Genomic DNA, 112,293 nt, shown 5'->3' on the forward strand with positions numbered 1-112,293 from the left:
GCGCCCCCCCGGGGCGGGGCGCCGCGCCCCCCAAACCCGCGGCCGGGCTGGGGCCGGCGGGGGACCGCTGGGGGGCGGGCCGGGGGGCCGGGGCCGCACCCCACTCGGTTGTTCTCTCACGGGCGGTGGTGCGGGAACGGGTGTGCCCGTCAGTGCTCGCGCGCTGTCAGCGAACGCGCCGTCAGCGTCGGGCGAGCAGGCGCACGCCGTCGCCGGTCGGCTTGTACGGCAGACCGTAGTGCTGGAAGATCGCCTCCTCGTCCTCGACGGGCAGGACGTCGTCCGTGCCGATCGAGGGGGCCGACTTCACCAATGCCTTGTCGTACGGGACCTTCACCCATCCGGGGCCCACGATCACGTCCGTGACGGGCGTGAAGGTGAGCCGGTGCCTGGTGGGCAGGCCGATCTGGACCGTGACCATCAGCGGCTCGTCCGTGCCGGTGTCCACATACACCGCTTCGAGGGAGCCGATCTTGTGTCCCTCTGCGTCGACCACGTCGTGGTCGCGCCATTCGCGGAGATCAGCGGGCTTGATCATGACGAGTCCTCCTGGTGACGTGCTGTACCCGTTCACTTTCCTTGTGCCCCGGTCCACGCGCCACACGCACGTGGCAGTCGGGTCAATCCGTGCTCACCTCCGAGCGGTCGCCGCCCCACAACGTGTGGAAAGAGCCCTCGCGGTCGGTGCGCCGGTAGGTGTGCGCGCCGAAGAAGTCGCGCTGACCCTGCGTGAGCGCCGCGGGCAGCCGCTCGGCGCGCAGCGCGTCGTAGTACGCCAGCGCCGCGGAGAAACCGGGCGTGGGCACGCCGTGGCCCACCGCGGTCGCCACGACCGACCGCCAGTCGTCCTGCGCCGCGCCGATCTCCTCGGCGAACTGCTTGTCGGACAGCAGGCTCGGCAGGTCGGGGCGGCTGTCGTACGCCTCCTTGATCCGGTCGAGGAAGGCGGCCCTGATGATGCAGCCGCCGCGCCAGATCGACGCGACCGCGCCCAGGTCGATGTCCCAGTCGTAGGTCTGGCTGCCCGCCTGGATCTGGTGGAATCCCTGCGTGTACGACACGATCTTGGACGCGTACAGCGCCTGCTCCACGCGGTCGGCGAAGGCGGCGGCCTCGGCCTCGCCGAGTACCGCACCCGAGGGGCCCGGCAGGTCGCGGGAGGCGGCCCGCAGTTCGCCGTGGCCCGACAGGGAGCGGGCGAAGACCGCCTCGGCGATGCCGGAGACGGGGACGCCCAGGTCGAGGGCGATCTGTACGGTCCAGCGGCCGGTGCCCTTCTGCTCCGCCTGGTCGGCGACGACGTCCACGAAGGGCTTGCCGGTGGCCGCGTCGGTGTGCGCGAGCACCTGCGCGGTGATCTCGATCAGGTACGAGTCCAGGCGCCCGGTGTTCCAGGTCTTGAAGGTCTCGGCGATCTGCTCGGGCGAGTAACCGGCGACCTCGCGCAGCAGGTGGTACGCCTCGGCGATGAGCTGCATGTCGGCGTACTCGATGCCGTTGTGCACCATCTTCACGAAGTGGCCGGCGCCGTCGGGGCCGATGTGCGTCGTGCAGGGCGTGCCGTCCTCGGCCTTGGCGGCGATCCGCTCCAGCAGCGGGCCGAGCGACTCGTAGGACTCGGCGGACCCGCCGGGCATGATCGACGGGCCGTTGAGCGCGCCCTCCTCGCCGCCGGAGATGCCGGTGCCGACGAAGTGGATGCCCTGCTCGCGCAGTTCCTTCTCGCGGCGGCGGGTGTCGGCGAAGTGCGCGTTGCCGCCGTCGATGATCACGTCGCCCGACTCCAGCAGCGGCGCGAATTCCTGGATCACCGCGTCGGTGGCCTCACCGGCCTTGACCATGATGACCAGCCGCCGCGGCCGTTCCAGGGCCGCGACGAACTCCTGCGCGGACTGCGCGGCGATGAAGGTGCCCTCGTCGCCGAACTGCTCCACCAGGGCGTTCGTCTTGGCGGTGGTGCGGTTGTGCAAGGCCACGGTGAAGCCGTGGCGGGCGAAGTTCCGGGCGAGATTGCTGCCCATCACTGCCAGCCCGGTGACGCCGATGTCCGCCGATCCGCTCATGCGATGTCTCCACACTTGTTGGTGTGCGTCTGCGTACGTCTTCCTGCCGTGCAACGGTGGCCGGGGCCGTGCGCTTCCCGTGGCCCCACTGTCGAGCCTGCCTCTTCCGGCGGCCGACAGCCACCCGTGCGGACCGCTCCGGCCGGGCCGGGTCGCTCCGGCTGCCCGATGATGGCAGAAGCGGGCCGTACGGAGAGGAGCCGTCGTGGCGGACGCCGACACCGACGCGAACAGCAACGCGAGGACGGGCACGGGCTCGGGCGACGACGAGGAAGCGGGCCAGGGCGCCGACCGGGGTACGGGCCAGGAGCGGGACCGGCTGGCGAAGTACCGCGGCATGCGGCGCTTCGACCGCACCGACGAGCCCGAGGGCGGTACGGCGGCCCCCGGCGACGACCCGTCCTTCGTCGTGCAGATCCATGACGCGACCCGGATGCACTTCGACTTCCGGCTGGAGGTCGACGGGGTGCTGAAGTCCTGGGCGGTCCCGAGGGGGCCGTCCACCGACCCGCGCGACAAACGGCTCGCGGTGCCCACCGAGGACCACCCGCTGGAGTACCGGGAGTACGAGGGCGTGATCCCCGGCGGCCAGTACGGCGCGGGGCCCGTCATCGTCTGGGACCACGGCACCTACCACCCGCTGACGGACGGCGGCCCCGAGGCGTTCGCGCGGGCCCTGGAGCGCGGCCACGCCTCCTTCGAGCTGCGCGGTACGAAACTGCTCGGCGCGTACGCGCTGACCCGGATCCACCAGGCCGCCGACGGCGGTCAGGGGGACGCGGCGGACCCGGCGTGGCTGCTGGTCAAGAAGAAGGACGCGCACAGCACGCCGGGCCGCGGGACCACTCCGGATCCGCGCAGGGCCCGCTCGGTCCTGACCGGCCGCACCCTCGCGGCGGTCGAGCGCGAGGAGCCGCCGGAAGGGCCCGCCGGGTCGGGGAATGCCGGATCGGGGCCCGACGGATCAGGACCCGCCGGATCAGGACCCGCGTGAGGACGGCCGCCGCGCGGACTACGGCTGGGTGAGGCGTTCCATCAGGGCCAGCGCCTCGATGACCGTCTCGCGCTCCTGCGGCGTGTAGCGGTCCTGGAAGGCGCGGGCCAGCCACTCCTCGCGGGCCACGCGGTTGCCCTGGACCCGCTCGCGGCCCGCGGCGGTGAGCACGATCAACTGCCTGCGGCCGTCGCGGGGATCGGGGTGGCGCTCGATGAACCCGTGCTGTTCGAGCGCCCCGAGCGCGACGGCCATCGACTGCGGGCGGACCCCCTCCGCGGCGGCCAGCGCGCTGGCGGTGGACTCCTCGCCCTTGCCCAGCCTGCTGAGCACCGAGGTCTGGGAGGGGGTCAGGTCCTGTGTGTCGGCGATCTCCCGCAGCCTGCGCAGCAGACGGCTGACCGTCACCCGCAGGTCGTGGGCCGCTTGGACCGCGGTCCGCGAGATGTCCTCGGTGCTCTCTTCCATACCCCTACCGTAAAGAGACCGGTGGCCGGGCGCGGCACGGGAGTCCGTACCGCGGGCACGTCCCCGCTCTCAGGTCCGGACCGGGGGCGACCAGATGTAGGGCGTCGTGGTCGTCACGGCGTGGAAGCCGAGGCGCCGCAGGATCGGCGCGCTGTCGTCCGAGGCGTCGACCTGGAGGTAGCGGATGCCCCGGGCGGCGGCGACATTGGCGCGGGCGGCGACCAGCGCGCGGTAGATGCCCCGGCCGCGCCACGCCTCCAGTGTCGAGCCGCCCCACAGCCCGGCGAAGTCGGTGCCGGTCCTGACCACCAGCCAGGCCGCCGAGACGACCTGGCCGTCGGCCTCCGCGACCAGGACGACGACCTCGGTGGGCGCGGCGGCGATCCGGCCGGCCAGGTCGTCGGCCAGCCACCCCCAGTCCTGGCCCCACACGGCCGACTCCATGGCGGCGATCCGCCGCAGGTCGGCGTCGGCGGTGACCTGGCGCAGGACGACGCCGTCCGGCAGTACGGGGTCGGCCGTCATCTCCTCGGCCCGCCCGATCACGACGGTCTCCCGCTCCTCGGGCACGAAGCCGGCCGCGAGCAGCCGCTCGGGCAGGTCGGCGGGCCGGTCGTGCGCGCGGGTCTTCCACTCCACGGCCTCGCCGCGCGCCGCGAAGAAGTCGCGCTGGCGGGCGATCAGCCGGTCGAGCTCCGCGCCCTCCACCCCGAGGTCGGGCGGTGTGCTCACGAAGCCGCGGTACTGCCCGCTGAGCCGCAGGACCGGTCCGTCCCACTCGCACCTGACCCCGGCGGGGAGGTTCGGCGGAGCGCCGCGCATCTGCTCGTCATAGGCCGCGAGCAGGCCGTCACTGTTCGTCATACGAGCCAACGCTACGAAGGCCCGCAAGTGGTTTTCGCGGACCCCGTACGGCGCCCGCGATGAGTTCGCGGTCCGCGGCCGGTCTACCGGGGCATGACCACTACCGGATACGTACCGCCCCGGATCGTCGACCGCGCCGCTCGCCCGTACGCGGCCGTCCGGGCCCTTGTCACCATGGAATCGGTCGACACCATCGCCCACCGCATCCCCGAAGTCATCGGGCGGCTGTCCGCGCTCGGCGTGGAGCCCGCCGGGCCGCCCTTCCTCAAGTACAACGTCATCGACATGGCGAGGCAGCTCGAGGTCGAGGCGGGGGTGCCCGTCGCGGGGGCGGTGGTGCGCGACGGCGACCTGTTCTCCGGCGTGCTGCCCGCGGGCCGCTTCGTGACGTACACGTATCTCGGCAGCCCCGCCGGGCTCGTCGGCGCCACGGCGCTGCTGCTCGACTGGGCGTTGGCGGCGGGGCTGCGCTGGGACATGAGGCCGACAGCCGAGGGCGACCGGTGGGGCTGCCGGATGGAGAGCTACCGCACCGATCCGCGCTCGCAGCCGGACACCGCGAAGTGGGAGACGGACCTGGAGTTCCGGCTGGCCGACTGAGGCCGCGCGGGCCTATCGCGGCTCGCCCGGATAGGTGCCGAAGTACCAGTGGTTGCCCTCGATGTCGCGGGCCGCGAAGTCGCGGGAGCCGTAGTCCGTCTCGAACAGCTCGGCGGTGATCTCGGCGCCCGCGGCCTTGGCGCGCGCGTGCAGCGCGTCGGGGTCCGCGGTGACGACGTAGGCGCCGAAGGAGCCGGGGGGCCGCTTGGCCCAGGTGCCGTCCGGGTCCTCGCGGACCGAGCCGAGCATGATGCCGCCGCCCTCGGGCCAGGCCAGTTCGGCGTGCGCGACGGTGTCGCCCTCGCCGTAGACCGCGGTTTCCTCGAAGCCGAACGCGTCCACGAGGAAGCGGATCAGGCCGCGGGCGTCGCGGGCGCGCAGGGTGGGCCAGACCTGGGGCGGCGGTGCGGTCTTCGCTCGCGCGGAACCGCCGCCGCTCGCGCCCTGCGCCGGGTTGTCGCCAGTGCTCTCGGTCATGGGGATCGGACCTCCTCAGTGCTGCCGGTGTGCTGTCGCGTCCAGCCTCACTCGGACGGGTGCTGCCCGGATTGGATGTTTCGGCGCTCCTCGGCGAGCCACAGTGTCGGCGGGCAGCCCGCCAGGGCCCGGAATTCGCGGTCCATGTGCGCCTGGTCGAAATAGCCGCGGTCGACGGCGATCCTGGCCAGCCGCCCCTCGGCGGCGCCGTAGGAGGCCAGGCCGCGGCGGGTGCGGTCGAAGCGGATCACCCGTGCGGCGGCCTTCGGACTCAGCCCCACCTCGGCCGCGAAGCGGTCCCGCAGCCGCCGGTCGCTCCAGCCGACCTCGGCCGCCAGCCGCGCCACGCCGATCGTGCCGCCGGTGGCCGCGAGCAGCCGCCACGCGTGCCGTACCTCCGGATGCAGCCGTACGCCCGCGCGCGGGTCGGCGCGTGCCCGGTCCAGCAGCCAGGCGTCGACGACGGCGAAGCGGCCCGCCCAGCCCGGGGCGGCCCGCAGCCGGTCCAGGACGTCGGCGACCGACGGTCCGAGCACGTCCTGCGCGGCGAGATCCGCTCCGGCCAGCGCGCCCGCGGGCAGCCCGAGCAGGACGCGGGCGCCCAGCGGGTCGAGGGCGATCTGCACGCCGGACTGGCGGCCGGGCACGCTGATCAGCGCGGGTGCGGTGTGCAGGCCGCCGACGAGCGCCGAGAAGTCGCCGGGCGGTTCCGCCGGGTCGGGGTGGGCGGCGATGGTGAGCGGTTCGTCGAGCGTGAGGATCAGCGTCAGGTACGGGGACGGCAGCCCCCGGTGCCTGGTCGGGGGCACGCCGCGCTGCCGGTAGCCGGAGTACCAGCCGACCAGGCCGCGCAGGGCGGGCGCGGGCCTGCCGCGTACCGCCTCGTCCACGACGCCCGTGCCGGTGACCGGCTCCGTACCCGTACCCGTGCTCACGCTCTCCGTCCTCCCGGCGGACGCGGCGGCCCGCCGTATGCGACGGCCCGATGTGTACGGCGACCGTAACGTCCGGCGACCGCCGCCGTCAGCCGCCGTCAGCCGCCCGCGACCATGCCCCTGGTGTGCTCCAGGATCTCCTCGCGCGTCAGGTACGTGTCGGTGTACTCGAAGTCGCGCAGGGTGCCGGCGCTGCGGGACTGGAAGTTGGTGCGGACGAAGTCGTCGCCCGCCACCGCGTTGAGCAGCCAGTTGGTCATGACGCGGGTCTTGGCGACGTTGGTGCGCAGCGCCGACCAGTGGTAGCCGCGGGCGACCGCCTGGGCGGGCAGGCCGCGCAGTTCGATGCCGAGCGGCTTGGAGACCGCGTCCTTGCCGCCGAGGTCGACCACCAGGCCGAGGTCCTTGTGCGCGTACGGCGTGAGCGGCCGGTGGCGCAGGGTGGCCAGGATGTTGTCGGCCATCGTGCGGCCCTGCCGCATGGCGTGCTGCGCGGTGGGCGGGCAGATCGCGCCGTCCTCGCCCTTCGTGACGTCGGGCAGCGCGCCCGCGTCGCCCAGCGCGAAGACGCCGTCGAGCCCCGGCACGGTCATCTCGGGGGTGACCGCGAGCCTGCCGCGTACCGTCTCGGCGTCGAGCGTGGCGACCAGCGGGCTCGCGGCGACGCCCGCGGTCCAGATCAGGGTGCGGCAGGGCAGCACCCTGCCGTCGGTGAAGGTGACCTCCTCGGGGCCCGCCTTCGCGATCGACACCCCGAGCGAGACCTCGATGCCGCGCTTGCCGAGGATCTCCAGCGCGCTCCTGCCCAGCTTGTCGCCCAGTTCCGGCATCAGCTTCGGGGCGATGTCGATCAGGTGCCACTTGATCAGCTTCGGGTCGAGGCGCGGGTAGCGCTTGGCCGCGTTGCTGGTCAGCCGCTGGAGGCAGGCGGCGGTCTCGGTGCCCGCGTAACCGCCGCCGACCACCACGAACTGGAGCCGGGAGGCCCGCTCGGCCTCGTCCTGGCTGGCGTCCGCGAGGTCGAGCTGCGCTATGACGTGGTCGCGGATGTACGCGGCCTCGGCGAGCGTCTTCATGCCGCGCGCGTTGTCCAGCAGTCCGGGGATGTCGAAGGTGCGGGTGACGCTGCCGGGCGCCAGCACGATGTAGTCGTACGGCTCGTTCAAAATCTCGCCCGTTATCTTGCGGATCACGCAGACCTTGGCCTTGGTGTCCACTCCCACGGCCCCGCCGGGGATGATCCGGGTGCGGTGCCTGCTGCTGCGGCGCAGCGACACCGCGATGGACTGCGGGGTCAGCACCCCGGAGGCCACTTGGGGGAGCAACGGCAGGTAGAGCTGGTACGAAAACGGTGTGACCAGTGAGACGTCCGCCTCGTCGGCGGCGAGCGACCGCTCCAGGCGGCGTACGCACGCCACTCCTGCGAAACCGGCGCCCACCACGAGAATCCTGGGTCGTGCCACGACATCCGTCCCTTCTCAGGTCTTCGCGTCCGTCTGCTCCCCTGCCCCGTGAACGCGGTCCGGCACACCTCCTGTCTTAGTACGCCGCGAGCGGGCCCGCCAGCCGGACGGCCGGTCACGGCGTACACCGCGCTGCACGGACGGCCGACTCGACGGAGCATGGTACGGACGACAAGCGGACAAAACGACGAAGCGACGGGACGGCGGATGAGTCGAAGGGGCCGTGGATGAACGATCGTGACGAGGGACCCCCGGCGGACGACCGGACGGCGGGGCGCGCCGCCGAGCAGGCCGCCGAACTGCGTCAGATCGATGCCCTGAACGAGACCGGCCCGCACGAGAGGACCCGCAGGCCCGCGCCGGGCGAGGACGGTGAGCGGGACGGCGCCGCCCGCGCGCCCACCGACGCGGGCAGGCACCGTGATGTGCGGATGCTGGAGGCGGGCCGCGCCCTGGCCGAGGCGACCTCCGTGGACGAGGTCTTCATGGCTCTGGCGTCGCTCACCTCGCCGGAGTTCCCGATGGACGGCACGGCCCTGTTCGGCGTCACCGAGCGGTCGCTGAACCTGATCGGGCGGTACGGGTACCGGACCAGCGGCAGCCGGACCGTCCGTATGACGATCACCACCGACTATCCGGCGGCGGAGGTGCTGCGCACCGGCCGCCCGGTGTATCTGCCGACGGTCGAGGAGTACCGCGACCGCTTTCCGACGACGTGGCGGCTCGCGGCCCGCAAGGGCAGCAGGTCGTGGGCGTTCCTGCCGCTAGTGAGCACGGGCCGGATCACCGGGGTGTGGCTGGTGGCGTTCCTGGACGACGTCGACTTCGACAGCGACACGCGCAGCACGCTGGTCACCCTCGCCCGGCTGATCTCCCGCGCCCTGGAGCGGACGCACACCGGCGAGGCGGAGCTGGCCCTGTCGCGCGGGCTGCGCAGCAGCATGGGGCGGGGCGCGTCGGTGTACCGCGGGATGACCGTGACCTCGCGGTACGTGCCGACCGGCGGCGGGCTGGTGGTGGGCGGCGACTGGTACGACATCATCGACCTGCCCTCGGGCCGTCTGGCACTGGTCATCGGCGACGTGCAGGGCCACGACCTGCACGCGGCGAGCCTGATGGCCCAGCTGCGGACCGCCGTGCACGCGTACGCCGCCGAGGGGCACGGCCCGGACGCGGTGCTGTCGCGGACGTCGCGCTTCCTGACCTCGCTGGACGGGGACAGATTCGCGACCTGCATCTACATCGAGGCGGACCCGGCGGCGGGCACGCTGCACGTGGCGCGGGCCGGGCATCCGCACCCCGTGCTGCGCATGCCGGACGGCACCTGCATGATCAAGCACATCAGGGGCGGGCTGCCGCTCGGCCTGATGCCGGACGAGGACGACTACCCGGTCAACGTACTGGAGCTCCAGGCCGGGGAGATCATGATGCTCTGCACGGACGGGCTCATCGAGACCGGCGGGCACGACATGTACACCGGCTGGAACCGGGTGCGGGACGCGCTGTCGCCCGGCCCGACCTCCGACCTGGAGGGGATGGCCGACCGGCTGATCCAGAGCGTGGTCGGCCCGGTGACCGAGAACGGCGAGGAGCGGCTGAGCCCGCGCAACGAGGACGACATCGCGCTGCTCATGCTGCGCCGCGACACCGGCGTCCAGCGCCCCGTGCGACCCGTTCGGCGCATCCTGACCACGATCGAGCAGGACGAGGCCGAGGGCCTGGCCGAGGCGCGCTCCGAACTGCGGGCGCTGCTGCACGACTGGGCGCAGCCCGACCAGGTGGACACCGCCGTGCTCCTCGCGTCGGAGCTGCTGGGCAACGTGCTGGTGCACACCGACCAGACGGCGGCCCTGATGGCCTCGATCTCGGGCGAGCCCGGCTGCCGCACGCTGCGCGTCGAGGTCTCCGACAGCGGTGACGAACTGCCCCACCAGCGCACCCCGGGCGAGATGGCGTCCTCGGGCCGCGGCCTCGTCCTGCTCGACATCCTGTCCGAGCAGTGGAGCGTACGGCCGGAGTCGGAGGGCAAGACGGTGTGGTTCGAGCTGTCGGAGGACGCCGACGGGGTCGCGGGACAGGACGTCTGAGGGGCGGCTCAGCCGTTGCGGGCTTCGGGCATGCGGGCCTCGGACGCGCGGACCCCGGCCGTATGGGCTGCGGCGGTCGTACGGGTGCGGTGGCGTACGGCGGCGACCGTGGGGGACGAGGTGAAGGCGGCCGTCACCTCCAGCAGCCAGGCCGCCTCGGCCTCCACCGTGCCGGGGACCGTGGGCGGGGTGTGGCCGGGGGGCGCGAACCGCTCAGCGGCGGTGCCCTCGCACAGCCGCCCGGCGCGTTTGTTCTCCAACGCCGCCGCGATCGTGGCCGCTTCGAGCACGGCCCGCCGGTCACGGCCGCGCTCGTCGGCCCAGTCGATCGCGTCGCCGCCGCCGGTCCCCTCGCTTCCGTCGTCTCCCCCGCGTCCGTCGGTCCAGGCCGTGACGCCGGACTCGAAGTACGGGCGCAGCGCGAGATGGCCGTCGCGGATCTCGATCACCCTGCGGTAGAGGGCGAATTCGGCCTGCCGCAGGCCCGGTCGGCGGTCGGCGGCCGACGGGTCGAGGGCGATCTCGGGCAGTTCGCTGTGCAGCGCCGACCACAGCGGCTCCAGCGCCCGGTGGCTGCGGTACGCGCGCAGCCACCGCATGGGGGCGCCGAGAGCGCCGACCCACAGCGTGGTGGTGGCCCCTCCGGTGGCGAGCGCCGCGGTGACCGCGCCGAGCACGGAGGAGACCACGTCCTCGGCGACGCCTTGGCTGCCGGTGCTCAGGTCCGCGATGACGTCGTCCAGCGCCCACAGCGTCCACACCGCGCCGACCGCGGCGGCGAGCAGCATCAGCCGCAGTCCCGTACGCAGCAGCCCGGGGGCGGTCCGAGCGGCGTGGTCGGCGAGTTCCCTGGCCAGGACGGCCAGACACCACGAACCGTAGAGGGCGAAGAGCGCGTTGTACGACGCCAGGGCCCACCGGTGGCCGGACGAGACGGTCAGCGTGTCGCCCGCGATGGCGGGGTCGGCCACCAGGTAGAGCGCGGTGGAGACGGCCAGTACCGCACCGGCCGCCCACATCTGGAGGCGCACCGCACGCGGGGCCGCCGCCGCAGGGGACTTGAGCGCGTACGCCACCAGGACGAGGAAGGCGAAACCGACCATCTTCACGTCGTGGATGCCCAGGTTGACCAGGTTGTCGAAGGTCGTGTCGGAGGACAACGCCTTTGTGAGGGCGGGGGTGTTGAACAGCATGCCCGAGCCCAGGCACAGCGCGAAGCCGTAGACGTAGCGCTGCGCGGAATCGGACCACGGCCGGCGGGTGATCACCAGCCGGTGGACACCGAAGACCAGGAAGAACGCGGCGGAGACGAACGACAGGAGATCAGCCATCACGGCGGCCCGACGCGCGGTCCTCCGGTATGCCGAACAACCTGTCCAGACGCGTTCGTTGCGGATGCGGCGGCGGCACGGGGACGGTGTTCCCCAACGGACGGGCGGTACGGGTCAGGATCAGCGAAGCGACCAACTCGGCTTCCTGCTCCTGCGGTTCGGTGTAGACACTGCGGCCGAGTACCCGCTGGACCAGGGACGACGATAAGTGCGGTAACAGGACCTGGGCGGCGGCCGACGCCGCGGGCGCGGTCTCGTGGTGGCCGCAGACCAGGTGGGCCGCCTCGTGCAGCAGGATGTGCTGCTGGTGCAGCGCGCTGGTGTCGGCGGCGTAGAGGATGCAGTCGCCGTGGTCGGTGGTCACCAGCAGGCCGCACGGTGTGTGGGGCCGGGAGGAGACGGGCACGAGTTCGATCGGACGGCCGCGGGCGACCGCGAGCATCCCGATGAAGACCGTCGCGTCGAACGGATTGGGCAGGTCGAGCCCGTCGACCGTCCGCTGACATCTGTGCCACAGAGCTCGGCTCCGGTCACGTCGCACACGTCTCACACGCTGTCCCCTTGTCCGCCGGGTGGAACCGCGAGATCTCACCGAAGAGTTCGCGCACTTCAAGCGCTGCGTGCACTTCAGGCGCTGTCAGGGTTCGCGGCTGGGAGAGCCACGCTCCCTGCGGGCGAGCACATCGATCATGTCGCTGATCGTGGCCGCGCCCTCAGGGGAGAGGTTGACCGCGCGCAGGGCCATGCTGCGGACGCCCGCGTCGCGCAGCGCGCCGAGCAGCTCAAGCTCCTTGGCGATGGCGGCGCCCTGCTCGTCGTCGAAGAAGTATCCGACCGGCACGTCGAAGAACTGTGCCAGGGCTTCGAGATGACGCTTGGTGGGATTGTCGCGACGGCCCGTGCGCAACTGCCACAGGTAGGTCGCGGAGAAGCTCTCGCCGGTGGCCTCGCGGCAGGCGCGGGCGACCTCTTCATGGCTGTACGGCTCACGGTTGGGCCGTCGCACGACCCGGAACAGCGCGTCGATCTTGTCGGCCAGCGTCGCCACGGAGGGGGCCCGCGACTCATTCTCGCCCATCGCCCGCCTCCCCTTCGTCGGTGCAGCCAGTATGGGTTCGTCCCGTGTCCGGCTTCATCCTAGCTGGTACACACAGCCGCCGGAATGGTCCGCTTGCGTGCGCCCATACGGCGGCGGCGGTGTCCGTCGTGCCGGACACCGCCGCCGATTGGCCTAAGAGGCAAGGGAGTTGTCGCCCGACCGGTGCGGTCGGGCGGGTCGGTCAGGCCGGGTTCAGCAGGCCGGGGCCCTGCGGCTCCTGCGCGATGCGCAGGGAACTGCCCCAGACGCAGTCCCATCCGCACACCACGCTGAGCGTGCTGCCGGCCACGCTGATCGGCTGGAGATTCGCCTTGCCCTGGTCCTTCTCGCTCCCCAGCGCCTGGAGCCTGAGCACCTCGTTCATGGGTGTTTCCTCGTCTCTCGTCCATGGGATTTCCGGTGGTCCGCCGCCGGACGGCGACGGGGTCTTGGGTCAAACGGAGGCCGGTGACGGCTGCGCCGCGTCGTGGGACCGCCGTGCGGCGCGCAGCGCGGACGGCAGACTCAGGGCCACGCAGCCGAGGGCGGTCAGCCCCATGACCCACAGCGCGCCGCGTACCCCGACCAGGTCACCGAGCAGACCGCATCCCACCGCCCCGATCAGGCCCGCCCCCGCCAGGCACACCTGGAGCGCGGCCATCGCACGGCCGAGGGTGTCCTCCGACATGTCGGCGACGAGCACGGAACTGACGGCCACATTGGCGACGGCGCCGAAGAAGACGGGCAGCCCGATGCCCATCGCGGCGCAGAAGGCGGCGAGGGGCAGCGGTCCCGCCGCCAGCGGCAGCAGCAGGCTGCACACCACCGCGCCGGTGAACGACATCAGCATCACCCGCCGGGGGTCGCGGCCCGGCGCGAGCAGCCGTGCGGCGACGGCGGAACCGCCCAGGCCCATCAGCCCCGAGAGCGCGAACAGGGAACCGTAGGCGGCGGTCGGCAGATGGATCACCCGCAGCAGGAACGGGCCGGTGAGGGCGGTCACGCCCGCCATCGTCGCGGCGGGCACCACGATGAACAGGCCCAGCGCGCGGTGGAAGGCGTCACCGGTGAAGACCCGCATGCCCGCCATGGCGCCGCGCATCATGGTGAGGACCGACGGTGCGGGCCCGCGCGGCACGATGTCGGGTGAGCGCATCGTCATCAGCGCGGTCGCGCTGAGCAGATAGCTCGCCACGTCGACCGACAGCGCGGCGGCGGCGCCCAGCACCGCGATGGCGGGACCGGCCAGCAGGCGTCCGACGAGCGCGGCGCCGTACTGTCCTGCCTGGAGTCTGGCGCGCGCACCGCCGATGCCTTCGGGGCCGACGAGTTGGCGCAGGTGCAGGAAGTAGACGGCCGCGGACAGGGTGGACGAGGCCCCCATGATCACGCAGAGCAGGCCGAGCCACAGCAGCGAGATGGCGCCGACGGCCAGGCCCAGCGCGACCACGCCGATGGCCGCCGCGCAGATCAGGTCCAGCAGGACGAGCGTGCGGCGAGGATGGGCGATGCGGTCGGCGAGCGCGCCCGCGGGGAAGCCGAGCAGCAGGATCGGCGCGGTCGTGGCGGCGCTGATCAGGCCGATGGCGCCCGGCGAGGCGTGGAGGTGCACGACGGCCACGACGGGCAGCGCGATGGCGGTGAAGGTCGAGCCGAAGGCGGAGGCCGTCTGCCCGCACCAGTAGAGACTGACGTCACGTCCGACGGCGTTGCCCGGGTCCCCCGGGCCGGCGCTCTCGGGCGCCTGCGCCGGCTCGGCGATTTCCTGGTGGCTCATCAGTTCACCTCAACGGGCCGCGACGGAACGGGAGTACGCGCCGGCGAGTGCGTCCACGGTGAACAGCGGGTCGGGCGCGGGGGCGAGGAGTTGCGACAGGAACAGCAGCACCCCTGCCGAACCGCTCCACAGATCGGCGCTGAACCGCATGAGCTGGTCGCCGAGGAAACGGATACCGGTCTCGTGCGGCACCGCGAATTTGAACAGGCCGCACGCCGCACGGATCGCGTCGTCCCGGCCCCGGCCGTCACCGGTCAGCCGCCCGTACTCCGCGAGACCGAGGCCGAGGCCGGACAGTCCCTGCCACAGCCCCGACATCACGGTGTAGGTGGTGCGCGTCGAGGTCAGCAGCCGGGGCAGCGCGTCGGCGAGCCGTTCGTCGTCCACCGACCGCGTGTAGCGGGTGACGGTGTGCGCCATCGAGGCGGAGCCGCAGTAGAGGTAGGGCAGGCTGCGGTTGTCGGTGGCCGAGATGGGAAAGGCGAGACCCGGCGAGTCCGGCTCGGTGGCACGGTCCAGCTCGGCGTGCAACAGCCGTACGCCGCGCGCGAGTTCGTCGTCCGCGCCGGTCACGGCGGCGAGCTGCTGGAGCAGCAGCGCGATCCCGGTGCGGCCGTGCACGAGGCCGGTGGCGTCGTTGGCGCCGAGGTACGGGGTGAGGTCGGCGTCGGCCGGCAGCGCCGCCGTCAGCTCCAGGGCCCGGTCGATGTGGTGCTCGTCGCGGGTGTGGCCGTACATCGCCAGGTGGGTGAGCGCGACCCCCGAGGTGCCGCCGTAGAGGGTCGCCGACGCTCCGGAGGCGATGATGGGGTGGCGGTCGGCGGCGGTGAGCAGATCCCTCGCCTCGTCCAGCATCCCCTGGTCGGCGAGCACCCATGCGATGCCCGCGGTGCCCGCGAACAGCCCCGGGGGCAGTTTCCCGACGCCGCCGAGCGCGTCGTGCCGCAGCCGCTCCAGCACGCCGTCCGGCAGTGCGCGGCCCGCCCGGGTCAGGGCGTGCACGACGCCCGCGGTGCCGAAGGCCAGGCACTGGGTGTTGCTCTGGTAGCCCTCGGCGATGGTGGGGAACACCCGGTCGGGGTGGGCCGGGTCGGCCATGGCCACCATGGCGTCGGCGGTACGGTCGCGCAGGTCGGCCAGGTGCCGCAGCGGGTCCGCGGCGACTTCCTCGGGCGTCGGGATGGGGGTGACGCCCTCCGCCGCGGGCCGCGGCCGGTGATACGCGACGGCCCGCTGCCACAGCGGCTCCGGCAGCGGCGCCCGCTCCAGCAGTTCGCGGCGCAGGTGCGCGAGGGTGTCGGGATTGCGCTGCGCCACCTGGTGGAAGGGCCCGATGAGCAGCAGGGCGAGGCCGGCCAGGCCGTACTTGTCGTGGATCAGCGGATCGTCGCCGACGAGTTCGGCGGGCGGGGTGTAGCCGGGCGTGCCCATCACCGGAGTGTCGTCGCTGTCCAGGCGCTGGGCGGCCTCGAAGTCGACCAGTCGGATGCCGTCGTCCTCGGTGACCATCACATTGCCGGGGCTGACGTCGACGAAGAGGTAGCCGGCCGTGTGCAGCCGGTGCAGCGTGCTCTCGATCTCCGCGAACAGCTTCTCGCACCGGCCGTAGTAGTCCCCGGCCGCTTCGGATCCGCGGTCGACGCCGAGCATGACCTGGTTGGCGACCATCCAGCGCTGGAGCGTCGTGCCCTCGATGAACTCGGTGACGAGGAAGTCGTGCTCCCACTCGCGGAAGTAGGCGAGCGGCTCCGGGGCGAGGCCGGGCGCCGTTTCGTGCAGCGCGGTCAACGTCTGCCATTCGGAGCGGAGTTGGTCGGGTGCGGTGGTATCGCCCATCGCCACGCCGGTGTGCGCGCGCGCCTCCTTGATGAAGACCTTGCGGCCGGTGGCCGTCTCCCGTCCCAGGTAGGCGCCGCCGGAGTTGGTGAACTGGAGCGCGTCTTCGAAGGCGAATCCGTGGAAGACGATCGGCCCGCCTCCCCCGGCGGCGGGCTCGTCCACGGAATCGGCGGCGGCATCGGCGGCGGCATTGGCGCCCGCCTCCGCCCCGGCCTTCGCGACGGCTTTTTCGGCGGACGCGGCAGCGGGCTCGGCCGGGGACTTCGGCGCCGGGCGCGTCTCGACGAAGGGGTCGGTCATGCCCGCCGGGAGGTAGAAGGAGAAGCCCCTGCGGTCCTCCTCCAACTCGCCGTCGGTGCCGCGGACGAGCAGGGTGTGGGTGCCGTCGGCGTTGACGCGCTCGCGCGGGGCGAAGGCCCCGTAGCGGTAGTGGACCGTGCGCGAGTCCCGGTACCGCCTGTCGGTGAGGATGAACGGGCCTTCCTCGTCGGCCAGTTCGGTGCGCAGCCGTTCCATGAGGTCACGGGCCGCGGCGACGCTGGTGGGATACGCGGCGATGAACTTCCCGCTCTGCTGCCTGGCGGCCTGCTTGTGGTGGGTCCACCAGTAGAAGAGCCTGCCGGCGAGGTGCTTGAAGGCGACGTCCTGCTCGAAGCAGACGGCCGCGACGGTGTCGAGGACGTACGGCAGGCGGTCGGGCCGCGCGGACACGTGCACCTTCCAGCCGTCCTCGACACCGCGGAGCTGCTTGCCCTGGTGCCACATGGTCCAGATCCCCGACGGGGTCTCGGTCCACCCGTCCGGTACCGGCCCGGGCCGGTAGATCTCACCGCGGTCACGGGTGGTCTCCAGCGGCGCGTAGAACTCTCTGTCCGCCACGACGAACGGGAAGGGGATCATGGGCCTCTCCGATGTGGGACGCGAGGGGGCGGCGGCTCAGCAGCAGACGACGACGCTGGTCGCGCTCATCGACGCGACGGGGCTGCTGATCACCGACGTCGTGGGGTCCATCTCCTGGAGGCTCAGGGGGGATTCGGCGTGCGCCTCCACCTCGAATTCGCCCTCGCCTGCGTCCGCGCCTTCGGGCGCGTTCTCCTCGGCGGCGGATTCGGCGGAATCACTCATGGTCGTCTCCTGTCGGTTCTCAGGTGTCGGAAGGGCCGCCCCGGAGGACAACGCGAGCGGGAAAGACGTGTGGGTGGCGCGTCCACGAGGACGCGCCACCCACCCAGCTCGGTCAGGCGCAGGCGGCCAGGCTGACCGTGCTGCCCGGGGCCTGGAGGCCGCCCAGCACACCCTCGCCCTGGTCGGGCTTGCTCACGCCCATCTCCTGGAGGTCCAGGGGGGATTCGGCGTGCGCCTCGACCTCGTTCTCGGGGGTCTCCGCGATGTCCTCGTTGGTGGGCTCGACGGAATCAGCCATGATCGTCTCCTCTTCTGGGCGGGGTACGAGCAGGTGGTGGGAACACCTCAGAAGCTAGGACCGGCCGTTTCGGAACCGGTGAAGCCGCGGTATAAGCGCGGTATCGTCCCAGGTGATGCGGGGTTGGTCCGAACTCTCACCAGCAGTCCCCGCATTGCCGGTTCGCCACAGGCACATCATCTGATATAAGTCGTCTGCCTGATGTCATTCATCTCAGCTCACGATCCCATCTCCGGATCAACGGGCGGGAAAGGTGAAACCGGATATGGCCGAACCAGCGCACGTCAGCCTGCGGCTCTCCGTCCTCGGCCCGCTGTCCGTCGGCACGGCCGAAGGCCCCTTCCCGCTCGGCCCGCTCAAACAGCGGCTGCTCCTGGCCATGCTGCTGTGCCGCCCCAACACCCCGGTCTCGCTGGCCTTGTTGACGGACACCTTGTGGGACGGCAATCCGCCGCGCACCGCGCGCAAGAACATCCAGGTGTACGTCTCCGCACTGCGCAAACTCCTCGACCGCGCGGGAGCGGGCGACCGGCTCGAGCACCACCCGGGCGGCTACCTGCTGCGGGTGCGCGACGACGAGTTGGACTCGCTGCGCTTTCAGGGCCTGGCCAGATCCGCCCGCGAGGCCGCCGGGCAGGGCGCGTTCGGCCCGGCGTCCCGGATGCTGCGCGAGGCGATGGGGCTGCGGCAGGGGCCGCCGCTGCACGACCTGAGATTCTCCCCCACCGTCAGATCCGAGGCGGAGCGGCTCGACAGCCGCTACCTCCAGGTCTACGAGGACTGGGCTGAGGCCGAGTTGCGGCTGGGCCGGGCCACCGAAGTCGCCGACACCGTCGCCGATCTGGTGGAGCGTCACCCCGAGCGCGAACGGCTCAGGGCCGTCCAGATGAACGCGCTGTTCGACCAGGGGCGGCAGACGGAGGCCCTGGCCGCGTACGAGGGGCTGCGCCGGCTGCTCGCCGTCGAGTACGGGCTCCAGCCGAGCCCCGCACTGGAGACGCTGTACCGCTCGATGCTCGACGGCGGCCCGCAGGAGCCCGGCGGCCCCTTCGCTCCGTCCGGCGCGCGGGCCGCGGCGCGGCGCTCCTGCGGAGTCCTCGGCGCCCTGCTCCCCCAGGACCTGGCCGACTTCACCGGCCGCGAACGCCAACTGCGCTTTCTGCTCAAGCTGTTGGGCAGTGACCGGCATCTGGCGGTCGTCACCGGGCCGGTCGGCACCGGTAAGACCGCGCTGGCGGTGCACACCGCGCACCGGCTCGCCGCGGAGTTCCCCGACGGCCGCGTACTGATCCGGATGCGCGACGCGGCCGGGCGTCCGCGTTCGGCCGCCTCGGTGGTCGCCGAGCTGGCCCGGATGGCGGACCTCCCCGGGCAGCGGGCGGCGGCCGTCGACGACGGGTCGGAGGACGCCGAGGAGGCCGCCGCCGCGTGGCGCGACTGGCTCGGGCCGCGCCGGATCCTGCTGGTGCTGGACGACGCGGCCGACGAGGCGTCCGTACGGCCGCTGGTGCCGGACTCCGGCGGCAGCGCCGTACTGGTGACCTCCCGCGCGCAGTTGGCCGGACTGGTCTCCGCCGACCGGCTGGAACTGGCGCCCTTCGACCTCGGCGAGAGCCTCGAACTGCTCGGCCGGATCGTGGGCCACGAGCGGCTGCGGGCCTGTCCGGAGGCGGCCCGGCGCATCGTCACCGCGACCGGCCTGCTGCCGCTCGCGGTCCGGGTCAGCGGTCTGAAGCTCGCGGTACGACGCCATCTGCCCCTCGGCGAGTACGCGGCGCGGCTGGCCGACGGCAGGACCGTACTGGACGAACTGGTCGCGGGCGACACGGATGTACGGCCGCGGCTGGCGAGCGGGTGGCGGGACCTGTCGGCGGCGGACCGGACCACGCTGTGTCTGCTGGGACACCTGCCGGAGGGGCCCTTCACGCTGCGGCAGGCCGCGGCGGCGCTCACCTGCGGCCAGGACGACGCGCTGCGCCGACTGGAGTCCCTGCTCGACGCGGGCGCGCTGCTCGCCCCGGACAGCGAGGTCACCGCGCACGCCGCGCGGTACGAACTCCCGCGCCTGACAAGAGTCTACGCGCGTGAACAATCCCTCCTGGGGATGCGGCCACTCCCCCGGGCCACCGCCTGAGGAGCCTTCGGCGCAGGGCACACGCGACGGAACACGCCACCAGGCGCGCCGGTGAGCTGCGGATTTACCGTTTCCCAACCGTCCATGACCCCGACCTCGAACCGGCCCCGCCGAGACTTCGGTGGACGAGGAAGGGAGCACGCGATGGAACTCGCCGAACTCATGACGCTGCGCCCCGAACCCGGCGCGGGACTGCTCCTGACCGTCACCGGCCGCTGCCCCCTGCACTGCGCGCACTGCTCGACCGCCGCCACGATGGCCGCGGACGAGCCGGACGCGGACCGGCTGCGCGCCTTCGTCTCCACCTTCACCCCGGCCGAGCACCCTGCGGTGCTGATGATGACCGGCGGCGAGCCCTTGCTGCGGCCCGAGTTGGTCACCGACCTCGCCGCCACGGCGCGCGCGGCGGGCACCAGGACGGCGCTGCTGACCGGCGCCTTCTTCGTCGGCCGGGCGGACCACGGCGCGGGACACCTCGCCTCCGGCGCCGACCCGCTGCCCGCTCCCGTGCCCGATTCCGTGCCTGTTCCCGCGCCTGTTCCCGAGCGGATCTGGCGGGCCGTCACCTCCGTCGACCACTTCTCGGTGAGCCTTGACGCCTTCCATGAGCGCGAGGTCGACCGCAGGTCCGTATTCGGCCTGATCCGGCGGGTGTTGGACGCCGGAGTGGCCACCAGTTTCCACCTGGTCGGCGCTGGCCCCGACGACCCGTACCTCGCGGACGTCACCGCCGACATCCGCCGTACCTTCGGCGACCGCGTCCCGATGCTCGTCAACTCCCTGCGCCGGGTGGGACGCGCCGCGTCCTGGGCCGCCGCGAACACGGCGCTGCCCGGTACCGCGGCGCCCGACCCCGAGCGGGCGCTGCCGTGCTCGATGGCCGCGTGGCCGGTGGTGGCCGCCGACGGCACGGTGGTCGCCTGCTGCAATCAGCGGGTCGTCGACCGCAGGCCCGCCCCGCGTCACCTGACGCTCGGTCACATCGCCACCGACGACTGGCAGTCGGTCGCCGTACGGGCGCGTACCTCTCCGGTCCTGCGGATGATCAGGACGGTCGGCCCGGCCCACCTCCTGCACCGGTACGGCGGCGCGGAGCAGGCGGCCGCGCGCCCCGACTACTGCGCGGGCTGCCGGGCACTCGGTGACCATCCGGAGGCGCTGGCCGCGGCGAGTGCGGCGGCCAGCGGGCCCGTGGGGGCGCTGCTCGACCGGTACGCGGCCCGCGGCCAGGTCGAGGCGGGCGCGGCCACGCTGGTGCGGCGGCACGGCTGCGCGCCCTACGCGGACCTGGTCGACCTGCCCGGAGCGCGGCGATGACCACGGTCGGTACGGCGGGCGCGGGCGCCGCGCTGCGGGTCCGGCTGCTGCTGACGGCCCCCGCCGTGCGGGCGACGACCGCGGCCGTGTGGCGACCGCCCGGACTCGCCGCACGCTACGCCACGTATCTGACGGCGATGCACGGAGTCGTCCGCGCCTCGGTGCCCCTGATGGAACGGGCGGTGGCGCGGCTGGCGGAATTCGGCCCGCGCGACCCGTTGTGCGAGCCGCTCACGGACTATCTGCGGGAGCACATCGAGGAGGAGCGCGGCCACGACGACTGGCTGCTCGGTGACATCACCGCGCTGGGCGGGGAACCAGCGGCGGTCCTCGCCGAGCAGCCCATATCCGCCGTCGCGCGCCTGGCGGGCGCACAGTACTACTGGATCGAGCACCACCATCCGGTAGCGCTGCTCGGCTACATCGCGGTGCTGGAGAGCAACGCGCCCGCGCCCTGGCTGGCGGACCGGATCGCCGCCGCGGGTGTGCCGGAGGCGGCGCTGCGCACGGTACGCGGCCACGCCGAACTGGACACCGGGCACACCGCCGCGCTCTTCGCGCTGCTCGACGCGCTGCCGTTGGACCAGGCCCAGGTACGCGCGGTCGTGATGAGCGCGCTGCACACCGTGGACGGACTTGTGGAGCTTTTCGCGCGCATCGGCCGGACAGCGGAGCCGGAACACCTCAGGGAAGGGACGTACACCTCATGAGTGACACGGCGGCGCGGGGCGGGGAGAGCGCGGAGCGGGCAGGCGACGGAGCCGACGACGCGCTGGTGGTGCTGGAGTCGCACGGCTTCGGCGTCGGCGAACTCACCGACGAACAGCGCGAGGTGCTGCGCGGGCTGAGCAGTCAGGAGCTGTCGATGATGCTCGACATCAAGGCCCGGCTGGACGAGGTGGGTCCCGAGGTGCAGGCCCACAGCGAGATCGCCGGCGGGGCGCTCTTCTGACATCTCCCCGCGACCGGGGTCCACACCATCGGGAAGACACGGGGAAGGGACGGGGAGACGAGATGACCACGCGCTGCGCCTCGTGCGACGGCGACCTGCCGCAGGACGCGCGCTTCTGCCCGTCCTGCGGCACACCGGCCGACTCCCCCGCACCCGTGACGGCGGTCGAGGAGCGCAAGGTCGTCTCCGTCGTCTTCTGCGACCTCGTCGGGTCGACGGCGCTGTCCGGTGTGCTCGACCCGGAGACGCTGCGCACGGTGGTGCTGCGCTATTTCGACCTGATGCGCGAGTGCCTGGAGCAGTTCGGCGGCACGGTCGAGAAGTTCATCGGCGACGCGGTGATGGCCGTCTTCGGCGTGCCGGTGACGCACGAGGACGACGCGGCGCGGGCGCTGGCCGCGGGCCTGGCGATGCTCGACGCCATACAGCGGCTCAACGAAACGGAGTTGGAGCCGACGCTCGGCATTCGGATCGGTGTCCGGATCGGCATCAACACCGGCCCGGTGGTGACGGCCTCGGATGTGTCGTCCCGTCAGGCGCTGGTGTCGGGCGAGACGGTGAACGTCGCGGCCCGGCTGGAGCAGAACGCCGGTGAGGGCGAGGTCCTGATCGGTCCCGAGAGCCGCAGGGCCGCGGCGGCGACAGCGGTCACCGAGCGCGTCGGCCCTTTGCGGTTGAAGGGCAAGGAGGACGCGGTCACCGCCTACCGGCTGCTGGACGTGGTCGAGGAGGAGCCGGAGCTGACCCGCCGCTTCGATGTGCCCTTCGTCGGCCGGGACCGTGAACTGGACGCTCTGTGGGCGACGTTCCGCGCCGTCGCGGACCGCGCCGGGCGCGGCCCGAATCTGGTGACGGTCCTCGGTGAGGCCGGGATGGGCAAGACCCGGCTGATCCACGAGTGGCGCAAACGGTCGGGCCGCGCCTTCCGCTACGGCTCGGGCCGCTGCCGCACGTACGGTGAACGCGGCAGCCTGGCGCCGCTGGCCGACGCCGTGAGCCAACTCCTGGACGCCTTCCCGGAGATCGCCCAGTCCCCGGCGCGCGCGGGAGAGCCCTCGCCCGAGCGCCAGGAGATCGACGCGGCGCTGGCCGTACTGTCGGCCGGGCTGCTGGAGGACGGCACACCGAATCCGTCGACCGACGACACCTGCGCGGCGCTGACCGGTCTGCTGGCCGCGCTCGCGCGCAGGCGGCCGGTCGTGCTGGTGCTGGACGACCTCCAGTGGGCGAGCGACCCGCTGCTGACGATGGTCAGCGCGCTCAGCGCCGAACTCACCGCGTCCGCTGTCCTGTTCGTCTGCGCGGCCCGCCCCGATCTGCTCGACCGCGGCGCCGGCTGGGGCGAGGGCGGCCCGCGCTCGCTCTCCTTGACGCTGCCCGGTCTGACGGCGACGGAGGCCGAGGCGGTGGCCGAGGCGCTGACCGAGGTCGGGGCGCACTGGGACGGCGGGGCGCCGTCCCATGAGGGGGGTACGGGCGTGCCGCCGCAGGTGCTGGAGTCCGCGGGCGGCAATCCGTTCTATCTGGAACAGCTCATCGCCGCTCTCGCGCAGCCCGAGTCCGGCTACCGCCCCGACGGCGGAGGCGATGTGCCGACCACCTTGCAGGCGCTGCTCGGCGCCCGGATCGGGGCGCTCGGCCGGGCGGAGCGCGCGGCGCTGGACATCGCGGCCGTGGTGGGACGGGAGTTCAGCGCCGACGAGGTGGCCGAATTGGTGGGCGGGGACCGGGAAGGCGCGCCCGGCGGCGCGCTGCACGACGCGGACCCGCCCTCGGCGGAGACCGGGTCCGGCGGCCCGGCGCTGGACGGCGCGGTCGGCGCGGCGCTCGGCATGCTCAGCAGTCACCGCCTGCTGCGGCCCGCGGACCGGCAGGGGCCTTCCCCGTACCGGCTGCGCTTCAGCAGCGGTCTCGTGCACGAGGTCACGTATCAGTCGATGGCCAAGCGGACGAGGGCGGAGCGGCACGAGCGGGCCGCGGCGGCGCTGTCCGCGCGGCTGGCGGGCGGCGGCCCGGCGGCGGGGAGCGCGGGGGAAGGCGCCGCCCCGTACGGCGGTGTCCTGTTCGGCGGTGGGGCTCCCGGTACGCGCGGCGCCGAGGATGCCGCCGCCGTGGCGGGTCACCTGGAGCGCGCCTACCGCTACCGCGCCGAGTTGGGCACGCTCGGTCCGCAGACGGACGAACTGCGCCTGCGGGCCGCCGCGTTGCTGATCGAGGGCGGTTCCAGGGCGCTCGCGCGCTCGGATCTCGCGTGGGCGGGCGGGCTGCTGGAGCGGGCGGTGGAGCTGACCGTCGAGGGCGAGCCGGAGTGGGCCGCGGCGGCCCGGCGGTTCGGTGACGTGCTGCTGGCGACCGGGCGGACGGACGAGGGCCGGGCGCTGCTGCTGCGCGTGCTCGCCGCCGCGGACGCCACGCCGGGGGACGCGGTGCGGCCTGTGGAGGCCGCGCACGCCGACCTCGCCCTGGCCGCGGTGTCGGCGGCCCCCGACGGGAGCAGCGCGGGGAGCGTCGCCCAGCGGACGCTGCCGGTCTTCGAGAGCGCGGGCGACGACCTCGGGCAGGCACGGGCGTGCATCCGGCTGGCGCAGGAGCGGCAGTTGCACGGCAGGCACGGCGAGGCCGATGTCCTGCTCTCCCGCGCCCTGGACCACGCGCGCCGCTCGGGCGCCGAGCCCGAACGGGCCCTGGCGCTGGGCGCGATCGGCGTCTCGCTGTGGCGCGGGCCCGAGCCGGTCCCCTCGGCGGTCTCGCGCAGTCGCCGCCTGCTGGCGGAGCACGGCGACCGTCGCCCCACCGTACGGCTGACCCTCAACTGCCCGCTGGCCGTGCTGTTCGCGCTCCAGGAGCGCTGGGACGACGCGCACGCCTGTCTCGCCGGGGCGGAGCGGCTGGCCGGTGAACTCGGTTACGCCGAGGGCCGGGTGGTGCTGCCGCTGTTCGCCGCGGCGGTGGCGACGCTGGCGGGCGACGGGAGCCGGGCGCTCGGTCTGCTGGACGAAGCGGACGGCGCCGCACGGGAGTTGCAGGCCGAGGCCCTGCGGGACGCGGTGGCCAGGGACGCGGCGCGGCTGCTGGTGGACGCGGGCCGTCACGACGAGGCCGCGGCCAGGCTGGCCACCGCGCCGGACCCCGGACACACGGCACTCGCCGCCTCGGACGCCGCCGACCTCGACGGGCTGCTGGCCAGGATCGCCGCGGCGCGCGGCGCGGCCGAGGAGGCCGCACCGCTGGCGGAGCGGGCGGTGCGGACCGCGTCCGGCACCGACTCGCCCGTCGTCCTGGCGGTGGCCTGGCTCGACCGGGCCGACGTGCTGCGCCTGGCGGGCCGTACCAAGGAGTCCGCGAGCGCCGCCGCGCAGGCCGCCCGGCACTTCGGCGCCAAGGGCCATGTGCCGGGGGCGCGCCGCGCCGTGCGATGGCGGGAGGGTCCGCCGTGAGGCGCCAGGACCGGGGGCACCGGAGCCGCGGGCGCCGACCGGCGCCCGTCCGCTCCCACCCCGGCCTCTCGGGCCACCACCGCATCGGAAGGCGACAACGCCAGAACGCGAAAGGCTGCTGATGAAAACCGCCGAACACGGCGCCGGCCCCGGACTCACCTGGACGCTGCGCGGCAAGCGCCCCGAGGACGTGCTGATCACCGCCGACGGCGAGCTGCCCGCGCTCGACCGGAGCTGGGACGACGCGCGCGGCGCCGGGGTGCGGGTGTGCGTGGTGGACTCGGGTGTCGAGGACGGCCATCCGCTGATCGGCCCGGTCGACGGCGCGTGGACGGTGCGCAAGGACGAGACGGGCACCAGCGTGGTCGAGACGACGGCGACCGACACCTGCGGGCACGGCACGGCCTGCGCGGGCATCATCCGCAGGACCGCGCCGGATTGCGAGCTGTACAGCGTGCAGGTGCTCGGCAAGGGGTTCGGCGGGACCGGCGACGTCCTGCTCGCGGGACTGCGCTGGGCGATCCGGCAGGGCTTCGACGTGATCAATCTCAGCCTGTCCACGACGAGGCCGCAGTTCGCCGAGGAGTTGCGGGTCCTCGCCGACGAGGCGTACTTCCGGGGGACGGCGATCGTCGCCTCCGCGCACAACACTCCGGTGGAGAGCTACCCGTGGCGCTTCGCCTCGGTGATCTCGGTGGGCAGCCACCAGGAGGACGATCCCGATCTGCACCTGTACAACCCGAGCCCGCCGGTCGAGTTCTTCGCGCCGGGCCAGAACGTCCAGGTGGCCTGGCTCGGCGGGGCGACGATCAGGACGACGGGCAACAGCTTCGCCACGCCGTACATCGCCGGGCTCTGCGCCCGCATTCTGTCCCGGCACCGCCGGATGACGACCTTCCAGCTCAAGAACGCGCTCTACCTTTCCGCGGCCAACGTCCAACTGGGCATCAGGGGTGCTTCGTGACACAGAGCAACACAGCGACGGATCCGCTGTCGCAGGAGTTGATGCAGTCGGTGGTCGACACGGCACGGGCCATCTTCGGCGCCCAGGCCAGTTCGGTGTTCCTGCTGGACGAGTCGAGCCACGAGCTGGTCTTCCAGGCCGTCTCGGGCCAGGGCGAGAGCTTCCTGGTGGGGCGGCGTTTCCCGGCCGAGAGCGGGATCGCGGGATGGGTGGTCTCCTCGGGTGAGCCGATGGTGGTGGACGACCTGTCGCACAGCGCGTCCTTCGACCGGGACTTCGCGGAGTCCACGGAGTACGTGCCCGATTCGCTGATGGCCGCGCCGCTGACGCATGGTGACCGGGTGCTGGGGGTGCTGGAAGTCCTCGATCCCGTGCCGCAGTCCAGGTCGAGCCTGGACGAACTGGATCTGCTGGCGCTCTTCGCCCGGCACGCGGCGGCGGCGCTGCGGGTGGTCGTGGACCGCGCGCGGCCCGCCGACAGCGGCTCGCTCGGCGGTGACGGGCGCGCGGCGGCGCTGCGGATGGCCGAGGATCTGCGGCGGCTGCTGGAGACCTCCGCCTGAGCCGGGGAGCCCTCCGCTCAGCCCGTGGGCGCCGCCCCGGACCCGCACCGACCTGCGACGCGCCGGAAGGGAGGGAGGGGAGATCTCAGGGTGTTCACAGGTGCGAGTTGTCCCCTGAACAGGTGACAATGAGTAGGGTGTGTTCCTCCGGCCCCGGATCATCTGCCTAGCCTGAGCCGGGGAGAGGGAGGTGGCCGTGACACGACGAATATCCTTCGGCCGCCGCCTCCCGACGCCCCACCCCGACCTCTCGCCGCAGGTGTCGGTCGCCGGGCGGACACCTCCGGTGCTCACCGCGCTGCCCTACGTGTTCATGGCCGTGGTCGCCGTGGTGGACGTGAGCGTCGGGACCAGTGTCGGCCTGCTGCCGCTGGTCTCGCTCGGCCCCGCCTTCTCCGGTCTGGTCGGCGGCTGGCGGCGGACCGCCCTGGTCGGGGCCCTGGCCGTCGCGCTCGTGTGCGCCCTGGGCGTCTACGACGGCCTGTTCGAGGAGCGGCGCGGTTTCAGCGCCCTCGCCTCGGTGATCGGCGTGACGGTCGCCGGAGTGATCGCCGCCGTGATGCGCCAGCGCCGCGAGACCGAATTCGCCAACGTACGGTCGATCGCGGAGGTCGCCCAGCGGGTCCTGCTGCGCCCCGTACCGCGCAGCGCGGGCCATCTGCGCACGGCCGTGTCGTACACCTCCGCCGTCGCCGAGGCGCGCATAGGCGGCGATCTGTACGAGGTCGTCGCGTCGCCGGTCGGCGTGCGGGTGATCATCGGCGATGTGCAGGGCAAGGGCCTCGAAGCGGTGGAGACCGCCGCCGTGGTGCTCGGCGCCTTCCGTGAGGCCGCGCACGACGAACGGGATCTGACGGGCGTCGGCGAGCGGGTGCAGCGGGCCGCCGACCGGGCGCTGAGCGGCGAGAAATTCGTCACCGCGATCATCGCCGAGATCAGCGAGGAGCGCGGCGCGACCCTCCTCAACTTCGGCCATCCCGCGCCGATGGTGCTGCGCCAGGACGGCGGCGCGTGCTTCCCCGAGCCACCGCAGTACGCGATGCCGCTGGGGCTCGGCGTGCACGGCGGTGACGCTCCCGAGCCGTTCGCCGTCCCCTTCGGACCCGGCGACCAGATGCTGCTCTACACCGACGGTGTCACCGAGGCCCGCGACCACACCGGCGCCTTCTATCCGCTGGGGCAGCGCGCGCACTTCCTCAAGGACCCGGATCCGGAAGCCGCGTTGGAGGCGCTGCGGACCGATCTGGTGCAGCACACGGAGGGTCCGCTGCACGACGACGCGGCGATGCTGCTGCTGCGCTTCCGCGACCCCGGCCCGGCGTTCGCCGCCTTCGACGGCGCCTGAAGGCCCGGACGGCACCGGCGCGGGTAAAGGGTTCGCAATGTGCGGATGCCTCGCCGTGCGGTCCGTGACGGGTTGTCCGCAATGAGCGACCGGCCCCACCCGAACACCCCTGCGAACACCAGTGTCGCGTCATAGAGTGTCGAGCCGTAGACGCGGGCGGAGGCACGCACCGTTTGCCGATCGCGGTTGGAGGAGATCCCGGTGACGCTGCGCGCGTCCAGAGGCGGACCGGTCCCGCCGGACCACCCGGCCGTGTCCGCGGCGCACCTCCAGCGCGACGAGGCGGCGGCGCTCACGCTCTACCGGACCCTGCGCGACATGGGCGAGGGACGGATCGCGGAGGTCGCGGAGGCGGCCGGTCTGGACGCCGCGGAATCCGCGGGCGGCTGGCGGCGGCTGGACGAGCTGGGCCTGATCCGGATCGTGGGCGCGGTCGTCGAACCGGTCGATCCGGACGCGGCCATGGCGCACGCGATGGACACCTACAACGAGAACACCGCCAGGCAACTGCGGGACGCGCACTCGTTGCGCCGGGTCACCGAGTCCCTGATGACCGTCTTCCGCCCGGCCGTCGCCCGTGACTCGGCCGATGTCGCGGTGGAGCGGCTCGGCGACCGCAAGCGCAGGACGCGTACGGTGCGGGACCTCAACGCCGCCGTCCTGGACGCCTGCGACTCGATGCACCCCGGTCCGATGCCCCCGGCCGAGGCGCTGGAGGCGTCGCTCGACGAGGACGCGAAGCTGACCGCGCGCGGCATCCGGGTCCGGGTGATCTACCCCGAGTCGCTGCTGCGCTCCCCCAAGTACACCTGGTATCTGCACCGGTTGCTCGACATCGGCGTCGAGGTGCGGCTCCTGGAGCACTCCCCCTTCGACATCCTGCTCTTCGACCGGCACACCGCGTGCGTGCCCGGCGACCCCGAACGGCCGGGCGAGTCCATGCTGTTGATCCGCGGCTCCGCCCTCCTGAAGGGCTACACCGCGCTGTACGAGGACTACTGGCTGCGCGCCTCCCCCGTCGTCCTCGCCGCGCCGCCCGCGCCCGCCGAGGGCCCGGAGGTCAACGACCAGGAGCGCACGGTCATCCGGCTGATGGCGAGCGGGCTGAGCGACGACCAGATCGCCCGGAAGATGGGCGTGCACCGCCGCACGGTCCAGCGCGCGGTCGCCAAACTGATGGACCGCCTCAATGCCTCAAGCCGCTTCGAGGCGGGTCTCAAACTCGCCCGCGACCCGGCCCTGATGAAGGTCTACCCGCTGAACTGACCGGCCTGGGTCACCCGTTGACGGCCGTGACGTACCAGCGGGGGCGCCACCAGGCCCAGGTGGTGCCCCCGCCGACTGCCTTCGCCGGCCTCCACACCAGGTGGAGTGCCGCCTCCGGCAGCCCCGGCCCGCGGACATTCGGGGGATCCACGGGCCGGAAGTCGTGTCGCCGCGGCGGTCCGGCGGTCGCCCGCGGCGGGTGGTGCGCACGCGGGATCTCCGCGTGATGGTGATCGGCCTGCCGACAACTCCCTCGCTACGCCTGAACGTTCACGAGCCCTCCCGGAGCCGACGGCATGCCGTTCCCCCCGAGGCCGCGCACCGGCCGAAGTCACCTTCGGCGCCGTACCCGACCACACCTCGATCTTTACCCACCCGACAACCGCTGGCTACGAACCCCCGAGTACGTAATGCCCGGTGAACGGCTTCGCGCAGGCCACCTGAGGTGTCCAAAAGGAGACAGCGACCCAACTGGACAATGGTGGCGGCGGCGTAGCGAGCGCGCTTGCCGACTGCCACTGGTCGGTACGTCGTCGCAGGTCAACGGCGTTGCCACGGACGGCGACCGACCACTGACGCGGGGCGGGATTCAACCGCTGAGGACGGGTTTGCGCAGGTGGTGGGGGCCGGCCAAGTCGGTTGACACCCCATGCGTCCAGCGAACACGATCGACTGGTAAGCGCATTCTGCGGCTGGGCACGCCACTGGTCAGTCCGGGCGCGGGCCGAGCATCCGGGGGGAACGGTCATGACGCGCGGCTCGAACAGCACCACCCCGCTCATCCGCGGGTTTCTGCGGCAGGCCCGCAAGGATTACGCGGGGCCGCCGGAGCCGGGCAGCGGGCACACGGGACACCGCCCCGCCGGGCTGAGCCAGCAGGCGGTGGCGCACCGGATGGACATCTCGCCGCGGCTGTACCAGGACTGGGAGGGCGGCGGCCGGCCGGTGCCGGTCCACCGGCTGGACAGCCTCGCGAGCACCCTCGGCCTCGACCCGTACCAGCGCGACGAGTTGTGGTTCATCGTGACCGGCGGCTTCGCGCCGACCGGCCCGGCCCAGCCGGACCTGGAGGCGATGAGCGGCTGGCGGCTGTACCTGCGCGCGCTCCAGGTGCCCGCGCTCGTTCTCGACAGCACGTGGCGGATCCACGAGGACAACGCGGCCTGGCGCGGCCTGTTCGAGCCCGAGGGCCAGCGGCCGCCGGCGAATCTGCTGCGCTTCATCCTCTTCTCGCCCTACGCGCGCCGCCTGTGCGGGGACTGGCAGGCGAGTTGGGCGGTGCCGTACCTGCGGCAGCTCAGGCTGGAGGCGGGGATCAGCGAAGAGCCGGAGCTGCGGCGTATCGTCGCGGAGCTGCAACTCGATCCGGAGCTGGGCGTGTTGTGGCAGACGGTCGGCCGGGGCGGACGGATGGCGCTGCACAACGACGGTCAGGTCCGGCTGCTGATCCCGCCGGGCGGCCGTGCCCCGTACCGCGTACGCACCCTGGTCTCCTCCCCCGCCCACAACCCCCGTGTGCGGATGGTGACCTTGCTGCCGACACCCGTCGAGGCGACCGTGATCGCCCACGAACCGCTGGTGTCGCTGCCGCCGACCGCCGCGTGACATCGGTGAGGAGAGCGGCGCGAGCGACGGGAACGGCGGGATCGGTGGCATCGGCGGGAGCACGGCCGCGGGCCCGGAGCGCATCTTCCGTACCCGCGGCCGAACGCCTCGCGACGCCTTACGGCTGTCGCGGTCCTCGCGGCTGACGCGACGCCTTACGGCTGTCGCGGTGCTCGCGCTGTTGACGCCGTGAGCGGCTTGCGCGCTGTTCGCGCTGTTCGCCGCGTCAGCGGATCGTGACCTTGACGACGTTGGAGATCCCGCCACCGCCGACGATGCGCAGGTTGTTGAGGCCCTTGATGCCCAGCTTGACCCGCAGGTTGTACGTGGCGTCGTGGTTGGTGTTCATCGACGCGGGCAGCGAGACCCAGCGCTTGCCCTGCATCTGCTGGAGCGTCACCCGCGTGCCGACCTTGATGTTCTTGGTCGCGCCGTAGATCCGGAACTGCTGCCATGCGTTGATCGCGCTGACCGTCGCCTTGGCGGTGATGGCGGGTCGGGCGACGGCGGGCGCCATGGCGACGCTGTCCGCCGCGACGGCCTGGGCCACGGGGGCGGTCAACAGCGTGAGGGCGGTGAGACCGGTGGCACAGGCTCGCGAGAAGCGAAGCATGAAGGCTCCTACGGGGTGAACTCTGACATTTCGTCACATCGTAGGAGCCTGTCGCCACTTCACCGGAGAGTGACGCGCCGGGGCGGGCACGGGATTCCGGTCAGGAACCGCCGGGCTCCGGACCCGCGTCCGCAGCCGTGCCGGTGCCAGTGCCAGTACGTGCGTCCGTGCCCGCCCCCGGACCCGCGCCCGCATCCAGACGGTCTCCTCACCGCGCTTCAGAGCGTGTCCTCACCGCGCTCCAGCAGCGTGGCCGCGGAGCCGACGATGCGCGGGTCGGGCGTACCGACCACCTCGTCGTCCCTGTCCGCGTAGTCGAAGCGGGCGAGGACGCTGCGCATGGCCTCGACGCGCGCCCGCTTCTTGTCGTTGCTCTTGACCACCGTCCACGGCGCGTAGGCGGTGTCCGTCTCACGGAACATCGCCACCTTGGCGGCGGTGTAGTCGTCCCAGCGGTCGAGCGAGGCGAGGTCCATCGGGCTGAGCTTCCACTGCCGCACCGGGTCGACCTGCCGGATGGTGAACCGGGTGCGCTGCTCGTCGCGCGAGACCGAGAACCAGAACTTCACCAGGTGGATGCCGTCGTCCACCAGCATCCGTTCGAAGGCCGGGGCCTGCCGCATGAAGCGGTGGTACTCGTCGTCCGAGCAGAAACCCATGACCCGCTCGACGCCCGCCCGGTTGTACCAGGAGCGGTCGAACATCACGATCTCGCCCGCGGTCGGCAGGTGGGCGACGTACCGCTGGAAGTACCACTGCCCGCTCTCGCGCTCGGTCGGCTTCTCCAGGGCTATCACCCGTGCGCCGCGCGGGTTCAGGTGCTCGATGAACCGTTTGATGGTGCCGCCCTTGCCCGCGGCGTCCCGGCCCTCGAAGACGATGACCAGCCGCTGGCCGGTCTCCTTCACCCAGCTCTGGAGTTTCAGCAGTTCGATCTGCTGGAGCCGCTTGTGCAGTTCGTACTCGGGCCGCTCCATCCGCGTGTCGTACGGGTAGTTCTCCCGCCAGGTGTCGACGACGCTGCCGTCCGCCCTGACCAGGACCGGGTCGTCCTGGTCGGTGTAGTCGACATGCATGCCCGCAAGGAGTGCGGAGCCGTCGGTGCCTGCGCTCATCGCTCGCCCGCCCTTCGCCGGTGGAACCGTCAGTGGACCCGGTGGTCCTCAGCCACCGCGGGTGGCCTCAGTGGAACTGCGGAATGATCAGATACAGCCCGTAGAGCACCGCGCACGCGCACGCCAGGAAACACGCCCCGGCGCCCGCGAACTGTCCCGTGCCGCTGCCGCCCGACGCCCGTACGGTGTCGCGGGCGGAGAGCGCGAGCACCCCGACCGCGAAGACCACGACCACGCCGACGGTGACGCCGAAGCTCACCGCGGCCACCTCGCCCAGCGCGTTCCAGTCCACACTCATACTGCTGTTCCCCTTTTCCCCGATGATGCCGGTGATTCCGGTGGCGTCGCCGCTCAGACGCCCGCGCCGGCGGGCGCGGCGGGACGGACGGAGGTGGTGTGGCCGTGGTTCACATTGTCGGCGTGGACCGGGTTGCGGCGCGAGAGGACGACGATGCCGCCCGCCACCGCGACGGCGATCAGCGCGATCACCACGACGCCCGGCGTACCGCCGTGCACGACGACACTCGCGGCCACCGCGCCGACCGCCGCGGCCGAGGGCAGCGTCACCAGCCAGGCGAGCGCCATCCGGCCCGCGGTGCCCCAGCGGACCTCGGCGAGCTTGCGTCCCATGCCCGCGCCGAGGATGCCGCCGGAGCAGACCTGCGTGGTGGACAGGGCGAAGCCCAGATTCGCGGAGGACAGGATGACCGCGGTGGACGCCGACTCCGCGGCGAAGCCCTGCGGCGACTCGATGTCGACCAGGCCCTTGCCCATGGTGCGGATGATCCGCCAGCCGCCCAGGTACGTGCCGAGCGCGATGGCCAGGCCGGCGGCGAGGATCACCCAGACCGGCGGACCGGCGTCGTGGCCGAGCGCTCCGCAGGAGATCAGCGCGAGGGTGATGACGCCCATCGTCTTCTGCGCGTCGTTGGTGCCGTGCGCCAGCGAGACCAGCGAGGCGGAGGCGATCTGGCCGATCCTGAAGCCCTTGGAGACGGTGTCCTTACGGGCCCGGCCGGTGAGCCGGTAGGCGAGGTACGTCGCGGCGAGCGCCGCGAGCCCGGCCACGACAGGCGAGGCCACGGCGGGGATGAGGATCTTCTCGACGACCTTGCCGAAGTGGACGCCGTGCCGGCCCGCACCGACCCACACGGCGCCGATCAGGCCGCCGAAGAGCGCGTGCGAGGAACTGGACGGCAGTCCGAGCAGCCAGGTCATGAGATTCCACAGGATGGCGCCCACCAGGCCCGCAAAGATCATGCCGGGGGTCACCAGCGCGTCGTCGACGATGCCGCCGGAGATCGTCTTCGCGACTTCCGTCGACAGGAAGGCGCCCGCCAGGTTCAGCGCGCCGCTGAGCAGGACGGCGACCTTCGGCCGCAGCGCTCCCGTGGCGATGGACGTGGCCATCGCGTTGGCGGTGTCGTGGAAACCGTTGGTGAAGTCGAAGGCCAGGGCCGTGACGATGACCAGTGCCACAAGGAATGTGATGTGGTCCATGTGCCCAGGGAAGCAGCCCCCGGCGTACGCACGGGGAAGGGCGGGTGAAGGACCGGAGTGAAGGAGTGGGCGGACCCGCGCCGGGCGGTGCTTGACTGGTCTCACGCGGGGAGGTAGGGAGATCCCGTCACCGCGCGGACGGTGCGAATGGGGGGAACCATGAAGCCGCTCGAAGCGGGTGATCCCACTTCCGTGGGCGAAGGCAGATACCGGCTGGCCGGCCGGCTCGGCCAAGGCGGTATGGGTGTGGTGTACTTCGGCCGGTCGCGGTCCGGCCGGGCGGTGGCGGTCAAGGTCGTACGCCCCGAGTTGAGCACCGAGCCGGGATTCCGGCGCCGCTTCGCCGACGAGGTGGCGGCGGCGCGCCGGGTCGGCGGCTTCCACACCGCGCCCGTGGTGGACGCCGATCCGCACGGCGAACCGGCCTGGCTGGTCACGGCGTTCGTGCCGGGGCCCACGCTGGCGGACGTGCTCGCCGATGTCGGCGCGCTGCCGACGGACACCCTCACGGTGCTGGCGGCCGGGCTGGCGGAGGCGCTGGAGACGATCCACCGGGCGGGGGTGATCCACCGCGACTTCAAGCCCGCGAACATCATCGTGGCCGAGGACGGCCCGCGCGTCATCGACTTCGGCATCGCCCGCGCCCTCGACGGCACGGCGCTCACCCAGACCGGGCTCCAGATCGGCACCCCCGGCTTTCTCGCGCCCGAGCAGCTGACCGGCGGTCAGGTCACCGCGGCGGTCGACATGTTCGCGCTGGGCGTGGTGCTCAGCCAGGCGGCGGGAGGTGCGCCCTTCGGTGACGGTCCGTCAGCGGCCCGGCACTACCGGGTCGTTCACGAGTCGGCGGACCTCAGGGCGGTACCTGACGAACTGCGCGCGCTGGTGGCCGCGTGTCTGTCGAAGGAGGCCGCCGCGCGGCCCACCCCTTCGGAGTTCCTGAGCAGGCTGACGGTACGTCACCCGGAGGACGGCGACTGGCTGCCCGCCGAGGCGACGGCGCTGCTGACGCGGGTGGAGCCGCAGGCCGTACCGCCCGCGGTCTCGACGCCCCCGCCCCCGCCCCACGCCGCCGGGCCCGCCGCCGCGTCCGCGCCGACCGCCTCCTACGCGGGGCCCCCGGCGGGGAGTTCGCCGTCGCCGCTCGCGTCCCCGTACGGTCCGGGGCAGGGATACGGCGGCCCGCCGACGCCCACGCCCACCCCGACGCCCGGTTTCGGTCCGCCGTCGGGGCCGCCGCGCGACCGGCGCAAGGGGACCGCGGCCGTGGGTCTTGTCGTGGTGGCCGCCGCCGTCGCGGGGGCGCTGGTCTGGCATCCGTGGACGTCCGGCTCCGCGAAGGACGACAACGCGGGCGCTCCCTCGGGCGGGCACACCACGACCGCCTCGTCGGCGCCGCCGACCCCGGCGCCGTTCCCCGATGTGCCGCTGCTGGTCCGGGTGGACACCGCCCCCGGCTGGCCCGCCACCTGCCACTCCTACATCGCGCTGCGCGACAGCACGACCGACCGCCTCAAGCGGCTCGCGTCGGGCAGCCCGTGCGACTTCCTCCCCAAGTGGTCGCCCGACCGCAAGACCGTCGCCTTCACCCGCAGGACCGCCCAGGACACCTCGGTGTGGACGGTCGGCGCCGACGGCACCGGCGCCAAGCGAATCGCCGAGACCTCGGGCGGCCGGGTCTCCTGGTCTCCCGACGGCGGCAAACTGGCCGTGCTGCGCAAGACCGGCGGCGTCCAGCAGCTCTACGTCGTGGACGTCACGGACGGCTCCGCCCAGCAGATGACCACCGGCAGCACCCGTATCGAGGACCCTTCCTGGTCACCGGACGGCACCCGTATCGCGATCTGCGTCGAGAAGGGGACGGGCAACTGGCAGATCAACATGGTCAATCCGACGACGCCGGGCGCCGCCCCGCAGCGGATCACCGACTTGCCCCGGCCCGCCCTCGACCCGGTCTGGTCCCCCGACGGCAAGGCCTTCGCCTACACCTCGGGCGACTACGGCAAGGGCACGCAGGGCGACATCCGCCTCGTCGGCACCGACGGCACCGGCGACCGGCCGCTGGCCGCCACCCCGGCGCACGAGATGGACCCCGACTGGTCTCCAGACGGCGCGTGGGTGGCCTTCGTCCGCGGCCCGCTCGCCACTCCCGAGATCTGGGCGGTCCGCGCCGACGGCACCGGCGAACGGCGGCTCAGCACCGACACGGCCACGGAAGGGCACCCCGCCTGGGCGGTCAAGGGCGGCGGCTGAGCCCGGGGTCGGGCGACCGGTCCGACTGATACGGCGACGAGCACGGTCGCCACCGCCGTACGCGACGCCCCGGCGGCGCCCTGATTCGACGATTCGACATCCCCCTGACCCGGCATGTCTCCTCGCGCGGCGAACCTCGCCGCGGGCCGCCACAAGCAGCGCGAAATGCGTGAGAGTTGACTCTCATACATTGTGAGAGGACACTCTCACGCCATGGAACCGGGTAACCGTTTGGGAGACATCGAGATCACCGACCCCAAGGCGATGCGCGCGCTCGCGCATCCGGTGCGGTTGGCGATCCTGGAGCACCTGCAACGCAACGGGCCCGCGACGGCCACCGTGCTCGCACCCCGCGTCGGGGCGACCCCTTCGGTGACGAGCTGGCATCTGCGGCATCTCGCGGGCTTCGGGCTCGTCCGGGACGCGGACCCCGATCCGGACGCCGGGGGCGACGGGCGACGGGACCGGCGTGAGCGGCGGTGGCAGGCGGTCGCGCGCGGCTTCCGCTTCGAGGTGCCGGAGGACGACGGGGACGAGGAGGGCCGCTCGGCGGCGCGGCTGCTCTCGCGTGAGATGTTCCTGCGCTCCGCCGATCTGCCGGCCCGCTGGGCGGCCACCGTGGAGCCCGGCCTCGATCCCGCGTGGCGGCGGCTCTCGGGACTCGCCAACACGCGCGTCATGGTGACGCCCGAGGAGGCCGCCGCCATCGAGGACGGGATCGAGCGCGTGCTCGCGCCCTATGTGACGCGGGACGCGGCGGACCGCCCGGCCGCCGCCCGCTCCGTACGCCTGCTGCGCTACACGCTCCCTGAAGGTGAACCTCAAGGTGAGGGTGAAGTTCCGGCTGAGGTTGAGGCACAGGGCCGCGCACCGGGCACGGAATCGGGCGCGGACTCGGACTCGGATACGGATACCGGTACGCGTAAGGACGACGACGGCGACGGCGGCGGCACCCGGTGACCGCCACAGCGACGCGACCGCCCCCGATATCCGTGGCACGCGACCGCCGCTTCGTCCGCTTCTGGGCCGGCCAGAGCGTCTCGCAGTTCGGCGACCGGATCAGCGAACTGGCCCTGCCGCTGATCGCGGTGAGCGCGCTGCACGCCTCCGCCAACCAGGTGGCGTGGCTGACCGCGCTGATCTGGACACCGAATCTGCTGGCGATCGTCCTGGGCGCGTGGGTCGACCACCAGGCCCGCAAGCGCGGCCTGATGGTGGCCGCGGATCTGATCCGCGCCGGGGTGCTGCTGTCGCTGCCCGTCGCGTACCTGGCGGGGGCGGTGACGCTCGGTCAGCTCTACGCGGTGGCGCTGCTGATCGGCGCCGCCGAGGTGCTGTTCAACACCTCCTATCCCCCGTTCTTCGCGCACCTCGTGCCGCGCTCGTCGTATGTGGACGCGAACAGCAAGCTCAGCGCGAGCCGGTCCGCGTCGTATGTCGCGGGTCCTGCCGTGGGCGGCGCGCTCGTGCAGGCGCTGACCGCGCCGGTGGCCGTCGTGGTCGACGCGCTGTCCTTCCTCGCCTCGGCCGTGCTGATCGGGCGGATCAGGATCGACGAGCCGCCGGTCGCCGCGGGCGCGCGGGACGCGCCGCTGCTGCGGCGGGCGAAGGAGGGGCTGGCGTTCGTCGTACGGCACCCGGTGCTGCGGGCCGGGCTCGGCACCTCGACCACCGTCAACTTCTTCACCTTCGTCTCCGGCAGCGGTCTGATGGTGCTCTTCGCCACCAGGAGCCTCGGTCTGTCGGCCGGCTTCATCGGCCTGGCCTTCGGCATCGGTTCCACGGGCGCGCTGCTCGGCGCGGTCCTGGCGCCGCGGATCTCGCGGTGGATCGGGATGGGGCGCAGCATCGGGATCGGCGCGGTGCTCTTCCCCGCGCCGATCGCGCTGGTGGCGGTCGCCGACGGGCCGCCGTGGGTCGGCGCCGTGGCGCTGACCGGCACCGAGTTCCTTTCCGGCCTCGGTGTCATGTTCTTCGACGTCAATCTCAATTCCCTTCAGGCGTCCGTGATCCCCGACGGGATGCGCAGCCGGGTCTCCGGCGCGTACGCCACGGTCAACTACGGCATCCGTCCGCTCGGCGCGGTCGTCGGCGGCGTGCTCGCGACCTTCCTCGGGCTGCGTACGACCCTGCTGGTCGCGGCGGTCGGCGGTGCGCTGTCCGTGCTGTGGCTGCTGCCGTCGCCGGTGCCCGGCATCCGTTCGATCGACCAGGACGAGCGCCCGGAGGACACCAGGAACGCCGAGGACACGGCAGGGACGGCAGACACGGCGGTCGGCGAGGAGGTGGCGGACACGGCAGCGGCCGACGGCGCGGTGGCCGCCGGCCGCCGGCGGGGCCGTCGAGACGAGCAGGATCAGGAGGTGGCGCCGTGACCGAGGGTCAGGGCGTGGCGCCGTACACCTGGACCTCGTAGAGCGAGTAGCCGTACGCCGTACCGCGCGCCGTGCCGTTGACGCGGACGTAGCGGCCGGTGCCGGCGAGGCCGGTCAGATCCTCGGTGCCGCCCTTGCCCGCGGTGGTCGAGTAGACCGTGGTCCAGGCGGCGCCGTCCGGGGAGGTCTGGACGGTGTAGCTCTTGGCGTAGGCGGCCTCCCAGCTCAGCTTCACCCGGCTGATGTGCGCGCTCGTGCCCAGGTCGACCCGGATCCACTGCGGGTCGGAGCCTTCCTTGCTGGCCCAGCGGGTGGAGGTGAGGTCGCCGTCGACCGCCTTGCTCGCGGGGAAGGCGGTGGATTCGGTGGAGGAGGCGGTGGCGGACCTGCCCTGCGAGAGCAGGGTGTCACCGCCGCCCGGTGGCGGTCCCGTGCCGCCGGAGGGGGTGAAGTTCCACTGGCTCGCGGCCCCGGAGCAGCTTCCGGCGGTGAGCGTCGAGCCGCTCGCCCGGAAGCACTTCTGCCCGGTCTGGATGTCGGAGACGGTGAGATTCGGGTTGACCGACCACTGCTGGTTCGGGCCGCCGTCGCAGGCCCTGAGTGTGATCGACGAGCCGGACAGGGTCGCGCAGAGATTGTTGCTGATCAGGAAGGCGCCGTGGAAGGTGAACGCCTGCGCTGCGGAGCCGGTGCAGGCCGCCGTGTCCAGCTTGGTGCCGCTGGCCGAGCTGTTCCCCGGATTGTCCAGGCACTGCCCGGTGGAGACGTTCTTGTACTGGCCGACGGTGGTGGTCGGCCGGGCTCCGCCGTAACAGGCGCCGGTCTTGGTGTTGAAGACGGGCGTGGCGTCGTACGGCTCGTTGGACGGCGGGTCCACGACGACGGATTCGAGCACCGGAGTGCTGTCGTCGTTGTAGTGGGTCAGCGCGTCCTCGCAGTCGATGGCGTCGAAGGCGTTGCCGCCCTGGCCGCCGAGCCAGAGGTCGAAGTGGTACAGATTCGGGCCGCCGTTGGGGCCGTGGCCGCTCCAGTCGGCGCCGCACTCCTCGCAGGAGTCCTCCATCACGAAGTACTTGCCGACCCTTGGCACCCAGATCCGCGTGCCCGCCGGTATCTCCTTGGTGGACGAGGCGAAGGTGATCGGGTCGGCGTAGGTCCCGGTGCCGCCGGCCGTGTCGTGCAGGCCGGGGTAGGAAATGTCGCCGCCGGGCGGGGTGTTGTCGTACCAGCCGTAGAAGGTGAGGAACGCCTGCCGGTCGGTGGAGGCCGCCGCCGCGGGGGACTTCGGGGCGGCCGAGGCGTACGGGGTCGCGCCGACGAGCGCGGCCATGACGGCCAGGACGAGGGCGCACAGGACGGCCGCGCCGCGCGGGGTACGGAGGCGGCTCATGCGGCCGGGCTCCAGTAGTCGCCCGCCATCACGATGTACACGAGCATCTTGATGGTCTCGCCGTAGTAGGCGTCCTCGAAGGGGTTGGAGGCGAGCTGCTTCCAGATCGCGTCGGTCCACGCCTGGTCGCCGGAGGCCATGGCGGCGGGACCGGCCGAGTCCCCGGCCTCCTCCGCCTCGGTGTCGCCCGAGACGTTGCCGTTGGCGCAGTTGAGCTTGATGTGCGGCTGGACCTTGGCCGGGTTGCCGCCGGACAGCGACTTCAGGCAGGCGGACTCCTTCTTCGCCGCGCCGTAGGCCACGGCGGCGATCGAGGAGCCGTTGACCAGGGCGTCGGTGCCCAAGTGCCAGGGCACGCGCAGGGAGTTGTAGCCGACGATGTTGTCCGGCTGGTCCTCCTGGTAGTCGGCGGGGGCGGGCTTGGGGCTGGTGGTGTTGGCGTTGACGACGAAGTCGGAGAGCAGTCCGGCGGACGAGGAGTAGCCCGCGGTGAACTCGCTGATCACGGCCTCGGTGCGGGTGACGACCTTGTTCCAGTCGTGCGCGGTGTCGTAGGCGGCGAAGGCGCGCAGGTGGTCGAGCATCATGTCGGACGGCCGGGTGTCCGTGGTGGGGCCGTCGTCCTCGCACTTGAGGTGGCCGTCGGGCGCGACGTCGTGGGCGTAGAAGGAGGCGAGCCACGCCTTGGCGTCCGCTGTGTAGCCGCCCCACTGCTTGTCGGCGAGGATCAGGCCGTAGCCGATGTCGAGGTCGCCGTCGGTGGCCGAGTCCGGGGTGCCGCTGTCGGTGTACTTGCAGGTCTTGCCGTCGAGTTGCCACTGCATGAGGCCGTCGGCGTCCTTGTGGTCCTTGACGAGCTGCCACAGGCCGTCGAACTCGGCCTTGGCGTCGCTGTCGTAACCGGCCATCAGGGGCACGATGTTCATGCCGTAGCCCTGGGCCTCGGAGACCGTGCCGTTGTGCGGGGCGTCGTCGTCGCCCTTGGTCGAGACGTAGTACTCGTTGGAGGCGCAGCCCTTGACCAGGTAGGCGCTCTTCCAGGAGTCGTACGCCTTCTTCACCGCCGCGTCGCGGGTGGTCTGCGTCGCGGAGGGCAGCACGCCCACCTTGTACGTGGTGTGCGCGGGGAACGGGTGCGCCGGGGCGGTGGCGGCGTCGGCCGTTCCGCCGCCCGCGGTCGCCAGCAGGCCGAAGGACGCGCAGGCGGCGACCGTACAGGCCGCCAGCCTCCTCGTCCTCATCTTCACGGGTCGTGGCATCTTCCAACTCCTCGTCGGTTGTGGGGTACGGCGCCGGGCACGGGAGCGCGCACCGGGCAGGAGAGGGTCGTCGCGATAGTTAGGAAAGGTTCCTAACCTGCTTGAGGAGTAAGAGTGTTGCTCCGGACGCGGCGCGTCAAGGGGTCGCGCGCGGACCTTGACCTGACCGGGATTCAGGTACGTGACGCCGTCGCGGACTTCGGCCCGGCCGACCGGCCCGGCACCGGCTCATGCGAGCAGGTCGGCGACCGCGGCGATCCCTTCCGTGACGGCGCGCTCGTTCACATTGCCGAATCCCAGGACGAGTTGGGCCGGGGACTGCGCGCCCGTCGAACGGAACGCGCTCATGCCGTAGAGGCCGACCGCGCGGCCACGGGCGGCGGCGATGACGGAGTGTTCGGTGACGCCGGGCCGCGCGGCGGCGTCGAGGTGCGCCACGGCGTGGAAACCGGCGGCCAGGCCGCTGAGCCGGATGGCGGGCGCGTGCGCGGCGAGCGCCGCCTTGAGTGCTTCGCACCGGGCCCCGTAGACCCCGCGCATCCGCCGCAGATGGCGGTCGAAGCGGCCCGATTCGATCAGCCGGGCCAGGGCCAGTTGGTCGAGGGTGGGTGAACCGCGGTCGCTGAGATGCTTGTCGGCCACGATCGCGTCGATGAGCGCGGGCGGGCAGAGCAGCCAGCCGATCCGCAGCGCGGGCACCAGCGATTTGCTGACGGTGCCGATGGCGACGACCCGGTCGGCGGCCAGGCCCTGGAGCGCGCCGACCGGCTCGCGGTCGTAGCGGAACTCGGCGTCGTAGTCGTCCTCGACGACCACGGCGTCCCTGCGCACCGCCCACTCGATCAGTGCCAGGCGCCGCTCGGGCGCCAGCACCACGCCGGTCGGCCACTGGTGGGCGGGGGTCACGACGACCGCGCGGGCGCCGGTCGCTTCCAGCGCGGTCACGTCGACGCCGTGCTCGTCGACGGGTACGGGGACGGCGGTCAGGCCCGCCGCCGCGGCCGCCGGCCCGATCACGGCGTGGGAGCCGGGGTCCTCGTACGCCACGGTGCGGACGCCGGACCGGGCGAGCGCGCGCAGGGTCAGGGCGAGGCCCTGGGCGTACCCGGAGCAGATCACGGTCCGCTCCGGGTCGGCCGCGGCGGCCCGTACCCGGCGCAGGTATCCGGCCACCACCTCGCGCAGCAGCGCGTGGCCGCGCGGGTCGCCGTAGTCGAGGGCCGAGGCGGGCATGGCGCGGACCGCCTCGCGCATCGCCCACAGCCAGTCGGCGACGGGGAACGCGGCCAGGTCGGGGACGCCCGCCTGGAAGTCGGCGAGCAGGCGCGGTGCGGGCGGCCTCCTCGGCTGCGGCGCGGGCGGCGCGCAGGCCCCGGCGGCGACGCGGGTCGCGGAGCCGACCCGCGTGACCAGATAGCCCTCGGACTGGAGCTGGGCGTAGCAGTCCTGGACGAGGCCGCGCGAGACGCCGAGGGCCGAGGCCAGTTCCCGGGAGGAGGGCAGTCGCTCGCCGACCTGGAGCCGGCCGGATCTGATCGTGTCCCGCACCCCGCGTTCGAGCTGCGACCGCAGCGGTTCCGTACTGTCCCGGTCGATCACAAGCAACAGTTCCGGCGACAAACCGGACCACTCCAGCGGCATGAAAATGGAGCTTACCCGGGTACCGGCCGCACCCCTAGCGTCAATGCCATGACGACCACGACGCGCGCCTCCGACGCCGCCGACCCCGCCGCGCAACCAGATGCCGACGACCCCTCGGAGCCCGCCACCTGCCGTGAGCCGACCCCGGCCCCGGAACCCGCCTCGGCCTCGGACCGAGATCCGCGCCTGGACGCGGGTCCTGCCCAGGGGCCCGGCTCGGGCCGGGATCCGGGCCTGACCTCGGCTCCCGCCGAGAGGCCCGGCTCGGGCGAGGAGACGGCTCTCTCCACGGGCCACGCACCGGAGCCCGGCTCCGGCAAAGAGGCGAATCCGGCTTCGGGCTCCGCCCAGGAGCCCGGCTCGCGCCAGGAGTCGGGGCCGGACTCGGGTCCCGCCCAGGGGGGCGGCTCGGGGCAGGCTCGGGACTGCTCGTCGGCCGCTCGCGGTCCGGCGGCGACCGGCTCGGGGGCAGGGGCCGGGGCGGGCGGCGTGCGGCCGACGCTGGTGACGCGGGAGTTGCTGTTGCGCTGCGCCACGATCGTCGGCGCGTCGGCGAGCTTCTTTCTGCTGTTGTCGGTGGTGCCGCTGTACGCGGAGCGGTCCGGCGCGAGTGGCGGGGCGGGGCTGGCGTCGGGGACGCTGATGCTGGCCACTGTCTGCGGCGAGCTGGCCACGCCTCGGCTCGTCGCCCGGTACGGGTACCGGCGGGCGCTGGCGGCCGGTCTCGTGCTGCTCGGCGCGCCCGCCCTGGTGCTGACCGCGTCGGACGGCATGGCGTGGATCGCGGCGGTCTGCTTCGTCCGGGGCGTGGGCTTCGCCCTGACCATCGTCGCGGGCGGCGCGCTGACCGCGACGCTCATCCCCGCCGAGCGGCGGGGCGAGGGCCTCGCGCTCGCGGGCGCCATGGAGGGGGTGCCCTCGTTCATCGCGCTGCCGCTCGGAGTGTGGTTCGCCGCGCACGTCGGATACACCGCCGTCTGCGTGGCCGGTGGGCTGCTGGCGCTCGCCGCCGTCGCGGTCGTTCCCGCCCTGCCGGGACACGCGCCGGCCGGGGACGGGCACAAGGCGTCGGTGGGTGTGCTGGCCGGATTCCGTACCGGCGCGCTGGCCAGGCCCACCGCGGTCTTCGCGACCACCGCGCTCGGCGTGGGGATCATCGTGACCTTCCTGCCGCTCGCCGTGCCCTCCGGCGCGACCGGCCTGGTCGCCGCGGCCCTCTTCGTACAACCCGCCGCGTCCACCGCGGCCAACTGGTTCGCCGGACGCAGCGGCGACCGGCACGGCTCGCAGCGCCTCGTGCTGCCCGCCCTGCTGCTGTCGGCTTCCGGGCTGCTGCTCACCGCTCTCACCGGCAGCGCGGTCGCGGTCCTCACCGGGGTCGCCCTCTTCGGCGTCGGCTTCGGCATGGCCCAGAACGCGACGCTGGCCCTGATGTACGCGCGCGTCCCGGAGTCCGGCTACGGCACGGTCAGCGCGCTGTGGAACTCCGCGTACGACGCCGGGATGGGTTTCGGCGCCCTCGGATACGGCGCGCTGGCCGCCGCCACGGGCTATCCGCTCGCCTTCACGCTCACCGCGGGCCTGATGCTCGTCGCGCTCGTACCGGCCCTGGGCGACCGGCGCCGCCCGTCCGTCGCCGCGCGGTGAGCCTACGGAGTCGCGGTGCCGACCCCGCCCAGGCGGTCAGCCCTCGCCGCGGGCCGCGGCCTGGCGGCGGCGCTTGCCGAGGGCGGCCTGCGACAGGTCCTCGGCGTTCGAGGTGAGGTTCTTCCAGCCGTAGCCGCGCTCGGTCAGCCAGCCGCGGGCGGCGGCCTCGGCGCGCTCCGTGGCCTCCAGGATGTCCTCCTCCGCCTCGCCCGAGTCAAGGTAGCGGAAGGTGAAGAAGGGGCGGGCCGCGAGGTCGTAGGTCAGGGTGCCCTCGGCGGTGAAGGCGGCGTGCAGGATGTCGTGCTCCGCCGCCCGCGCGAGCAGTGCGGTCCGCTGGTCCGCGGTGAGCGCGTCGAAGGCGCCGCGGACGGTGATCCGGAAGGTGCGTGTACTCATCCCCGGATCGTAGGCAGCCGGTCGGCGATCGGCGTACCGGTTTTCCCGGCGAACCGTGGCGGCCATGGTGATCGCGACGACCGCAGCGACCGCGGCGGCCGGGCGGACCGGGCGCCCGGCCGTCCGGTGCCGCCTCTCCCCCGCGGCCGGCCGCTCGTCCCGCCTTGTGCTTGACAGGCACTCCCGATGCTGATTTTTTAGCTGTCATACGCCCGAACCGAATGGTCGGTCGGTGCATCCACAAGGTGGTGGGCAGCGGTGACTCAGGGCAGCGACGCCAGGCTCGACACGGGACCGGCACCGGGTCCGCCCCCGGACGCGGTGCGAGCGGCCGCGCGAGGGACCACGGACGGGGCCGAAAACGGGGCCGGGATCGCGGCGGCGCAGGCGATGTTCTCGGCCGACCGGGCGTCGAACGGGCTCGGTGTCGAGCTGCTGCACCTCGGTGAGGGCGTCGCCGTCGTGCGGATGGTCGTCACCGCCGCGATGGTCAACGGGCACGGCACCGCCCACGGCGGCTATCTCTTCCTGCTGGCCGACACCGCCTTCGCCTGTGCCTGCAACACCGACGGGGCGGCGACCGTCGCCGCGGCGGCGGACATCGACTTCGTCGCCCCGGCCCATGAGGGCGACGCGCTGCTGGCCACCGCCCGCGAGCGGGCGCGGTTCGGCCGCAGCGGGATCTACGACGTACAGGTGCGGCGCGGCGACGAGCTGATCGCCGAATTCCGCGGCCGGAGCCGTACGCTGCGCGGCGCCGACGCGAAGGAGACCTCGTGAGCCACCTGGGCGGGACGACCCCGCGGGAGACCCCGGACGCGGCGGAGCGGATGACCCGCGCGGAGCTAACGGACCTTCAGCTCACACGGCTCCAGGCGACGTTGCGCCACGCGTATGCCCATGTGGAGCTGTACCGGCGGAAGTTCGACGAGGCGGGTGTCGTACCCGCCGACTGCCGGACGCTGGAGGATCTGGCGCGCTTCCCCTTCACCACCAAGGCCGATCTGCGCGACACGTACCCCTTCGGGATGTTCGCCGTGCCGATGTCCGAGGTGCGCCGGGTGCACGCGTCGAGCGGCACCACCGGTCGTCCCACGGTGGTGGGTTACACCGAGGGCGATCTGTCGATGTGGGCCGACGTGGTGGCCCGTTCGATCCGCGCGGCGGGCGGCCGTCCCGGCGACAAGGTCCATGTCGCCTACGGATACGGCCTGTTCACCGGGGGCCTGGGCGCGCACTACGGCGCGGAGCGTGCGGGCTGTACGGTCATCCCCGCATCCGGCGGCATGACGGCCCGTCAGGTGCAGATCATCCAGGACTTCGAGCCCGAGATCATCATGGTCACCCCGTCGTACATGCTCACGCTGCTCGACGAGTTCGAGCGGCAGGGCGTCGACCCGCGCGGCACCTCGCTGCGGGTGGGGATCTTCGGCGCGGAGCCGTGGACGGAGCAGATGCGCCGCGAGATCGAGGAGCGCTTCGCCATCGACGCCGTCGACATCTACGGCCTGTCGGAGGTGATCGGCCCCGGCGTGGCGCAGGAGTGCGTGGAGACCAAGGACGGTCTGCACATCTGGGAGGACCACTTCTATCCGGAGGTGGTCGACCCGCTGACCGACGACGTCATGCCGCAGGGCGAGAGCGGTGAGCTGGTCTTCACCTCGCTCACCAAGGAGGCGCTGCCGGTGATCCGGTACCGCACCCGCGACCTGACGCGGCTGCTGCCCGGTACCGCGCGGCCCGCCTTCCGCCGGATGGAGAAGGTCACCGGCCGCAGCGACGACATGATCATCCTGCGCGGGGTGAATGTCTTCCCGAGCCAGATCGAGGAGATCGTGCTGCGGACGCCCGGTGTCGCGCCGCACTTCAGGATCGAGCTGACCCGGCGCGGCCGGATGGACCACATGACCGTCTACGCCGAGGCCAGGGCCGAGGCCGGTACGGAGCTGCGGGACGCGGGCGCGGCGGCCATCGCGCAGGGCGTCAAGGACGGTGTGGGCGTGAGCGTCGAAGTGCGGGTCGTGGACCCGGAGACGCTGGAGCGCTCGGTCGGCAAGATCCAGCGGGTCAAGGACCTGCGGGCGAAAGAATGAGGGCGAAGGGCTGAGCGCGAAGGGCCGCGGACGAACGGTTGAGGACGAACGGTTGAGGGTGCAAGCCCCAGCCCCGGCCCGCACCTCACCCGCAAAAGCGGCGGGCGGACCTCCGTACAGGAGGTCCGCCCGTCTGTGCCGTGCGCACACGCCGTGCGGCCGCCCCGGCGGAGCGGCCGTACGCGTCCTACTCGATGTCGATCGGGCCGTCGGACGACGTGCCCTTGCCGCCCTTCCCCTTGCCGTTGCGGCCGTCGCCCGGGTGCGTCAGACCGCGCAGCGCGGGCAGGTGGTCCGAGCTGTCCGAGTCCGAACCGGAGCCGCCCTCGCCGCCGTTGAGGTTGTTGCGGACCGAGTCGAGGATCGTCAGCCCCTGGCTGACCAGGCCCGCCGCGATCTCGCTGAGCCCGTCGGCGCCGTTGAGCACGTTGACATTGGCACCGGCCAGACCGCCGGCCGCCTCCTTCACGATCAGCGGGAGCTGGTCGATCAGCATGCGGTCGAGCGCCACCCGGTCGTGCGAGGCCGCCGCGGCGGCCTGGATGCGCATCCGCTCGGCGTCGGCGACGGCGAGCACCCTGATCCGCTCGGCCTCCGCCTCAGCGGGTTTGACGATCTCCGCCACGAGCTGCTGCTGGCGCAACTCGGCCGCGCGCAGCGCCAGTTCGGTCTGCGCGGCGAGCACTTCCTGCTGCGCGTGCGCCTGGGCGAGCGGGCCCGCCTGCGCGGCCTCGGCCTGCGCGCGGTCGACCTGCGCGGAGTACTCGGCCTGAACGACGGCGGTCTGCCGGGCGTACTCCGCCTGGTTCCGGGCGGCGATCTGCTGCGCCTCCACCGACGCCTGCGTGGCCTGGGCCTGCGCGATCTGCGCCTGCCGCTGGATGGCGGCCTTGTGCGGCGCCGACATGGCGTCGATGTAGCCGGTCTCGCCGTCGTCGATGGACTGGATCTGCAACGAGTCGACGCTCAGGCCGATCTTCGCCATCTCCGTCTTGGAGGTCTCCAGCACCTCGGAGGCCAGCTTCTGCCGCTCGGTGACGATCTCCTCGACCGTCATCGAGCCGATGATCGACCGCAGGTGACCGGCGAAGATCCGGCCGGTCAGAATCGACATCTGGTCCTGGTCGGACAGGAAACGCTGTCCGGCGTTGACAATGCTCTCGTGGTCGTTGCCGACCTTGAACGCGATGACGGCCTTCACCGTCAGCGCGATGCCCTGCCGGGTCACACAGGTCTCGGCGACTTCCGCCTCGCACATCGCGAGCGTGATGAACCGGGTCTTGCGGAAGACCGGCAGAACGAACTTTCCGTGGCCGGTGACCACACGGAACGGCGCACCCCCCAGTCCACGCCGACCGCCCGAGATCAACATCGCCTCGTCCGGCGCGGGAACGCGGTAACCGAACATCCTTTGTCTCCTTCATGTGCGCCGGCTCAGTCGGCCAGCGCGTCCAACGGGTCGGCCCACTCGATGACGTCCACCTGGCGTGTGCCACGCGAGTCCACCACCAGCACGGTCGCCCCCTTAGGCAGGGGTTCCTCGGACCAGGCGAGGAAGGTCTCGCTGCCTCCTCTGACCCGCACGTAGACCTCACCGGGTCCGGCGAGGCCGCGCGTGCCGATGAGCAGCTCCCCCGTACAACCGATCACGGCTTCGTCCTGCGCCATTCCCGGCCGCCCCTCACTTCTCGTGTCCGTTCCGGTCCTGGAATCTCCGTCTCATTCATCCTCCCACCAGCGGCCTCCTCCGGTCCGTCACCGGTCCGTACCAAATACGGAACGCCGCACCGTACCGCTCATCCGTGGATGGCGATTGGACGCGCCACCGGGGTCCCGCTCGTGCCAGGGTGTGGGAAGACCGTTCCTCTGCTGGGAGGCTGGATGTTCCGGGGCTTCACCGCGCCCTTGTCAGGCAGGACCGAGCGCGACCGTACGACGGCCGCCTCCGCGTTGGCGTACATCCGTACCGAGACGGGCAGCGCGGCCGTGCTGCTCGCGGCCACCCTGGTGGCGCTGGTCTGGGCGAATGTCGCGCCCGGCGGCTACGAGTCGGCGTGGGCGACGCACCTGTCCTTCCGCTTCGGGGACCACGGGCTCGACCTGGACCTGCGGGAATGGGTGAACAGCGGGCTGATGACGCTGTTCTTCCTGGTCGTCGGCCTGGAGGCGCGGCGCGAGTTCGACATGGGCGAGCTGCGCGACCGGCGCCGTATCCCGCTGCCCATGCTGGCCGGGATCAGCGGCATGGCCGTACCGATCGCGATCTACCTCATGGTGAACGCGGGCCGGTCCTCGGTGCACGGCTGGGGCACCGCGATGTCCACCGACACGGCTTTCGCGCTGGGCATGCTGGCACTGCTCGGCTCGCGGTTCCCCGAACGGCTGCACACCTTCATCCTGACCGTCGCCGTCGTGGACGACTTCCTGGCGCTCGGCGTGATCGCGGTGGCGTACAGCGACCACATCTCGTGGACGCCGCTGATCGTCGGGATCGGCGTCCTGCTGGTGGTGTACGCGGTCCGCAGCGCCGGTGTGCGGCGCGGCGCGGTCTACGGGGTGCTGGGAGTGATCGCCTGGGTGGCGTTCCTGCATTCCGGGGTGGACCCGCTGGTCGTCGGTCTGATCATGGGCCTGCTCTCCTTCGCCTACCCGGCGTCGCGGGACGCGCTGGAGCGGGCGACGGGCCTGTTCCGGTCCTTCCGCGAGCAGCCGACCGCGGAGCTGGAGCGCGAGGCGCGGCTGGGCCTGGCCTCCGCGGTCTCCCCCAACGACCGGCTCCAGCGGTTGTGGCACCCGTGGAGCAGCTATGTGATCGTGCCGCTGTTCGCGCTGGCCAACGCGGGGATCGAGATCAACGGCTCGCTGCTGGCCGACGCCTTCACCTCGCCGATCACGCTCGGCATCCTGCTGGCGTACGGGCTCGGCAAGCCGATCGGCATCGTGGGCGCGTCCGCGCTGGCCACCAGGCTGAGCCGGGGCCGGATGCGGCCGTCGGTCGGCTGGGCGGCGGTGCTGGGCGGCGGTTCCATCGCGGGTATCGGCTTCACGGTGTCGCTGCTGATCGCGACGCTGGCCTTCGACGGGGACCAGCTCGCGCAGGCGAAGATCGGCGTGCTCAGCGCGGTCGTCTTCGCCATGCTCAGCACGACGGTGGTCGCGCTGGTCGCCGGGCGGCTGCCGGAGACGCGCAGGGCGCGTGCCCTGCTGGGCACCGCGGAGTCCGTCGTGGACCTCGTCGAGCCCGTCGACCCGGCCCGCGACCATGTCCGCGGGCCGGTGGACGCGCCGGTGACGATCGTGGAGTACGGCGACTTCGAGTGCCCCTTCTGCGGCCAGGCGGAGACCGTCGTACGCGAGCTGCTCGCCGACTTCGGCGACAGCGTCCGCTACGTGTGGCGGCACCTGCCGCTCAACGACGTGCACCCGCACGCCCAGCTCGCCGCGGAGGCGTCGGAGGCCGCCGCCGAGCAGGGCCGCTTCTGGGAGATGCGGGACCTGCTCTTCGAGCGGCAGGACGCGCTCAAGGTGCGCGATCTGCTGGACCACGCGCGGGAGATCGGACTCGACGTGGCGCTGTTCAAGGAGTCGCTGCACAAGCGGCACGGCGCGCGGCGGATCGCGAAGGACGTGGAGTCCGCCGACCTGAGCGGGGTGTCGGGCACCCCGACCTTCTTCATCAACGGCCGCCGCCACCATGGCGCGTACGACATCGACAGCCTGTCCGCGGCGGTGATCTCGGCGCGCGAGCGGGCGCTGGTGGAGCAGGGCGGGGCGGAGGCGTAGGGAACCCGCGGACGGGGCCTACGCCGCCGCCTCCGCGGGGGCTCGCGCGCTCCGGGGTCTCAGGGGTGGAGGGAGCGGACCGCGCGGGGGACGCCGGGGGCCTGGTGGCCGCCGCTGGCGATCATCCGCACCTCGCCGTCCGCGCTGATCTCGGCGCGGACGATCCCGGTCTCGTCCTCGTAGACCGGGTAGCCGCCCGCGCCGGATTTCTCGGTCCTGCGTACGACGACGACGTCGTCCTCCACCGCGGGGGCCTGGAACACCAGCTCGTAGATCTCCGGGTAATCCATATGGGACCTCCTGACCCGCCCATCATCTCCCGCGACGCCCCGGCCCGCCTCTGGGGACCCGGCGGGTACACCGTCGGTCACGGAGGTGGCGCGGAAGCGGACGGACACGGTCCCGGAGGGGCTCGGGAGGACGGGTCGAAAGGCGGACAGAGAGGTGAACGCGGACAGAAAGATGAACAACGTGTCACACCGGCCGGTCGAGGGCGCCGGTCCGCTGACACACCGGCCGCCGCTGTGGTTCCCTGGCGTCATGACCCCGCTGCTCGTGATGCGCCGCCACGTGGACTACGGGCGTGTCACGAACATGGCCTGTCCCGCCGTGCGCTGACGTCGCGCTCTCGACGTCCTGCCGCCCGCGACGGCCGCTGATCACCCCCTTTCACCACGCAAGGCGCGTTCCCGTGCCGCGCCGTGCCACCGCCGGGTGCCGTCCTCGCCGCCCGCCGTGCGGGTCGTCGCGGCGGCGGTCCGCGCGCCGGACACATCCGCACATCCGTACGGCGCGCTCCGCGCGAGCCGAGGGCCGTACGCCATTTCCCAGGGGAGAGCCATGACCCAGCCCATCGACTCCGTGACCGCGGGCACCACCGCGGAGGACACCGCGGCGCGGGACCTGCCGGGGTGGTCGTTCGAGACCCAGCAGGTGCACGCGGGCACCGCGCCCGACCCGACGACCGGCGCGCGGGCGGTGCCGATCTACCAGACGACGTCGTTCGTGTTCCGCGACACGCAGCACGCCGCCGCCCTGTTCTCGCTGGCGGAGCCCGGCAACATCTACACGCGCATCCACAATCCGACGCAGGACGCCTTCGAGCAGCGGGTCGCCGCGCTGGAGGGCGGTGTCGCGGCGGTGGCGCTGGCGTCGGGGCAGGCCGCGGAGACGCTGGCGATCCTCACGCTGGCGCGCTCCGGTGACCACATCGTCTCCAGCGCGTCGCTGTACGGCGGCACGTACAACCTCTTCCGTCACACGCTGCCGAAGTTCGGCATCGAGGTGTCCTTCGTGGAGGACCCCGACGACGCGGACGCGTGGCGGGCGGCGATCCGGCCGGAGACGAAGGCGCTGTTCGCCGAGACGCTGGGCAATCCGCGCGGCAATGTGCTGGACGTGCGGGCGGTCGCCGATGTCGCGCACGCGGCGGGTCTGCCGCTGATCGTGGACAACACGGTGCCGACGCCGTTCCTGCTGCGGCCGATCGAGCACGGCGCGGACATCGTGGTGCACTCGGCGACCAAGTTCCTCGGCGGGCACGGCACGACGATCGCGGGCGTGGTCGTGGACGGCGGGACCTTCGACTTCGGGGCGCACGCCGAGCGGTTCCCCGACTTCACCGAGCCCGACCCCAGCTACCACGGTCTCCAGTACTGGCCCGCGCTCGGCCCCGGCGCCTTCGCGGCGAAGCTGCGCGTGCAGCTCCTGCGCGACCTCGGCCCGGCGCTGTCGCCGCACTCGTCCTTCCTGCTGCTCCAGGGCGTCGAGACGCTGTCGCTGCGGCTGGAGCGGCACTCGACGAACGCGCAGGCGCTCGCGGAGTGGCTGGAGGCGCGTGACGAGGTCGCGGTCGTCCACTATCCGGGACTGCCGTCCAGCCGCTGGCACGACGCGGCCCAGCGCTATCTGCCGCGCGGGGCGGGCGCGGTGCTCGCCTTCGAGCTGCGGGACGGCGCGGAGGCCGGAAAGCGGTTCGTGGACGCGGTGTCGCTCTTCAGCCACCTCGCCAACATCGGTGACGTGCGGAGCCTGATCATCCACCCGGCGTCCACCACGCACAGCCAGTTGGACGAGGCGCAGCTCGCCGCCACCGGCACCTCGCCGGGCCTGGTGCGGCTGTCGGTCGGCATCGAGCACATCGACGACCTCAAGGCCGACCTGGAGGCGGGCTTCCGCGCGGCGAAGGGCGCGTCCTGAACACCGCTGCCACCACTGGGGTCCCCCTGCTGCCCGCCACGGGCGCCTGGCAGCCGGGGGACCCGCCGGGGCGCCGGAACTGGCACGCCCTCGACAGGCCGCTGGCCCTGGAGGCGGGCGGCGAACTGCCGGGCGTGCGGCTGGCGTTCGAGACCTGGGGGCGGCTCGCGCCGGACGCGTCCAACGCGGTCCTGGTGCTGCACGCCCTGACCGGCGACAGCCATGCGGCGGGCCCGGCGGGTCCCGGGCATCCGACCGCCGGGTGGTGGGACGCCCTGATCGGACCGGGCCGCGCGCTGGACACCGACCGGTGGTTCGTGGTCGCGCCGAACGTCCTCGGCGGCTGCCAGGGCAGTACGGGTCCGTCCTCGTACGGTCCCGACGGTCGTCGCTGGGGCGGTTCCTTCCCGTTTCTGACGCAGCGTGACCAGGTCGCCGCCGAGGCGGAGTTGGCCGACGCGCTGGGCATTGGGAGCTGGGCGCTGGTGGTCGGCGGGTCGATGGGCGGGATGCGCGCCCTGGAGTGGGCGGTCGGTCGCCCCGACCGCACCCGCGCCCTGCTGCTGCTCGCCTCCCCCGCCGCGGCGAGCGCCGAGCAGATCGCCTGGGCCGCCGTCCAGTCGCACGCCATCCGCTCGGACCCGCACTGGCGCGGCGGCGACTACCACGACGCGGGTCCGGGCCGAGGACCGCACGCGGGGCTCGGCCTCGCGCGGCGGCTGGCCCACGTCACCTACCGCAGCGAGGGCGAGCTGCGGTCCCGCTTCGGCCGCTCCGCGCAGGACGGCGAGGAGCCCTGGCGCGGCGGGCGGTACGCCGTCGAGTCGTATCTCGACCACCACGCCGCCAAGCTGGTGCGGCGGTTCGACGCGGCCAGCTACGTCGTGCTCACCGAGGCGATGAACGCGCACGACATCGGCAGATCCCGCGGCGGTACGGCGGCGGCCCTGCGCCGCGTGACCGCCACGACCCTGGTCGCCGGAGTCGACTCCGACCGCCTCTACCCCCTCCCCCAGCAGGCCGAGTTGGCGGCGGGCATCCCGCACTCCGACCGGCTGCGGATCGTCGAATCGCCGTACGGGCACGACGGATTCCTCATCGAGACGGATCAAGTGGCCGCGCTCGTCAGAGAACTGACGGCGTGAGGGGCATGGGGTGCTGACGGAAGAACTGCCACATCAGGGCGTCGGCGCTGATCTCACGCGTCGTCGTACCGTTGCCCGCGGAGTCCTGTGGTGATCCCGGCCAGGTGTGACCGCCGTCCGACACCGAGTACAGCTCGACGTCCGCGCCGTCGCGGCAGCCTCCGTAGACGGTCCGCTGGACGTGTGCGGTGGTCTGGGTGGTGGCCGGTCCTGTCGTGCAGCCGTTGAGGGAGGCCCAGCGCTGCTGGGCGGCGGGCACCGAGTAGTGCCAGGCGGCGCTGTCGCCGCCGCCGTAGTACGGGTTGGTGTTGTCCTGCTGCCCGTGGAAGGCGATCACCGGTACGGCTCTGCCGGGCGCGCAGGACGCGGCGTCCGGCCGGCTGCCGTCGGCGGGGTCGGGGCGCCCGGCGCGGATGCCCGCCACCGGGGCGATCGCGGCGACCTTGTCGGCCAGCGCGCACGCCAGCGCGGAGGTCATCCGGCCGCCGCCGGAGTAGCCGGTCGCGTACACCCGCGCCGGGTCGACGCAGGCGGAGGGCGTGACCGTGTCGATCACCTGGCGCAGGAATCCGACGTCGTCGCGGGTGCCCTGCGGGGTGACGGAGGGTACGTTCCAGATGAAGCCGCCGCCGCTGGGCACCACCCCGGTGGGCGCGGCGACGACGAAGCCGTTCGCGTCTGCGGTCGGCGCCATGTCGCTGTACGCGAGCTGCCCGGCGCCCGTGCCCTGGCTGCCGTGCAGGCCCAGCACCAGGGGCAGCAGCGCGCCTTGGGCGCGAGCCGGGATATGGACGCGGACCTGGTAGGTCGCGCCGCCGAACGACACCGGCGTGTTGTACTGCCCGCTGCCGAGCGCGGGCACGCACTGATCCGGCGCCGTCCCTCCCCCGCCGGGGAGGTTCCACTTCTGCCAGGCGTTGGTGTTGGAGTCCCAGATCTGCAGCCGGGTGCCGTTGGCCGTGCTGCCGCCCGGATCATCGAGGAAACGGCCCGACTGGGGATTCCTGAGCTGGCCCGACGCCTGGGCCTGCCACTGCTGCGCACCCGAACCGTTGCACGTCCAGAGCTGGACCTTCGTCCCGTTCGCCGTCCCCTGGCCCGTCACGTCCAGGCACTTGCCCAGCGCCCGGACCGTACCGTCCGAACCGACCGTCCACGACTGCGCGTTGGTGCCATTGCAGTCGTAAAGCTGCACAGGAGTGCCGTCCGCGCTGCTCGCCGACGCCACATCCACACACTTGCCGCCGACACCCGTGATGGGTCCCGTACGAGCGGACGGCGAGGTCGGAGGAGAGGTGGGCGGCGTGCCGGTGGGGACGGTGAACTGGCCCTGGCTGAGGACGCGGGAGGTGGTGAAGGTGGTCTGGAGACCGGCGGTGGTGTTGGCCGAGGTGAGGTAGTCGGACCAGATCATGAACCAGGTCCACAGCGGCTGGGCCGCCAACTGCGCGGGCGTGGGGACCGTACCGACCTCGGCGAGCGAAACCGGCTTGCCGTGGGCCTGGTTGACGATCGCCTGGTACCACTCGGTGCTGGCCGAGCCGTGCACCCACGGGTCGAGGCTGGCGACGTCCACGTACGCGTCACCCGGGTAGTAGTCGGCCACGTGGGCCGCTCCGCCGTCGATGTCCTTGACGTTCCAGACCCAGATGATGTTGTCCAGGCCCTTGGACTCCAGGTAGTCGTGGGTGATCTGGAACAGCCGGGCGCTCCCGGCCGCGCCGGTCTTGCCGCCCCACCAGGCCCAGCCCTCGTTCATCTCGTGCAGCGGACGGAACAGCACGGGGATGCCCGCGTCCTTCAACTGCTGGACGTACGGCACCACTTGGTCGAGCCTGCGCTTGTAGTCGGTGTTCAGCGTCGAGCCGTCCGTGACGAGTTGGCTCCACTCCGGGTCCGACAGGTGGCTGCCCTTGATGGGGTTGGGGCCGGTGTCGAAGTCGCAGGTCGCCACGTCGGGCCGGCACATGTGCCAGGTCAGGTTGATCAGTGAGCCGTTGGCCCACTCGGTCTTCGCCTGGTCGATCATCGTCTGACGATTGGCGACGTCGTCCGGCCGGAAGCCGAACTCCCCGCCCCACAGCCCGGCCCACTTCCCGGTGATCGAGTGGGCCTGGGCCGTGTAGGCCGAGGGCTGGCTGAGCGGTTCCTTGTTGTGGACGCCGCTGATCACATGGTTCCCGCTGATCTGGTGCAGGTAGCCGATCACCGCGTCGGGCGTCGAGGCACCGGTCGCCGACGCCTGCGGCGGCGAGGTCGCCAGCCACGCCCCGGCCACCAGCGGCAGCGCGGCGAGCAAGGCGGCCCGCCTGCGGGTGAAGATCTTCGCTCTCATCGGACCCTCTCATGTCTCCCATGGGGGTGGAACGTTGCATGCCGCGCGTCCGTGGCAGCGAGATGTCGCGTCATCGCGGCCACGGGAAAACGGCGGAAAGACCAACGCCTGGAAGCTAGAACTCTGGTCTAGGCCATGTCAATGAGTCCGGCACAGGTTTTCTAAAACGTGCCAGTGACTCATTAGTAACCAAGGAGGGATCGCGGGGCGCGGCCGGGCACGCGAGAGAGCGCGAGTGGGCCACAGCGCGGGAAGACGTACTCGCACGGACGAGGGACACGGCGCCGACAGCGGTGGGGCGGCGCGCCGTCACCGGCGATCCGACCTCAACAGCCCGACGACAGCGCGGTGTTACGGCCTGGGCGGCGGCGCTGTCGAACCCCTCGGGACGAGGCCGGGGATCTGGGCCGCGTGGGACGCGGGCTTCTGATGCGTCATCACATCGAAGAGCGTCTCGGTGACGTCGGCGCCGAAGGAGAAGATGTCGTGCCGCATCGCCGAGAGCATGGGCCGGGTGAGCTGGCACAACTGCGAGTCGTCCCAGGCGAGCAGGGACAGGTCCTGCGGTACGGACAGGCCGAATTCGGCGGCCACGCCCAGCGCGGTGACGGCCATGATGTCGTTGTCGAAGACGATCGCCGTGGGGCGCTCGGCGGAGAGCAGGAGCGTACGGCAGGCGCGGCTGCCCTGGTCGGCGGAGAAGTCGGCGACGACGGTCCGCGCCGACAGGCCCAACTCGGCCGCCGTCTCGGTGAACGCGCGGGTCCTGATGGCGCTGTGCCCCAGCTCGGCGGGTCCGCTCACCCGGGCCACCCTGCGGTGCCCGAGCGCCGCCAGATAGCGGACCGCCTCGACGGTCGCGGCGGCGTCGTCGGTCCACACGGAGGTGAACGGACCGGCGAGCGAGGGGTGTCCGACGGCCACCGCGGGCAGGCCGATCGCGGACAGCGCCGGGATGCGCGGGTCGTCCACCCGCAGGTCAACCAGGATGCTGCCGTTGACCCGGTTGCCCTGCCACCACTCGCGGTGGACCTCGATCTCGTCGTCGGCCTCGACCAGCCGCAGCAGGAGCGAGCAGGAGTGGCGGCCGAGCACGCTCTCGATACCGGAGATGAACTCCATGTAGAACGGTTCGAGGCCGAGCATCCGCGCGGGTCTGGCGATGGCGAGTCCCACGGTGTGCAGCGCCCGGCCGGACAGCGACTGCGCCGCCTGGTTCGGGCTCCAGCCCAGGTCACGGGCGGCCTGGAGGATGCGTTCCTTCGTGCTGGACGACACGCCCGGCTTGTTGTGCACGGCGATGGTCACAGCGGACGGCGAGACTCCCGCACGCCGGGCGACGTCCTTGATCGTGGCCTTGCGCCCGCCGCCCGCTGCTGCCGTCTGGCTCACCCGGATGTCCGCCTTCGTCTCGTGGTCGGGCCGTGCCGAGACGCGCCGCACCGGGGCCGGAAGTCGCGGGTCGCGGGGAGTCCCGGCCGAGGGGTGGACCGTACGAGCCGCCTCGTCGGCTCAGCGTACACTCAAACGTTGCATACGCGCCGGTCGGCGCCGGTCAGCGGCCCAAGCAGCACCGGAGCCGGTCGACAGGCCCGCGCCCCGGCCGTACGCCGCGACGCGGGCCCGTGGCTCAGCGCGCTCCGGCCGTGGCCGCTCCCGCGATGGCCGCCGCACCGACCAGTCCGGCGTCCCCCCGCAGCGCGGCCCGCTCCACGAGCACTCCGGCCGCGAACGGCAGCGCGGCGTATGACTCCAAGTGGCGGCGCAGCGGCGGGAACAGCACGTCGGCGGCCTCGGCGACGCCCCCGCCGATGACGGCGGCCTCGATCTCCACCAGGGTGGCGACCGCCGCGATGCCCGCGGCCAGGGCCCGCGCGGCGGAGTCGAAGGCCGCCAGCGCGACCGGGTGGCCCCGCCGGGCGCCGACGGCCACCGCCGCCGCGTCGGCCGGTCCCTCCTCGGGCCGCCAGCCCTGCTCCAGCGCGCGACGCGTGATGGACGTGCCGCTCGCCAACTGCTCGACGCAGCCCCGCGATCCGCAGACGCACGGCTCGCCGAGCAGGTCGACGGTGATGTGCCCCAGATGCCCGGCGTTGCCGGTCGGCCCGCTGCGGACAGCGTTGTCAAGGATGAGTCCGGCGCCGACGCCGGTCGAGACCACCATGCACAGCGCGTTCCGGTATCCGCGCGCGGCGCCGATCCAGTGCTCCGCCGCCGTCATCGCCACGGCGTCGCCGCACAGCACCACCGGCTTTCCCGCCACGGCGGGGTGCGCCCGTACGCGCTCGACGATGGGGAAGCCGCGCCAGGCGGGGATGTTCACCGGGCTCACCGTGCCCGCCGCGATGTCGACGGGACCCGCGCTGCCGATGCCCAACGCCGTGACCGCGCGCCAGTCCTGATGCTCGGTCAGCTCGGCCAGCACCTCGAGGACGGCGCCGAGAACCGCCGAGTCGGCGCCCGCGGGCGTCGGACGCCGGGCCCGGTGCCGTACGCGGCCCTCGGCGTCCACCAGCGCTCCGGCGATCTTCGTCCCGCCGATGTCCAGGGCGGCCAGCAGTCGCCCTCCGACCTCGGGCAGGAGCAAGGACGGCTGCGCGGCATCAGTGGCCATGGGGTGGATCTCCGTTCACGGCAGAGAGACGGGAGACGGGCCGGCCGTGGGAACTGGCCCCATTTAGGCGTGCGTCAGCGCAAAGGAGTCGATCTCGGACCAGCATGCTACTACAGCGTTTTATGGACGACGACACGCCATGCCGTGCCCGCTGCCCTCCTGTCGCGGTCCGGTCCGCGCCCGGTGTCCTCCGCACCGCCCGGTCCGGGCAGACCTCGTCGGCAACGGGAATCACCGCCGGCCGCGCGCCATGCGGCCGCTCACACGGGGTCCCTCAGACGCGAGGGCTTGGCGGCGCGAGGACGAGGGCCTGGCGGCGCTGATGGACGGTCAGGTAGCGCAGGCCGTGCGGACCCGCGGTGAACGCGCGCAGCGAGCGGCGCGGGAGCCACACCAAATCGCCGGGGACGAGGGGGACTTGGTCGAGTTCGGTGGTGAGGCGGCCGCCGCCGTCGAGGATGTGGACGAGCACGTCGAGGTCGGGGCCGAGGTGCGGTGCGATGCCCGCGTGCGGCGGGAGTTGGATGATGTTGGAGTCCAAGTCGCGGTCACGCATGCGCAGTTTCCACACCGCGCCGGAGGCGTCGGGCACGCCCGGCGATGCGACGGCCGGGGCGCCCGGACCGTCCGCGGCATCCGGGAAGGCCGGGGCCGCCGAAACCACCGCGGAGTCCGAGACCACCGGGGAGTCCGAGACCACCGGGGAGTCCGAGACCGCCGGGGAGTCCGAGACCGCCGGGGAGTCCGGTCGCCGCGCGCCGGTCAGGACGCGGGGCAGCGAGGTCGACGCGAGTTTGCGGATGCGGATCCGCCACTCCCCCGGCGCCTTGTCCTCGTACTGCCAGTCGTGGCCGCCCGGGTGCTCCGTGTCGAACTCCTCGCGCAGGTGGCGGGGGTCGTGGTCGTTGACCAGGACCAGCGAATCCCCTACTGCGAGGGCGTCGTACGCGGCGAAGACGGCGGGGTGCCTGCCGGGCTTGGGCAGCGGACGTACGTCGAGCTCGGGTCCTGGCACGGGCCGCACCTCCCTCTATTTCTACAAGTGGTGATTGTGTAAACTCTAGCGCATGACGCCTCCCTCCGATCCCACGGACGCCGTGACCGACGCGCCCGCCGGCCGTCGGCGGGACGTCCTCGACCTGCTCCGGCGATCGGCGGCGCCGCTGAGCATCGCCGACATCGCCCGCCGCCTCGAAGTGCACCCGAACACGGCCCGGTTCCACCTCGACACACTGGTGGGGCACGGGCAGGCGGAGCAGGTCACGGCCGCGCGCACCGGGCCCGGAAGGCCGCCGCTGCTGTTCCGCGCCGCCCCTGGCATGGACCGGACGGGACCGCGCAATTACCGGCTGCTCGCGTCGATCCTCGTCGAGGAGCTGTCGCACAGGCCCCGTCCCACGCAGGCGGCGGTCGCGGCCGGGCGCGCCTGGGGCGGGGAGTTGACCGAGGCACCGGACGCAACGGCCCCGTCGGGCACGGTCACCGAGGCGCGCACGACGGTCACCGAGGCGCGCGCGGTCGAAGGTCTCATCCGCCTGCTCGACGACCTCGGCTTCGCCCCGGAGCGCCCGCCGCGCGGCGCCGTCGACCGGATCGGCTTGCGGCACTGCCCCTTCCTCGACCTGGCGCAGGAGCGGTCGAAGATCGTCTGCCCGATCCATCTGGGCCTGATCCAGGGCGCGTTGGCCGCGATGGAGGCGCCGCTGACCGCCGAGCGGCTGGAGCCGTTCGTGGAACCCGACCTGTGCGTGGTCCACCTCGGCCGGGCGGCACGCCCCGTGGAAGGGAAGGGGCGTTGAGCGCTTCGGCGGCGGCCTCGGTGGCCCTGGTGTTCACCTGGCTCGGGATGGTCCTCGCCATCTCCTTCCTGGAGGCGCCGCTGAAATTCCGCGCCCCGGACGTCACCGTCCGTATCGGTCTCGGCATCGGCCGCCTGGTGTTCCGCGCGCTCAACTCCGTCGAAGGGGTCTTCGCGGTGACCCTGCTGACCGTCGCGGCCAGCGGACCCCTTTCCGCCCGCGCGACGGTCGCGCTGACCGCCGCCGTGGCTCTGCTCGTCCTCCAACTGGCCGTGGTACGGCCCCGCCTGACCCGCCGTTCGAACGCGGTCCTGGCCGGGCAGGACACACCACGCTCCCACGCCCACCACGCCTACATCGGCCTCGAAGCCGCCAAGGTCGCGGCCCTGATCACGGCAGGCACCCTGCTGCTGGCCGGTTGACGCCCGCGAGCCTGTCCCCACGGTGCGGAACCGGCCGATCAGAAGAGGGCGATCGGGTTGACCGGGACGCCGGTCATGCCGTGGATACGCGGCGGCGCGACGGAGAGCAGGAAGCTGTAGCGCCCCAACTCCGCGCACAGCGCGGCGAGATCGTCGAGCTGTGAGGCGTCGATCAGGGGCATGGCCATCCGGCCGAGTGCCACGCCGTGCAGCGGCGACGGCCCGTTCGGATCGAGCGGTGGGAAGGCGTCGCCCCGGTCACCGGTGTAGACGGCGACCTGGCGGTGGTGCATCCAGCGCACCGCGTCGAGGCTGATGCCCGGTGTCGGTGTGCCGGGGACGGGCGTGGCGGGCCAGCCGAGCCGGATCGCGAGGGCGTCGCCCGAGCGCACCTCGACGTTCTGCCGCTTCTCGGCCTCCTCCAGGTCGTGGGAGGTCACCGCGTGACCGGGCGCGAGCGGGCCGTCCACGGCCAGGTCGAGCAGCACCCCGCGTGTGACGATGCCCGCGGCGAAGGCCCCCGTCGAAGCGAAGGTCACGCCCGCGGCGGTCACGACCTGGTCCCTCGGACGTCCGGGGTAGACCTGACCGTCGGTCGACCAGTGCGCCAGCGCGTCGATGTGGGTCGAGCCCGCGTGGTGGTTCTGCGTCAGCGTCAGATCGGCCGCCACGGGAACGCCGGTGTAGGACATCATCTGCTGGACCGGGGAGACGTCCACCGTCGTCGGCGCGAACGGGCTGCTGACGATGGGGGTCGGCGTGATCGGCTGCGCCAACGACACCCACCGGCCGGTCCGCACCTCGGCGGCGGCCTGTGCGCGTACGGCGTCGGTGATCAGATTGAGCGTGCCGAGTTCGTCGTCGGAACCCCAGCGGCCCCAGTTGTCCGGAAGTTCCTGCTCGGTCGGATCGGTCACGTGAGCGCTTCCCCTCTTGCGATGTGCGGGAGCCGCGCGATGCGCCGAACTGCCCTTGTTCGCCCCGGCCGGCGCACCACCAGCGGCCAACAGCATACGGTCGACACCCTTTTCACACCTGCCACATCCGGGATCGGACGGACGGGGTGGCAGCGGCGGGAATCGTGACGCTTGCCGCAGCCGTTCCAGCCGGGACGCCACCCGCCTCCGCACGGCCCGCGCACCCGCCCGACGGCGGGAACGGGCGGCGGGCCCCGTGACATACCGTCACCCCGATGCGTGCCGTGACGTGCGCGGCCGGGTGTTACGGCGAAGGGTGGGAGGTTCAGGGCGCCGCGCCGGGCGGGGGCTCCGTACCGGAGGTTTGCGCACATGCGGTCCCTGCACCCGTCGCCCGCCCGCTCCGTACCGGCGGACGTACACCGGTCGTGACCGGGGAGGACACCGCGACACCGGCCGTGAGCGAGGACACCGCGACACCGGCCGCCGGGTCGCCGCCGCGGGTCGCCTGGGCGTGGCCCGGCTTCGCGCGCGGTCTGCTGTACGCGCTGCCGGGCGCCGCGGTGGCGCTGCACGATCCGGGCGCGGGCATGGCGCTGGCGGTGGGCGTGCTCCCCGCCGCCGTCATGCGCATGCCCGCCCGGCGGCGGGCCCGGTTCATGACCGTCGTGGTCGGCCTGTGCACCGGCCTGCCGATGGTGCTGGGGTCGCTGCTGGTGCAGGTGCGGTGGGTCGCGGTGCCCGGCGTGTTCCTGCTGGCATACGCGTCCGCCGTCGTCGCCGCACGGCGCCCGGCAGGGATGGTGCTGCTCGTGCTCAGCCTGCCCATGGTGGGCGCAGGGCTGAGCTATGACGACGTGTCCCAGGCGCTCGGCATCACCGGGCTGATCGTCGCGGGCTCCGCGTACGCCTGGCTGGTGTCGCTGCTGTGGCCGTCGGCCGCGCCGCCCCCCAGGCCGCCGGGCCCGCCGCACTCCGCCGAGCAGGCCAGGATGTACGGTCTGCGGCTCGGCGCGGCCGGGGCCGCCGCGGCGGGCTGCGGTCTGGCGCTGGCGCCGACGCATCCGGGCTGGCCGGTGGTGGCCGCGCTGATGGTCATGCGTCCGCGGCCCCAGATGCAACGGCTGCGGTCCTTCGGCCGGGTGCTGTCGGTGCTGGCCGGTGGCGCGGTCGCGCTCCTGCTGCTCCGTAACGACGCGCCGGACTGGGCGTACGCGGTGACCGCCGCGGCCACGCTCGCGCTCGCCGCGGCGACCCAGGGCAGCCGCTGGTATCTGACCCCCGCGTACTCGACGGTCCTCGTGCTGCTCCTGCTGCTGCACGCGGAGCCCGACCAGGCCCGCGCCCGGGCCGACGAGCGTCTGTGGGCCACGGTCGCGGGCGTGGCCCTCGCGTATCTCTTCGGTCTGCTCCTGCCGAGGATTCTGCGGCTGCCGGCGGTGTCGCGCCTGCTCGGGGCACCGGGACGCGGCTCCAGCTGAGCGCCGTGCCCCTCACCGCGCGGGCGCAGCCTGCTTCGTCTCCTGCGGCGCGGCGATCCGGCCGAGCGAGCGGTCGACCAGGGTGAGGACGAGGAAGACGGCCGCGGCGGCGAGCATGAACAGGGCGAGGCCGTGCAGTCCCGAGGTGGTCGCGCGGCGGCCGAAGAAGGCGCCGGTCGCGGAGGAGGCGACCATGGCGCCCAGATACATGAACGTCCGCAGCAGCCCGGACGACGCGCCCATGCGCGCGGGGTCGGCCTGGAAGTAGAGCGCGTTCTGGTTGGCGAGGCTGACCAGGCCCTGCGGCAGTCCGAGGACGACGGCGACCGCGACCAGCAGCCACACCGCGGCGTGGTCGCCCACGGCCAACAGCATGGCGCAGGCGACGAGTTGGGCCACGGCGCCGACGACCAGCTTGCCGCGCACGACGGCCTTGCGCCCGGTGAGGGTGGATACGACGATGCCGACCGCGAAGGTGGGCAGCAGGAGCAGCCCGGCCGCGGAGGCGCTCAGCCCCCTGCCGTCCTCCAGCCACTGCGTGAAGCCGTAGATGAAGGAGTACGAGACGGTGTACGCGACGAAGGTGCGGGCGTAGGTCGCCAGCAGCGGGATGTTGCCCGCGAAGACGCCGACGTCGATGAACGGGTCGGCGGCGCGCCGCTCGCGCACGGCGAATCCAGTGCCCGCGAGCAGGGTGAGCGCGATGAGCCAGGCCCGGTCGGTGCGGGCGTCCATGAGGAACAGCAGCAGCGACACGAGGGTGGCGGCGAAGAGCAGGACGCCCGCCCAGTCGAGGCGGTTGCGCGGGCGCGGCCCGCCGACGGGGAGCGGGGCGCCGTCGGGGAGCGGGGCGCCGTCGGCGGCGGCCGACGGCGCGATCGCGGTCCTGCCCGGCAGGTGGATCCAACCGAGGACGAGACAGGCGATCGCGAGCGGGATGTTGATGGCGAAGGTGCTCCGCCAGCCGCCGAGTCCGATGAGCAGGCCGCCGAGGGTCGGGCCGATGACGGCGACGGTCTGGCCGGTCACGGCGAGCGTGGTGAGCACGCCCGCCGGGCTCTTCATCCCGGTGCGTTCGGCCTCGCTGCGGATCAGGTACATCGCGGCCGGATAGCCGGCGCAGGTGCCGAAGCCGAGGACGACGCGCGCGGCGACGAGGACGGTGAGGTTCGGGGCGAGGGTGCCGATCACCCCGGCGACGCCGGTCAGCGCGGCCCCGGCGAGGAACAGCCGCTTGGGGCCGTACGTGTCGACCAGCCGACCGACGAGCGGTTGCCCGATGGAGGTGGCCAGGTAGAGCGCGGAGATGAGCCAGGCCGTCTGGGCGGCGTCGGCGCCGAGGGCGGCGCCGATCGGCGCCAGAGCGACGGCGATGATGGAGGAGTTGATGGGGTTGAGGATCGAGCCGATCATCATCGGCGCGAGCAGCCGCCGGTCGAAGGCGCCCTCGGCCGGTGCGGAGGAGGGTTCGGACCGCTCGGGCCGCTGGGGCCGGCCTGGAGCGGCCGGGCCGGCGTCCTGCGCGGCGGACCGCGCGGCGGGTTGTACGGCGGCTGGCGCACCCGACGCGGCGGTCCGTTCCGGCCGTACGGCGGCCTGCTCCGTTCGTACGGCGGGCACGGCGGACGCCTCGGGCTGCTCAGACGGCTCGGACGGCCCCGACTGCCCGGACTGTCCCTGCGGTATCGCGGCCATCAGTTCGTCAGCCTGCCCAACAGGCGCATCGCCTCGCTGATCGTGTGCCGCTCCGCGTCGTCGTACTGCTCCTCCATGGCGCGCGCCAGCCACTCCACGCCCGCCTGCCGAGCGCCCTCCGCGCGCTCGCGGCCCGCGGGGGTCAGCTCGACGATCTGGCGGCGGCCGTCGGCGGGGTCGGGGGTGCGGTGGATCAGTCCCAGCCGCTCGAGTGAGGACAGCGTCGCGGCCATGGACTGCTGCCGTACGTGCTCGGCGTCGGCCAGCGCGGCGGCGGTGACGGCGTCGCCCCGGCTGACGCGCATCAGCACGGACGACTGCGACGGGGTCAGATCCTCCCCGTCCGTCACCTGGAGGATGCGGCGGCGCAGTCTGCCCACCACCACGCGGACGTCCAGGGACGCCTGGAGCATGCCGGGAGCGACCGGCTTCGCTTCACTTTGCATATCGTCAGCCTACACTGTTTAATTCTCACTGTTCAGTTAAGACTGTCTACTTTCCGCCGAGAGGACCCGCCCCTCATGTCCGCATCCCGTACCGCCCTGCTGGTCATGGACTTCCAGAACGGCATCGTGCAGCGCATCGCCGACGACTCCGTCGTGGCCGCGGCGGCCCGCGCGGTCGAGGCCGCCCGCGCCGCCGAGATTCCGGTGATCTTCGTACGGGTCGCCTTCCGGCCCGGCTATCCGGAGACCGCCGCCTCGAACCTCTCCTTCAGCGCCCTCAGCCAGGCAGGGGACGCCTTCACCCAGGACAACCCGGCCACCCAGGTGGTCGACGCGCTCGCCCCGCGCGCCGACGAGCCGGTGGCCGTCAAGCGCCGGGTCAGCGCCTTCACCGGCAGCGACCTGGAGGTCCTGCTGCGCGGCGCCGGTGCGGACTCGCTCGTCCTCACCGGCCTGTCCACCAGCGGCGTCGTCCTGTCCACCATCCGCCAGGCGGCCGACCTCGACTACCGCCTGACCGTCCTGTCCGACGCCTGCGCCGACAACGAACCCGACGTCCACCGCATCCTCATCGAGAAGGTCTTCCCCAAGCAGGCCCAGGTCATGACCACCGACGAGTGGGTCACGTCCCTCTGAGCCGACGGCTGTTGCCCTACCCCGCGGCCTCACGCGCCGGTGCCCGGCCGCGCCGGAGGGTCGGTGTCCGGCGCCCGTGCAGCGCAGGTCACGGGAGAGGTCCGGCGTTCACGGACACGCTCTAGACTGAGCGCTCGCGCGGTCGGCGCGCAGGCGCGGTCCGGAGGGAGAGCGGTGGTGGCGAGGGGCGGGGGCGACTTCGAGGAGTTGCCCGCTGAGGTGCTGACACAGGCCGCCGCGGCCTTCGGCCTGCTGGCCTCGCCCGCGCGGCTGCACCTGGTGTGGACGCTGATGCAGGGCGAGAGCGATGTGACCGCGCTCGCCGACCGCGTCGGCGGCGCGCTGCCCGCGGTCAGCCAGCACCTGACGAAGCTCAAGCTCGCCGGCCTGGTGCGGTCGCGCCGTGAGGGACGGCACGTGGTGTACCTGGTGGACGACCCGGACGTGGAGACCATGGTGCGGTGGATGCTGCGGCAGCTCGCGGAACGCGGTGGGTACACGACAACGCCTGGGCGCGTCCGTGACCTGGGCGCCTGACAGCGGACCACGTCCCACCGCCTGGGCGGCGCCCGAGCCGGTCGACGGCCTGGAGCAGGGCGCGCCGCCCGGTCACCTCACCGCCCCCGACACGGCGGATCTGCCCACGCTGGAGTTCCTGCGCGTGGTCGGCAGCGGTCCGCGCGGGCTGCTGGAGTCGCAGGCCGACGACCGGCTCGCCCGGTACGGCGAGAACGTCCTTCCCGCGCTGCGCTCCGTCTCCTGGCCGCGCCGCTTCCTGCGCAGCCTGCGCGATCCCTTCACCACCGTGCTGTTCTGCCTCGCCCTGGTGTCCGCCGCCGTCGCCGCCTGGAACACCGCGTGCGTGATCATGGCACTGGTCACGGTCAGCTGCGTGCTGCGCTCCAGCGGCGAGTACCGTGCCGACCAGTCGGCGTCGGCGCTGCGGGAACTGGTCGCCGCGACCGCGACCGTACGCCGTCGAGCGGACGCGAACAGCGCGCCGGAGACCCGCGAGATCCCGGTCGACCAACTGGTGCCCGGGGATGTCGTCCTGCTCGGCCCGGGGGATCTGGTCCCGGCCGATCTGCGGCTGCTGCGCGCCACCGGGCTCACCGTGCACCAGGCCGCGCTGACCGGGGAGTCCGCGCCCGTCGCCAAGTATCCGGTGGAGAGTCCCGGCCCGAACGGCGACGCGTCGCCCGCCTCCGACGAGGAGCCGGGGGACGGGGCGTCCGGCGACCGCCGGCACCGGCACGGTTCGTCGTCCGCGCCGGAGGCGCCGCACCTGTGCCTCCAGGGCAGCAGCGTCGCCTCGGGCAGCGCGACGGGGGTCGTGATGGCGACCGGCGAGCACACCCGGTTCGCGCGGGGCTTTCGCGGTATGTCGACGCGGCGGCGGGAGAGCGCCTTCGACCGTTCCGTGCACGGCATCTCCTGGTCGCTCATCCGGTTCATGCTGCTGACGCCGCCGCTGGTGCTCATGGCCGACGCGGGTCTGCGCGGGCGCGGTCTGGAGACGCTGCCGTTCGCGGTCGCGGTGGCGGTCGGCCTGACGCCCGAGATGCTGCCGGTCGTGGTGACCACGACGCTGGCCAGGGGGGCGTCCCTGCTCGCCCGTGGCAGCGACGTGATCGTCAAGCGGCTGCCCGCGCTGCACGACCTGGGCGCGATGGACGTCCTGTGCACGGACAAGACGGGCACCCTGACCCAGGACCGGCCCGTCGTCGCCTGCCATGTCGACGGCGAGGGGCACGACAGTCCCGACGTCCTGCACTGGGCGGCCGTCAACAGTCTGTGGACCCTCCAACTCGCCGAGCTGCCCTCGCCCGACGCGCTCGACGAGGCGCTGCTGGACGCGGCGGAGGAGCGCGGCGACGACCTCGACCACGACGCGGTGGCGGCGCTCCCCTTCGATCCCGTACGCCGCCTGGCCACGGTGGTGCTGCGGACACCGGGCAGTCCCGGCACGCACGCGCTGGTCGTGAAGGGCGCGGCGGAGGCGGTGATCGCCCGGTGCGTGCGGCAGCGCGTGGACGGCCGGGACACCGACCTGGACGACGAGGCCCGCGCGCGACTGCTGTCCATGTGCGCGCAGCGGGCCGAGGGAGGTCTGCGGGTGCTCGCCGTGGCCGCGGCGGAGCGGCCCGCGAAGTCCGGCGCCTCGTCCGTCACGGCGTCGGACGAGTACGGGCTGACGTTCCTGGGCGTCGTCGGGCTGCGGGACGCGGCGGCGGACACCGCGGCCGACGCCCTGACGGCGCTCAGCGGGCGCGGTGTCACCGTGAAGGTGCTCACCGGCGACCATCCGGGCACCGCCGCGCGGGCCTGCGACGAGATCGGACTCGACCCCGGCCGGGTGGTCACCGGCGACACGATCGACGGCCTGGACGACGACGCTCTGGCCGAACTCGCCGAGACCACCACGGTCTTCGCCCGCTGCACCCCCGCGCACAAGGCCCGCGTGGTGCGGGCGCTGCGCGCGGGCGGCCACGTCACCGGTTTCCTCGGCGACGGTGTCAACGACCTGCCCGCGCTGCACGCCGCCGACGTGGGGATCAGCCCGCGTGACGCCACCGCCGTGGCGCGCGAGGCGGCCGACGTGGTGCTCGCGGCGAAGGACCTCACCGCGATCTGCCACGCGATCGTCGCCGGGCGCCGCAGCAGCGGCAACATCGCCACCTATCTGCGGATCGCGCTGTCCTCGAATCTGGGCAACGTCATCGCGATGCTCACCGCCGGGCTGCTGCTGCCCTTCCTGCCGATGCTGCCGATGCAGGTCCTCGTGCAGAATCTCTGCTTCGACGGCGCGCAGCTCGCCTTCGCCTACGACCGGCCGCCGGCCGCCGACATGGCGCGGCCCTCGGCCCTCGAACCCCGCGCCATCCTGCGCTTCGTCACCGGTTTCGGCATCCTCAACGCCATCGCCGATGTGGCGACCTTCGGCATCCTCGCCCTGTCCATCAGGGGATTCGGCACCAGCGCCAGCCAAGAGGCTTTCCAGTCGGGCTGGTTCACCGAGAATCTGCTCACGCAGGCCCTGGTGATGCTGCTGCTGCGCACCGGCCGCACCGCCGCGGAGGGCCGCGCGCCCGGCCCGATCCGGCTGACCACCAGCGCGCTGGCGGCCATCGGCATCCTCGTCCCCCTCTCCCCCCTCGCCCCCGCCCTCGGCTTCACCGCGCTCCCGCTCTTCTATTACGCGCTGCTCGCCGCGGTCCTCATGTCGTACGGGACGGCGCTGGTGATGGCGAAGACGCGGTACGAGGCGCGGACCGCCGCCCGTCAGGGACTGGCGGCGTCGAAGCCGTAGCGCAACGGCGTGTCCCCGGCGCGGGACGTGCGTCGATAGATGTGCAGCGCGTCCACCCGTACGCCCGTCGTGCCCGCTTCGTCGTCGAGGGGGCACGGACAGCTCACCTGCACCACTCGCGGCCGTCCGGCCACCCGTATCCGCACGCCGTCCGCCGGACCGCCGTCAAGGACCGCGGCTTCCCAGCCGTCGGCGCCGTTCCCTGCTCTCTCCATGCGCGACACTTTATCGATTACGCAATTGGGGAACTGTCGCGGGTGCGGACGTGGCGGGATTCAGGCGACGGGGGGTGGGACCGCCCCCAGGGGGGGTGGAAGGGGCGGCCCCGGCTCGGTGGACCTCAGACGTTGACGCCGAAGTCGGTGGCGATGCCCGCCAGGCCCGAGGCGTACCCCTGGCCGATGGCGCGGAATTTCCACTCCGCTCCGTTGCGGTACAGCTCGCCGAAGACCATCGCCGTCTCGGTGGAGGCGTCCTCGGTCAGGTCGTAGCGGGCGAGCTCGCGCCCGTCGGCCTGATTGACGATACGGATGAACGCGTTGCGGACCTGGCCGAAGCTCTGGCCGCGCTTCTCGGCCTCGTAGATCGACACGGGAAAGACCACCTTGTCGACCTGGAGCGGGACCGTCGCGAGGCTCACCCTGATCTGCTCGTCGTCCCCGTCACCGCCGCCGGTCAGATTGTCGCCGCTGTGCGTGACGGAGCCGTCCGGGCTCTCCAGATTGTTGAAGAACACGAAGTGCCGGTCGCTCAGCACCTTCCCGCCCGCGTCGCACAGCAGCGCGGACGCGTCCAGGTCGTAGTCGGAACCCGTCGTGGTCCGTACGTCCCACCCCAGGCCGACCGTGACGGCCGTCAGTCCGGGGGCTTCCTTGCTCAGGGAGACATTGCCGCCCTTGGACAGAGTCACACCCACGAGCCCTCTCCACCTTCCCGCTTGTTTTCGCGTCCTCTACTGAGAAGAACGAGGATCCGCGCGACGCGGTTCCTTGATTGCGCAATCTTTGAAGTGCTCACAGGTCCAGGCCCGGACCTGCGGCGGAGGTCGGTACCCCCTCCGCGACGCGGCGGACGCGCGTGTCGCGGGGCGAGTCCGTACGGTGGCACCGTGCGGTGACGGAAGGCGGCGGGACAGTGGCGGTGGACAAGCCCCGGAAGCGGTGGCCCTGGGTCGTCCTGGCGACCCTGGTGGTCGCCGGATGGGCCGCGGGCGGCCGTGGGCACAGTCCCGACGCCGCCGACCGGCCGGCGGCCGGCGGCTCCGCCCGGCCGAGCAGCAGCGCGCCGAGCACGTCCGCCGAACCCTCGGCCTCCGCGAGCGACGGTCTCGGGCGGTACGCGCCGCAGGTCAAGCGGTACGCGGCCCGCGCCGGGGTCGACCCGCAGGTGCTGATGGCGATCCTCTACAACGAGGACTACAAGCCGCACGACCCGGCCTTCCAACGGGCCTGGCAGAAGCTCAAGCCGGACGCCGCCTTCGGCATCGCGAACATGCACAAGGCCACCTTCGACGAGACCAGGCGGGGCCGCGACTTCGCCGGCCGCGACTGGGACGAGCTGCCCGACGACACCGGCTTGGCCATCGAGTCGGCGGCCTGGTATCTGCACGACCTGGCCGCCCAGCTCCCCGCCCACCGCTCCACCTCACTGACGGTGAATCAGCTGATCGCGCTCGGCTACAACACCGGCGCGGGCAACATGCTGGCCTTCGCCCGAGGCGTCACCCCCGGGTCACAAGCCCAGTCCTATCTCGACCAGTTGAGCTCGAACTGGGCCGCCGCGGGACGGGACGTGCGCGGCTCCGGCTGACCGCGCGGCGGACGCCGAGTGCCCGATGCCTCATGCCTGGTGGCTGGTGCCTCATGGCTGGTGGCTGGTGGCTGGTGCCTCATGGCTGGTGCCGGACTCCGGGTGTCGCGGCTCAGGACACCGGAGGCGTGGCGGGCGCGGTCGCCCGCGACGACCAGGCCGACCACAGCTCGGCGTACCGGCCGCCCGCGGCGACCAGTTCGTCGTGCGGGCCCTCCTCGACGATGCGGCCGTCGTCCATCACCACGACCCGGTCCGCGGTGGCGGCCTGCGTGAGCCGGTGCGCCACCACCAACGCCGTGCGTCCGGTGAGCACTTCGCGCGCGGCGGCCTCCAGCGTGCGGGCGCCCTCGCTGCCCGCCTCGGCCGCCGACTCGTCCAGCACGGCGATCGGCGGATCGGCCAACGCCAGCCGGGCCAGCGCCAGTTGCTGGGACTGCACGGCGGTGAGCGCCATGCCGCCCGACCCGACCAGCGTCGCCGTCCCCCGGGGCAGCGCGCGGACCCACGCCAGGGCGCCCGCCACGTCGAGAGCCGCTGTCAGCGCCGCCTCGTCCGCGTCCGGCCGGGCCAGCAGCAGATTGTCGGCGACCGTACCGGCGAAGACGTGGGTGTCCTGGTCGAGCAGCAGCACGGCGGGCCGCCCCGCCCGCCCGGTGGCCCGGACCGACACGTGACCCGACGTCGGCGGGTGGACGCCCGCGACGATCCTCGCCAGGGTGCTCTTGCCCGCGCCGGTCGTGCCGACCAGCGTCACCTGCTCGCCGGGGGCCAGCCGCAGCGAGACGCCGTGCAGCACGGGCCGTCCCGGCAGGTAGGCGTGGTGGATGTCCCGCGCGTCGAGGAGATACGCCGGGCCCTGTGCGGCGTCGGCGGCGGGCTCCCGCGGCGCGGGTACGGGCGTCGCGCTGGGCTCGGCGGCGGGCTCCCGCGGCGCGGGTACGGCCGTCACGCCCGGCTCGGCGGCGGGCTCCGGTGCGAGGTCGGCCGCTCCGACCAGCCGGGCGAGTCCCGCCGCCGCCTCCTGCGCGGTCGCCGCGAGCCCCAGCAGCACGTTGACGGGGTCGAAGAGCCGGACGAACAGCAGCGCGGCGGCGGTGGCCTCGCCGACGCCCGCGTGGCCGGCGTGCACCAGCCAGTAGCCGGTGCACAGGATCAGCCCGAGGCCGGTGAACTCGGCCGCGTTGAGGCGGCCGTAGAAGCGCGAGCGCAGGGTGACCGCGCGCAGGGCGTAGCCCATCGCGGCGGCCGAGCGGTCCGCGACGCGCTTGGTGTGCCGTTCGGTGAGCCGGAAGGCCCGTACCGTCTCGACGCCCGACACCGATTCGAGGATCTGCCGGGTCCGCTCGCCGCCCGCGACGCGCTGGGCCGCGTAGAGGGGACCCGAGTGGCGCAAGTACCAGCGCATGGTGGCTGTCTGGATCGGCATGGCGCACAGCCCCGCCAGGGCGAACCGCCAGTCGAGGGCGGTCAGTCCGACGACGGTGAAGCCGATGGTCAGCGCGGCGCCCGCGACACTGGGCAGCACGCCGCGCAGCGCGCCCGCCACCAGGGAGGCGTCGTCGCCGATCCGCGCGGCGAGGTCGCCCGCGCCGACCTGTTCGACGCGCTGCGCGGGCAGGGCGAAGGCGCTCTCGATGACGCGTTCGCGCAGCCGGGCCAGGGCGGTCTCGCCGACCCGCGCGGTCAGCCGCAGGCCCATCGCGGTCAGTAGGGCCTGGGCCAGCACCGCGGCCAGCAGCACACCCGCGGCCACGTAGACCGGTCCCTCGCCGCGCCGCTGCTGCACCACGTCCACGATCCGGCCGAGCGCCAGCGGCCCGACCAGGCCGACCAGTGCCTCGGCGACGAAGACCGCGGCGGTCAGGAGGGCGAACGCCCTTTGCGGGCGGACGAGTTCGAGCACCGCGCGGCCGGTTCGCGCCGGGGTCGCGACGGGCAGCAGGTCGGCGACGGTGGTCGCTTCCCCGGTCCGCTCGGTCTGCGCGCTCATGCGAACACCGCCGCCCGGTAGGCCGGTTCGGCCGCCGTGAGGTCGGCGTGCCGCGCGCTGGCCACCACCGCGCCTTCGGTGATCAGGACGGTACGCGCGCAGGCCGCGAGCAGCGCGGGGGACGTGGTCACGATCAGTGTCGTACGGCCCGCCCGCTCGTCGGTGACCGTGCGGGCGATCCTGGCCTCGGTGACCGAGTCGATCGCGGTGGTCGGGTCGTCGAGCACGAGGATCGGCGGGTCGGCGGCCAACGCCCTTGCGAGGGCGACGCGTTGGCGCTGGCCGCCGGAGAGGAAGGCGCCGCGCTCGCCGACGCGGGTGTCCCCCGCGGCGGGCAGCAGGCCGTCGGGGGCGGGCCGGGGAAGGGTTCCCTCGGGCCCGGAGCCGAGGTTGTCGAGGATCGTGCCGTCGAAGAGGAACGGGTGGTGCGGTGCGACGAGGACGCGTTCGCGTATCGCGGCCCCGGTGAGGTCGGTGGCCGCCGTGCCGTCCAGCAGGACGGCGCCGCTCTCGGGCTCCGCCTGTCCGCGCAGGCACGCCATCAGGTCGGCGACGGCGGCCGGGTCCGGCACGACCAGCCCCACGTGCTCCCCGGCCGCGACGCTCAGTTCGACCCCGCGCAGCCGCCCGTAGGTGAGGGCGCGCAGTTCGAGCGCGCCACGCGGGCCCGCCGGGGAGTCGGCCACCGGGGCGTCCTTGGCCGCGGCGGGAGCGCCGGGCGCGCTCGACGTGTCGAGCACCGCCGTGACGCGTCCGGCGGAGGCGCGGGCGCGGGCGAGGTCGGGGCCGACGGCGATGAGGCCCTGAGTCGGCCCGAGCAGGAACTGGCACAGGCCGGTGCAGGCGATGAGGTCGCCGAGGCTGATCCGGCCCTGGAGGGCGAGCCGCCCGCCGACCAGGGCGACCGCGGTGACCAGGACTCCGCCGAGCAGCACGGCGGCGGCGTCCATCAGCGCCTCGAAGCGGGCGGCGGAGATCGTGGCGCGCAGGCTGGTCCGGTTGGCCTCGACGTAGCGGGCGTACGCGGGGCCCTCCGCGCGCAGGCCCTTGAGGACCCGCAGTCCCGCGACGAAGTCGACCGCGGTGCCCGACGCGCGGGCGGCGGCGGCCTGTTCCGCCGCGCCGCGGCGCTCCAGGGGTCGGCCGAGCAGATGCACCGCGACGAGGACGGCGGGCGTGCCGAGCAGCACCAGCAGGCCGAGCGTGACGGACATGCGCAGCAGCAGGGCCGCGCCGAGGACGAGCGCGAACACGCACGCGATCGCCTGGACGACGGACGTGGTGAATCTGCCGACGTTCTGCGCGTCCGAGACGGCGACCGACATCAGGTCGCCGGGCATCCGGTCCCGTACGGCCGTCCCGTCCGGCGCGAGCATCCGGTCGGTGAGCCGTACGCGGACGGCGTGCGCGGAGCGTTCGGCGGCGGCGACGGTGGCGCGGGAGCCGAAGCGGAAGCACAGTGACAGCGCGAGGAAGTCGGCGGCGAGCACGGCGAGCCAGGCCGCCAGCTGCCGGCCGGAGCCGCCGTCCACCGCCCGGTCGATGACGACGCCGACCACCACCGGCACCAGCGCCTCACCGGCCAGATGTCCGCTGCGCAGCAGCACCGCGGCGGTGAGGCTGCCGCGTACGTGGAGCGCCGCGGCGCGCAGCGGGCCGGGGTCGGCGGCGGGGGTGACGGCGGCGGTGGGCGGTGTCTGGGGCATGGCGAGGTGTGCGCTCTTTCCAGGCCCGCGGGGACCTTGGCCGGTGGGTGGTGCGTCGTGCGTACGGCCGCCGGACGGTGGTACGTGCGGCGGCCACCGCGAGGTTACGGGTCGGTCCGGGCTGTCGTAAATGAGCTACGCTGCTGACTTATGTCGCTGAACAGCCATGCCGTCGCCGAGGGTTCGACGCCGCCCGCCCGCGCCGAGGCGCTGCGCGTCGTGAACTTCGACATGGCGCGCGGCCAGCGCTTCGGCGAGCACGAGCACGATGTGCACCAGCTCGTGTGGGCGCCGACCGGTGTCCTGGCCGTGGACATCGGCGCGCACTCGTGGGTGCTGCCGCCGACCTTGGCGCTGTGGATACCGGCGTGGGTGCCGCACACGACGAGCGCGAGCCGCACCGCCCGGATGCGCAGTGTGTACGTGCATCCCGAGAGCTGCCCGCTGGCGTGGTCGCAGCCGACGGTGGTGGCGGTGGGGCCGCTGCTGCGCGAGCTGATCACGCACCTGGCGGACCCGGATCTGGAGCCGGAGCCGAGGGCGCGGGCGGAGGCGGTGATGTTCGACCTGCTGCGGCCGGTGGGGGTAACGACGATCGACCTCCCGATGCCGGTGGACGGCCGGGCCCGCAAGGTGGCCGAGGCGCTGCTGGCGCTGCCCGCCGACCACCGGCCGCTGGAGGACTGGGGGCGCGAGGTCGGGGCCAGCGCCCGTACGCTCGCGCGGCTGTTCAGCTCCGAGACCGGGATGTCGTTCGGCCGCTGGCGCACCAGGGCACGGCTGCGCGCCGGGCTGGAGCACATGGCGGGCAACCGGCCGCTGGCGGCGGTGGCGCTCCAGGTCGGGTACTCCACGCCCAGTTCGTTCATCGCGGCCTTCCGCCAGGAGACCGGCCGCACACCGGGCGCGTACTTCTCCGCTTCGCCCCGCTGAGACCGGTCCCGCGGCAGCGTCGTCACAGCGAGGTCAGCGCCTTCTCGAAGTCGTCGAGCACGCCGAGCGCGTCCTCGTAGCCGCCGGGCAGGAAGTAGTCGCTGCCGTAGAGGTGGTGGGCCTTGGCGGCGGCGAGCTGCTTGAAGGACTTCTGGGCGAAGAGCTTGGGACCGAGGTTGGCGGGCTTCCCGTCGTTGGTCGTGTAGTAGAAGATCGCGTCCGCGTCGGAGAGCTTGGCGGTGATCAACTCGTAGGAGACGGGCTGCTGTTCGGCCAGCCGCTGGGTGGCGGTGGCGAACTGCGCGCCCGCCTCCTTGAGGATGCCGCCGATCGGCGACCCCACGCCGTACAGCCACCACTGGCCCTCGTCGAATCCGCCCTGGAGCAGATCCCAGTGGACGCGGCCGAGGACGTCCGCGTGCTTCTGCTTGATCTCGGCGACGCGCTGGGTGTAGCGGCCCTTGAGCTTGTCGAGAGCGGTCGGTACGCCGAGGACCGCCGCCGTCTGGTCGGACATGTCACGCCAGGGCGCCTTGGACTTGGAGAAGGGCAGCAGGACGGTCGGCGCGAGCTCGCTGAGCTGGCTGTACGGCAGGTTGGCCTGGACGTCGATGCCGATGATGAGGTCGGGGCGCAGGGCTGCGACCTTCTCCACCTCGATGGCGCCGCCGACGCCGTTGGAGACCTTGGGGATCTTTCTCCAGCGCTCCAGGTCGCGCTGCGGAACGTACTCCTCCCCCGCGTTGAACAGGCCCGCGGGCGTCAGGCCGAGGTCGAAGATCGCGGACATCGGGAAGTCGTTGATCGCGACGACGCGCTGGGGCTTGTCCGGGATCTCCAGCGGGCCCTTGGCGGAGTCGACGGTACGGGTCGCCTTTCCGCCGCTCTTGCCGCCGCCCTTGGTTCCCGCCGAAGCGCTGTCCGAGGAGCCGGATCCGCCGGATCCGCAGGCGGCGAGGCCGAGGAGCGCGGCGCCCGCCGCGCCCGCGCCGAGCAGGGTGCGGCGGGTCGGACGCGCGAGGCGCGACGAGGAAGGGCCGGGCGGCAGGGACGACATGAGGACCTCCGAGCAGAACTTAGGTTTACCTAACTTTGGTTACCCTAAGCGCGGCTTTCCGGGGTGGATTCTGGCCTCGGCCAGTCGGTGTCGGCAGAAGGTCACCCGCAGCCTCCGGCCGCTCCCGCCGCCGTACAGACGCGGTCTCGCCAACTCCCCCGCGCGGCACGGAATTCCGCACTCCGGTGCGACGACGGAACGGCCGCACGGAGCATCGGCCCGATCGGACAGGGCCGCTCAGGAGTGTCCGTTCGGCGACACAAGATGTCTTCCTACGTCCCGTCCGCCGCCGCCGGGCGGCTCGATTCCCCCCAAGGGGCGGCAGAACGACCGCACGGCTTAAGTTAGCCTGCCCTTACTTTCCGCCCGGGTGAGTCCGCCGAGGAGTTGGCCCATGAACGTCTTGCGAGCCCGCAGCGGGCCCGCCCCGGTACCGGCCGACGGGACTCCTCCCGTCCCGGCCGCGACCGGCTCCCCCGCGAACGCGCACGGTTCACCCCGCCGTGATCGTACGGCCGCGCTCGGCGCCGGCCTGATCGTCGCCGCGGTCGTGCTCGCCCTCGCGGTCGGCGCGAGCCTGGCGATCGGCGCCAAGTCCGTCCCCCTGGGCACGGTCCTGGACACCGTCTTCCACCACGACTCCGGCAACGACGACCAGACCATCGTCACCTCGCTGCGGCTGCCGCGTACGGTCGTCGGTCTGATGGCCGGTGCGGCGCTGGGCCTGGCGGGGACGGTGATGCAGGGTCTGACCCGCAACCCGCTGGCCGATCCCGGCCTGCTGGGCGTCAACGCCGGGGCCTCGCTCGCCGTCGTCACCGCGATCAGCGTCTTCGGGATCACCTCCTTCACCGGCTACGTGTGGTTCGGCTTCGTGGGCGCCGCGGCGGCGGCCCTGCTGGTCTACTCGGTCGGCTCGCTCGGCCGGGAGGGCGCGACACCGGTCAAGCTGGCGTTGTCGGGCGCCGCCGTCAGCGCGGGGCTGACCTCCCTCACCACCGCCGTCCTGCTCACCGACACCGCGACGTTCGACCGGTTCCGGTTCTGGGAGGTCGGCTCGCTGGCCGGGCGCGATCTCCCGGTGGCCTACCAGGCGGGACCGTTCCTCCTGGTCGGCGCGGTGTGCGCGCTGGGATCGGGACGGCTGCTCAACACCCTGAGCCTCGGCGACGACACCGCCCGCGGGCTCGGCGCGAACATCGCCGCCGCCCGGATCTTCTGCGCGGTGTCCGTGGTGCTGCTGTGCGGCGCCGCGACCGCGCTCGCCGGTCCCATCGGCTTCGTCGGGCTGACCGTTCCGCACGTCGTCCGCTCCTTCACCGGCCCCGACCACCGCTGGATCCTGCCGTACTCGCTGTTCATCGCCCCGGCTCTGCTGCTGGTCTCCGACGTCCTCGGCCGCATCGTGGCCAGGCCCGGCGAGATCCAGGTCGGCATCGTCACCGCGGTGCTCGGTGCGCCGGTGCTCATCGTGCTGGTCCGGCGCGGAAGGCAGGCGGGGCTCTAGTGAGACCGACCTCCCACCCGCAGACGTCCGTGCCGCCCGGACCGCGGACCCCCGAACCGCCGACCCCCGAACCGCCGACCGGCCGCGCCGGATCGGACAGCGCCGTTGCGGACGCCGCCACTTCGGACAGCGCCGCTTCGGACCGCACGATCTCGACGACGGTGCCTGCCGACACCCTGCGCGCGATACGGGCCGCGCGGCGCCGGCCGAGGGCGCGTACCAGCGCCGTCGCACTCGTCCTCGTGCTGTGCGCCGTCGCTCTGCTGTGCGCCTCGCTGTGCGTCGGCAGCTACTCCGTCCCGCTGTCCGACGTGCTGCGCTCGCTGGCCGGGCGGGGCGACGCGGCCACCGACTTCATCGTGCTGAAGGTGCGGCTGCCGCGGGCCGTCACCGCGGTCGCGGCGGGCGCCGCGTTCGGCCTGTCGGGCGCGGTGTTCCAGACGCTGATCCGCAATCCGCTGGCCAGCCCCGACGTCATCGGGATCACCTCCGGGGCGAGCGCGGCGGCCGTGGTGGCGATCGTCGTGTTCGGGCTCGGCGGCGCGACGGTGTCGGGACTCGCCGTGGCGGGCGCGCTGGCCACCGCGCTGGCGATCTATCTGCTGGCCTGGCGGCGCGGGGTGACCGGCTACCGGCTCGTACTGGTCGGCATCGGCGTGGCCGCGGGGCTCTCCAGCATCGTGTCCTTCCTGCTGACCAGGGCCGACATCTACACCGCGCAGCAGGCCCTGCTCTGGCTCACCGGCAGCCTCAACGGCGCGGACTGGCCGCTCGCCCGCGCCCTGTTGCTGTGCCTGCTGCCGCTGCTGCCCGCGGTCTGTCTGGCGGTGCGTTCGCTGCCGGTGCTCGGGCTCGGCGACGACAGCGCGACCGGCCTCGGGGTACGCGTCGAGCGCAGCCGCCTGGTGCTGATCGGCCTCGCGGTCTGTCTGGCCGCGGTCGCCACGGCGGCGACCGGGCCGGTCGCCTTCGTCGCCTTTCTCTCCGGTCCCGTCGCCCGCCGTCTGGTGCACGGCCGGGGTCCCGCGCTGACACTGTCCGCGCTGACCGGCGCGGTCATCATGCTCGGCTGCGACTTCGCCGGGCAGCACCTGCTGGGCCCGACCGAATTCCCGGTCGGTGTGATCACCGGGGTGCTCGGCGCCCCGGGTCTGCTGTGGCTGCTGGCCCGGGCCAACCGGGTCGGGCAGGGAGGATGAGGACACCGCGATGACGGACACGACAGAGCAGGGCGCGCCCGCGCGGCCGGCCGCCGCGACGGACGGCGTATCCGGCGCGGCGGAGGCGTACGGCAGGGGGGGCGACACGTACGGGAAGCGGGAGGCCGAGACGTACGGGAAGCGGGAGGCCGACACGCGGGCCGAGACGTACGGGAAGGGCGCGGTGGACGCGCCCAGCACGCTCGCCGCCCGTGACCTGCGGCTCGGCTACGACCAGCGGCCCGTGGTCACCGGCATCACCGCCGACATCCCCGCCGGACAGGTGACGATGATCGTCGGCCCCAACGCCTGCGGCAAGTCCACCCTGCTGCGCGGCCTCGCCCGGCTGCTCGCGCCGACCTCGGGCGAGGTCCTGCTCGACGGACAGGACATCCACCGCCTGCCCACCCGTCAGGTCGCCGCCCGGCTCGGCATCCTTCCGCAGACCCCGGTCGCGCCGGACGGCATCCGCGTCATCGACCTGGTCGGGCGCGGACGCTATCCGCACCAGGGCTGGTTCCGGCGCTGGACGGCCACCGACGACGAGGCCGTCGCCGAGGCCCTGACCGCCACCGACACCCTCGACCTGGCCGAGCGCTCGGTGGACGAACTGTCCGGCGGCCAGCGGCAGCGCGTGTGGATCGCCGTCGCCCTCGCCCAGCGCACGGGCGTCCTGCTCCTCGACGAGCCGACCACGTATCTCGACCTCCCCCACCAGGTCGAGGTCCTCGACCTGGTCACCGACCTCAACCGGCAGCGCGGCGCCACCGTCGTCACGGTCCTCCACGACCTCAACCTCGCCTGCCGGTACGGCGATCACCTCATCGCGATGAAGGACGGCCGGATCGCCGCGGAGGGCCCGCCCTCGGAGGTCGTCACCGAGGACACCGTCCGCGACATCTTCGGCATGGAGTGCCGCATCGTCACCGACGAGGTCTCGCGGACCCCGCTGATCCTCCCGATCGGCCGCCACCGCGTACACCGGCCGACCGCTACCGACTGACCGCTACCGGCTGACGTACGCGGGCCGGAGCTTCTGCCGGGACGGACCTTCTAGCGGCGGGGCGCGGCGGTCGGCGTACGGGCGGGCGCCACGGGGATGACCGGCGGTACGGGTGACAGCCGTGCCGCGGGCGGGAGCGGCGCGTGCTGCGGGGACGCCCGGAACGCCTGGATCGCGAAGGCGGCGAAGCGCCGGGAGGCCGCGACGCGGGCCGCGGGTGACGGCGCGTGGATGCCGCTGTTGGCCATGAGGACGAGGATCAGGTCGTCCAGCACGAAGTCGGGGCGCAGGCGGCCGGTGGACTTGGCGCGGGCGGCCAGTTCCGCGACCGCCTTCAGCGCGTACTCGCGGCCCGCGTCGAAGTCGACGGCGTGCGGGAACGTCGACATGAAGGCCGCGGTGAAGCCGCGGTCGCGGGCGTGCAGCTCGCAGATCCTCTCGATCACCAGGCAGAGGCCGCGCCAGGGATCCGGGTCGGCGAGCCCTTCGTCCACGATGTCGTGGCAGGCCCGCAACTGACCGGTGAACGCCTCGGTGACCAGCGTCTCCTTGGTCGGGAAGCGGCGGTAGAGGGTGGCGGGGCCGACTCCGGCGCGCCGGGCGATCTCCCGCATCGGCACATTCAGCCCTTCGGTCGCGAACACCTCGCGGGCCGCCTCGAGGATGCGCTCGCGGTTGTCGAGGGCGTCGGAGCGCAGGGTGTGAGGCAATTCGTCGGTCACGCTCTCACTTTAGCCAAACGGACGGCGGCGTCCGTTACCGTCCGAAGCACCAGGTCCGCGGGCCGCCGGGTTCCGGACGGGCGCGGACCACGAGGGCCGGGACCGGCCGTGGACCAGCGCAGGGAGCAGACGGTGAAGGCAGTCGCGATCGAGACGTTCGGCGGCCCCGAGGGCATGGCGGTCGTCGACCTCCCCGCCCCGGCGCCCGCCGCCGGGCAGGTGCTGATCGGCGTCGAGGCGAGCGGTGTCGGCGGCGTGGACGCCGTGATCCGCAGGGGCACGCTGGCCTCGTACGGCTTCAAGGAGGGGCACATCCTCGGCAGCGAGGCGGCCGGTACGGTGACCGCGGTCGGCGACGGCGTCGACACGTCGTGGATCGGGCGGCGCGTGTGGGCGTTCACCGGGCTCAGCGGCGGTTACGCCGAGCAGGCGGCCGTCCCGGTCGAGGCGGTCCTCGCGCTGCCCGACGGGCTGTCGGCGGTGGACGCGGTGACGCTCGGCAACTCGGGCGCGGTGGCCCATTTCGCGCTGGCCCACGCCCGCTTCGCCCCCGGCGAGTCGGTTCTGGTGCGCGGCGCGGCGGGCAGCATCGGGATCATGACGGTCCATCTGGCGTCCCGCGCGGGCGCCGCCGCGGTGGCGGTCACGACATCGTCGGCCGAGCGGGGCGAGCGGCTGCGCGCACTCGGCGCGACGCGTGTGCTGGACCGCTCGGGCGACACCATGGGCAGCGGTTCCGGTGCCGACGACATTTCCGACGACGCTCCGGGGGGATACGACGTCATCATCGACATCGTCGCGGGCGCGGACCTGCCGTCCTTCTTCGGCCGGCTCCGGCCGAACGGCCGCATGGTGGCCGTGGGCGTGGTCGGCGGGCCGCCGCCCGCCGACTTCGGCATGGCGATGATCGCGGCCTTCCAGAAGTCCCTGTCGTTCGCCACCTTCAGCACCGACACCGTGGCCGCGGCGGATCTGACCGCCGTGCGTACCACGCAGTTCGCCGCCGCGAGCCGCGGCGAGCTGCCTCTCGCGGTGCACGAGGTGCTGCCGCTGGAGCAGGCCGCGCTGGCGCACCGGAAGATGGACGCGGGCGAGGTGTTCGGCCGGATCGTCCTGACGCCGTAACCCGAACCGCCGTCCGGAGCTGGGCAGTCGCTCGCGGCGCGGGCTCCCCAGGCCGCCCGTCCCGTTACGCGCTCATCGGTTGATGCGCTGATCCGCCCAACCGGGCGTGGGAGAGCCGGTTCCGCGCCGCCGCCGTGGCCAGTGGCAGGATCTCCTCATGCAGCATATTTCGTTCGCTCTGCCGCTTTTCGATCCCGGTGCGGGCCAAGGGGCCAGGCAGTTCGCCGAGTTGGGCCTCGCCCTGCTGCTGTCCACCCTGATCGGCGCCGAGCGCGCCACGCAGCAGAAGAGCGCGGGACTGCGCACCCACACCCTCGTCGGTGTCGGCAGCGCGCTGTTCATGGAGGTGTCCCAGCACGGGTTCAACGCCGTGCTGGGCTTGCAGGCCGTCTCGTTCGACCCGTCGCGGGTGGCCGCCCAGATCGTCTCGGGCATCGGCTTCATCGGCGGCGGCCTGATCTTCGTACGGCGCGACGCCGTCCGCGGCCTCACCACCGCGGCGACGGTCTGGCTCACCTGCGCGGTCGGCATGGCCTGCGGCGGCGGTCTCCCGCTGCTGGCCATAGGAGTCACCCTCGCGCACTTCCTGGTCGTCCAGGGCTACCCGTGGCTCACCCGCCGGGTCCCGGTCCTCGCCACCCCCGAGCGCACCCGCATCCACCTCGCGTACCGGATCGGCACCGGCGTCCTCACCCGCGTCCTCGAATACACCGCCACCCAGGGCTTCCGCGTCGTCCAGGTCCGCGTCGACCGCGCCGCCCAGCACCCCGACGACGAGAACTGGCACCCCACCGAGGGCGGCACCGCCCTGGTCGCGGTCGACGTCGAGGGCACCGGCAGCCCCGAACACCTGGTCGCGGGCCTGTCCGAGTTCGAGGAATTGCTGAGCGTCTCGTCGGTCGCCGACGAATCCGACGACTGACCGGGGACGCGCCCTCGTCCCTGCCCCAACAGCGTGGTGCCCGGCGCCCGTGGACGGTGCCGCCGGGCCGACTCCCGAGCTGAGCCATCGGGCCCACGTCGCTGGCCCGCACCACTGCCCTCGCCACTGACCTCGCCCCTGACCTGCGTCGTTGACAATAGGCAGGCAGATACCTGCATAATGGAGAGGTGAGCCCAGAACCGAGCGAGATGGACCCGGTCTTCAAAGCACTGGCCGACCCGACCAGGCGACTCCTGCTGGACCGGCTGCGGGAACAGAACGGTCAGACGCTGCGTGAGCTGTGCGAGCGTCTCGGCATGGCCCGCCAGTCGGTGACGCAGCATCTCGACCTGCTCGGGCAGGCCAATCTCGTGACCGTGGTGCGCCGTGGGCGGGAGCGGCTGCATTACCTGAATCCGGCACCCATCCACGACATCGAGGAACGCTGGATCTCGGGGTTCGACAAGCCCCGGCTGCGGGCCCTGAGCGCCATCAAGAACCTGGCAGAGGAGAACGCCATGACCGACGAATCCGTATCCGTACCGACCTATGTCTACGTCACCTACATCCGGGCGACGCCCGAGCAGGTGTGGCGTGCCCTCACCGACGCCGATCTGACCGCGCGGTACTGGGGACACGCCAACGTCTCGGACTGGCGGCCGGGCTCGGCCTGGGAGCACCGCCGCGCCGACGGCTCGGGCGCCGTGGACGCCGTCGGCCAGGTGCGGGAGGCCGAGCCGCCCACGCGCCTGGTCCTCACCTTCGAGGACTCCGTCGGCAAGGAGCCGCCGCGCGAGCCGTCGGAGGTCACCTTCCTCGTCGAGCCGCACCAGGACATCGTGCGGCTGACCGTGACCCACGAGAAGCTGGCCAATACGGACATGTTCAACGGCATCTCGCGGGGCTGGCCCGCCGTGCTGGCCAACCTCAAGTCGCTGCTCGAAACCGGTGAGGTGCTGCCGCAGGCGCCCTGGGAGATGTCCCCCACCGCCCGCGCCTGAGCACACCGGGCGCGGGGCCCCGGCCACCGGGCCTCGGGCCCCGGCGGGAAAGGGCCGGTCACGAGGGCGGCGCGGGACCGGTCAGGAATGGAGAAGCGAATCCCGGCGCCCGCCCGTAGCGTGAATCGCATGGACGCCGAGCCCCAGAACGTCTGGGGACCTCGGCACGGAAACACCGGGTCCATGCGGCCCGCGACCACAGGAGCGATCATGACCGGCACCACCACCCAGGGCATCAAGACCGTGCTGCACCCCGTGTCCGACCTGCCGAAGGCGAAGGCGGTGTACTCGGCGCTGCTCGGCATCGAGCCGCAGACCGACGAGTCGTACTACGTGGGCTTCGAGACCGGGGACCAGCACATCGGGCTGGTGCCGGGCGGCGGCCCGCAGGGTCTGACGTCCCCGGTGGTGTACTGGGAGGTGTCGGACATCGAGGCGAAGCTGGCCGAGCTGACCGCCGCGGGCGCCACCGTGAAGGACGCGGCGTCGGACGTGGGCGGCGGCCGGCTGGTGGCCACCGTCACCGACCCCGACGGCAATGTCCTCGGTATCCTCCAGGACCGATGACCGCCGACCCGCGCGAGTCCGGCCACGCGCCGGGTGACGACGCCCGCCGGTCGACCTGACGTCATGGAGAGACGATGAGCACGGCGAAGAAGACGGCCAGGCCGACAGCCGCGGCAACCACCAAGACCGCCAGGACCGCCAAAACCGCCAAGCCGGCCAGGATCGCCGCACCCGTCGGCGCGGACGAGACCGCGGAAAGCGCCGGGACGACCCGGGCGTCCGCGGTGCGTCCGGCCGACAGCCACGACCTGATCCGTGTGCACGGCGCGCGGGTGAACAATCTGAAAGACGTCAGCATCGAGATCCCCAAGCGCCGTCTGACGGTGTTCACGGGGGTCTCCGGTTCCGGCAAGAGCTCGCTGGTGTTCAGCACGATCGCCGCCGAGTCGCAGCGGCTGATCAATGAGACCTACAGCGCCTTCGTGCAGGGCTTCATGCCGACCACGGCACGCCCCGACGTCGACGTGCTGGACGGGCTGACCACGGTGATCACCGTCGACCAGCAGCGGATGGGCGCCGACCCGCGGTCGACGGTCGGCACCGCCACCGACGCGAACGCGATGCTGCGGATCCTCTTCAGCCGCCTCGGCAAGCCCCACATCGGCCCGCCCGGCGCCTACGCGTTCAACGTCCCCTCGGTCAGCGCGAGCGGCGCGATCACCGTGGAGCGCGGCTCGAAGACGGCGGTGAAGGCGACCTTCCACCGGACCGGCGGCATGTGCACGCGCTGCGAGGGCCGGGGCACGGTCTCCGACATCGACCTCGCACAGCTCTACGACGACACGAAGTCGCTCTCCGAAGGCGCGATCACCATCCCCGGCTACGGCTCGGACGGCTGGAACATGCGGCTGTACAAGGAGTCCGGCTTCGTCGACCCGGACAAGCCGATCCGCAAGTACACCAAGAGGGAGCTGCACGACTTCCTGCACCGCGAGCCGACGCGGATGAAGATCGCGGGCATCAACATGACGTACGAGGGGCTGATCCCCCGGATCCAGAAGTCGATGCTCTCCAAGGACAAGGAGGCGATGCAGCCGCACATCCGGGCGTTCGTGGAGCGGGCGGTCGCCTTCGCCACCTGCCCCGAGTGCGACGGCACCCGGCTCAGCGAGGGCGCCAGGTCCTCGAAGATCAAGCGGATCAGCATCGCCGACGCCTGCGCGATGCAGATCAGTGACCTGGCCGAGTGGGTCCGCGAGCTGAAGGAGCCCTCGGTCGCCCCGCTGCTGACCGCGCTGCTCCGGACCCTCGACTCGTTCGTGGAGATCGGCCTCGGCTATCTCGCGCTCGACCGGCCCGCGGGCACGCTGTCCGGCGGCGAGGCGCAGCGCGTGAAGATGATCCGGCACCTCGGGTCGGCGCTCACCGACATCACGTACGTCTTCGACGAGCCGACCGCCGGTCTGCACCCGCACGACATCCAGCGGATGAACGACCTGCTGCTGCGGCTGCGAGACAAGGGCAACACGGTGCTCGTCGTGGAGCACAAGCCGGAGACGATCGCCATCGCCGACCATGTGGTCGACCTGGGGCCCGGCGCCGGTACGGCGGGCGGCGCGGTCTGCTTCGAGGGCGGCCTCGACGGGCTGCGGACCAGTGGCACCCTCACCGGGCGGCACTTCGACGACCGGTCCTCACTCAAGAAGACGGTCCGCGAACCGGCCGGCGCGCTGGAGATCCGCGGCGCGACCACGAACAATCTGCGCGGTGTCGACGTCGATGTCCCCCTCGGCGTGCTGGTCGTCGTGACCGGTGTCGCGGGCTCCGGCAAGAGCTCGCTCATCCACGGCTCACTGGTCAAGGGCGCGCAGGTCAAGGGCGCCGACAGCACGGCGGTGGTGTCGATCGACCAGGGCGCGATCCGCGGCTCGCGGCGCTCCAACCCGGCGACGTACACCGGGCTGCTCGACCCGATCCGCAAGGCGTTCGCGAAGGCCAACGGGGTGAAGCCCGCGCTGTTCAGCGCCAACTCCGAGGGCGCCTGCCCGACGTGCAACGGCGCGGGTGTCGTCTACACCGACCTGGGGATGATGGCCGGGGTCGCGACCACGTGCGAGGAGTGCGAGGGGAAGCGGTTCGAGGCGTCGGTGCTCGACTACCGCTTCGGCGGGCGCGACATCAGCGAGGTGCTGGCGATGTCGGTGGCCGAGGCCGAGGAGTTCTTCGGCGGCGGCGAGGCGCACACCCCCGCGGCGCACGCCGTCCTGCGGCGCCTGGCCGATGTGGGCCTGGGCTATCTGGGCATCGGCCAGCCGCTCACCACGCTGTCCGGTGGCGAGCGGCAGCGGCTGAAGCTGGCCACGCACATGTCGGACAAGGGCGGTGTGTATGTGCTGGACGAGCCGACCACCGGCCTGCACCTCGCCGATGTGGAGCAACTGCTGGGCCTGCTGGACCGGTTGGTCGACTCCGGCAAGTCCGTCGTCGTCATCGAGCACCATCAGGCGGTGATGGCGCACGCCGACTGGATCATCGACCTGGGCCCCGGCGCGGGTCACCACGGCGGCCGGGTCATCTTCGAGGGCACCCCCGCCGACCTGGTCGCGGACGCCTCGACCCTCACCGGGGAACACCTCGCGGCGTACGTCGGCGCCTGACGTACCCGCCGCGGACGCCCGACCTTGCGGTGCGCTCACGCCAACGACGGCCAGGCGCACCGCGGCTGGCCGAGGACACGCTCAACACCCGCGATCGAGGCCCGACTCAGCGCCCTTCGCCGGGAGCCGGGCTCGACCCCCTGGACCCGAGCCCGGCACAACGCCCTTGCCCGCAGCGCGGCTCAGCGCCCCTCGCCGGAGAAGGTCTCGCCGAGGATGTCGAAGGCCGAGCCCAGCAGGGCCGGCAGATCCGCGTCCTCGTCCTTGAGCCACTGCTCGTAGGCCGACAGCGAGGCGGCCAGCGCCGCCCAGGCGATCACCTGCGGCCGCATGTCGTCCTCGTCCACCCCGAGCCTGCGGGCCGCGTACTCGGCGATGGCTTGCCGCCAGGTGGCGTACCGCAGCGTGGAGTGCGCGACCAGCGTCGGCACGTTCAGCAGCAGGGACATCCGCAGCCGGTGGTCCTGGACGACGCTGGCCGGGAAGCGGTTGAACTCCACGATGGCGCCGCGCAGCGCCTCGGCCAGCGCCATGTCCGGCGGGGTGCGCTGGAGGTAGCGGCGCATCCGTTCCACCAGGGCGTCGAAGTCACCCCAGGGCACGTCGTTCTTGGACGGGAAGTAGCGGAAGAACGTCCGGCGGCCGATGCCGCAGGCGGCGGCGATGTCGTCCACCGTCGTCTCGGCGAAGCCGCGCTCGGCGAACAGCTCCAGCGCCACATGGCTCAGCTCGTCCACCGTCGTGGAGGGCTGACGCCCCATGCGAGTGCTGGTCGACGGCGGTTTCGGAGAGTCGGCTGGGGACCTCACGGATTTTCCTTCTTCCATTTGGCACCGGGTGCCATTAGTCTGAACATTATTGAAGGCACGGCGGACGACAACAACCCCGCCTGCGACCATCGCCCGACTGAGGAGCCATGGTATGGAAGAGCTTCAGCTCAAGGAGCCCGGCGAGCCGCGTGCCGCCGACGCGGATGTCACCGCGGATTCCGTGATCGAGGCCGACGACCTGGTCGAAGAGGTCTCGATCGACGGCATGTGCGGCGTCTACTGAGCCGCCCCGCCATGAGCGGCACGGACCGTCCGGTGAACGCCCCGGACCCGGCGCCCGGCATGGATCTCGACCGCCCCTGGGATCTGCACCCGCAGGTCTCGGTCCGGCCGGAACCGTTCGGCGCCCTGCTGTACCACTTCGGAACGCGCAAACTCTCGTTCCTCAAGGACCGGCGACTGCTGTCGGTCGTCCAGTCCCTCAAGGACTCCCCCACGGCACGGGCCGCCTGCTCGGCGGCCGGGGTCACCGAAGCCGACGTGCCGCGGTACGGCCGCGCCCTCGCGACCCTCGCCAGGTCGTCGATGGTGGTGGAAAGGACCCCGTGAGCCCCATGACCACGACGACCACGGATGCCCCCGCCCGCGCTCCCGGCGCCGAACGGCTGGTGGACCTGTTCGAGTACGGACTCGACGCGCCCATCTGCCTGACCTGGGAACTGACCTACGCCTGCAATCTGTCCTGCACGCACTGCCTGTCCAGCTCCGGCCGCCGCGATCCGCGCGAACTCACCACGGCCGAGGCCGAGGCGGTGATCGACGAGCTGGAACGCATGCAGGTCTTCTACGTCAACATCGGCGGCGGCGAGCCCACGGTCCGCCCCGACTTCTGGGAGTTGGTCGACTACGCCACCGCCCACCACGTGGGCGTGAAGTTCTCCACCAACGGCGTCCGGATCACCCCGGAGGTCGCGGCCCGGCTGGCCGAGAACTCCTACGTCGACGTGCAGATCTCCCTCGACGGCGCGACCGCCGAGGTCAACGACGCGGTCCGCGGCCCCGGTTCGTACGACACCGCGCTGCGCGCCATGGCGAATCTGTCCGCCGCCGGGATGAGGAACTTCAAGCTGTCCGTGGTGTGCACCCGGCACAACATCCCCCAGATGGACGAGTTCAAGGCCATCGCCGACCGGTACGGGGCCCAGCTCCGGCTGACCCGGCTGCGCCCGTCCGGGCGCGGCGCCGACGTCTGGGACGAGCTGCACCCGACGCGTGACCAGCAGCGCGAGCTGTACGACTGGCTGGTGGCGCACGGCGACAGCGTGCTGACCGGTGACTCCTTCTTCCACCTGTCCGCCTACGGGCAGGCGCTGCCCGGCCTGAATCTGTGCGGCGCCGGACGCGTGGTGTGCCTGATCGACCCGGTCGGGGACGTCTACGCCTGCCCGTTCGCGATCCACGAGGAGTTCCTGGCCGGGAACATCCGGCAGCCCGGCGGCTTCACCGAGGTATGGCGCGAGTCCGAGCTGTTCCGCGGCCTGCGCGAGCCCCAGTCGGGCGGCGCCTGCACCTCCTGCCAGTTCTTCGACACCTGCAAGGGCGGGTGCATGGCGGCCAAGTTCTTCACCGGCCTGCCGCTGGACGGGCCGGACCCGGAGTGCGTGCAGGGCTACGGCGAGGAACTGCTCGCGAACCGTACGCAGCACACACCCGTCCCGAAGTCGTCCGTCGACCACTCACACCGTACTTCCCCCGCACCGCGCCGGGGACCGGTCCCGCTGACCCTCACCCGTCGTGAGGATCTGGACCGGCCGCCCGTCAGCGACTGCGCGGAGGATCCGCTCGCCGGTTTCCGTCCGGTCTGAGCACTCCGGGACCGCCCCACCGGCCCGGCCGCCGGTTCCGGTCACGGAGCCCGGCCACCGTATCGATTCGGCACACCTTGGGGACATCACTCACAGTAATCAACCCGTAACGAAAGGTGCACGCAATGGGGCGTGTAGAAGGAAAGGTCGCATTCATCACCGGAGCCGCGCGCGGTCAGGGCCGCAGCCACGCGGTGCGGCTGGCGCAGGAGGGCGCGGACATCATCGCGGTGGACATCTGCGAGGACGTGCCGAGCGCCGGTTACCCGGGCGCCACCGACGAGGACCTGGCCGAGACCGTACGGCAGGTGGAGAAGCTGGACCGCCGGATCGTGGCCACGAAGGCGGACGTCCGTGACTTCGGGGCGCTGAAGGCCGCCGTGGACGACGGTGTGGCGCAGCTCGGACGGCTCGACATCGTCGCGGCGAACGCCGGGATCGGCGTCATACCCGACACCCTCGACGTACTGGACGCCCAGCGCTGGCGCGATGTCATCGACATCAATCTGACGGGCGTGTGGAAGACCGCGAAGGCGGCGATCCCGCACCTCAAGGCGGGCGGGCGCGGCGGCTCGATCATCCTGACCAGCTCGGAGGCGGGCCTGCGCGCGTATCCGCACGCGGGTCACTACGTGGCCGCCAAGCACGGCGTCGTCGGCCTGATGCGCACGCTCGCGCTGGAGCTGGCCCCGGACAGCATCCGGGTCAACAGCATCCATCCGACCCAGGTCGACACGGCCATGATCCAGAACGAGATGACCTACAAGCTGTTCCGTCCCGACCTGGAGCACCCGACCGCGGAGGACTTCGCCGAGGTCTCGCGGTCGGTCATCGCGCTGCCCATCCCGTGGGTGGAGCCGGTGGACATCTCCAACGCCCTGCTGTGGCTGGCCTCGGACGAGGGCCGGTACGTCACCGGGGTCACGCTGCCCGTCGACGGCGGCAACTTCCTCAAGTAGGGCCGCGAGCGGGGCGGTTCGCGGCAGAACGCGACACGGCTCACGGGGATCAGCGGGGGTTCACGGGGGTTCGCAGAACGACAGCGTCATCGAAAGAGAAAGAGGTGAGCACGCAATGGGGCGTGTAGAGGGAAAGGTCGCACTCGTCACCGGGGCCGCCCGTGGTCAGGGCCGCAGCCACGCGATACGCCTGGCGCAGGAGGGCGCGGACATCATCGCCGTCGATGTCGTGTCGCAGATCGACTCGGTGCCGTACCCGATGGCGACGCCCGACGACCTCGCGGAGACCGTACGCGAGGTGGAGAAGCTGGACCGGCGGATCGTCGCCGCACAGGCGGACGTCCGTGACTTCGAGGCGCTGAAGGCAGCCGTGGACACCGGGGTCGCGCAGCTCGGACGGCTGGACATCGTCTCGGCGAACGCGGGCATCTTCAGCTTCGGCACCATGTCGGAGCTGGACGAGCAGGTGTTCCAGGACATGATCGAGGTCAATCTCACCGGTGTGTGGCACACCGCGAAGGCGGCGATCCCGCACATCAAGGCGGGTGGCAACGGCGGTTCGATCGTGCTGACCAGCTCGACGGCCGGGCTGATGGCGATGGAGAACATCGGGCACTACGTCGCCGCCAAGCACGGTGTCGTCGGCCTGATGCGCACGCTGGCGCTGGAGTTGGCCCCGGACAGCATCCGGGTCAACAGCGTGCACCCCACGTCGGTCGACACCCCCATGATCCAGAATTCGGCGACGTACGAGCTGTTCGCGTCCGACCTGCCGGTGGCCGAGCGGACCAAGGAGAATCTCGGCCCGCGCTTCGGTTCGATGAACGCGCTGCCGATCCCGTGGGTCGAGCCGGTCGACATCTCCAACGCGGTGCTGTGGCTGGCCTCGGACGAGGCGCGGTACGTCACCGGCGTCACCCTGCCGATCGACGCGGGCCAGACGGCCAAATAGCGGGTCTGTCAGCCACGTCGAGCGTAGGGAGCGCGAACGATGACCACACTGCGGACGGTACGGGACGCCGGGGCCGGCTCCGGCGTCGCGGCGGCCGGGGAGCGGATCGCCTCGCGCATCGTCGGCCGCGAGCGCGAGCTGGAACTCGCGCTCGCGACCGTCGGCGCCGGGCGGGATCTCGTCCTGGAGGGCCCGCCCGGCACCAGCAAGACCACCATGCTCAAGGCGATCACCGAGGAGTGGGGCATCCCGCTGGTTTTCGTGGAGGGCAACGCCGATCTGACCCCGGCCAAGCTGGTCGGGCACCACAATCCCGCACGGGTGCTGCGGGAGGACTACAGCGCCGACAACTTCGTGGCGGGGCCGCTGGTCCAGGCGATGCGCACCGGCGGGTTCCTCTACATCGAGGAGTTCAACCGCGCCCCCGAGGACACCCTCAACACCCTGCTGTCGGCGATGGCCGACCGCGCGGTCGAGGTGCCCAGGGTCGGCCTGGTCACCGCCGAGCCGTCGTTCCGGGTCATCGCCTCGATGAACCCCAGTGACGACATCGGCACCACCCGGCTGTCGGCGGGCGTCAGCGACCGGCTCAACCGGATCGTGGTCGGCTACCAGGACGCCGCCGCGGAGGAGGACATCGTCAGGCTGCGCGCCGCGCTGTCCGGTCCGCTCGCGGACCGGATCGTGCCCGACGCCGTCGCGGTGACCCGGGCCACCCGCGCGCACCCGGATCTGCGTCAGGGCAGCAGCGTGCGGGGCGCGATCGACTGCGCGCTGGTCGCCGACGGCCTGATGACGATGCGCGGCCTGAGCGGACCGGACGACGACCGCTACCCGGAGAGCTTCTACGACGCGATGACGGTCTCGCTGTCCGGCCGGATCCGGCTGGACGACGCTGCGGAGACCACCGCGGAGCGCGTCCTGCGGGAGATCTGGGAGGACCGCTTCGTGCTGGATCCGGCGCGGGCGGAGCCCGGATGAAGAGCGGTGGAGGCCGACTCGCCCGTACGGCGGCGCGAACCGGCGTCCACGGACCGGTCGCGGCGACCGCTGCGCCGTATCCCCAAGACACTCGACGAGGAGCCGAAGGTGTTCGAAGCGGTGGCGGGCACGGGAGGCACGGTGCTGCGCGCCCGCTCGCGCGGCGCCGGTCCCGCGCGCCCGCGGCCGACCCGCTCGGCGGCCGACTTCACCGACGAGCGGGGGGAGCTGCTCAGCGGCTCGGACGACACCGAGCCGGTGGACCCCGCGGTGCGGGCGCGGGCCCGCGAGATCGCCGCGCGGCTGTCCCTGCCGAAGCCGAAGCGGGCGCGCGGCGGACGGCCGGCCGCTTCGGGGCGGCTGGCCAGCCTCCCGTACCGGCAGCGGGGCAGCGACATCGACCTGGATCCGACGCTGGAGCGGCTGGCGGAGCGGCCGGTCCCCGACGACGAGGACGTCTTCGTCTTCGAGCGGGTCCGCGCGCCCCGCTCCGTCGTGCTCGCGGTGGACCTGTCGGGGTCGATGAAGGGCGAGCGGGTACGTACCGCGGCGGCGACCGTGGGCGCGCTCGCGGCCGAGCTGGAGTCCGAGGCACTGGCCGTCGTCGCCTTCTGGTCGGACGCGGCGGTCCTGCTCGAACTGGGCGACCCGGTCAGGCCGATGGAGCTGCTGGACGCGATGCTGCGCATCCCGGCCAGGGGCCTGACCAATGTGGCCTTCCCGCTCGAACTCGCCGCCGCCCGGCTGGCGTCGGTGCCGCGGCGCGGCGCGCGGGTGCTGCTGCTGTCGGACTGCGTCCACAACGCGGGGCCGGACCCGCGCCCGGCGGCGGCCCGGCTGCCGCGGCTGGACGTGCTGCTCGACACGAGCGGTGAGAAGGACGTCGAATTGGGCGCGGAACTGGCCAGGGCCGGGCACGGCACCTTCCACCGCATCCGCACCCACCACGACATCGCACCGGCTCTCAGGGAGGTCTTCCGCACATGAACGGCGCGTGGAGGCACATTCGCCCGGGGCACGTGAGGAGCGGCTGACCCGCGCCTCAGCGGCGCACGGGCGGCACCTGACGCTCACGGACATGGACCGGCCCCGAAGGACCGGCTCCGAGACGAAGAGGAACACGCAATGAGCAGGAATCCCTGGTTCGAGACCGTCGCCGAGGCGCAGCGCCGGGCAAAGAAGCAACTACCGAGTTCGGTCTACGGAGCCCTGGTCGCGGGCTCGGAGCGCGGCCGGACCGTCGACGACAACATCGAGGCGTTCGCCGAACTGGGCTTCGCGCCGCGGGTGGTGGGCCATCACGCCGAGCGCGACCTGTCGACGACGGTGCTGGGGATCCCGACGTCGATGCCCGTGGTGATCTCGCCGACCGGTGTGCAGGCCGTGCACCCGGACGGCGAGGTGGCCGTCGCGCGGGCCGCCGCGAACCGGGGCGTGATCATGGGGCTCAGCTCCTTCGCCAGCAAGCCGGTCGAGGAGGTCGCCGAGGCGAACGAGAACACCCTCTTCCAGATGTACTGGACCGGCACCCGCGAGTCGATGGTGCAGCGGATGGACCGGGCCAGGGCCGCCGGGGCCAAGGCGCTGATCTCCACGCTCGACTGGTCCTTCTCCAACGGGCGCGACTGGGGCAGTCCTTCGATCCCGGAGAAGCTGGACTTCAAGACGATGCTGAAGTTCGCGCCGAACGTGGCGCCGCACCCGGCCTGGCTGATGCGGTTCCTCAAATCCCGTCGGCTCCCCGACCTCACCGCGCCCAACCTCCGCCCGCCGGGCGGCGCGGCGCCCACCTTCTTCGGCGCCTACTACGAGTGGATGCAGACGGCGCCGCCCACCTGGGACGACGTGAAGTGGCTGCGCGAGGAGTGGGGCGGCCCGTTCCTGCTCAAGGGCGTGACGCGGGTGGACGACGCCAAGCGCGCGGTCGACGCCGGGGTCAGCGGGATCTCGGTGTCCAACCACGGCGGCAACAACCTGGACACGACGCCGGGCACGATACGGATGCTGCCGTCGATCGCCGAGGCGGTGGGCGACCAGATCGAGGTCGTGCTCGACGGCGGCATCCGGCGCGGCGGCGACGTCGCCAAGGCGCTGGCGCTCGGCGCCCGCGCGGTGCTGATCGGCCGCGCCTACCTGTGGGGGCTCGCGGCCAACGGCCAGGCCGGGGTGGAGAACGTCCTGGACATCATGCGCGGCGGCCTGGACTCCGCGGTGCTGGGCCTGGGCCACTCCTCGGTGCACGAGCTGTCCCCCGACGACCTGGTGATCCCCGACGGCTTCACCAGGACACTCGGCGGCGGGCTCGTCGGCCGCGCGGACCGCGCGGGCGCCGCGGAGGCCGCGCCGCGCTCCAAGGACCCGATCCGCTGACATGCCGTCGACACCCGCGAACCGCGCGGGCCCCGGGAGCACGGCAGGACCCGCGGCCCCTTCCGACCTGGCGCACGCCGTCTGGCCGACGGTCCCGTTCGCGCCGCTGGTCCTGGTGCCGCTGGGCTCGACCGAGCAGCACGGGCCGCATCTGCCGCTGGGCACCGACGCCGCCATCGCGCGGGCGGTCGCCGAGCGGGTGGCGGCCGGGGCCCCGCCCGAGTGGCACACCCTGGTCGCGCCGACCATGGCCTACGGTTCGAGCGGCGAGCACGCGGGCTTCGCGGGCACCGTCTCGATCGGCCGCGAGGCCCTGAAGGCGGTCCTCGTGGAGTCCGTGCGGTCGCTGGCGATGTGGGCCGGGCGGATCGTCTTCGTCAACGGGCACGGCGGCAATGTCGCCACGCTCGCCGAGGCGGTCGTCCTGCTGCGCGCCGAGGGCCACCACGTCGCGTGGGTGCCGTGCGTGGCGCCCGACGCGGATCCGCACGCCGGACGGTGGGAGACCTCGGTCATGCTCCACCTGGCGCCCGGGGACGTGCGGACCGCGCAGGCCGTCGCCGGGGACACCCGGCCGCTCGCGGACCTCATGCCCGACCTGGTCGCGGGCGGTGTGCTGGCGGTCTCGCCGTCCGGGGTCCTCGGCGACCCGGCGGGGGCGTCCGCCGAAGAAGGAGAGAAGGCGATGACGTACATGGTCACCACGGCCACCCGGCTGATCGCCGAAGGGTCCGCGGACACCCGCGGCCGACTGGTCGACGCCGAAGCGGTGGACGGGACGGTGACCGAATGACCGCGGAACCGGCGGGGCGCGCGCCCGAGGGCGACGGCGGTACGGGTGCGCCGGACGGCAAGCGCGGCGCCGGCGCTCCGGACGGCAGGAGCGGTACGGGCGCGCCCGGCGGGACCGCGCGGCTGCCCGGCGGCTTCGTGGTCGCGCTCAACCGCCACACCCGCGTCATCGACGGCGGCCGTGCCCTGCTCGGCGGCTTCCCGACCCGGCTCGTCCGGCTGACCCCCCGCGCCCGCCCGCTGCTGGCCGACGACCGGACGGTGCGCGTCCGGGACGCGGCGAGCGGCGTCCTCGCCGACCGGCTGCTCGACAACGGCATGGCGTACCCGGTCGTTCACGACCTGCCGCAGAATCCCGACCCGCGGCACACCTTCGTCGTGCCCGTCCACGAGCGGGCGGCGCAACTCGACCGGCTGCTCACCAGCATCGGCCCCGGCCAGCGCGTCGTCGTCGTGGACGACGGATCGCGGCACGCCGACGACATCGAGGACACCGCCGCCAAGCACGGCGCCCAACTGGTCGTGCTGGAGCGGAACATGGGCCCGGCCGCGGCCCGCAACGCGGGGCTGCGGCTGGTCCGCACCCCCTATGTGGTCTTCGTGGACTCCGACATCGTGCTGCCCCCGGAGACCGTCCCCGTCCTGCTCCGGCACTTCACCGACCCCAAGGTCGGCATGGCCGTGCCGCGCATCACCGGGCTGCCGACCGCCGCGGCCACCGGCTGGATCGGCCGGTACGAGGCCGCCAGGTCCTCGCTCGACCTCGGCCGGGACCCGGCGGCCGTCCGCCCGGGAACCCCCGTCTCCTGGGCCTCCACCGCGTGCAGCGTGGCGCGGGTGGACGCGATGGCGGACGGCTTCGACGCGGCCATGCGGGTCGGCGAGGACGTGGACCTGTGCTGGCGGCTGATCGAGGACGGCTGGCGCGTACGGTACGAGCCGTCGGTCCGCGCCGAGCACGAGCACCGCGTACGGTTCACGGACTGGATGCTGCGCAAGGCCGCGTACGGCACGGGCGCGCATCCGCTGGCCGAGCGCCACCCCGAACTCATCGCCCCCGCCGTCCTCGCCCCTTGGGCGGGCGCGCTGTCCCTCGCGCTGCTGGCCCAGCGCCGCTGGTCGCTGCCGGTGGCGGGCGCCGTTTGCGGGGTCACGACCGTACGGATCGCCCGCAAACTCAAGGGCGCCGACCACCCGGTACGGCTGGCCACCCGGCTCACCGCCAACGGCGCGGTCAGCGCCCTGTCCCAGACCGGCGCCCTGCTCACCCGCCACTGGTGGCCGCTGGCCGCCGTCGGCTGCGCGGTCTCCCCCCGGATCCGGCGCGCGGTCGCCGTCGCGTCGGTCGCCGACGTCGCCCTCGAATACCGTCCGGGCGAGGTCGGCCTCGACCCCCTGCGCTACGCCGTCGCCCGCCGCCTGGACGACCTCGCCTACGGCACGGGCGTCTGGCTCTCCGCGCTCAAGGGCCGCTCGACAGCGGCGCTGCGCCCGCGCCTGGGGTCCGGCAAGGGTGCCTCGGGCTGACGCTCACGCGCGGTCGTGGCGGATCGCGTCCGCGACGACCTCGCCGATCAGGACGGCGGTCGCCGCGGGACCGCGCAGGGGAGCGGCCGGAAGGATCGAGGTGTCCGCGACCCGCAGCCCCCGCACCCCGTGGACCCTGCCGTACTGGTCGACCACGGCGTGCCGGTCGTCCGCCGGACCCATGGGCGCGCTCGCGCAGGCGTGCACCGAGGTGCCGATACGGGCCCGGATCCACGCGTCGAGCAGGCCGTCGTCGGCCAGCGTCTCCTGGCCGGGCCCCGCCGTCGAGTCCGGCGCGACGACGGTACGGAAGGCGGGTGCGGCGATCAGTGCCGCGGTCGTCCTGACGGCCTCGCGCAGCCGCCGCCGGTCGTCGGGCGTCCGCAGATAGCCGTAGTCGACGGTCGGCGGCACCGCGGGGTCGGCGGAGACGATCCGCAGGCGTCCGCGCGGTCGCGGGGCCTGCGCGGAGACGAGGAAGGGCAGCGGCGCGCCGGGCAGCGACGTGCGGGCGCGGATCAGGGCCGCCATCGGCGTGAGCGACTGGAGGATCTCCAGGTCGCCCGCCGCGGGGCCGCCGCTCGACACCAGGTGGAGGGCGCCGCCGAGCCAACCGCCGTCGGCGGCGGGCACGTCGCGTACCGGGGTCCACTCCACGACGATCTGCGGGTGGTCGCTGAACGACCCGCCGACGCCGGGGGCGTCCCGCAGCACGGGGATGCCGAGGCGTTCGAGGTCCGCGCGCGGGCCGATGCCGGACAGCGCCAGCAGGTGCGGTGACCCGAAAGCGCCCGCGCACAGCACGACTTCACCCGCCGTGACGGTCTCCCGTACGCCGTCGCGTTCGGTCTCCACGCCGACCGCGCGGCCGTGCTCCACCAGGACTCGGCGGACGGTGCGGTCGCCGAGGACGGTGAGGTTGGGGCGCGCGAGCGCGTCCTGGAGGTAGCCGACGGCGGTGTTGGCGCGTACGCCGTCGACCGCGTTCGACGGCACCGGGCCGAAGCCGGGCGCGCCCTGGTCGTTCTTGTCCGGCTCGGCCGGGAACCCCGACTCGCGGGCCGCCGCGCCGAACGCCGCGGCGGCGGGGTGGTCGAGCGCGGTCCGCCGCACCCGGACCGGGCCGTCCGCGCCGTGGACGGCGGACGCGCCGTAGTCCAGGTCGGCCTCCATCCGGCGCAGGAACGGCAGCATCCGGTCGAAGGACCAGGCGTCGTTGCCCGCCGCCGCCCACCGGTCGAAGTCGTCCCGCCGGGCCCGTACGAAATACCCGCCGTTGACGGTGGTCGAGCCGCCCAGGATCCTGCCGCGGCCGATCGTGTGGGGACGCTCGGGTGTCAGACGCGCCGGATACAGCCACAGCGGCGCCCCCCGCGCCCACGCCCCCGGTACGAGCCGCGCGTCCAGCAACTCCGGCGCGAAGGTTCTCGGCGCGGGCCCCGCCTCGATCAGCGCCACCGTCCGCCCCGCGTCCTCGCTCAGCCGCGCGGCCAACGGCCCCCCGCTCCCGCCTCCCCCGACCACCACGACATCGGCCCGCGCCACCCCGCTCGTCGGACCCACGCCCCGCCCCTTTCCCACCGGTTCACAGCCACCCTAGGCGAGCCCCCCTCCCGTTCCCGGTCGGCGCTCCCGCCGGGCCCGGTCAGGCGGACGGGCTCCGCGCCGGGGTCTCGCCGAGGGCCGGACCTTCAGCGGTGGGGAGCGGGCGCAGGCCGGGGGCCAGGGCGAGGGTGACGGCTACGGAGGCGGTCGCCATCACGGTCATGGCGGTGGCGGGTGAGGTGCGCTGGGCGACAGCTCCCGCCAGGGTGGCGCCGACGCCCTGGAGGGTGAGCGTGCCGGAGGAGTGGAGGCCGAGGGCGTGGCCGCTGAGGGCGTCGGGGGTGAGGGACATGAGCCGTTCCTGGAGGAGGAGGCTCGCGGAGTAGCCGACGGAGGCGAGGACGACGGCGGTCACGGCGAGCGGCAGGGCGGGGTGGAGGGCGAAGGCGAGGTAGGGGGCGGCGAGCAGCAGCCGCAGCGGCGCGCCGAGGCGTTCGCGCCAACGGCGGGGCAGGAAGCGGCCGGTGAGGGTGTCGCCCGCGAGCATCCCGAGGGCCGCGCTGGCGAAGAGGAGCCCGGCGTGCCGGGGCGCGTAGGGGACGTAGAGGGATTCGCAGCCGACGATGAGCCCGTTGGGCACCCACAGGGCGAGGTAGACGTAGCGGCGGGGCACGGACGACCAGAGCAGGCCGTTGGTGCGCCAGGTGTCGGCGACCGAGGGGCGTCCCGCGGTACGCGGCGGGCGACCGCTCAGGCCGAGCCGGGCGACGGCCGCGGCGACCAGGTAGAGCGCGGCGCCGGCCAGCAGGGTGCCGCGCGGGGACAGCACGGTGACCAGGACCCCGCCGACGGCGAAGCCGCAGATCTGCGTGGCGCCGACCGACATGTTGAGCACGGACCTGCCGAGCAGATAGCCGTCGCGCTCAAGGATCTCGTTGAGCAGCCCGTAGCGCACTCCCCCGCCCAATGAGGCGATCAGCCCCTCGCCGAGGAGTACGGCGAAGGCCGCCCACACGGGCAGTCTCGGCATGGCCTGGGCGGCGGTGCACAGGCCGAAGAGCAGGGCGAGCCCGGCCGTCGCGGCGCGCGGCGGCAGCCGGTCGGCGGCCGACAGCAGTGTGGTCGCGCCGACGACCTGGACCAGCGCCGGGCCGAACATCGCCAGGGCGGACAGCAGCGGCGAGCCGGTCGCCGTGTAGATCAGCGTGCCCAGCGCGAGACCGCTCACCGTGGACGCGGCCGTCGACAGCGAGCCGGTCGCGAACAGCGGCGTGAACTCCGGGGCGCGGAAGAGTTCTCGGTAGGTGCGCATGGACGGGGAGTCTCCGCGGCCCGGCCGGCCCGGCGTTAGAGTTTCGCGGGGAGGCGAAACGATGGGCTGGTGGCTGGTCAACGCGGACACCCTCGCGGGAGGCCGTTTCGTCGTCTCCCCGCTGGCCGAGACCGTCGCGAGCCTGCTCGACCTGGCGGGCGGCACGGCCGCGCACCCCGGCGAGAGCGCGTGGCTGCGCGCCCACCGGTCCGCGTACCGGCGCCGCCTGGCCGAGGACCCGGTCGCCGCGCTGATCGTCGGGGCCGGATTCCGGCCGACCTGGATCGCGGACTTCCTCATCCCCCCGCCGCGGGCCGAGGGCGAGCCGTCGATCGAGGCGGAGCTGGACCGTATCCGTACGACCCCGGCCGACGTCGCCCGCGCCGACCTGGCGATATCGCTGGGCGGACCGCTGCCCGCCTGGCTGCCCGAGGCCGAAGTGCCCCGGCGGGCCGCGGATGTGATGCGGTGGGTGTGGACGGAGACGGTCCTGCCGTACTGGCCACGGCGGCGCCGCGTTCTCGAGGCCGACATCGTGGCGCGCACCCGGCAGTTGAGCCAGGGCGGCTGGACGGCGGCGCTGGACGACATGCGGCCGGGGATGCGCTGGCTGGGCGAGGGACGGCTCCAGATCAACGCGTACGACAATCCGCCGCGCGAGATCTCCGGGGCGCGGCTGCTGTTCGTGCCGGTCACCCCGCGCCGCAGCTGGGTCTCCTGGGACCGGCCGCACCGCTACGCCGTGATCTACCCGTGCGCGGGCGTACTGGCCGAGCCGGACCGGCCCTCGGCGCCGGACGCCCTGCGCGCGCTGCTCGGGCCGGGGCGCGCGGCCGTCCTCGTCCTCCTGGACTCCCCCAAGAGCACCACCCAACTGGTCGCGCTCACCGGCCAGGGACTCGGCTCCGTCGGCCGCCATCTGAAGGTGCTCTTCGACGCCGGTCTGATCCGGCGCCGTCGCGCGGGGCGGTCGGTGCTCTACTACCGGACGGACGCCGGGGAGGTGCTGGTGCGCGCCCAGCGACACGAGTGAGCCGTCGTCGCGGAGCGGGCGGGGCGCTCAGGAACGCGTGGCCGTCGTGTCGATCTGTTCCTCGGCCGGGCCGGGGGACGCGGCGGCGGCCGGGAGCGCGGCGCGGCGGCGCGCGTACGGGCCGATGGCCTCGGTGAGTTTGCGGGCGATGGGCTCGGTCCAGCGGGCGGTGAGCGGGCCGAGGACGACCAGGATCAGCACATACGCGGTGGCCAGCGGTCCGATCCGGGGCTCGACGCCGACCGCGAGTCCCGCGATGACGATGGAGAACTCGCCGCGCGCGACCAGCGTGCCGCCCGCCCGCCACCGTCCGGCGGGCCGGATTCCGGCCCTGCGCGCCGCGTACCAGCCGGTGGCGATCTTGGTGAGGGTCGTGACGACGGCCAGGATCAGCGCGGGGACCAGGACCGGCGGGATGTCGGCGGGGATGGTGCTCAGGCCGAAGAAGACGAAGAAGACCGCCGCGAACAGGTCCCGCAGCGGGGTCAGGAGATTGCGGGCGCCTTCGGCGACCTCACCGGAGAGCGCGATGCCGACCAGGAACGCGCCGACGGCGGCGGACACCTGGAGTTGCTGGGCGACACCGGCCACCAGCAGGGTCAGGCCGAGCACGACCAGCAGCAGCATCTCGGGATTGTCGGAGGAGACGGCGCGGCTGATCAGCCGCCCGTGGCGCAGCGCCACGTACAGGACGATCCCGACCGTGCCGAGCGAGATCAGCAGAGTGAGGGTGCCGCCCGCGAGACTCACGCCCGCCAGCAGGGCGCTGAGAATCGGCAGATAGACCGCCATCGAGAGGTCTTCGAGGACCAGCACACCCAGAATGAGCGGGGTCTCACGGTTGCCGAGACGGCCGAGGTCCCCGAGGACCTTCGCGATCACACCCGACGAGGAGATCCACGTCACGCCCGCCAGCGCGACGGCGGCGACCGGACCCCAGCCCAGCAGCAGCGCGGCCACCGCGCCGGGTACGGCGTTGAGCGCGAAGTCCACCGCGCCCGAGGGGTACTGCGTTTTCAGATTCGTGACGAGTTCCGAAGCGCTGTACTCCAGGCCGAGCAGCAGAAGCAGCAGGACGACGCCGATCTCGGCGCCGGTGGCCACGAAGTCCTCACTGGCGTGCAGCGGGATGAGCCCGCCTTTGCCGAAGGCCAGCCCCGCGAGCAGATAGAGGGGGATCGGCGAGAAGCCGACGCGTCCCGCGAGGCGGCCGAGGATGCCCAGGGCGAGAATGATCGCCCCGAGCTCGATGAGCATGTCGGTCGTGTCGTGCACAGGCTCTTATCCCCCTGTGATCAGTTCCGCGACGGCGTCCACACCTTCGCGGGTGCCGACGACGACAAGGATGTCGCCGACCGCGAAGCGGAAGTCGGGAGTGGGCGACGGCACGGCAGCCGTGCGGCGGAGCACGGCGACGATCGAGGCGCCGGTACGGGTACGGGCCTGCGTGTCGCCGAGCGTGCGGCCCGCGTACGGCGACCGTTTGCTCACCGTGATGTGCTCGGTGACCAGGTCGATCTCGAAGTGCTGGCGCAGGTGCGCGACCGGGTCGGGCGGGAGCAGTTCGGCGAGCGCGCTCACTTCGTGCGGCTCCAGGACCACGGCGTCCTTGCAGGCGTCGTCGTCCTCCGGGTCGTGGAACGCCAGGGTGCGCCGCCCGTCGTGGTGCACGACCACCGACAGGTGCCGACCGGCGTCGGTGGACACGTCGTAGCGGATGCCCACCCCCGGGAGCGGGGTCTTGCGCGCGTGGACGGTGTGCTGCATTGCGTGCTCCAAGGGGGACGGGACGTGTCGTGTGAACGGCGTCCGGGCCGACCGGTGTTGGTCGGGCGGTCGGGCGGCGCGGCGCGTTCGCCGGGTCGGCGGCGACCGCGGCTCCTACCAGGGTCGCGGGCGGACCGACCGAGCCATAGTAAAGGAATGGCAAATGGATTGCGGGGGCGGGATCGGGCCCCCCTCGCCGGCCCCCGGCGGGGCGCCCGCGCGGCGGGCCGACGCGCGGGGAAAAGCGGTTGACGGGAGCCGCCGCCGCGAGGTCGTATGACGCCCCATGACCACCCCGCCCATGCACCCTGACCTGCACCCCATCGACGCCGACCTCGTACGGCGGCTGGTGGCCGAACAGTTCCCCCGGTGGGCGGGGCTGGACGTGCGGCGGTTCCCGTCCGGCGGCACGGTCAACGCGATGTACCGGCTCGGCGACGACATGGTGGTCCGTCTGCCACTCGTGGCGGGCGGGGCCGGGGACGTCGCGCTGGAGCAGGAGTGGCTGCCGCGGCTCGCGCCCCTGCTGCCCGCGGCCGTTCCCGAAGTCCTCGGCGCCGGGGAGCCCGCGCGGGGGTATCCGTGGCCGTGGTCGGTGTATCGGTGGCTGGACGGCGAGCCGCCGGAGGCGGGGGCGCTGAGCGAACCCGTACGCCTGGCGGAGGACATCGCCGGATTCGTGCGGGCGATGCGGGACGTCACGCTGCCGGACCCGCCGCCCGCCTATCGCGGCGAACCGCTCGCCCACCATGACGCGTCGACCCGGTCGGCGATCGCGCGACTGCGCGGGATTCCGCAGGAGGGCGTCGATTGCGACGGCCTGACCGCCGTGTGGGAGGACGCCCTGCGCGCGCCCGTCTGGGACGGGCCGCCGGTGTGGGTGCACTCCGATCTGATGCCGGGCAATCTGCTGGTGTCGGGGGGCCGGCTGACCGCGGTGATCGACTTCGGGTGCGCGGGCGTGGGCGATCCGGCCTGTGACCTGTTCCCCGCGTGGAATCTGCTGCCGCCCGACGCGCGGGAGGTCCTGCGCGGCGCGCTCGGCGTCGACGACGCGACGTGGAGGCGCGGGCGGGGCCGGGCGCTCTCCCAGGCGGTGAACGCGCTGCCGTACTACCGCGAGACGAATCCGACGATGGCACGTAACGCCCGGCATGTGATCCGCGCGGTGCTCGCCCAGGACTGAGCCCCGGGCCGCTGGGCGCCTGGGCACCCGGCGGCCGAAAGGGCCCCGCACACAGCGACGTCCGGGGCGGCTTTCGCGAGCCGCCCCGGACGTCGTGGCCGGGATGTGCGTCAGACGCGGTCAGGCGTCCTCACGCGGTGCCCCGGAGGCACCGTTCTCAGACCAGGTCGAACCGGTCGAGGTCCATGACCTTGGCCCACGCCGCGACGAAGTCGTTGACGAACTTCTCCTTCGCGTCGTCGCTCGCGTAGACCTCCGCCAGGGCGCGCAGCTCGGAGTTCGAGCCGAAGACCAGGTCGGCGCGGGTGCCGGTCCACTTGACCGCGCCGGAGGCGTCGCGGCCCTCGAAGGTGTTCGCGTCCTCGGACGTCGCGCTCCACGTCGTGCCCAGGTCGAGCAGGTTGACGTAGAAGTCGTTGGTCAGCGTGCCGGGGGTCTCGGTGAGGGCGCCGAGGGCGGACTGCTGGTAGTTGGCGCCCAGGACGCGCAGGCCGCCGACGAGGACGGTCAGCTCGGGGGCGCTCAGGTTCAGCAGGTTCGCCTTGTCGATCAGCAGGTACTCGGCGGGCAGCCGGTTGGCCTTGCCGAGGTAGTTGCGGAATCCGTCGGCGGTCGGCTCCAGGGCGCTGAACGACTCGACGTCGGTCTGCTCCTGGGTCGCGTCCACGCGGCCCTGCGTGAACGGCACCTGAATGTCGAACCCGGCCGCCTTGGCGGCCTGCTCGACGCCGACGCCACCGGCCAGCACGATCAGGTCGGCGAAGGAGATCCCCTTACCGCCGCTCTGGGCGGCGTTGAAGGACTCCTGGACACCTTCCAGGGTGCGCAGCACGGTCGCCAACCGGTCGGGCTCGTTGACCTCCCAGCCGATCTGCGGCTGGAGACGGACGCGCGCGCCGTTGGCGCCGCCGCGCTTGTCGCTGCCGCGGAAGGACGAGGCCGAGGCCCACGCGGTGGAGACGAGCTGGGCCACCGACAGCCCGGAGCCGAGGATCTGGCTCTTGAGGGCGGCGATGTCGGAGGCGTCGAGCGCCTCGTGGGTGGCGGCGGGCAGCGGGTCCTGCCACAGCAGCACCTCGGAGGGGACCTCGGGGCCGAGGTAGCGCACGACCGGGCCCATGTCGCGGTGCGTCAGCTTGTACCAGGCGCGGGCGAAGGCGTCCGCGAACTCGGCGGGGTTCTCGAAGAAGCGCCGCGAGATCTGCTCGTACGCCGGGTCGACCCGCAGCGCGAGGTCGGTGGTGAGCATCGTCGGGGCGTGGCTCTTGGACGCGTCGTGCGCGTCCGGTACGGTGCCGGCGCCCGCGCCCTCCTTCGGCCGCCACTGGTTGGCGCCCGCGGGGCTCTGGAACAGCTCCCACTCGTAGCCGAAGAGGATCTCGAAGAAGCTGTTGTCCCAGGCGGTCGGGGTGTTGGTCCAGATGCCCTCGAGACCGCTGGTGATCGCGTCGCCGCCCTTGCCGGTGCCGTAGCTGTTCTTCCAGCCGAGGCCCTGCTGCTCGACGGAGGCGGCCTCGGGGTCGTCGCCGACGCTGTCGGCCGGTCCCGCGCCGTGGGTCTTGCCGAAGGTGTGGCCGCCCGCGATCAGCGCGACGGTCTCCTCGTCGTTCATCGCCATCCGGCGGAAGGTCTCACGGATGTCGCGGGCCGCGGCCAGCGGGTCGGGCGTTCCGTTGGGGCCCTCGGGGTTGACGTAGATCAGGCCCATCTGGACGGCGCCGAGCGGGTTCTCCAGCTCGCGGTCGCCCGTGTAGCGCTCGTCGCCGAGCCAGGTGGTCTCGGGGCCCCAGTAGACGTCCTCGTCGGGCTCCCAGACGTCCGCGCGACCGCCGCCGAAGCCGAAGGTCTCGAAGCCCATCTGCTCCAGCGCGACATTGCCGGTGAGGATCATCAGGTCGGCCCAGGACAGGCTCTGGCCGTACTTCTTCTTGACCGGCCACAGCAGACGGCGGGCCTTGTCCAGGTTGGCGTTGTCCGGCCAACTGTTGAGCGGGGCGAAGCGCTGCTGGCCCGCGCCGCCGCCGCCGCGGCCGTCGCTGATGCGGTACGTGCCCGCGCTGTGCCACGCCATACGGATCATGAAGGGGCCGTAGTTGCCGAAGTCGGCGGGCCACCAGTCCTGGGAGCTGGTCAGCACCTGCGCGATGTCCTGCTTGACCGCCGCGAGGTCGAGGGTCTTGAACGCCTCGGCGTAGTCGAAGTCCTCGCCGAGCGGGTTGGCCACGGCGGGGTTCTTGGCAAGGATCTTCAAATTGAGCCGCTCGGGCCACCACTGGCGGTTTCCGCCGCCCTGAGTCGGGTGCGGCGCGCGTCCGTGCGCGACCGGGCAGCCACCCCCGCCCTCCGCCTTCGCGTCAGTGACGATTGCATCATGGTTCTCAGACATGGGAATCCTTCCGGACCAGGCGGATCACGGTGCTCAGGAACTGCGGGGAAATGGAACAGTCGGGGCGCTCGGCCCCGGGAGACGACCGCGGTTCGTCGGGCGACAAGTCGAACGACGAGCCAGGGTCATCGGACACGGTCGGGCGGGCGGTGGCCGTGACGCGGGCGGTCCCCACCCTCAGGCCGACGCCGCGCGACTTCACGGCGGTGGTCCCGTCACGTCTCCGTCTCCTGCCCTACTGGGGGCTTCCTGTCCCTTGGTTATCGCCGGAACCGATCCTACGATGGACTGTGTCCAAGTCAAGAAGCGGGCCAAGCTCATATCCCATCAGACTCCGGACGCCCATGAGTAAACTTCGGGCATCCCGCCGAACCTGAATAGGTGAACCGACATGAGTGACCTGCTGGAGCGGCTGCGCGGACGCGGCTGGCGGATGACCTCCCAGCGCCGCGTCGTCGCCGAGGTTCTCGACGGCGACCACGTCCACCTGACGGCCGACGAGGTGCACGCCCGCGCGGCCGGGCGGCTGCCGGAGATCTCGCGGGCCACCGTCTACAACACCCTGGGCGAGATGGTCGCGCTCGGCGAGGTCATCGAGGTCTCCACCGACGGCCGCGCCAAGCGGTACGACCCGAACGCGCACCACGCCCACCAGCACCTGGTGTGCTCGCGCTGCGGCACGATCCGGGACGTCCACCCGACCGGCGACCCGCTGGCCGACCTGCCGCCCGAGGAGCGCTTCGGTTTCAGCGTCTCGGCGTTCGAGGTCACCTACCGGGGCGTGTGCCCGTCCTGCGCGTGAGAACCGCCCCTCAGCGCGGACGCCGGTAGCCGTCAGTCCTCGGCGGCGGGCAGCGCCGTCGCGACCACCCGGCGGATGGCGGGCAGGTCGACGCTCGCGGCGAGCGCGTCGTCCTCCGGCATGCCGGTGGTCGCGTCCTCGACGTTGAGCAGGGTGCGGAAGACGCGCGGCAGCACGGTGCGGCCGAGCAGGTCCTCGGCGAGGGCGGCGCCGTCCTCGGGCCCCATGCCGTAGCGCTCGACGAGATACGCGGCCAGCCGTTCGTGGGTGGCGGCGAACATGGCGTCGAAGTACGCGCGCGAACTGGCGGGCAGCCACGCGGCGGCGGCGATGCTCAGCCGGCAGGTGCGCACCTGCGACTCCCACGTCATGAGCTGGAGGAACCGCCCGCAGAACAGGGTGACGGCCTCCGCGGGGTCCGCGGAGTACGCGTCGGGTGTCCGCAGCCTGCCGAGGTAGAGCTCGCGGACGAGGCCGAGGACGGCGAGGAACAGCTTCTCCTTGTTCTCGAAGTGTGCGTACAGCGACCGCTTGGACGTCCCGGCGCGGGCGGCGACGGCGTCCATCGAGGCGCGCTCGTACCCGGCCTCGAGAAACACGTCCTTGGCCATGAACAGGATGTGGCGCCGCAACTCCTCGCCCCGTCGCTGCTCCCCGCGCTGTCGCGGCCCGCCTTCTTCGGTCATCGGCTTGCATCCTCAAAAGTAAACGGTACGGTAGAGTTTACTTGTTCGAGCGACCTTTTCCCATGCCGCTGGAGTGAACTCATGATCGTCATCACCGCACCTACCGGAAATATCGGACACCAGGTGGTCGACCGCGTTCTCGCCGCCGACGAGCCGGTCCGCGTCGTCGTCCGCGACCCCGCCCGGCTGAGCGCCGGCGTCCGCGAGCGCGCGGAGGTGGTCCAGGGCTCGCACGGCGACCCCGAGGCCGTGGCCCGCGCCCTCGACGGCGCCGACGCGCTGTTCTGGCTGCCGCCGCCCAACCCCCACGCGGCCACCCTAGACGAGGTGTACTCCGACTTCGCCCGGCCCGCCGTCGAGGCGATCCGCGCCTACGGCGTCAAGCACATCGTCAGCGTCAGTTCCCTGGGCCGCGGCACCGCCTATGCGGACCGGGCCGGGCATGTGACGGCCACGCTGGCCCTGGACGACCGGCTCGCGGAGACCGGCGCGGCCTTCCGGTCCCTGAATCTGCCCAGCTTCATGGACAATCTGCTCCGCCAGACCCAAGTGATCAAGGAGCAGGGCGTGTTCTTCAACGCGCTCTCCCCCGACCGCGCGATGCCCACGGTGGCCACCCGCGACATCGCCGCCGTCGTCGCCCGCCTGCTGCTCGACCCCTCGTGGAGCGGCCGGGAGGACGTACCGCTGCTCGGTCCCGAGGACCTGTCGCAGAATGACACGGCCGCCGTGATGGCCGACGTCCTCGGCTTCCCGGTCCGCTACCAGCAGGTCCCGGCGGGGCCGTTCAAGGAGCGGTTCCTCGGCGCGGGCATGTCCGAGGCCATCGCCCAGGGCATGCTGGACATGGCGATCGCCAAGGACGGCGGCCTCGACAACGGGATCACCCGCACTCCGCAGCACGCCGTCGACACCCCCACCACGCTCCGGCGGTGGTGCGAGGACGTCCTCAGGCCCGCGGTCGAGGCCGACTGACCGACCAGGGTCTCAGGCCGCGTACTGGTGGGAGGAGTACGTGAGATAGCCCGCGTCGCCGCCCTGGTAGTACGTGGCCTCGTCGACGGGGGCCAGCGGCAGGCCGACGCGCAGCCGCTCGACCAGGTCGGGGTTGGCGATGAAGCCGCGGCCGAAGCTGATCAGGTCGGCGCCCAGCGCGAGCCAGTGGTCGGCGTCATCCCGGCCCGTCTGCTTGGGGCCCATCGGCAGCACGGGGTTCATGATGAGGGTGGCGGGCCACGCCCGGCGCAGAGCGGTCAGCACCTCCTCGTCGGCGGTCGCCTCCAGGTGGACGTACGCCGGTGAGAGCGCCGCCAGTTCGGTGAGCAGCGCCGCGTACAGCTCCGGTACGTCGTCCTCCCGGACGCCCCAGAAGGTGGCACCCGGCGAGAGCCGGATGCCGGTGCGGTCCGCGCCGACGGCCTCGACGGTGGCGGCGACCGCCTCGACGGCGAAGCGGATCCGGTTCACGACCGAGCCGCCGTACCCGTCGGTGCGCAGGTTGGCGTTGGACGAGAGGAACTGCGAGATCAGATAGCCGTTGGCGCCGTGCAGTTCCACCCCGTCGAACCCGGCGTCGACCGCGCGGCGGGCGGCGTCGCCGTACGACCGCGCGTGCTCGGGGATCTCGGCGGTCTCCAGGGCGCGGGGCGTCGGGGCGGGCTGCGGGCCGGTCGGAGTGAACACCTCTCCCACGGCGGCGACGGCCGAGGGCCCGACCGGCAGCGTCCCGATGGTGTCGGGGTGCGAGACCCGGCCGCCGTGCATGAGCTGGGCGAAGATCCGACCGCCGCTGGCGTGCACGGCGTCGGTCACCGGGCGCCACGCGGCGGTCTGCTCGTCGGTGTGCAGTCCCGGCGTGCCCGGGTTGGACTGCCCGATCGCGCTCGGCTGCACGCCCTCGCTGACGATCAGCCCGGCGGTCGCCCGCTGGGCGTAATAGGCCGCCATCGACGGTGTCGCCAGCCCGCCCGCCGCGGCCCTGACCCGGGTCATCGGGGCCATGACCAGCCGGTTGGGCAGGGTCAGACCGCCGAGCCGGTAGCTGGTGAAGAGGTTCGTCACGTCGGGCTCCTTCATGCGTAGCGCGTCACTTCCGTACCGCCCGGTCTCCCGGACGCGACTGCTACGCTAAAACCTGACATTGACGTCAGAGGCAAGCTCTGTGACGCAGACCATAGCCCGCCCGGGAGCCACCGCCCGGGCGGTGGGAACAGCCGGGAGGACATCGTGCGGATCGGGGAACTCGCGGCGCGGGCCGGGGTCAGCGTGCGGTCCGTGCGCTACTACGAGGAGCAGGGGCTGCTCACCAGCGTGCGCAGCGGCAGCGGGCAGCGGCACTACACGGACGAGGAGGTCGAGCGCGTCGCCTTCATCCAGCGCCTCTACGCGGCGGGCCTGTCCAGCCGCACCATCGCCGAACTGCTCCCCTGCGTCGACTCCCCCAGCGAGGAGAACTCCGACGCCGCCCTCGACCGGATGGCCCTGGAGCGCGACCGCCTCTCGGCCCATATCGACGACCTCGTCCGCACCCGCGACACCCTCGACGCCCTGATGGTCACGGCGCGGACCCACCGTGACCGGGTCCTCGCGGGGATGGCCACCCCCATGGAGGCGGCCAGGTCCTGCGTGGGGCACGCAGCAGGCTGACGGCCTCCGCGGGGGTCGCGACGACGGGGACGGACTCCGGCGGGGGCGGGCGGCGGACGATCAGGACGGGGATGCCCGCCTCACGGGCCGCCGTGAGTTTGGGGGCGGTCGCGGCGCCGCCGCTGTCCTTGGTGACCAGGACGTCGATCCGGTGCTCGCGCAGCAGCGCCCGTTCGGACTCCACTGTGAACGGGCCGCGGGCCAGCAGGACATGGACGTGCGGGGGAAGCGGCGGGTCCGGTGGGTCGACCGAGCGTGCCAGCAGGAATGTGGCGGACGCCGCGGCGAAGGCCGCGAGGTCGCCGCGCCCCGTGGTCAGGAGGGGACGGCTCCCGAGGCCCGGCAGCAGGGCCGCCGCGTCCGCGACGGAGTCGGCCCAGTGCCAGCGGTCGCCGGGACCGGCCGCCCAGCCCGGCCGGCGCAGCACGAGCAGCGGCAGGCGTACGGCGCGGGCCGCCTCGGCAGCGTGGGCGCTGATGACGGCGGCGAAGGGATGCGTGGCGTCGACCACCGCGTCCACCCGTTCC

Annotated in this window: 102 protein-coding genes (1 of these 102 only partly in view); 54 read left to right on the forward strand and 48 right to left on the reverse strand. The window is 72.8% G+C overall.

Annotated elements, in window-relative coordinates:
• Nucleotides 1-181: 181 nt before the first annotated feature.
• Together ACFZAM_RS11405 and gndA are read right to left on the reverse strand one after the other, a co-directional pair.
• The gene (locus ACFZAM_RS11405; RefSeq protein WP_355340750.1) at nt 182-538 is read right to left on the reverse strand and encodes a PRC-barrel domain-containing protein; all 357 of its coding nucleotides are present in this window, start codon (nt 536-538) and stop codon (nt 182-184) included.
• A gap of 82 nt (nt 539-620) precedes the next feature.
• A complete protein-coding gene (gene gndA / locus ACFZAM_RS11410) occupies nt 621-2,063 on the reverse strand; it encodes an NADP-dependent phosphogluconate dehydrogenase (protein ID WP_355340753.1) in 1,443 nt (480 codons plus the stop codon).
• A gap of 319 nt (nt 2,064-2,382) precedes the next feature.
• On the opposite strand from gndA, the gene ACFZAM_RS11415 reads away from it, so the two are divergent.
• Nucleotides 2,383-3,057: a DNA polymerase ligase N-terminal domain-containing protein gene (locus ACFZAM_RS11415; protein WP_391045621.1), complete on the forward strand. Its 675-nt coding sequence runs from the start codon at nt 2,383-2,385 to the stop codon at nt 3,055-3,057.
• Between the two features lie 18 nt (nt 3,058-3,075).
• Here the strand turns inward: ACFZAM_RS11415 and ACFZAM_RS11420 are convergent, their stop codons facing one another.
• Both ACFZAM_RS11420 and ACFZAM_RS11425 read right to left on the reverse strand, forming a co-directional pair.
• Complete coding sequence (locus ACFZAM_RS11420; protein WP_355340757.1) at nt 3,076-3,525, reverse strand: MarR family transcriptional regulator; 450 nt, start codon at nt 3,523-3,525, stop codon at nt 3,076-3,078.
• Nucleotides 3,526-3,594: 69 nt separating this feature from the next.
• Nucleotides 3,595-4,389 (reverse strand): GNAT family N-acetyltransferase, encoded by a 795-nt coding sequence (locus ACFZAM_RS11425; protein ID WP_391044857.1) that lies wholly within the window; start codon nt 4,387-4,389, stop codon nt 3,595-3,597.
• Nucleotides 4,390-4,482: 93 nt separating this feature from the next.
• Between ACFZAM_RS11425 and ACFZAM_RS11430 the strand changes: the two genes are divergently transcribed.
• A complete protein-coding gene (locus tag ACFZAM_RS11430) occupies nt 4,483-4,989 on the forward strand; it encodes a GyrI-like domain-containing protein (protein ID WP_391044860.1) in 507 nt (168 codons plus the stop codon).
• Nucleotides 4,990-5,001: 12 nt separating this feature from the next.
• Here ACFZAM_RS11430 and ACFZAM_RS11435 read toward each other — a convergent pair whose 3' ends face one another.
• The 3 genes from ACFZAM_RS11435 to ACFZAM_RS11445 all read right to left on the reverse strand — a co-directional run bounded on the left by ACFZAM_RS11435 (nt 5,002) and on the right by ACFZAM_RS11445 (nt 7,864).
• Complete coding sequence (locus ACFZAM_RS11435; RefSeq protein ID WP_391044861.1) at nt 5,002-5,466, reverse strand: VOC family protein; 465 nt, start codon at nt 5,464-5,466, stop codon at nt 5,002-5,004.
• A gap of 47 nt (nt 5,467-5,513) precedes the next feature.
• Nucleotides 5,514-6,401: a helix-turn-helix domain-containing protein gene (locus tag ACFZAM_RS11440; protein WP_391044864.1), complete on the reverse strand. Its 888-nt coding sequence runs from the start codon at nt 6,399-6,401 to the stop codon at nt 5,514-5,516.
• Nucleotides 6,402-6,499: 98 nt separating this feature from the next.
• Nucleotides 6,500-7,864 carry an NAD(P)/FAD-dependent oxidoreductase gene (locus ACFZAM_RS11445; RefSeq protein WP_355340772.1) on the reverse strand — a complete coding sequence of 455 codons (1,365 nt, stop codon included), beginning with the start codon at nt 7,862-7,864 and terminating at the stop codon, nt 6,500-6,502.
• A 227-nt stretch (nt 7,865-8,091) separates the two neighbouring features.
• Here ACFZAM_RS11445 and ACFZAM_RS11450 point away from each other — a divergent pair, with 227 nt between their 5' ends.
• Nucleotides 8,092-9,951, forward strand: coding sequence for a SpoIIE family protein phosphatase (locus ACFZAM_RS11450; RefSeq protein ID WP_391044868.1), 1,860 nt, complete (start codon nt 8,092-8,094; stop codon nt 9,949-9,951).
• 8 nt (nt 9,952-9,959) lie between these two features.
• Here ACFZAM_RS11450 and ACFZAM_RS11455 read toward each other — a convergent pair whose 3' ends face one another.
• The 8 genes from ACFZAM_RS11455 to ACFZAM_RS11490 form a co-directional block, all read right to left on the reverse strand.
• The gene (locus ACFZAM_RS11455; RefSeq protein WP_391044871.1) at nt 9,960-11,282 is read right to left on the reverse strand and encodes an MAB_1171c family putative transporter; all 1,323 of its coding nucleotides are present in this window, start codon (nt 11,280-11,282) and stop codon (nt 9,960-9,962) included.
• A complete protein-coding gene (locus ACFZAM_RS11460; RefSeq protein ID WP_355340781.1) occupies nt 11,275-11,832 on the reverse strand; it encodes a ParH-like protein in 558 nt (185 codons plus the stop codon). The genes ACFZAM_RS11455 and ACFZAM_RS11460 overlap by 8 nt, the downstream gene beginning before the upstream one ends.
• 87 nt (nt 11,833-11,919) lie before the next feature.
• Complete coding sequence (locus tag ACFZAM_RS11465; protein ID WP_391044875.1) at nt 11,920-12,360, reverse strand: XRE family transcriptional regulator; 441 nt, start codon at nt 12,358-12,360, stop codon at nt 11,920-11,922.
• 202 nt (nt 12,361-12,562) lie between these two features.
• Nucleotides 12,563-12,745 (reverse strand): hypothetical protein, encoded by a 183-nt coding sequence (locus ACFZAM_RS11470; protein ID WP_355340787.1) that lies wholly within the window; start codon nt 12,743-12,745, stop codon nt 12,563-12,565.
• A gap of 69 nt (nt 12,746-12,814) precedes the next feature.
• The gene (locus ACFZAM_RS11475) at nt 12,815-14,137 is read right to left on the reverse strand and encodes an MFS transporter (RefSeq protein ID WP_355340790.1); all 1,323 of its coding nucleotides are present in this window, start codon (nt 14,135-14,137) and stop codon (nt 12,815-12,817) included.
• Nucleotides 14,138-14,146: 9 nt separating this feature from the next.
• Complete coding sequence (locus tag ACFZAM_RS11480; protein ID WP_391044879.1) at nt 14,147-16,876, reverse strand: lanthionine synthetase LanC family protein; 2,730 nt, start codon at nt 16,874-16,876, stop codon at nt 14,147-14,149.
• 36 nt (nt 16,877-16,912) lie between these two features.
• Nucleotides 16,913-17,101: a hypothetical protein gene (locus ACFZAM_RS11485; RefSeq protein WP_355340796.1), complete on the reverse strand. Its 189-nt coding sequence runs from the start codon at nt 17,099-17,101 to the stop codon at nt 16,913-16,915.
• 112 nt (nt 17,102-17,213) lie between these two features.
• On the reverse strand, nt 17,214-17,399 hold the full coding sequence (locus tag ACFZAM_RS11490) for a hypothetical protein (protein WP_188283862.1): 186 nt from the start codon (nt 17,397-17,399) through the stop codon (nt 17,214-17,216).
• 265 nt (nt 17,400-17,664) lie between these two features.
• On the opposite strand from ACFZAM_RS11490, the gene ACFZAM_RS11495 reads away from it, so the two are divergent.
• The 10 genes from ACFZAM_RS11495 to ACFZAM_RS11540 all read left to right on the forward strand — a co-directional run bounded on the left by ACFZAM_RS11495 (nt 17,665) and on the right by ACFZAM_RS11540 (nt 30,982).
• Nucleotides 17,665-19,533, forward strand: a complete 1,869-nt coding sequence (locus ACFZAM_RS11495) for a BTAD domain-containing putative transcriptional regulator (protein ID WP_391044883.1) — start codon at nt 17,665-17,667, stop codon at nt 19,531-19,533.
• A gap of 144 nt (nt 19,534-19,677) precedes the next feature.
• Nucleotides 19,678-20,850 (forward strand): radical SAM protein, encoded by a 1,173-nt coding sequence (locus ACFZAM_RS11500; protein ID WP_391044886.1) that lies wholly within the window; start codon nt 19,678-19,680, stop codon nt 20,848-20,850.
• The gene (locus ACFZAM_RS11505; protein WP_391044889.1) at nt 20,847-21,560 is read left to right on the forward strand and encodes an iron-containing redox enzyme family protein; all 714 of its coding nucleotides are present in this window, start codon (nt 20,847-20,849) and stop codon (nt 21,558-21,560) included. Before ACFZAM_RS11500 ends, ACFZAM_RS11505 begins: the two co-directional genes overlap by 4 nt.
• A complete protein-coding gene (locus ACFZAM_RS11510) occupies nt 21,557-21,802 on the forward strand; it encodes an aroma-sacti cluster domain-containing protein (protein WP_355340808.1) in 246 nt (81 codons plus the stop codon). Before ACFZAM_RS11505 ends, ACFZAM_RS11510 begins: the two co-directional genes overlap by 4 nt.
• A 62-nt stretch (nt 21,803-21,864) precedes the next feature.
• On the forward strand, nt 21,865-25,239 hold the full coding sequence (locus tag ACFZAM_RS11515) for an AAA family ATPase (RefSeq protein WP_391044891.1): 3,375 nt from the start codon (nt 21,865-21,867) through the stop codon (nt 25,237-25,239).
• A 121-nt stretch (nt 25,240-25,360) separates the two neighbouring features.
• Nucleotides 25,361-26,203 (forward strand): S8 family serine peptidase, encoded by an 843-nt coding sequence (locus ACFZAM_RS11520; RefSeq protein ID WP_355340814.1) that lies wholly within the window; start codon nt 25,361-25,363, stop codon nt 26,201-26,203.
• A gap of 41 nt (nt 26,204-26,244) precedes the next feature.
• Entirely contained in the window at nt 26,245-26,766 is a 522-nt protein-coding gene (locus ACFZAM_RS11525; protein ID WP_188285584.1) for a GAF domain-containing protein, read from the forward strand.
• Nucleotides 26,767-27,079: 313 nt separating this feature from the next.
• On the forward strand, nt 27,080-28,111 hold the full coding sequence (locus tag ACFZAM_RS11530) for a PP2C family protein-serine/threonine phosphatase (protein WP_355341317.1): 1,032 nt from the start codon (nt 27,080-27,082) through the stop codon (nt 28,109-28,111).
• 201 nt (nt 28,112-28,312) lie between these two features.
• Nucleotides 28,313-29,377 (forward strand): LuxR C-terminal-related transcriptional regulator, encoded by a 1,065-nt coding sequence (locus tag ACFZAM_RS11535; protein ID WP_391044894.1) that lies wholly within the window; start codon nt 28,313-28,315, stop codon nt 29,375-29,377.
• A 747-nt stretch (nt 29,378-30,124) separates the two neighbouring features.
• Nucleotides 30,125-30,982, forward strand: a complete 858-nt coding sequence (locus ACFZAM_RS11540) for a helix-turn-helix domain-containing protein (protein ID WP_355340820.1) — start codon at nt 30,125-30,127, stop codon at nt 30,980-30,982.
• 226 nt (nt 30,983-31,208) lie between these two features.
• Here the strand turns inward: ACFZAM_RS11540 and ACFZAM_RS11545 are convergent, their stop codons facing one another.
• From ACFZAM_RS11545 to ACFZAM_RS11560, 4 genes are all read right to left on the reverse strand, one after another.
• Nucleotides 31,209-31,595: a hypothetical protein gene (locus ACFZAM_RS11545; RefSeq protein ID WP_355340823.1), complete on the reverse strand. Its 387-nt coding sequence runs from the start codon at nt 31,593-31,595 to the stop codon at nt 31,209-31,211.
• A 218-nt stretch (nt 31,596-31,813) separates the two neighbouring features.
• Nucleotides 31,814-32,710, reverse strand: a complete 897-nt coding sequence (gene ppk2, locus ACFZAM_RS11550) for a polyphosphate kinase 2 (protein ID WP_355340826.1) — start codon at nt 32,708-32,710, stop codon at nt 31,814-31,816.
• A 67-nt stretch (nt 32,711-32,777) separates the two neighbouring features.
• Entirely contained in the window at nt 32,778-33,008 is a 231-nt protein-coding gene (locus ACFZAM_RS11555) for a hypothetical protein (RefSeq protein ID WP_355340829.1), read from the reverse strand.
• Between the two features lie 53 nt (nt 33,009-33,061).
• A complete protein-coding gene (locus ACFZAM_RS11560; RefSeq protein WP_391044897.1) occupies nt 33,062-34,210 on the reverse strand; it encodes an inorganic phosphate transporter in 1,149 nt (382 codons plus the stop codon).
• A 192-nt stretch (nt 34,211-34,402) separates the two neighbouring features.
• Between ACFZAM_RS11560 and ACFZAM_RS11565 the strand changes: the two genes are divergently transcribed.
• The 3 genes from ACFZAM_RS11565 (at nt 34,403) to ACFZAM_RS11575 (ending at nt 38,838) form a co-directional block, all read left to right on the forward strand.
• Nucleotides 34,403-36,463 (forward strand): protein kinase, encoded by a 2,061-nt coding sequence (locus ACFZAM_RS11565; protein WP_391044900.1) that lies wholly within the window; start codon nt 34,403-34,405, stop codon nt 36,461-36,463.
• Nucleotides 36,464-36,694: 231 nt separating this feature from the next.
• The gene (locus ACFZAM_RS11570) at nt 36,695-37,423 is read left to right on the forward strand and encodes a helix-turn-helix domain-containing protein (protein ID WP_391044903.1); all 729 of its coding nucleotides are present in this window, start codon (nt 36,695-36,697) and stop codon (nt 37,421-37,423) included.
• A 32-nt stretch (nt 37,424-37,455) separates the two neighbouring features.
• Nucleotides 37,456-38,838: an MFS transporter gene (locus ACFZAM_RS11575; RefSeq protein ID WP_391044906.1), complete on the forward strand. Its 1,383-nt coding sequence runs from the start codon at nt 37,456-37,458 to the stop codon at nt 38,836-38,838.
• A 7-nt stretch (nt 38,839-38,845) separates the two neighbouring features.
• On the opposite strand, the gene ACFZAM_RS11580 is transcribed toward ACFZAM_RS11575, so the two are convergent.
• The 3 genes from ACFZAM_RS11580 to ACFZAM_RS11590 form a co-directional block, all read right to left on the reverse strand.
• Complete coding sequence (locus ACFZAM_RS11580; protein ID WP_391044908.1) at nt 38,846-40,228, reverse strand: discoidin domain-containing protein; 1,383 nt, start codon at nt 40,226-40,228, stop codon at nt 38,846-38,848.
• Nucleotides 40,225-41,487 (reverse strand): glycosyl hydrolase family 8, encoded by a 1,263-nt coding sequence (locus ACFZAM_RS11585; protein WP_391044911.1) that lies wholly within the window; start codon nt 41,485-41,487, stop codon nt 40,225-40,227. Before ACFZAM_RS11585 ends, ACFZAM_RS11580 begins: the two co-directional genes overlap by 4 nt.
• Before the next feature lie 228 nt (nt 41,488-41,715).
• Entirely contained in the window at nt 41,716-43,128 is a 1,413-nt protein-coding gene (locus ACFZAM_RS11590) for an aminotransferase class I/II-fold pyridoxal phosphate-dependent enzyme (RefSeq protein WP_391044912.1), read from the reverse strand.
• 48 nt (nt 43,129-43,176) lie between these two features.
• On the opposite strand from ACFZAM_RS11590, the gene ACFZAM_RS11595 reads away from it, so the two are divergent.
• Nucleotides 43,177-44,775 carry an MFS transporter gene (locus tag ACFZAM_RS11595; protein ID WP_391044914.1) on the forward strand — a complete coding sequence of 533 codons (1,599 nt, stop codon included), beginning with the start codon at nt 43,177-43,179 and terminating at the stop codon, nt 44,773-44,775.
• 36 nt (nt 44,776-44,811) lie between these two features.
• Here ACFZAM_RS11595 and ACFZAM_RS11600 read toward each other — a convergent pair whose 3' ends face one another.
• Nucleotides 44,812-45,171, reverse strand: a complete 360-nt coding sequence (locus ACFZAM_RS11600) for a DUF6204 family protein (RefSeq protein ID WP_355340856.1) — start codon at nt 45,169-45,171, stop codon at nt 44,812-44,814.
• 390 nt (nt 45,172-45,561) lie between these two features.
• Between ACFZAM_RS11600 and paaI the strand changes: the two genes are divergently transcribed.
• Entirely contained in the window at nt 45,562-45,951 is a 390-nt protein-coding gene (gene paaI, locus ACFZAM_RS11605; RefSeq protein WP_355341320.1) for a hydroxyphenylacetyl-CoA thioesterase PaaI, read from the forward strand.
• A 50-nt stretch (nt 45,952-46,001) separates the two neighbouring features.
• Nucleotides 46,002-47,264: a phenylacetate--CoA ligase PaaK gene (gene paaK / locus ACFZAM_RS11610; RefSeq protein WP_355341323.1), complete on the forward strand. Its 1,263-nt coding sequence runs from the start codon at nt 46,002-46,004 to the stop codon at nt 47,262-47,264.
• Nucleotides 47,265-47,451: 187 nt separating this feature from the next.
• On the opposite strand, the gene ACFZAM_RS11615 is transcribed toward paaK, so the two are convergent.
• Nucleotides 47,452-48,672 (reverse strand): SPFH domain-containing protein, encoded by a 1,221-nt coding sequence (locus ACFZAM_RS11615; protein ID WP_355340860.1) that lies wholly within the window; start codon nt 48,670-48,672, stop codon nt 47,452-47,454.
• Nucleotides 48,673-48,698: 26 nt separating this feature from the next.
• Entirely contained in the window at nt 48,699-48,932 is a 234-nt protein-coding gene (locus tag ACFZAM_RS11620; RefSeq protein WP_188285579.1) for a hypothetical protein, read from the reverse strand.
• Between the two features lie 213 nt (nt 48,933-49,145).
• Here ACFZAM_RS11620 and nhaA point away from each other — a divergent pair, with 213 nt between their 5' ends.
• Complete coding sequence (gene nhaA, locus ACFZAM_RS11625; RefSeq protein WP_355340864.1) at nt 49,146-51,047, forward strand: Na+/H+ antiporter NhaA; 1,902 nt, start codon at nt 49,146-49,148, stop codon at nt 51,045-51,047.
• Nucleotides 51,048-51,106: 59 nt separating this feature from the next.
• On the opposite strand, the gene ACFZAM_RS11630 is transcribed toward nhaA, so the two are convergent.
• Complete coding sequence (locus tag ACFZAM_RS11630) at nt 51,107-51,337, reverse strand: DUF6296 family protein (RefSeq protein WP_355340867.1); 231 nt, start codon at nt 51,335-51,337, stop codon at nt 51,107-51,109.
• Nucleotides 51,338-51,509: 172 nt separating this feature from the next.
• On the opposite strand from ACFZAM_RS11630, the gene ACFZAM_RS11635 reads away from it, so the two are divergent.
• The 3 genes from ACFZAM_RS11635 (at nt 51,510) to ACFZAM_RS11645 (ending at nt 54,391) form a co-directional block, all read left to right on the forward strand.
• Nucleotides 51,510-51,665, forward strand: coding sequence for a hypothetical protein (locus ACFZAM_RS11635; RefSeq protein ID WP_355340870.1), 156 nt, complete (start codon nt 51,510-51,512; stop codon nt 51,663-51,665).
• A gap of 222 nt (nt 51,666-51,887) precedes the next feature.
• Nucleotides 51,888-53,246, forward strand: a complete 1,359-nt coding sequence (locus ACFZAM_RS11640) for a bifunctional o-acetylhomoserine/o-acetylserine sulfhydrylase (protein ID WP_391044919.1) — start codon at nt 51,888-51,890, stop codon at nt 53,244-53,246.
• Complete coding sequence (locus ACFZAM_RS11645; protein ID WP_391045626.1) at nt 53,243-54,391, forward strand: homoserine O-acetyltransferase; 1,149 nt, start codon at nt 53,243-53,245, stop codon at nt 54,389-54,391. The genes ACFZAM_RS11640 and ACFZAM_RS11645 overlap by 4 nt, the downstream gene beginning before the upstream one ends.
• Here ACFZAM_RS11645 and ACFZAM_RS11650 read toward each other — a convergent pair.
• The 4 genes from ACFZAM_RS11650 to ACFZAM_RS11665 form a co-directional block, all read right to left on the reverse strand.
• Nucleotides 54,372-56,726 (reverse strand): glycosyl hydrolase, encoded by a 2,355-nt coding sequence (locus ACFZAM_RS11650; protein ID WP_391044922.1) that lies wholly within the window; start codon nt 56,724-56,726, stop codon nt 54,372-54,374. The two genes, ACFZAM_RS11645 and ACFZAM_RS11650, sit on opposite strands and share 20 nt — an antisense overlap.
• Before the next feature lie 351 nt (nt 56,727-57,077).
• Nucleotides 57,078-58,118 carry a LacI family DNA-binding transcriptional regulator gene (locus tag ACFZAM_RS11655; RefSeq protein WP_355340879.1) on the reverse strand — a complete coding sequence of 347 codons (1,041 nt, stop codon included), beginning with the start codon at nt 58,116-58,118 and terminating at the stop codon, nt 57,078-57,080.
• Between the two features lie 238 nt (nt 58,119-58,356).
• Complete coding sequence (locus tag ACFZAM_RS11660) at nt 58,357-59,340, reverse strand: ROK family protein (protein ID WP_391044925.1); 984 nt, start codon at nt 59,338-59,340, stop codon at nt 58,357-58,359.
• Nucleotides 59,341-59,614: 274 nt separating this feature from the next.
• On the reverse strand, nt 59,615-60,355 hold the full coding sequence (locus ACFZAM_RS11665; protein ID WP_391044928.1) for a DUF2249 domain-containing protein: 741 nt from the start codon (nt 60,353-60,355) through the stop codon (nt 59,615-59,617).
• 52 nt (nt 60,356-60,407) lie between these two features.
• On the opposite strand from ACFZAM_RS11665, the gene ACFZAM_RS11670 reads away from it, so the two are divergent.
• Both ACFZAM_RS11670 and ACFZAM_RS11675 read left to right on the forward strand, forming a co-directional pair.
• Complete coding sequence (locus tag ACFZAM_RS11670) at nt 60,408-61,139, forward strand: helix-turn-helix domain-containing protein (RefSeq protein WP_391044930.1); 732 nt, start codon at nt 60,408-60,410, stop codon at nt 61,137-61,139.
• Between the two features lie 47 nt (nt 61,140-61,186).
• Nucleotides 61,187-61,561, forward strand: coding sequence for a hypothetical protein (locus ACFZAM_RS11675; RefSeq protein WP_391045628.1), 375 nt, complete (start codon nt 61,187-61,189; stop codon nt 61,559-61,561).
• 38 nt (nt 61,562-61,599) lie between these two features.
• On the opposite strand, the gene ACFZAM_RS11680 is transcribed toward ACFZAM_RS11675, so the two are convergent.
• Nucleotides 61,600-62,478 carry a cyclase family protein gene (locus tag ACFZAM_RS11680; RefSeq protein WP_391044932.1) on the reverse strand — a complete coding sequence of 293 codons (879 nt, stop codon included), beginning with the start codon at nt 62,476-62,478 and terminating at the stop codon, nt 61,600-61,602.
• A gap of 428 nt (nt 62,479-62,906) precedes the next feature.
• On the opposite strand from ACFZAM_RS11680, the gene ACFZAM_RS11685 reads away from it, so the two are divergent.
• Nucleotides 62,907-63,959: an FUSC family protein gene (locus ACFZAM_RS11685; protein ID WP_391044935.1), complete on the forward strand. Its 1,053-nt coding sequence runs from the start codon at nt 62,907-62,909 to the stop codon at nt 63,957-63,959.
• Between the two features lie 12 nt (nt 63,960-63,971).
• On the opposite strand, the gene ACFZAM_RS11690 is transcribed toward ACFZAM_RS11685, so the two are convergent.
• Together ACFZAM_RS11690 and ACFZAM_RS11695 are read right to left on the reverse strand one after the other, a co-directional pair.
• Nucleotides 63,972-65,375: an MFS transporter gene (locus ACFZAM_RS11690; RefSeq protein ID WP_391045630.1), complete on the reverse strand. Its 1,404-nt coding sequence runs from the start codon at nt 65,373-65,375 to the stop codon at nt 63,972-63,974.
• A gap of 278 nt (nt 65,376-65,653) precedes the next feature.
• Nucleotides 65,654-66,100: a MarR family transcriptional regulator gene (locus tag ACFZAM_RS11695; RefSeq protein ID WP_391044938.1), complete on the reverse strand. Its 447-nt coding sequence runs from the start codon at nt 66,098-66,100 to the stop codon at nt 65,654-65,656.
• 75 nt (nt 66,101-66,175) lie between these two features.
• Here ACFZAM_RS11695 and ACFZAM_RS11700 point away from each other — a divergent pair, with 75 nt between their 5' ends.
• The 3 genes from ACFZAM_RS11700 (at nt 66,176) to mgtA (ending at nt 70,046) form a co-directional block, all read left to right on the forward strand.
• Complete coding sequence (locus ACFZAM_RS11700; RefSeq protein WP_355340903.1) at nt 66,176-66,736, forward strand: cysteine hydrolase; 561 nt, start codon at nt 66,176-66,178, stop codon at nt 66,734-66,736.
• Between the two features lie 177 nt (nt 66,737-66,913).
• A complete protein-coding gene (locus ACFZAM_RS11705; RefSeq protein ID WP_391044941.1) occupies nt 66,914-67,273 on the forward strand; it encodes a metalloregulator ArsR/SmtB family transcription factor in 360 nt (119 codons plus the stop codon).
• A complete protein-coding gene (mgtA, locus tag ACFZAM_RS11710; protein WP_391044944.1) occupies nt 67,257-70,046 on the forward strand; it encodes a magnesium-translocating P-type ATPase in 2,790 nt (929 codons plus the stop codon). Before ACFZAM_RS11705 ends, mgtA begins: the two co-directional genes overlap by 17 nt.
• Here mgtA and ACFZAM_RS11715 read toward each other — a convergent pair.
• Together ACFZAM_RS11715 and ACFZAM_RS11720 are read right to left on the reverse strand one after the other, a co-directional pair.
• A complete protein-coding gene (locus tag ACFZAM_RS11715; RefSeq protein ID WP_355340909.1) occupies nt 70,019-70,261 on the reverse strand; it encodes a hypothetical protein in 243 nt (80 codons plus the stop codon). The genes mgtA and ACFZAM_RS11715 overlap by 28 nt on opposite strands.
• A gap of 125 nt (nt 70,262-70,386) precedes the next feature.
• Nucleotides 70,387-70,962 (reverse strand): TerD family protein, encoded by a 576-nt coding sequence (locus ACFZAM_RS11720; RefSeq protein WP_391044947.1) that lies wholly within the window; start codon nt 70,960-70,962, stop codon nt 70,387-70,389.
• A gap of 218 nt (nt 70,963-71,180) precedes the next feature.
• Between ACFZAM_RS11720 and ACFZAM_RS11725 the strand changes: the two genes are divergently transcribed.
• A complete protein-coding gene (locus ACFZAM_RS11725) occupies nt 71,181-71,855 on the forward strand; it encodes a lytic transglycosylase domain-containing protein (protein WP_391045632.1) in 675 nt (224 codons plus the stop codon).
• A 112-nt stretch (nt 71,856-71,967) separates the two neighbouring features.
• Here ACFZAM_RS11725 and ACFZAM_RS11730 read toward each other — a convergent pair whose 3' ends face one another.
• Nucleotides 71,968-73,848 carry an ABC transporter transmembrane domain-containing protein gene (locus tag ACFZAM_RS11730; protein WP_391044949.1) on the reverse strand — a complete coding sequence of 627 codons (1,881 nt, stop codon included), beginning with the start codon at nt 73,846-73,848 and terminating at the stop codon, nt 71,968-71,970.
• A complete protein-coding gene (locus ACFZAM_RS11735) occupies nt 73,845-75,554 on the reverse strand; it encodes an ABC transporter transmembrane domain-containing protein (protein ID WP_391044950.1) in 1,710 nt (569 codons plus the stop codon). Before ACFZAM_RS11735 ends, ACFZAM_RS11730 begins: the two co-directional genes overlap by 4 nt.
• A 150-nt stretch (nt 75,555-75,704) precedes the next feature.
• Between ACFZAM_RS11735 and ACFZAM_RS11740 the strand changes: the two genes are divergently transcribed.
• Nucleotides 75,705-76,487 (forward strand): helix-turn-helix transcriptional regulator, encoded by a 783-nt coding sequence (locus ACFZAM_RS11740; RefSeq protein ID WP_355340924.1) that lies wholly within the window; start codon nt 75,705-75,707, stop codon nt 76,485-76,487.
• 22 nt (nt 76,488-76,509) lie between these two features.
• Here ACFZAM_RS11740 and ACFZAM_RS11745 read toward each other — a convergent pair whose 3' ends face one another.
• Nucleotides 76,510-77,544, reverse strand: coding sequence for an ABC transporter substrate-binding protein (locus ACFZAM_RS11745; protein ID WP_355340927.1), 1,035 nt, complete (start codon nt 77,542-77,544; stop codon nt 76,510-76,512).
• Nucleotides 77,545-77,938: 394 nt separating this feature from the next.
• Here ACFZAM_RS11745 and ACFZAM_RS11750 point away from each other — a divergent pair, with 394 nt between their 5' ends.
• The 3 genes from ACFZAM_RS11750 to ACFZAM_RS11760 all read left to right on the forward strand — a co-directional run bounded on the left by ACFZAM_RS11750 (nt 77,939) and on the right by ACFZAM_RS11760 (nt 81,253).
• Nucleotides 77,939-79,051 carry an iron chelate uptake ABC transporter family permease subunit gene (locus ACFZAM_RS11750; protein WP_391044954.1) on the forward strand — a complete coding sequence of 371 codons (1,113 nt, stop codon included), beginning with the start codon at nt 77,939-77,941 and terminating at the stop codon, nt 79,049-79,051.
• 161 nt (nt 79,052-79,212) lie between these two features.
• On the forward strand, nt 79,213-80,250 hold the full coding sequence (locus ACFZAM_RS11755) for an iron chelate uptake ABC transporter family permease subunit (protein ID WP_391044957.1): 1,038 nt from the start codon (nt 79,213-79,215) through the stop codon (nt 80,248-80,250).
• A gap of 10 nt (nt 80,251-80,260) precedes the next feature.
• Nucleotides 80,261-81,253 (forward strand): ATP-binding cassette domain-containing protein, encoded by a 993-nt coding sequence (locus tag ACFZAM_RS11760; protein WP_391044959.1) that lies wholly within the window; start codon nt 80,261-80,263, stop codon nt 81,251-81,253.
• A 50-nt stretch (nt 81,254-81,303) separates the two neighbouring features.
• On the opposite strand, the gene ACFZAM_RS11765 is transcribed toward ACFZAM_RS11760, so the two are convergent.
• Complete coding sequence (locus ACFZAM_RS11765; protein WP_391044962.1) at nt 81,304-81,975, reverse strand: TetR family transcriptional regulator; 672 nt, start codon at nt 81,973-81,975, stop codon at nt 81,304-81,306.
• A gap of 132 nt (nt 81,976-82,107) precedes the next feature.
• On the opposite strand from ACFZAM_RS11765, the gene ACFZAM_RS11770 reads away from it, so the two are divergent.
• The 5 genes from ACFZAM_RS11770 to ACFZAM_RS11790 all read left to right on the forward strand — a co-directional run bounded on the left by ACFZAM_RS11770 (nt 82,108) and on the right by ACFZAM_RS11790 (nt 88,187).
• Nucleotides 82,108-83,100, forward strand: a complete 993-nt coding sequence (locus tag ACFZAM_RS11770) for a zinc-binding dehydrogenase (protein WP_391044965.1) — start codon at nt 82,108-82,110, stop codon at nt 83,098-83,100.
• A gap of 157 nt (nt 83,101-83,257) precedes the next feature.
• The gene (locus tag ACFZAM_RS11775; protein WP_391044968.1) at nt 83,258-84,022 is read left to right on the forward strand and encodes an MgtC/SapB family protein; all 765 of its coding nucleotides are present in this window, start codon (nt 83,258-83,260) and stop codon (nt 84,020-84,022) included.
• A 209-nt stretch (nt 84,023-84,231) separates the two neighbouring features.
• The gene (locus tag ACFZAM_RS11780) at nt 84,232-85,023 is read left to right on the forward strand and encodes a metalloregulator ArsR/SmtB family transcription factor (RefSeq protein WP_391045634.1); all 792 of its coding nucleotides are present in this window, start codon (nt 84,232-84,234) and stop codon (nt 85,021-85,023) included.
• 210 nt (nt 85,024-85,233) lie between these two features.
• Nucleotides 85,234-85,590 (forward strand): VOC family protein, encoded by a 357-nt coding sequence (locus ACFZAM_RS11785; RefSeq protein WP_391045635.1) that lies wholly within the window; start codon nt 85,234-85,236, stop codon nt 85,588-85,590.
• Between the two features lie 74 nt (nt 85,591-85,664).
• On the forward strand, nt 85,665-88,187 hold the full coding sequence (locus tag ACFZAM_RS11790) for an ATP-binding cassette domain-containing protein (protein WP_391044970.1): 2,523 nt from the start codon (nt 85,665-85,667) through the stop codon (nt 88,185-88,187).
• 182 nt (nt 88,188-88,369) lie between these two features.
• Here the strand turns inward: ACFZAM_RS11790 and mftR are convergent, their stop codons facing one another.
• Entirely contained in the window at nt 88,370-88,948 is a 579-nt protein-coding gene (gene mftR / locus ACFZAM_RS11795; protein ID WP_355340949.1) for a mycofactocin system transcriptional regulator, read from the reverse strand.
• A gap of 160 nt (nt 88,949-89,108) precedes the next feature.
• Here mftR and mftA point away from each other — a divergent pair, with 160 nt between their 5' ends.
• The 10 genes from mftA to mftF all read left to right on the forward strand — a co-directional run bounded on the left by mftA (nt 89,109) and on the right by mftF (nt 98,403).
• On the forward strand, nt 89,109-89,240 hold the full coding sequence (mftA, locus tag ACFZAM_RS11800) for a mycofactocin precursor MftA (RefSeq protein WP_391044974.1): 132 nt from the start codon (nt 89,109-89,111) through the stop codon (nt 89,238-89,240).
• 11 nt (nt 89,241-89,251) lie between these two features.
• Nucleotides 89,252-89,566 (forward strand): mycofactocin biosynthesis chaperone MftB, encoded by a 315-nt coding sequence (mftB, locus tag ACFZAM_RS11805; RefSeq protein ID WP_391044977.1) that lies wholly within the window; start codon nt 89,252-89,254, stop codon nt 89,564-89,566.
• A 5-nt stretch (nt 89,567-89,571) separates the two neighbouring features.
• Complete coding sequence (mftC, locus tag ACFZAM_RS11810) at nt 89,572-90,822, forward strand: mycofactocin radical SAM maturase (RefSeq protein WP_391044980.1); 1,251 nt, start codon at nt 89,572-89,574, stop codon at nt 90,820-90,822.
• A 125-nt stretch (nt 90,823-90,947) separates the two neighbouring features.
• Nucleotides 90,948-91,781: a mycofactocin-coupled SDR family oxidoreductase gene (locus ACFZAM_RS11815; protein WP_355340958.1), complete on the forward strand. Its 834-nt coding sequence runs from the start codon at nt 90,948-90,950 to the stop codon at nt 91,779-91,781.
• Between the two features lie 115 nt (nt 91,782-91,896).
• On the forward strand, nt 91,897-92,733 hold the full coding sequence (locus tag ACFZAM_RS11820; RefSeq protein WP_355340961.1) for a mycofactocin-coupled SDR family oxidoreductase: 837 nt from the start codon (nt 91,897-91,899) through the stop codon (nt 92,731-92,733).
• A gap of 39 nt (nt 92,734-92,772) precedes the next feature.
• Entirely contained in the window at nt 92,773-93,714 is a 942-nt protein-coding gene (locus ACFZAM_RS11825) for an AAA family ATPase (RefSeq protein ID WP_391044983.1), read from the forward strand.
• 6 nt (nt 93,715-93,720) lie between these two features.
• Nucleotides 93,721-94,701 carry a VWA domain-containing protein gene (locus tag ACFZAM_RS11830; protein WP_391044986.1) on the forward strand — a complete coding sequence of 327 codons (981 nt, stop codon included), beginning with the start codon at nt 93,721-93,723 and terminating at the stop codon, nt 94,699-94,701.
• Nucleotides 94,702-94,839: 138 nt separating this feature from the next.
• Nucleotides 94,840-96,084 (forward strand): pre-mycofactocin synthase MftD, encoded by a 1,245-nt coding sequence (gene mftD, locus ACFZAM_RS11835; RefSeq protein WP_391044988.1) that lies wholly within the window; start codon nt 94,840-94,842, stop codon nt 96,082-96,084.
• 1 nt (nt 96,085) lies between these two features.
• Entirely contained in the window at nt 96,086-96,877 is a 792-nt protein-coding gene (gene mftE / locus ACFZAM_RS11840) for a mycofactocin biosynthesis peptidyl-dipeptidase MftE (protein WP_391044990.1), read from the forward strand.
• On the forward strand, nt 96,874-98,403 hold the full coding sequence (gene mftF / locus ACFZAM_RS11845) for a mycofactocin biosynthesis glycosyltransferase MftF (protein WP_391044993.1): 1,530 nt from the start codon (nt 96,874-96,876) through the stop codon (nt 98,401-98,403). Before mftE ends, mftF begins: the two co-directional genes overlap by 4 nt.
• 3 nt (nt 98,404-98,406) lie before the next feature.
• On the opposite strand, the gene mftG is transcribed toward mftF, so the two are convergent.
• Together mftG and ACFZAM_RS11855 are read right to left on the reverse strand one after the other, a co-directional pair.
• Nucleotides 98,407-99,966 carry a mycofactocin system GMC family oxidoreductase MftG gene (gene mftG / locus ACFZAM_RS11850; RefSeq protein WP_391044996.1) on the reverse strand — a complete coding sequence of 520 codons (1,560 nt, stop codon included), beginning with the start codon at nt 99,964-99,966 and terminating at the stop codon, nt 98,407-98,409.
• 82 nt (nt 99,967-100,048) lie between these two features.
• Nucleotides 100,049-101,260, reverse strand: coding sequence for an MFS transporter (locus ACFZAM_RS11855; protein WP_391044999.1), 1,212 nt, complete (start codon nt 101,258-101,260; stop codon nt 100,049-100,051).
• Between the two features lie 61 nt (nt 101,261-101,321).
• On the opposite strand from ACFZAM_RS11855, the gene ACFZAM_RS11860 reads away from it, so the two are divergent.
• The gene (locus ACFZAM_RS11860) at nt 101,322-102,293 is read left to right on the forward strand and encodes an ArsR family transcriptional regulator (protein WP_391045001.1); all 972 of its coding nucleotides are present in this window, start codon (nt 101,322-101,324) and stop codon (nt 102,291-102,293) included.
• 27 nt (nt 102,294-102,320) lie between these two features.
• Here ACFZAM_RS11860 and ACFZAM_RS11865 read toward each other — a convergent pair whose 3' ends face one another.
• Both ACFZAM_RS11865 and ACFZAM_RS11870 read right to left on the reverse strand, forming a co-directional pair.
• Entirely contained in the window at nt 102,321-103,568 is a 1,248-nt protein-coding gene (locus tag ACFZAM_RS11865) for a cation:proton antiporter (RefSeq protein ID WP_391045004.1), read from the reverse strand.
• A gap of 6 nt (nt 103,569-103,574) precedes the next feature.
• On the reverse strand, nt 103,575-104,060 hold the full coding sequence (locus ACFZAM_RS11870) for a cation:proton antiporter regulatory subunit (RefSeq protein ID WP_188281150.1): 486 nt from the start codon (nt 104,058-104,060) through the stop codon (nt 103,575-103,577).
• A gap of 286 nt (nt 104,061-104,346) precedes the next feature.
• On the opposite strand from ACFZAM_RS11870, the gene ACFZAM_RS11875 reads away from it, so the two are divergent.
• A complete protein-coding gene (locus tag ACFZAM_RS11875) occupies nt 104,347-105,246 on the forward strand; it encodes a phosphotransferase (RefSeq protein ID WP_391045007.1) in 900 nt (299 codons plus the stop codon).
• A gap of 157 nt (nt 105,247-105,403) precedes the next feature.
• Here ACFZAM_RS11875 and katG read toward each other — a convergent pair whose 3' ends face one another.
• On the reverse strand, nt 105,404-107,632 hold the full coding sequence (katG, locus tag ACFZAM_RS11880) for a catalase/peroxidase HPI (RefSeq protein ID WP_391045010.1): 2,229 nt from the start codon (nt 107,630-107,632) through the stop codon (nt 105,404-105,406).
• Nucleotides 107,633-108,023: 391 nt separating this feature from the next.
• On the opposite strand from katG, the gene ACFZAM_RS11885 reads away from it, so the two are divergent.
• Nucleotides 108,024-108,434 (forward strand): transcriptional repressor, encoded by a 411-nt coding sequence (locus tag ACFZAM_RS11885; RefSeq protein WP_391045013.1) that lies wholly within the window; start codon nt 108,024-108,026, stop codon nt 108,432-108,434.
• A 32-nt stretch (nt 108,435-108,466) separates the two neighbouring features.
• Here ACFZAM_RS11885 and ACFZAM_RS11890 read toward each other — a convergent pair whose 3' ends face one another.
• Nucleotides 108,467-109,120 carry a TetR family transcriptional regulator gene (locus tag ACFZAM_RS11890; protein ID WP_391045016.1) on the reverse strand — a complete coding sequence of 218 codons (654 nt, stop codon included), beginning with the start codon at nt 109,118-109,120 and terminating at the stop codon, nt 108,467-108,469.
• An 81-nt stretch (nt 109,121-109,201) separates the two neighbouring features.
• Between ACFZAM_RS11890 and ACFZAM_RS11895 the strand changes: the two genes are divergently transcribed.
• Entirely contained in the window at nt 109,202-110,095 is an 894-nt protein-coding gene (locus ACFZAM_RS11895; RefSeq protein WP_391045019.1) for an NAD(P)H-binding protein, read from the forward strand.
• Between the two features lie 12 nt (nt 110,096-110,107).
• Here the strand turns inward: ACFZAM_RS11895 and ACFZAM_RS11900 are convergent, their stop codons facing one another.
• Nucleotides 110,108-111,181 (reverse strand): alkene reductase, encoded by a 1,074-nt coding sequence (locus ACFZAM_RS11900; protein WP_391045022.1) that lies wholly within the window; start codon nt 111,179-111,181, stop codon nt 110,108-110,110.
• A gap of 165 nt (nt 111,182-111,346) precedes the next feature.
• On the opposite strand from ACFZAM_RS11900, the gene ACFZAM_RS11905 reads away from it, so the two are divergent.
• Nucleotides 111,347-111,766, forward strand: a complete 420-nt coding sequence (locus tag ACFZAM_RS11905; RefSeq protein ID WP_391045024.1) for a MerR family transcriptional regulator — start codon at nt 111,347-111,349, stop codon at nt 111,764-111,766.
• On the opposite strand, the gene ACFZAM_RS11910 is transcribed toward ACFZAM_RS11905, so the two are convergent.
• Nucleotides 111,675-112,293: the 3' portion of a cobalt-precorrin-6A reductase gene (locus ACFZAM_RS11910; RefSeq protein ID WP_391045027.1), read on the reverse strand. Its footprint extends 209 nt past the window's final position; 619 of the gene's 828 nt are visible here — the last part of the coding sequence; the start codon falls outside the window, past its right edge; its stop codon occupies nt 111,675-111,677. The two genes, ACFZAM_RS11905 and ACFZAM_RS11910, sit on opposite strands and share 92 nt — an antisense overlap.

This window comes from Streptomyces sp. NPDC008079 (assembly GCF_042957385.1).
Lineage (GTDB): Bacteria > Actinomycetota > Actinomycetes > Streptomycetales > Streptomycetaceae > Actinacidiphila.

Coding starts and splice junctions, on each gene's coding strand:
- ACFZAM_RS11405 (WP_355340750.1), bottom strand. CDS start 538: ATGATCAAGCCCGCTGATCTCCGCGAATGGCGCGACCACGACGTGGTC.
- gndA (WP_355340753.1), bottom strand. CDS start 2,063: ATGAGCGGATCGGCGGACATCGGCGTCACCGGGCTGGCAGTGATGGGC.
- ACFZAM_RS11420 (WP_355340757.1), bottom strand. CDS start 3,525: ATGGAAGAGAGCACCGAGGACATCTCGCGGACCGCGGTCCAAGCGGCC.
- ACFZAM_RS11425 (WP_391044857.1), bottom strand. CDS start 4,389: ATGACGAACAGTGACGGCCTGCTCGCGGCCTATGACGAGCAGATGCGC.
- ACFZAM_RS11430 (WP_391044860.1), top strand. CDS start 4,483: ATGACCACTACCGGATACGTACCGCCCCGGATCGTCGACCGCGCCGCT.
- ACFZAM_RS11435 (WP_391044861.1), bottom strand. CDS start 5,466: ATGACCGAGAGCACTGGCGACAACCCGGCGCAGGGCGCGAGCGGCGGC.
- ACFZAM_RS11450 (WP_391044868.1), top strand. CDS start 8,092: ATGAACGATCGTGACGAGGGACCCCCGGCGGACGACCGGACGGCGGGG.
- ACFZAM_RS11455 (WP_391044871.1), bottom strand. CDS start 11,282: ATGGCTGATCTCCTGTCGTTCGTCTCCGCCGCGTTCTTCCTGGTCTTC.
- ACFZAM_RS11465 (WP_391044875.1), bottom strand. CDS start 12,360: ATGGGCGAGAATGAGTCGCGGGCCCCCTCCGTGGCGACGCTGGCCGAC.
- ACFZAM_RS11470 (WP_355340787.1), bottom strand. CDS start 12,745: ATGAACGAGGTGCTCAGGCTCCAGGCGCTGGGGAGCGAGAAGGACCAG.
- ACFZAM_RS11475 (WP_355340790.1), bottom strand. CDS start 14,137: ATGAGCCACCAGGAAATCGCCGAGCCGGCGCAGGCGCCCGAGAGCGCC.
- ACFZAM_RS11480 (WP_391044879.1), bottom strand. CDS start 16,876: ATGATCCCCTTCCCGTTCGTCGTGGCGGACAGAGAGTTCTACGCGCCG.
- ACFZAM_RS11485 (WP_355340796.1), bottom strand. CDS start 17,101: ATGAGTGATTCCGCCGAATCCGCCGCCGAGGAGAACGCGCCCGAAGGC.
- ACFZAM_RS11490 (WP_188283862.1), bottom strand. CDS start 17,399: ATGGCTGATTCCGTCGAGCCCACCAACGAGGACATCGCGGAGACCCCC.
- ACFZAM_RS11495 (WP_391044883.1), top strand. CDS start 17,665: ATGGCCGAACCAGCGCACGTCAGCCTGCGGCTCTCCGTCCTCGGCCCG.
- ACFZAM_RS11500 (WP_391044886.1), top strand. CDS start 19,678: ATGGAACTCGCCGAACTCATGACGCTGCGCCCCGAACCCGGCGCGGGA.
- ACFZAM_RS11505 (WP_391044889.1), top strand. CDS start 20,847: ATGACCACGGTCGGTACGGCGGGCGCGGGCGCCGCGCTGCGGGTCCGG.
- ACFZAM_RS11510 (WP_355340808.1), top strand. CDS start 21,557: ATGAGTGACACGGCGGCGCGGGGCGGGGAGAGCGCGGAGCGGGCAGGC.
- ACFZAM_RS11515 (WP_391044891.1), top strand. CDS start 21,865: ATGACCACGCGCTGCGCCTCGTGCGACGGCGACCTGCCGCAGGACGCG.
- ACFZAM_RS11520 (WP_355340814.1), top strand. CDS start 25,361: ATGAAAACCGCCGAACACGGCGCCGGCCCCGGACTCACCTGGACGCTG.
- ACFZAM_RS11525 (WP_188285584.1), top strand. CDS start 26,245: ATGCAGTCGGTGGTCGACACGGCACGGGCCATCTTCGGCGCCCAGGCC.
- ACFZAM_RS11530 (WP_355341317.1), top strand. CDS start 27,080: ATGGCCGTGGTCGCCGTGGTGGACGTGAGCGTCGGGACCAGTGTCGGC.
- ACFZAM_RS11540 (WP_355340820.1), top strand. CDS start 30,125: ATGACGCGCGGCTCGAACAGCACCACCCCGCTCATCCGCGGGTTTCTG.
- ACFZAM_RS11545 (WP_355340823.1), bottom strand. CDS start 31,595: ATGCTTCGCTTCTCGCGAGCCTGTGCCACCGGTCTCACCGCCCTCACG.
- ppk2 (WP_355340826.1), bottom strand. CDS start 32,710: ATGAGCGCAGGCACCGACGGCTCCGCACTCCTTGCGGGCATGCATGTC.
- ACFZAM_RS11555 (WP_355340829.1), bottom strand. CDS start 33,008: ATGAGTGTGGACTGGAACGCGCTGGGCGAGGTGGCCGCGGTGAGCTTC.
- ACFZAM_RS11560 (WP_391044897.1), bottom strand. CDS start 34,210: ATGGACCACATCACATTCCTTGTGGCACTGGTCATCGTCACGGCCCTG.
- ACFZAM_RS11580 (WP_391044908.1), bottom strand. CDS start 40,228: ATGAGCCGCCTCCGTACCCCGCGCGGCGCGGCCGTCCTGTGCGCCCTC.
- ACFZAM_RS11585 (WP_391044911.1), bottom strand. CDS start 41,487: ATGCCACGACCCGTGAAGATGAGGACGAGGAGGCTGGCGGCCTGTACG.
- ACFZAM_RS11590 (WP_391044912.1), bottom strand. CDS start 43,128: ATGCCGCTGGAGTGGTCCGGTTTGTCGCCGGAACTGTTGCTTGTGATC.
- ACFZAM_RS11595 (WP_391044914.1), top strand. CDS start 43,177: ATGACGACCACGACGCGCGCCTCCGACGCCGCCGACCCCGCCGCGCAA.
- ACFZAM_RS11600 (WP_355340856.1), bottom strand. CDS start 45,171: ATGAGTACACGCACCTTCCGGATCACCGTCCGCGGCGCCTTCGACGCG.
- paaI (WP_355341320.1), top strand. CDS start 45,562: ATGTTCTCGGCCGACCGGGCGTCGAACGGGCTCGGTGTCGAGCTGCTG.
- paaK (WP_355341323.1), top strand. CDS start 46,002: ATGACCCGCGCGGAGCTAACGGACCTTCAGCTCACACGGCTCCAGGCG.
- ACFZAM_RS11615 (WP_355340860.1), bottom strand. CDS start 48,672: ATGTTCGGTTACCGCGTTCCCGCGCCGGACGAGGCGATGTTGATCTCG.
- ACFZAM_RS11620 (WP_188285579.1), bottom strand. CDS start 48,932: ATGGCGCAGGACGAAGCCGTGATCGGTTGTACGGGGGAGCTGCTCATC.
- nhaA (WP_355340864.1), top strand. CDS start 49,146: ATGTTCCGGGGCTTCACCGCGCCCTTGTCAGGCAGGACCGAGCGCGAC.
- ACFZAM_RS11630 (WP_355340867.1), bottom strand. CDS start 51,337: ATGGATTACCCGGAGATCTACGAGCTGGTGTTCCAGGCCCCCGCGGTG.
- ACFZAM_RS11635 (WP_355340870.1), top strand. CDS start 51,510: ATGAACAACGTGTCACACCGGCCGGTCGAGGGCGCCGGTCCGCTGACA.
- ACFZAM_RS11640 (WP_391044919.1), top strand. CDS start 51,888: ATGACCCAGCCCATCGACTCCGTGACCGCGGGCACCACCGCGGAGGAC.
- ACFZAM_RS11650 (WP_391044922.1), bottom strand. CDS start 56,726: ATGAGAGCGAAGATCTTCACCCGCAGGCGGGCCGCCTTGCTCGCCGCG.
- ACFZAM_RS11660 (WP_391044925.1), bottom strand. CDS start 59,340: ATGGCCACTGATGCCGCGCAGCCGTCCTTGCTCCTGCCCGAGGTCGGA.
- ACFZAM_RS11670 (WP_391044930.1), top strand. CDS start 60,408: ATGACGCCTCCCTCCGATCCCACGGACGCCGTGACCGACGCGCCCGCC.
- ACFZAM_RS11675 (WP_391045628.1), top strand. CDS start 61,187: ATGGTCCTCGCCATCTCCTTCCTGGAGGCGCCGCTGAAATTCCGCGCC.
- ACFZAM_RS11690 (WP_391045630.1), bottom strand. CDS start 65,375: ATGATGATCGGCTCGATCCTCAACCCCATCAACTCCTCCATCATCGCC.
- ACFZAM_RS11695 (WP_391044938.1), bottom strand. CDS start 66,100: ATGCAAAGTGAAGCGAAGCCGGTCGCTCCCGGCATGCTCCAGGCGTCC.
- ACFZAM_RS11700 (WP_355340903.1), top strand. CDS start 66,176: ATGTCCGCATCCCGTACCGCCCTGCTGGTCATGGACTTCCAGAACGGC.
- ACFZAM_RS11715 (WP_355340909.1), bottom strand. CDS start 70,261: ATGGAGAGAGCAGGGAACGGCGCCGACGGCTGGGAAGCCGCGGTCCTT.
- ACFZAM_RS11730 (WP_391044949.1), bottom strand. CDS start 73,848: ATGAGCGCGCAGACCGAGCGGACCGGGGAAGCGACCACCGTCGCCGAC.
- ACFZAM_RS11735 (WP_391044950.1), bottom strand. CDS start 75,554: ATGCCCCAGACACCGCCCACCGCCGCCGTCACCCCCGCCGCCGACCCC.
- ACFZAM_RS11740 (WP_355340924.1), top strand. CDS start 75,705: ATGTCGCTGAACAGCCATGCCGTCGCCGAGGGTTCGACGCCGCCCGCC.
- ACFZAM_RS11745 (WP_355340927.1), bottom strand. CDS start 77,544: ATGTCGTCCCTGCCGCCCGGCCCTTCCTCGTCGCGCCTCGCGCGTCCG.
- ACFZAM_RS11750 (WP_391044954.1), top strand. CDS start 77,939: ATGAACGTCTTGCGAGCCCGCAGCGGGCCCGCCCCGGTACCGGCCGAC.
- ACFZAM_RS11760 (WP_391044959.1), top strand. CDS start 80,261: ATGACGGACACGACAGAGCAGGGCGCGCCCGCGCGGCCGGCCGCCGCG.
- ACFZAM_RS11775 (WP_391044968.1), top strand. CDS start 83,258: ATGCAGCATATTTCGTTCGCTCTGCCGCTTTTCGATCCCGGTGCGGGC.
- ACFZAM_RS11780 (WP_391045634.1), top strand. CDS start 84,232: ATGGACCCGGTCTTCAAAGCACTGGCCGACCCGACCAGGCGACTCCTG.
- ACFZAM_RS11785 (WP_391045635.1), top strand. CDS start 85,234: ATGACCGGCACCACCACCCAGGGCATCAAGACCGTGCTGCACCCCGTG.
- ACFZAM_RS11790 (WP_391044970.1), top strand. CDS start 85,665: ATGAGCACGGCGAAGAAGACGGCCAGGCCGACAGCCGCGGCAACCACC.
- mftR (WP_355340949.1), bottom strand. CDS start 88,948: ATGGGGCGTCAGCCCTCCACGACGGTGGACGAGCTGAGCCATGTGGCG.
- mftA (WP_391044974.1), top strand. CDS start 89,109: ATGGAAGAGCTTCAGCTCAAGGAGCCCGGCGAGCCGCGTGCCGCCGAC.
- mftB (WP_391044977.1), top strand. CDS start 89,252: ATGAGCGGCACGGACCGTCCGGTGAACGCCCCGGACCCGGCGCCCGGC.
- mftC (WP_391044980.1), top strand. CDS start 89,572: ATGACCACGACGACCACGGATGCCCCCGCCCGCGCTCCCGGCGCCGAA.
- ACFZAM_RS11815 (WP_355340958.1), top strand. CDS start 90,948: ATGGGGCGTGTAGAAGGAAAGGTCGCATTCATCACCGGAGCCGCGCGC.
- ACFZAM_RS11820 (WP_355340961.1), top strand. CDS start 91,897: ATGGGGCGTGTAGAGGGAAAGGTCGCACTCGTCACCGGGGCCGCCCGT.
- ACFZAM_RS11825 (WP_391044983.1), top strand. CDS start 92,773: ATGACCACACTGCGGACGGTACGGGACGCCGGGGCCGGCTCCGGCGTC.
- mftD (WP_391044988.1), top strand. CDS start 94,840: ATGAGCAGGAATCCCTGGTTCGAGACCGTCGCCGAGGCGCAGCGCCGG.
- mftE (WP_391044990.1), top strand. CDS start 96,086: ATGCCGTCGACACCCGCGAACCGCGCGGGCCCCGGGAGCACGGCAGGA.
- mftF (WP_391044993.1), top strand. CDS start 96,874: ATGACCGCGGAACCGGCGGGGCGCGCGCCCGAGGGCGACGGCGGTACG.
- ACFZAM_RS11855 (WP_391044999.1), bottom strand. CDS start 101,260: ATGCGCACCTACCGAGAACTCTTCCGCGCCCCGGAGTTCACGCCGCTG.
- ACFZAM_RS11860 (WP_391045001.1), top strand. CDS start 101,322: ATGGGCTGGTGGCTGGTCAACGCGGACACCCTCGCGGGAGGCCGTTTC.
- ACFZAM_RS11870 (WP_188281150.1), bottom strand. CDS start 104,060: ATGCAGCACACCGTCCACGCGCGCAAGACCCCGCTCCCGGGGGTGGGC.
- ACFZAM_RS11875 (WP_391045007.1), top strand. CDS start 104,347: ATGACCACCCCGCCCATGCACCCTGACCTGCACCCCATCGACGCCGAC.
- katG (WP_391045010.1), bottom strand. CDS start 107,632: ATGTCTGAGAACCATGATGCAATCGTCACTGACGCGAAGGCGGAGGGC.
- ACFZAM_RS11885 (WP_391045013.1), top strand. CDS start 108,024: ATGAGTGACCTGCTGGAGCGGCTGCGCGGACGCGGCTGGCGGATGACC.
- ACFZAM_RS11890 (WP_391045016.1), bottom strand. CDS start 109,120: ATGACCGAAGAAGGCGGGCCGCGACAGCGCGGGGAGCAGCGACGGGGC.
- ACFZAM_RS11895 (WP_391045019.1), top strand. CDS start 109,202: ATGATCGTCATCACCGCACCTACCGGAAATATCGGACACCAGGTGGTC.